Consider the following 115,343-nt stretch of genomic DNA (forward strand, 5'->3'; position numbering starts at 1 on the left):
TCTTTCTGTACTTGCGTGCCTAAGAATCACTAAAGGGGTTCCATACGATCCCAATTGTCCTTTTTTCATTCTCCCCCCGCCCGGGTTCCCGTAAAGACCGCCTCTCCCTTCCCCGCATCCCGATTCCGGGCTGGTTTTCGCTAGCCTGGTTAAAAACAATAAATGTGCTTAGGTAGTTGTATAGAACCGCATTTACATAGATCTTCAAGGGATTTTCAGAAATGCCTTCACGGTTGATGTAAAAACTTACTCACTACTCCACCAAATCTTTTTTACCCTTAGCTAGCCAAGCAACAGCCGGAAAGAAGGGGAAGCCCAGGCGGGCGGCGGAAGTAATCGGCGAAATGGGATCGTATGGAACCCCTTAGATGTACTTAGATCCGCAAGGATAAAAAGAGACAGGTAGAAACTGAATTCCGAATCAGGTTCTAAGCGCCCCTTGAGCAGTGAAGTCATAAGGAGTTCACTGCGAATGGGCGCGGTCCTGTCTCTTTTTGTCCTTGCGGGTCTTAGTACATCTTAGGGGCGAATCCCGAATCCCATTTTGCCGATTACTTCCGCCACCCGCCTGGGCTTCCCCTTCTTTCCGGCGTACCTTCGCCAGTTAAAAAAAGATTTAACTGAAATTACATTACGTCGTTGCGGTAGTCGGTTGCGGTGATTCCGGTGAGGTTTTGGAAGTTTCGCCTGAAGGATCTGGAATTGGAGAAGCCGACCATGAGGGCGATTTCGTCTACGTTAATATTTGTTGTGCGTAAAAGCTCTTTTGCGTGATTGATTCTTACGTTGTTGATATAGGACAGAAGCCCTTCTTTCGTATTGTTTTTAAATATTTTTGACATATAATTAGGGGACAGATTAACGGCTTCCGCAACGGAAGTAACGTTTAAATTGTAATCGGTATAGTAATTTTCAACATAATTTTTTATCTTCTTTACCAGTTGGTTTTCCCGGTCCTGAATATTATCCGATAAGTTCAGGTTCTGTTCGCACAGATAGTGAAGCAATTGGTTGATATGTGACTCATAGGCCTCCAGTGTATTGCAGTTTAAGGAGTTTGCCAGGTAAGATTCAACGGTATCTCTGGTTATTTGGCTGATATAGTCTCCGGAATCCATGAGAATGGTGGCAATCAGGGAGTAAACATTGTAACGCACAATTATTTTTGAACAATTGTAGTTCTGCAGATAGTTTATATAGCTGTGTACTGAGGCAGCTGCTCTATCATAATCATGCTGGAATACGGCCAGATTGATTTCTTTGGAATATTCGCTGAACTTTGTATTGGAGAAAATGTGCTTTTGTTTCGATTGGGACGTGGGGTAAACGCCGGAAACATTTTTGGCGTAATGTTCCTCAAAGGTTGTAATTACATCGGAATAAAAAGCTGAGGTTTGTTCAAAATTTTCAAAAGTCTGGCTGACTGTAATAAATAGGTCAATATGAAACTGGTTTTGGAAAAAATCATATATTTGATTCAGCGAGCTAAGGCCGGATCGGTTCCAATCTTCAAGCTGTTTATCGTTCAGTATAAAAAAGAATACATGGAAAAATTCATCCTGAATATGTTCATGCGGCAGTTGATCATGCAATATCTCATCCGAAACGTTAGTAATGGCGAACTGAAGAAGTTCCCAGTTTTTCATTATATCATCGGATGAAAAACTGTGACTGTCGGCATAGATAGAGGCAATTACAAAATGTTTGCCGGAAAAATCCAGGTTCATCTCGGCGTTAATATCATTTTCCTGAATATGAAAGTTAATGCCTTTTAATTTAGAGTAAAAATAGAGTTCACGGACATTTTTTGATATATCGTTTAATTTATTCTGCATGAACTGATTTAATCGGTGCATTTCACCTTGATAAAGTTCTATCTGCTGAAATTCATTTTGTTCATCCGTTTTAATTGAAGTTGGTATAAAATTCATGATTCTTTTTATGGGCCGGTAATTACGATACTGCGTGTAGATAACGATCGTAATTCCGATTAACAGGGAGATGATAGCGCTTGCAAGCGTAACATTGCGCATCAACAGAGAATCCTGAAGATAAAGCGCCCGGGGAGTACATAATACGTAAAACCAGCCTGTAATGGGAGAAGTGGCATAATAGCAGTAGTAATTTTCTCCGTTCAGGACCAAATCAGAAGTTTCCGGGCTGGATACCGGAAGCGGATGGGAAATGTCTAATTGGGTGCCGAATTGGTTGATTATAGTGCCATCCTGATTACATATAAAAAAAGTTCTGTCAGGAAGGCCGGTAAGGTCATCCTCGATAAAATCCATAGGTGAGGAAACCAAAAGATTGTAATTAGCGGTTTCCTTATATATAAAGGGGCTGGTACAGCCAAAGACGATAGAATCCTTACCCGCATTTTTATAGCTGCAGTAATCTGAGAAAAAATAAGATGATTTTGAATAATCATCTCCGATCAATGAAAGCCAGTCATTATAGGATATCATGTTTTTGTTCGAAGCGTAGTACATGGAATTGTAAATGGAAGATGCCGTATTGGAAACTCCAGTGGTGATGACATAATCCCTGTAAGGATAATAGATCAGTATATTGATATCGTTGTAGACATAATTGTAGCTGTTAAGCTCATCATAGCAGGTTTGAGCCAGGTCAAAAAACTCATCGGAATCCCAGGAATTAGACAGCTTGATAAAATTGTCGTCGAGCAGCAGGAGATAACTTAAATTCCGGATGCTCTGCAGCTTATTGTCAATGGCGTTCTGCATATGGGATAGAATAATATTGCTGCTGTTTTTAACCTGTTCGTTAATTATTTTTCTGCTGATATAGTAATTGACAATGATGGTGATAAATGGAATGAGCAGTATGAGAATACAGGTCATAATCCATTGCAGCAAAACCGTTTTCGTTCGTGTGAGCATTAAATTTTTCATGCTGTCATCACCCCTTTTTTAAGAATATAATTTTGATTCCGGGTTAGTAAACAGATTATAATATATTAAAAAAATAATGTCCAGGACAATAAAAAAGATGGGAGGACAAAATCAGTTATAACAAAAAATAATGTTGTCTTTTGGCCTTTAATGCGTGGTATTGTCTCTTATAATACAGAAAGATATCCGATAAAATGAAATCAGAACAGATAATCGGAAGGTTATGACAAATAGGAGGTATTTATGATAATGAAAAAGCAATTTAGAAAATTAGCTGCAATAAGCGCCGCGATTTCTATGGCAGCTTTAACTATGAGCGGATGCGGAGGAGCTTCCAATGGAGGAGGAACAACTTCTGCTTTAGAGCCCGCCCAAACAAAGCTGGCTTTAGAAGCGGGACAGGAGACAACGCAAAGTGTTGAGGGAGATATAGCCGTGACATATCCTCTTAATGCAGGCGAAAAGCTGACCTTTGGCATGCCGCTTGCGAAAGAATGGTCTGACCGGTACGACAGCTGGACGGATCTTCCTATAGGGAAAGCAATACAGGAAGAGACGGGAATTGAACTGGAAATGGTACATGTGGAAAATAATACGGCAATGAATCTTTTATTTGCCTCAGGCGAGCTGCCGGACATTGTTCTGTTCAATTTTCAGAGCAATTACAGCGGAGGTGAGAGCAAGGCGATCGAAGACGGAATTATCTTCCCTATGGACGCGGAATTTTTGCAAAAAAATGCTCCGGATTACTGGGCGGTGCTCAATTCGGATGAAGATATTATGAAAGGGAGTACCAATCAGAAGAATCAGGTGTTTGGATTTACTTTTATAATGGGCGATGACAGGTGTAAAACCGGCTATGGTTTAACGGTGAGGGATGACTGGTGTGAAGAACTGGGGCTTGATGTGACTGAGATTGATACGGCGCAGGAATTTCATGATATGCTGGCATCATTTAAGAACGAATTAGGTGTGGCAGTTCCATTTACCATTACGGCTGAGAATTTGACGGAACTTTTGGACTATGGCGTGATTACATCACCGTTTGGCTTGGTAACCAGGGATATTTATCAGGTGGACGGCAAGGTGCATGTGGGATATGCGGAACAGGAATATAAGGATGTGCTGCAGTATTTGAACCAGCTGTACAGTGAAGGATTGTTGGACCCCAACTTCTCAACTACGGATAAAGAAACGGTTACGGCGAATATGCTGTCAGGCACATCCGGCGCATCCAGCGGAGCGTTGGGAGGAGGTATCGGAACCTGGCTGCAGACGAATAAAGATGTAGATGATTACAGTTTAGCAGGCATTCATAACCTGGTAAAAAATGACGGTGAGAAATCTTTATATGGATTTTACAAGACGGATGTAATCGGTAAGACCGCGGTGATAACCACAAGCTGTAAAAACAAGGAACTGGCAGCCCAATTTTTGAATTACGGATATACGGACCCAGGGCATATGACATATGTATTTGGCATTGAAGGGGAAAGTTACGATATGGAAAGCGGAGAACCCGTTTATACAGATTACATCATGAATAATCCGGATGGACTGACTGTTAAAAAGGCGATGTCGGAATACACGCTTTCCTGGGACAACGGCCCGTTTGTCCAGGATATCAAGCAGAAGGAGCAGACAGGCGGTATGCCGGAACAGTTAGAAGCCTGGAAGATCTGGGAAGATACTACTGTGGATGAGTATTTCCTTCCTAAAATTATTATTGCACAGGATAATTTATCTGAATACAGCAACTTAAAGAGTGATATCACTACTTATGTAAAGGAAATGACGATTAAATTTATCCGCGGTACGGAACCGATCGAAAATTATGATAAATATCTGGAAAATTTAAAAGCAATGGGCGTTGACCGGTTATTAGAAATTGTTCAAAAAGCAACGGATGAGTATTATACAAGATAATCATGGAATGATCTCAGTGCGCCGCCTGATATTAATGGCGGTGCGCTGAATGAGCAGGAGCTAATATGAAAAAAGACAATATTTATAAAGAACCTTTTGGACTGAGACTGAAAAAGGATTTGAAGAAAAACTATGGAGCCTACCTGCTTTTTCTCCCGGTGGCGTTATATTATCTGATGTTTGCGTATAAGCCAATGTACGGTATTCTGGTAGCTTTCAAGGACTATGTTCCGATGAAGGGAATCTGGGGAAGCCCGTGGACCAGCCATCATGGGTTAGGACATTTCCTGTCATTTTTTCAGTCGTTCTATTTTGGGCGTGTATTAAAAAATACATTGATAATCAGCCTGACCACATTACTGGTAACATTTCCTGCGCCAATCATACTTGCACTTTTGCTGAATGAGGTCAGGAACAGGAAGTTCAAAAAATGCATTCAGACAGTGTCGTATATGCCTCATTTTATATCTTTAGTTGTAATCTGCAGCATGATTCGCCTGTTTGTGGCGGATCATGGACTTATCACCGGATTTTTAAAATCATTGGGACTTGTGGATGGAACTTATTCCTTATTATCTATGGAGAATTATTTTGTTCCGATTTATGTGATTTCCGGTCTGTGGCAGACAATTGGATGGAGCGCCATCATATACATATCAGCGCTGGCAGGAATTGACCAGGGACTTTATGAGGCGGCAAGAATGGATGGAGCCAATAAATTCAAACAAATGCTGCATGTTACAATACCGGGTTTAATGCCCACAATTATTATGCTGTTCATATTGAGGATCGGGCAGGTTATGAGTATTGGACATGAAAAAATAATTCTTTTGTATAATGAGGAAATATATGCTACGGCAGATGTTATTTCATCGTTTGTTTACAGAAAAGGACTGTTGGAGTACAACTGGGGCTTTAGTACGGCGGTCGGATTGTTTAATTCTGTCATTAACTTTGCGCTGGTGATCATAGCAAATAAGATATCCAGAAAGACAATTGATATGGGATTGTGGTAGGAGAAAATTATGGCATATAAAAGTAAAGGATATACGATATTTACCGTTTTTAACTATATCATTTTGATAATAATAGGAATTGCCTGTTTATATCCGCTGTATTATGTGGTCATTGCTTCTGTCAGTGATCCGGTGAAGCTGATCGGACATGACGGCCTTCTCATTCTTCCCCTTAAAAACATGACTTTGGCCGGTTACCGCATGGTATTTCAGAACAAACTGGTGTTGAGCGGTTACCGCAATACGCTTATCATCCTGGTTACCGGGATAATGGTAAATATGGTGCTTACCGTACTGGGCGCTTATGTGCTGTCCCTGCGTAAGCTGCTTTTAAGAAAACCGCTCACGATATTTATCATTATAACCATGTATTTCAGCGGCGGTATGATTCCTGCATATTTAAATATAAAAGATTTGGGCATGATGGATTCTATTCTGGCATTGATCATTCCAAATGCAATCAATACAAGTAATCTGTTGATTATGAGGAGCGCATTTATGTCAATGCCGGAAAGTCTGGCAGAGGCCGCAGAGATTGACGGCGCATCTCACGGACAAATTTTAATCCGCGTCATGATACCGCTTGTAAAGGCCACTTTGGCAGTATTGGTCCTTTACTATGGGGTAGCGCATTGGAATTCCTGGTTTAACGCTTCTATTTATCTTCGTTCAAGCGCTAAATTTCCCCTTCAACTGGTTCTCAGGAACATATTGATTGAGGGCCAGACCAATGATATGCTCAGCGACGTGGGTAGTGCGGATAATCCTCAGGCCGTGCAGCTTCTGAAATACTCGCTGATTGTTGTGAGCACGCTGCCGATAATGTGTATTTATCCATTTTTACAGAAATTTTTTGAAAAGGGCGTGATGTTAGGCGCAGTAAAAGGGTGACGGAAGCAAAAGGATGAAAAGGACAGCTCAGGCTGTTCTTTTTTTGTATCATAGGAAAGTGCTCCTATGATACAAAAAGCCCTCCGGGCAGGATTGCACTGCGGCGGTGAGGTATAATGTCGCTGAAGCGACCCGCCGCAGGCGGAGAATCCCGCAAGCGGGATTCTTTCTTATGAAAATCGTTTGAGATCCTTTTACAATGCAGGATGAACAGCGGAATTAAAAGTTACATTGACAGAAATAATGTAATTATTTATTATTAAAAAATATACAAAAGTTGATAAATCCCGGCAAATATAAGGAGAAAACCAAGAATGAAATACATTTGTTCAAAATGCGGAAAAGAAGAATCTGTAACAACCCTGAAACCCTCCTGCCAATGCGGCGGATTATGGAAACTGGACTTTAAAGCTTCGGCCTTCACCCCAGAGCTTATAGACCGGGATACATGGGGGATTTTCCGGTACCGGGCGTTTATGCCTCTTCTGGATGATTCCTGGAAGAACATCACCCTTGGAGAGGGAATGACTCCCGTCATCCGTTTCTCGGATGATGTTTTGCTGAAAATGGACTATTTTATGCCCACTTTATCCTTTAAGGACCGGGGAGCGGCAGTTCTCGTATCCCACTGTAAATCCATAGGCGTGGATTTTGTGGTGCAGGACAGCAGCGGCAATGCAGGGAACAGCGTTGCGGCTTATTGTGCAAAAGCAGGGATTGGATGTGAGATATTCGTGCCGGAAGGAACGTCGCCCAAGAAGATCGATATGATAAAATCCCACGGGGCTGAGGTCCATGTTGTGCCCGGTTCCAGAGACCACTGTGCGGATGTGTGCCGTTCAAAAGTGAAAGAAGAAGGGAAATATTATGCAAACCATGTATATAATCCATTCTTCTATGAAGGAACTAAGACTTATATTTATGAAATATTTGAACAGCTCCACAGAATTCCGGAACATCTTTTCATTCCGTTAGGCAACGGGACGCTGTTTATCGGGGCAATTAAGGCGCTGGAAGAATTTTTGGAAAACGGAATCATCGGCAGGATGCCTCAGATTGTGGCTGTCCAAAGCGAATATTGTGCTCCTTTTATGAAAGCGGTGGAACTGCACAGCCATAAGCCTGAGAAAGTGGAGGTAAAGCCCACCATGGCGGAAGGAATTGCCATCGGAGTGCCGATGAGAGGAGCGGAAATCCTGGAGTATATCTATAAATATAAGATCCGGGTGATTACCGCTCCGGAAAACCGTATTCTGGAAGCAAGGGCGGCCTTGGCGGCTAAGGGAATCTACTGCGAGCATACAACGGCTGCATCTTATGCAGCATATCAGAAGTATTGTGAAGTATATGGGCCGGCAAGGGATGCCCTTCTCTCCATGTGCGGAGCCGGTTTAAAATCCGATCATTAAATATAAGACAATGACAATTTCTGTCATTCCGGCATCTTATAATAATCTTCAAAAGGATTATACGATGGGGGTAAATATGAAAACAGGAAAAGCCAATTTAAAATACGACAGAATGCTGGATCTGTATATGCGTTTGTCGGACGGAGAGATCATTAATAAAGAAGATGCGGCCAAAGAATACCAGGTGGACTGCCGATCCATACAGAGGGATATCGACGCGCTGAGGAATTTTTTCTCGAATCAGACAGTCAGCCGCGGTGAGATTGCAGAAATTGTGTATGACAGGGAGAAAAAAGGGTACCGCCTGGAATTTGCAAAGAAAATCAGGCTTACCAATGCGGAATTATTTACCGTTGTGAAGCTGCTTTTAGAGAGCCGTTCCCTGGATTCTTCAGAGATGAAGCCGCTGATCGGCAAGCTTTTGGATGCCTGCGTTCCGCCTTCAGAGAAGAAGAAAATGACTGAGCTGGTCAATAATGAACTTTTCCACTACACAGGCCCCCATCATAAGCGGATTTTGGTGGATAAGATATGGGAACTGAGCGAAGCCATGTATGCGCATAGGAAGCTGGATATGAGATACCGGCGTTTAGACGGCGTGGAGACGCAGAAAACAGTCAAGCCGGTGGGGCTTATGGCGTCGGAATATTATTTTTATCTGGCGGGATTTGAAAAGGACTGCGATAAGGATCATGCCGGATATCCCACGATCTACCGGATTGACCGGATCGAAAGCTATCGGGTGTTAAATGAAACATTTTCCATTCCTTATAAGGACCGGATTGAAGAAGGGGAATTTCGGAAAAAGATGCCGTTTATGTTCAGCGGGCCGCTCACAAGGGTGGAATTCATTTATCGGGGAATGGATATTAACACAGTGCTGGACCGGCTTCCGTCTGCGGAATATAAAAAGCGGGAAGACGGTACATATCTTGTAAAAATGGAAGTGTACGGAATCTATGGGATCAGCATGTGGCTGGGAAGCCAGGGCGATAAAGTGGAGGTGCTGGCCGGAATCGGTGACAGGAAAGGAAGCAAAGAATAAATTAATAAATCATAGGTATCAGAGAAAAGCTGTTCGGAATCCAAGACGGAGGATGAACGGCTTTTTTTGTCTGGAAAAAACTCAAAATCTGTAATTATAAATTTCGGAATGACATCAGTTGTCGTTTTTGATTATTATACTAAAATCAGAACGGGTCGGCAGTTAGATTATTTTCTTTGTGGATGGAGGAAGAGGAATGGAGGAAAATATGGGATATGAAGAATTTTTGACGGCAGTAAAAACAGGATTGCAGGAACATTTGGGGAACACATGCAAAGTCACTGTAAAAAAGAATATCAGAGAAGACGGGAGCGTGGGGGATGCGGTATACATAGATAAGGCGGGAGAGGCGTCAAAACCCAATTTGTATCTGAATGTTTATTATCAATTATATCAGCAGGGCATGAGTGTGGATGGGATTCTTCATGAGATTACCGAGGTTTACCAATGGCGCGAAGCCCCCCTTTGCACGCCTATATCAGCGGAAAGCGGGGGATTAAGCTTTGTGGTTTTTAATTACATTCACCAGTTCAATGATCATTTTCATCTCATTATCCGACAGATCTCTGGTGAGCTGAATCCATAGATTCATGAGGGCTGTTGAGGATGGCGTGACGGATTCCCGGAGAAGGTAGTCGATGCTGACTCCCAGACTGTTGGAAATTCTGATCAATGTATCCAAAGTAGGGCAGCGCTCCCCGCGTTCAATCTGACCAATATAGGTGGTTGAAACATTAATGGATTCTGAAAGCTTTTCCTGTGTCAGGTTCAGCTTTTGGCGTTCTTCACGGATTCGCCGTCCTAAATCGATATAGTTCATAAATTAATCCTCCAATAAAGAAATTGTACTTTGTTTATATGCATAGTGTAATTAACTAATAGCTTTAAAATACATAACTATTAGTTGTATTAATGGGAAATGGATGATATAATCCATTTAAGAAATCATCATTTTTTTATGGTAAAGGAGGGGAAGGGGAACTATTTAATTTTAGATAAAATAACAGATCAGGAGGTTTGAGAAGTGAAAAAGAAACTAAGGAAGGCAGCGGCCATATTATTATCGGCCGTTATGCTGTGCGGCAGCATGGGAATTTCTGTTGTGGCAGATGTATCGGAATATCAGCAGAGCAGCATGGAACGGATGGTAAAAGAAGATGGAAAATGGTGCTGCCTCGATGAAAATGGAAACAAAATAAAGAATGCTCTGGTAGAAATGGATGAAAGCCATTATTTCTATTTTGATGGGGACGGCTATATGGTTAAGCCGGAACGGGGCAACAGCGTTGATGCGGCATACGAATTCATGGAGATCAATGGAGAAAACTTTTTTATTGACTTCACAGGCAATGTATTTACCAGATATGGCTGGCTGTATGCCAGAGACAGCAGAATACCGGGAGATGATCAGCCTTATTGGTTTTTTAAAAATGAAAATGGCAAATTAAAGGCCAATACAATTACGAATATTAATGACCGGCTGTATGCATTTGACGAAATGGGACATATGCTGTACGATCAGATTGTTATAATGGACGGAGAAACGTATTACGCTTTGACTGAAGCCAACGGTTCACTGGCAAAGAACAGGTGGCTTTTGATTGATGGCGATTGGTATTATATCGATTCCGACGGTCATATGCCGGCTGAACCAACTCCCAACTCGCCGTATTCGGAGATAGAAGAAGTACGGTTGGACTATGATGGAAAATTAGAATTGGAACTGGGAGAGAGAGCTCAAATCCCCATATCATTTACCGTTGCATCCAACAGTAACGCTGAGGAAGCTGATCTTTTGATGGAAGAGGACGTCATTGAAGATTTAGAGATTGAAGACTTGGATACTGAAGATCCATATATTGAAGACCCGTACATTGAAGACGCAGATCTGGAATATCTCGAATATTTGGAAGAACTGGCTTCTCCAAGCAACGCCTATTATGAAGATGATGAAGAGGAAGAAGAGATAGAGACTGCATCCGGAAGCAATGCAAAAAAGGATACGGTCAAAGCAGAGACGAAGACAACAAAGGCAGCGTCCGGACGCGCAAAATCACAGCGGTCAGCGGAAAATGACGATGCAAATGTGTATTCAGGTACAAAAGCAGGCGAAGCCTTACAACACGCATATAATTATGGAGCTGATATATTCTACTATATGGAGGACGGTTCCATTGGCGCCAGCGGAATTGCTATGGATAAGAAAAATGCCGTTCTCAGCTTTACCAGCAATCGTCCATGTACCGTAGAGGTTTGTTTTGAGATAGATGGCGTCAGGTCCAATACGGTTGAGCTTGCCTATGTCAGAAAAAAAGATACAACGGAAAAGGATACGGAAAAGGCTATTAACAACATTATCAGCCAGCCGAGCAAAGCGGTTGTAGATGAATTAAAAGCGCTGAACAAAGAAAATGTAACAAAGATATTCCAGAACAATGCAAACCTGGTAAAACAGATTTCAGAGGTGGAAAGAGATTATTCCCTGGAATATAATATCGGATTGGGCAATAAAATTGACAATGAACTGCTCAGTGAATTTGACGCTGGAAAGATTAAGACGGTTGGAGCAGCCATGAATGCAGATGCGGATTCCGACGTTACATTCCAGGTGGGAAGATCCACAGAAGCCATAGACACATCTTCTATAGGAAAAACGAAGAAGATTCCGCTGGATTTGTCGCTGGCAATCAATGATGCAGTTGTCAGTGAATTGGATATCCCGGTTGTGATCACAATGCCGATTCCCGAAAGCATAGAACCGGGCAGCCTGGAAGTTTACCATTATCATAACGGACAGCAGAGCAAATTGTATGCGCCGGTGAATGAGGAAAATAAGACAGTCACATTTACAACTGATAAATTCAGCACGTTTTTATTCGCAGGAGATGCTAAATCCTCCGGAGGCAATAGCGGATGGACAGGCGGAGGAAGTTCTTCCGGCGGAGGTTCATCAAGCAGTTCCCGAAGCGTGAAAAAAGACCCGTTGGAGACTGCAGGAACCTGGATTCAGGATGCAAACGGCTGGTGGTTCAAAAAAACGGACGGCAGCTATCCTGTTTCCCAGTGGCTGATGAACGGCGGTCTTTGGTTCCGTTTTGATGAAAAGGGATATATGATGACCGGATGGTATACAGATGCTGACGGCAGGAAATATTATTTGAACCCAGTTTCAGACGGAAGCCGCGGATCGATGAAGCTTGGATGGCAGATGATTGATCAGAAGTGGTACTATTTTAACCTTGTTTCAGATGGAACGAAGGGAGCTATGCTGGTTAACACGGAAACGCCGGATGGATATAAGGTCAATGGGGAAGGCGTATGGGTTCAGTAAATGATAAGAAGATCCATTGATTGTGTTGAATAAAAAACTTAAAAAGGTGACAGACAGTTGAAAAATTGTCTGTCATTTTTTGTGGAGCGTGGAGGCGGAGATTGTATCCTATTTTCATATGATACCTTTACTTATTGCGGATGATCCGTTCCCGGAAATGAATTCTTTATAAACTTTATAGTTTATTTATTGACCGATCGGTCAATAAATGATACAATGCAATTAAAATAGACCGGTTGGTCAATAATTGCAAAGGAGATTGGGAATGAATAGAGATGAAAAAAACCTGATGACCAAACAAAAGATTATAGACGCCGCATTGCAGGAATTCAGTGAGAAACGTTTTGCCGAAGCTTCGATGAACACCATATGCAGTACGGGTAAGATTTCAAAGGGAATTATTTATCATTATTTTAAGGATAAGGATGAGCTTTATCTGGTCTGCGTGAAGGCTTGTTTTGACAATTTGACCGGATATATGGAAGAACATATGGAGCTGGACAGCGACGATATGGAAGAAAATCTGCAAAAATATTTTGATGTCAGGATTAACTTTTTTGCAGAAAATCCTCTGTATCTGAAGATATTCTGCAGCGCTGTTATCACGCCGCCGGCTCATCTGGCCACGGATATTTCCGATATCAGGAAGGCATTTGACGATATGAATATCAGAATCCTCACATCATTGCTGAACCAGATAAAGCTGAGGCCGGGATTCACAGTGGACGAAGTGATTCATACATTCCGGCTTTTCCAGGATTTTGTGAATACGCGTTACCAGATGCAGACAGTTGATTATACGGGAATACAGCAGCATGAAAACCAGTGCAAACGGATCTTAAACCTTTTGCTTTACGGCGTGGCCGACAGGAGGATATGATGAAAGATGAAGAAAATAAAGCTTTGAAAGAATCCCTTTTGTCGGATACGGAGCCGTCAAAGGCGATCGTTAAATTGGCGGTTCCGGCCACCATGGCATTGCTCGCTAAAGCGGTATATAATATTGTAGATACCGCATATATCGGTCTGCTGCACAGTGAAACAGCTTTGGCGGCGGTTGGGGTAACGCTTCCATTGCTGTTGATATTTGTATCCATTGAAAATATCTTCGCAGCAGGAGCTGCGGTACTGGCCGGGCGCCAATTGGGCGCAGATGATAAAAACGGCGCCAATACTACGGTTTCCACCGTAATTGCGGCTTCGGCAGTGATCGGAATGCTGTTATGTATTGGCGGCATTGTGTTTATGGAGCCGCTGCTCAAAGCATTTGGAGCATCTGCGGCGGTGATGCCGCAGGCAAAGGAATATGCTTTTTGGATGTTTATCGCAGCTCTTGCCAACCTTCCGGCACAAAGCCTGAATTGTGCGGCGCGGGCGGAGTCCTCTGTGCGCATTTCATCCGTCGCGGTGATTACCGGAGCGCTGCTCAACGTGATTCTCGATCCTGTATTTATGTTTCACTGGGGGTTAGACATGGGAGTTGCAGGGGCGTCTTTAGCAACCACTATTTCCCAGTTTGTGACCTGTGGTATTCTGATGTGGTTTTATGCTTCCGGACGTTCCATCATTAAGGTTCGGATGAAATTCGTAAGGCCCTCTGCACGGCTGTTTAAGACCGTTATACTGATCGGAATACCTACGGCTGTTATACAGATCTGCCTTGCTGTGGCCACATCGCTGACCAATATGCAGGCATCCCTGCTTCCTGACAGCGATCTCATTATAGCGGCTTACGGAGTGGTACAGCGGCTGGTGCTGATAGGATGTTATGTCATTATGGGATTTATGCAGGGATATCAGCCGGTGGCTTCTTATTCGTTTGGCGCTGGTAATGAAGGGCGGTTCCGGGAATCCGTCCGTTTTGCGCAGAAAACTACGCTGATGCTGTCCGTAGCAGTGGCCATTGTATATGTGGTTTTTTCACGGCCGCTTATTATGATATTTAACCGCAATCCGGAGATCATTCTATATGGGGCAAGGCTGCTGATCTCGCAGGTGATTCTTTATCCGGCTTTTGGCCTTTGCTATATGATGACGATTACTTATCAGACAATTGGTTCTTCACGGTATGGCTTGTTTTTATCCACAATACGGCAGGGATTGTTCTATATTCCGTGTATATTGCTGCTCCCACGGTATTTGGGAGTGACGGGGATTTATTTTTCGCAGCCGATTGCTGATGTGTTTACATTGATGGTCTGTTTATTGTCTTATAAGAATATGAAGCTTACGGCAGTCAGCCATATGAAAATTCATCAAAAGCTTAGTTGATAAAAACTCAAATATAAATTAAGATAGGAGTGTGCGAAATTCTGCACACTCTTTTTTCTTAATACAAAGACTGGTGGAATATAAAAATGTCAATTAATGATATCATAATGTTCATTATGGCGGTTGGAATCCTGCTTGGCGGGGCAGACTGCATATTGAATAACAAATTCGGCTTAGGGGAAAAATTTGAAGAAGGTTTTATGTGTCTTGGCCCTACGGCGTTAAGCATGGTGGGAATCATCTGCCTGTCGCCTAAGCTGGCTCAGTTACTGGAACCGGTGATTGTTCCTGTTTTCCGTTTAATCGGAGCTGATCCGGCCATGTTTGCCAGCATTCTGGCTATAGATATGGGCGGTTATCCTTTGGCGCTGGCATTGGCGGAGGATGCTCAGGTGGGGTATTTTTCAGGGCTGATCGTATCCACGATGCTGGGAGCCACCATAGTGTTCACCATACCGGTGGGGCTTGGCATGATACAGAGTGAGGACCGGGTTTATTTTGCCAAGGGTCTGCTGATCGGGCTGGTTCCTGTTCCGGTAGGAGCTCTTGTAGGCGGCCTGATGATGGGACTTCCGGCGGCCTGCGTGCTGGTTAACCTGATTCCCATTCTGATTATAGGAATCCTGCTGGTCTTAGGGCTTTTATTCGCGCAGGAAAAGATGGTGAAGGGGTTCATTTATTTTGGACGGGGGATTAAGATTCTGACTGTGATCGGGCTTTCTGCCGCGGCGTTTGAATACATGACCGGAATCGTGCTGATTCAGGGAATGCCGCCGATTATGGAATGTATGGAGACCGTAGCGGGAATCTGCATTGTGCTGCTGGGGAGCCTGCCGCTCATGAATTTGATTCTGAGGCTTTTAAGAAAACCGTTTGGAACGGCCGGAAAGGCTTTGGGGCTGGATTCCGCGTCGATTGCGGGAATGCTGTTTTCCTGCATCAGTGTTTTGCCCGTATTCCGGATGATTAAGGATATGTGCCCTAAGGGAAAGGTGGTTACGACCGCATTTTTGGTAAGTTCCATCGCCGTATTTTCGGCGCATCTGGGATTTACGGCAGGGGTTAGGCCGGAATTACTTGTTCCGATGATGGCCGCTAAGCTGCTCAGCGGGGTTTTAGCCGTGGGCCTGGCGTTAATATTTGAGAAAGGAAAGAGATTGGATGGATAGGGAAAAAAGAAAATTGAATATGCTGACAGATCCGCCTGGAAGAACCATGTTTTTCTTCGCGCTTCCCATGATTATGGGCAACCTGTTTCAGCAGTTTTATAATATTATGGATTCCGTTGTGGTCGGTAAATTTGTGGGGGAGAATGCGTTGGCGTCGGTGGGAGCGTCCTATTCCATCACCAATGTGTTTATCGCCATAGCTATCGGCGGGGGAATCGGAAGCGCTGTCATCGTATCCCAGTTTTTTGGAGCGAAACAGATCGGCAATATGAAAACGGCGGTTTCCACAACCCTGCTTAACTTTTTGGCAGTTGGAATCCTGCTTGGCATATTCGGACTTCTGAATAATGAGGCCATTTTGACATGGATGAATACGCCGGCAGACGTATTTGAGGATGCGTCCGCTTATCTGAGCATCTATTTTATCGGGCTGCCCTTTCTTTTTATGTATAATGTGCAGGCGGCCATATTTAATTCGCTGGGAGATTCCAAAACTCCTTTGGGGCTTTTGATCTTTTCCTCGCTGTTAAATATCGTGTTAGACCTGATATTTGTCATTTCATTCCATTGGGGAGTTATGGGAGTTGCGGTGGCGACTTTGATCGCCCAAGGCATTTCCGCATTGATTTCCTTTGTGATTTTGATCCGAAAGATGGCCGGATATGAGGGAGAGGGGAAATTCCGGTTCTATGATCCGGGAATGGTGTTTAACATGGTGAAGGTGGCTCTGCCGTCCACCCTTCAGCAGTCCATTGTCCATATCGGAATGCTGCTTGTTCAGTCGGTGGTCAATGGATTCGGGGCCTCCGTGATGGCCGGATATGCGGCGGCAACCAGAATTGAGTCCATCAGCATTGTTCCCATGCTGGCCATCGGCAACGCCATGTCCACATTTGCAGCTCAGAATATGGGAGCGGGAAGAACGGACCGGGTAAGGCATGGATATAAGGTGGGATGTATGATGGTGGGAGCGTCTGCGGTGATATTGTGCCTGATTTCCCTTTTGGGAGGACGGTATTTCCTGATGGCGTTTTTGGACCCGCAGAGCGGACAGAAGGCGTTTGAAACCGGAATCAGCTATGTGACCTTTATCTGCTTTTTCTATGTATTTATAGGCCTCAAAGCGACAACGGACGGACTGCTGCGAGGAGCCGGGGATGTGCTTGTATTCACCCTGGCTAATCTCGTAAACCTGTCCATCCGTGTGTTTGTAGCGTTTCATTTTGCCCCGGTTTGGGGCGTTGAAGCCGTTTGGTTTGCAATCCCTATGGGATGGGCTTCAAACTTCGTTATATCCTATCTCAGGTATCTGACCGGAAAATGGAGTCAGATCAAGCTGATCTCTAAGTGAGATCAGCCTGTTCCTGGCTTACAGCCGGTTTCTTAATCGGAAAGCTCACCTGGGCTTTGAATAAATCCCCGTCTATATAGAGCTTAAAAATTCCATTCTGCAGTTCGGTCAGGCTTTTTGCGATGGAAAGTCCGAGGCCGCTGCCTTCTGTGGTACGCGCCACATCTCCCCTTACAAAACGTTCGGTCAGCTCGTCCGCATTGATGTTAAGCGGATTGGCTGATACATTCTTGATGGTAAAGACTGCCAGATCCTCTTCCTGCTGGACGTCGATATAGACACGGCTTCCTTCCATGGCATATTTGTATGCGTTGTTATAGAGGTTTTCCAATACCCGCCACAGATGGCGTCCGTCCGCTTCGATTAAAAGCGTCTGGTCAGGCAGATGGGTTACCACTTCCAGATGGCGGAGCGCAAATTTCTCATCAAATTCTCCGTTGGTCTGCCATACCAGTTCCACCAGGTCAATGTTGGCGATCTCTAGCTTAACATTTCCTGAGCTGGCTTTAGAAGCTTCCACCAGGTCCTCGGTAAGCGTCTTCAAACGCTGGGATTTTTGGTCCAGAACCTCCAGATAACCCTGAATCTTAGGGTCCTGAATGTGTTCCCGCTTAATCAGATCCACATAATTGATAATGGATGTGAGGGGAGTTTTGATATCGTGTGAAACATTGGTGATCAGATCCGCTTTTAACCGTTCGCTCTTAACCTTTTCCTGAAGCGCATTTTCCAGACCGGAGCTGATGTTGTTAATGCTTTCCGCAACGGCCAGCTCTTTTCCTGAGAAAAAGTCCAGATCCACTTTATAACCGGTATCCCCTGTGGAAATGCTTTTAAGCGCTTCGTCAATCTTATCTTTTTCCATAGAGGTCTGTAAAAGCTTTAAAAATACCGCCAGATCAATCAGAATAAGGAGAGCAGCAGTACCCCAGAATTTAATAAAATTAGAAGGGATGTTCTGCTTATAGTAAAGATAACTGATCAAAACCACGCAGCTGACATTAACGGCTAAAAATGCCAGATAACACACAATAATTCTCATCTTGAAACTGTGGTTCAGCAGATAGGCGGAAAAGCCGTTGCAGAACCGGTTGACAATGCTGTTTTTCCACAGGGAAGCGGCTTTATACCTGCGGATAACGCTGAAAACGGCGGTCAGGGAGACCACGTACATAACCGCTCCTTGGGAAAGCTGTTCCAAGTAAGCCCAGTGATCCGACTTAAAAAGCAGATGGAGAAGGGGATAGCCGATCATCCGGCCCATATAGAGCGCAGCCCATACAGCAGCCCCATATAAGATGACTCCCGCTTCCGTAGGAATCCGGTCAAAATGATGAAGGGATATTTCCCGGGATTTTCTGGTTTTATGGCCTGATACAGGGATCAGATACAGCACGGTTCCCATACAGCCCAATATGCCCATGACCAGCATGACAAAACCGTCCACATACCGTTTATGCATGATGCGGTAGCGCTGTGCAGCTATTGAATATGCGTCCAGATGCGGATAGGAAGTATCAATTGCCACTATAATGGAGGAATTGAAATTGTCATACGGGTTGTTTTTTTCCAACAAAGTGGCCACATCATTGGGAGGTAAGGCGATATTGGTTACAGGACTGATCGCATCTCCTGAAAGATAAAGGAATTTACCCAGCTTAGCCATTTCCTCAAAGGTCATATCATCCGAATTGGTGTAAATGCTGGTGTTTTTTTTGCTGTCCTGATAAGCCACCCTGAAATACAGGTTGGTGGGTTTTTCAATAAAGTTGAACCGGATTGTATAGTATTCGCCCAGCTTTTCCAATACCTCTCTGGACAGTTCTTCCAGGGTGGCGAACTGGTCTCCCGGCTCCGCATAAACTTCATTGGGCAGATACGCTTTCCAGTTGATCATCAGGGATTCCCTGTCGGGAACGATATCTCCGGCCTGATTTTTAACGACCTTGAAGTTTTCGTCCAGATAGAATCCTCTTGCCTTAGCATAACGGACCAACTCGTCCAACGTATAGGTAACATCCCGCTTATTGTTGTAACGGACGCTTAAAATATCTTTGGTGTAGTCGATTTCCCCGTTGGTTTCAAATAAGTCTTTATAGTTTACATAATTAAAGATATTGGTAATGTCAGAGCGCAGCTGTTCAGAAAACATCGGCGTGTCTTCATAGGTTTCTTCATTGAGCCAGGCCAGCCCTTTCCCGGAGTTGTCGTTGATCTGTAAAAAACAGAAACCGGCCAGAACCAGAACCACGAAGAACAGGTGCAGGAGCACAACAAAACCTTTTTTAAACTGCATCTTAAACTGTTCAGATTTCATAATGGCTCCTATTGCTTTTCAATCTTATATCCGACGCCCCAAACAACTTTCAGATATCTGGGTTCTCTTGGGTTGATCTCAATTTTCTCACGGATATGGCGGATGTGTACAGCTACTGTGTTGTCCGCACCGATGGCTTCCTCGTTCCAGATCTGTTCATATATTTCGTCGATAGAAAATACCTTGCCCGCATTTTTAACAAGCAGCAGCAGGATATTGTATTCAATCGGCGTCAGTTTAATCAGTTCGTCATCCACCAGAACCTCTTTGTTGTCATCATTGATCTGAAGGCCGCCGCATTTGTAAATCTGGCTTTCCGTCTGCTGCTGGTTTAAATTGCCTAACTGGGTATAGCGTCTTAACTGGGATTTAACGCGGGCAACCAGCTCCAACGGGTTGAACGGTTTCGTAATGTAATCATCGGCGCCGATATTCAGCCCCAGAATCTTATCCGTATCCTCGGATTTGGCGGAAAGTATGATGATCGGTATGCTGCTGGTTTCACGCACTTTAAGAGTGGTTCTGATTCCGTCCAGCCCCGGCATCATCACGTCTACGATCATCAGATCCACCTCATGAGTCTCCAGCAGCTCCAGCGCTTCATAACCATCATAAGCTTTAATAATCTGAAATCCCTCTCCGGTTAAATAAATATCTATGGCTTCCACAATTTGTTTGTCATCATCACAGACCAGGATTGTTTGCATGGTTTTAGCCTCCTTTAATTAAATGTTGGACAGCCCTTGCCGCCCCTTTACGAACATTTTATCATGGGAATGAGAAAATGCACATGAATTTTTTCGAAATTTATGTAAGCGTTTACAAAAAATATGAAAAACCTATTGATTTTTGAATCCAATTGGATTACTATAAGGAAGGTATCCTTTGCCAGCCCTTTCCCTGGGGCGAAAAACCAAGAGCCATTCATCTTCCCCGGATGAACGGCTCTTTTTTTTATGAAACTACTTACAATATCAGTATAAAAATATGTTAATTAAATCTGAGAATTGCCGTTCCGTACGCGGGAAGCGGATAGGAGACGGAATACGGCTGCCCGTCACATTCCTTATGAACTGCCCGGAAGGAAGGCGCTTTTTCGCCCCTGCGGTACATTCCGTGCTGATTGTCCAGAACCAAGGTATAAGTGCCTTTTTTCGGAACGCCCACTCTGTAATCGTCTCTGGCAACCGGTGTAAAGTTGCAGATGAACAGAAGATTCTGCTTGCCGGTTTCCGAATACCTGACAAAGCTGAAGATGCTGCGGTCTCCGTCGTTGGCATTGATCCATTGGAAACCGTCCCATTTGTAATCCTGCGTGTAGAGGGCCGGATATTTCTGATAGATGTGGAGCAGGTCGCTGACATAGCTCTGCAGCCCGGCATGCTGTTCCTCACCTGTTAAATACCAGTCCAAACTCACCTTTTCATCCCATTCATGGATCTGTCCGAAATCCTGTCCCATAAACAGCAGTTTCTTGCCCGGATGTCCGAACATAAAGGTGTATCCGGCTTTCAAATTGGCGAATTTATCCTCATAAGAACCGGGCATCTTGTTGAGCATGGAACATTTCAGATGCACCACCTCGTCATGAGAGAGAACCAGAATGAAATTCTCGCTGGTGGAATAGGTCATGCCAAAGGTCATCTTGTTGTGATTGTATTTTCTGAAATACGGGTCTAGCTTCATATATTCCAGGAAATCGTGCATCCAGCCCATATTCCATTTGAACGTAAATCCAAGGCCGCCGTCTTCAGGCGCTTTCGTAACCTTAGGCCAGGTGGTAGATTCTTCTGCAATCACAACGGCACCCTTACCCCGTTCGCCCATCACACTGTTTAAATGTTTGAAAAATTCTATGGCTTCCAGGTTTTCATTGCCCCCGTAAATGTTTGGAATCCAGTTGCCGTCATTCCGTCCGTAATCCAGATAGAGCATGGATGCCACCGCGTCCACTCTCAGCCCGTCCACATGGAATTTCTCCACCCAGAACACCGCGTTGGCGATCAGGAAATTGGCGACTTCGTATTTTCCATAGTCGAATACCTTGGTTCCCCAGTCGGGATGTTCCCCTTTTCTTGGGTCCGCGTATTCATACAGCGGCTGTCCGTCAAAATCGGCAAGCCCATGGGCGTCCTTTGGAAAATGGGCGGGAACCCAGTCCAGAAGAACTCCGATCCCCTTTTTATGAAGGTAATTGACAAAATACATGAAGTCTTCAGGAGTACCATAACGGGAGGTAGGAGCAAAATACCCGGTCACCTGATAGCCCCAGGAACCGTCGTAAGGATGCTCCGCGATTCCCATCAATTCCACATGGGTATAGCCCATCTTAATCACATAATCGGCCAATTCATGAGCTGCTTCCCGATATGTATAATAGCCGTCCCGTTCTTCGCTGTTTTTCTTCTTCCAGGAGCCCAGATGCACTTCATAGATGGACATGGGCGCTTTTAACGGATTCTGCTCCAGGCGCTGCTTCATCCATGTGTCGTCATTCCAGGAAAAACCGGAAAGATCCGTGGTAATGGAAGCGGTTCCCGGACGGTACTCCGCCGTAAACGCATACGGATCTGCTTTGAACAGTATTTTCCCGGTTTGTGTGGTGATGGCGAATTTATATAATTCCCCGCTTCCAATGCCGGGAACAAATGCTTCATAGATACCGGAATCGGCCAGAACCTGCATTGGATTGGCCTCAGGATTCCAGTTGTTAAAATCCCCCACAACGCCCACGGCTTCCGCGTGAGGCGCCCATACGGCAAAATACATTCCTTCTTTGCCTTTATAATTTTTGGGGTGAGCGCCTAATTTTTCATATATCTCGTAGTGAGTGCCGTTGCCGTACAGGTAACGGTCAACCTCCGTAATAAAACCTATCCCAATTTGTTTTTTTCTACCCGCCATAATTTCCTCCATCCTGCCGCTTTTGTCCCTGCGGCAATCAATTAGTTTGATGATCCGATGCTATCTTCAAGACAATGCCCTCATTGCCCTTTAGTAACAAGTTGATGAAGCCCCCCTCGATCGGAAAGACAGCGCCGTCAAAAAGGCTGACAGCCTCATTTCCTGAAAAAGGTATGGGAATGCGAAGGTTTACCTCTTTATCATCATTATTTACCGCAGTTACGGATGCTTCCTCCCCGATAAAACGGGCAAATGCATACTGGCGGTTGGTGAGCAGAAGTTCTTTGTATTCTCCTCTGTGGTATTCCGGGTTATCCCTGTGGATTGCGCCCAGCTTTGCGATCATTTCGGTCAGGCTGTTGTTTAGCCGGTCTGCATCGCCGATGGAAATTGAGGGGCGCAGTTCGTCGTCGCTGTATTTTGTTCTCATTCCCTTTATGCCCCATTCGCTTCCGTAGTAGATGGAAGGAATACCCGGAAGGGTGAAGAGAAGTGTGTAGACAAGAGGAAGATGCTCCGGCAGGTTAAGCTTGCTGGCCAGCCGGTTTTCATCGTGGTTGTCCACGAAGGTGTAGAGATCTTTACCCACCTGTTCCAGCCTGCGGACCGTATGGGCGATCTCAAAATAATTGTGGTCGTTATGACCGGAATAAAAGCCCTTATGTAACTCATAATTCGTTACGGAATGAAGCATTTCAGAGTTCACCCAGCGGCTGTATTCTCCGTGGATCACTTCGCCCATGAGCCAGAATTCCTCTTTCATAGCCGATGTCTGTGTTCTCAGTTCTTTCATGAAGCCGAAATCCAGAACATTTGCACAGTCTAAGCGGATTCCGTCGATATCGAATTCATCGATCCAGAATCTGATCACATCAAACAGATACTGTTTTACATCAGGATTCCACAGGTTCAGACACGGAAGTTCATAATGTCCCTGCCAGGCTTCATAGGTAAATGAGTCGCCAGCGGGGCTTTGACAGGAAAAATTAACTCCTCTGTACCAATCGCGGTAAGGCGATGACTCCCGGTTTGCCTGGATGTCCCGAAATGCGAAAAATTCCCGCCCGGTGTGGTTGAATACCCCGTCCACCACAACCTTTATTCCCTGGCTGTGACACAGGGAAACGAAGGTTTTAAAACTGCTGTTAGTGCCTAAACGTTTGTCCACAAGTTTGTAATCCCTGGTGTCATACCCGTGAGAGGTGGATTCGAACAATGGTCCGATGTAGATGGCATTGCAGCCGAGCGACAGGATATGAGGAATCCAGCGGTTCAGTTCCTCAAACCGGTCCGTGACAGATTCTTCCAGGTTTTGCTTGGGAGCCCCTGTCATACCCAAGGGATACATATGATAAAATACCCCTTTTTCATACCATGTACTCATAAATACTTACCTCCCGGTTTCCGGTGCGCCGTGTAAATGGCACACGTTTTAAGATTGGATCTCCTGGCTTTTAAAACGCCGGAGAAGAAATTGATAACGCAGCTGTGCCGCATTCAATTCGTAGATGTAGCAGTCGATCAGAGTAGGGTCTACAACCTGTTCGAAATGGTTTCTGGCCGCGTCAATGGCCGTCTTCGTCTGCTCGATCTCCGCCCGCAAATTCTGTCTTTCCAAGGTGCAGATGGCTGCCTTTTTCAGTCTCCTCATGGTTACCTCTCATTCCGCCGTTCATACGGCTTTTTCATCTTTTTTATAACCATAGTATGACTGATTTGACAATATTTATTCAGTTGAGGGAAATAACTCCAGCATTAAACGGAAAGTGATTTTTCCTTTAGGCATTCCTGCAGCATGGAGCCCAAGTTCATCAGCTGTTCAGTGCTGCTTTGAATGGTCATGTAATAATAGTTGGAAGTCCCTTCTTTCTGAATCCCCACCAATCCGGCATCCTTTAAAATCTTTAAATGGTGGGAAATAGCAGGCCGGGAAAGATTGGTTTTTTTCGTGATTTCCATCACGTTCATTCCCTTAATTCCGGCTCTGGTATTCTGTATGCCGCTGCCTTCCAGGCGGCCAAAGGCGGCGTGGGTCAGCGCTTCGATGATCGTCAGCCTGACTTCGTCACCCAAGGCGATGAAAAGGGGCATACAGGTGTTAAAATGAGCTTGCAGTTCGTTTAAATCGACCATGGGTTCCTCCTTTGGTTTAAAATTTTAAACTAATTATATTCTACCATTTTGAGGGTATCAGGTCAACAAAAAACAGCGGAAATAAAAATGGTTTTTTCGACAAAAACATATTGACATTTGATTCAAAATCACGCATAATGTAAAAACACTATTCGCATCGCTTTCAGTCGGTGCAGGTCATGGTTTAGCCCGTTTCGGGCATATACTCCATTAACGAAATAAAATATGATTAAGAAAGAAGGGATTATTATTGTCAATCAGACGGTGATTCTATGTTTACTTGCCGGAAGCGCTTTTTTTGATATCAAAAACCACAGGATACCGAATATCTGGATTCTCTTAGGAATGGCAGCAGGGATGTATTTACATAGGGGAGAGCTGGTCTGGTTTCTGCTGAGAGTTCTGGCTGTGACGCTTCTGTTTTTCCCCCTCTATTACTGCCGGATGATGGGAGCCGGGGATATTAAAGTGATGTCCTTAATCTGCGGTTACTGCAATGTGGCAGGAAGCGTTACGGTTATCGCCATCGGATTCCTGATCGGGGCTGTCTGGTCCCTGATGAAGCTTATGTATTACCACAGCCTGAAAGAACGTCTTTTTTATCTTGCCGCATATGTTCAGCGGATAATCTGTACAAAAGAAATCGGGGAATATTATAATCCTGGCCGGGATGGTTACCGCATGACCATACCATTTGCAGTCTGTTTGTTTCTGGGCGGCTTTTTTTACTATGCATTTTTAGCCTGATTAAAGAGCGGTGCGGGCTTGGGCTTTATTAAACTTACAAAGGAGATGAAGACATGAAACGAATTATGGCGGTCTATGATGTGGACCCCTTTTATTCAGACCGTTTTGCCGATTTTGCCAACAGAAAGGAGAAGGTGCCGTTTACGGTTGCCGCTTTCACGTCCATGGAACGATTACAGGATTTCGCAGGAGAGAATCCCATAGAACTTCTGCTGATCAGCGACAGTGTGAACCGGGAACAGGTGGATAAGCTGAATGCGAAACAGGTGGTAACTCTGTCGGACGGAGAGGTGGTGGATGTGAAGGACAGCTATCCCAGCGTCTATAAGTACCAGTCCACGGACAATGTGATCCGCGAGGTGATGGCATGTTACTGTGAAAAACCTGAGATTGAGCCGCTGAAAACAAGCCTTTCCCAGTGCCGGATCATCGCTGTCTATTCGCCTGTGGGACGTTGCCTGAAAACCTCCTTTTCCCTGGTGCTGGGTCAGCTGATGGCCCAGGATGAGAAGGTGTTATATCTCAACCTGGAGCAGTATTCCGGCTTTTCAGCCATCACCGGGGAAAACTTTAGCGGAGATTTATCCGATGTGATGTATATGTACCGGCAGGGGAATTACCACTGGCTGAAACTCAGCTCCTATGTATACAGCTGGGGAAATCTGGATTACATTCCCCCCGCCAGATTCCCGGAAGACTTGGAAGAGACAGGAGCTCAGGGAGCGGCCGATCTGATCCGGGAGATTGCAGAGGAGAGTGCGTATGATGTGATCATCGTGGACGCAGGCTGGTTCGGCAAGAGCGTGACCGACATTTTAGAGATTTGCGGCACTGTTTACATGCCGGTGAAAGAGGACTGCATGTCGGCTGCAAAGCTGGAAGAGTTTGAAGATTATCTGATGCAGTCGGGAAAAGGCGGGCTGCTGGATAAGATACAGAAACTGAAGCTTCCCTATCACAGCAGTTTCGGAAGGCGGGATACTTATCTGGAACAGCTTTTATGGGGAGAACTGGGGGATTATACCAGACAGCTTCTGAAAGGAAAGGGGAACCTATGGCATTAGACTTTCAGGAACTGAGAACGGCTCTGAGGGATGAGCTGAGGCAGGAACTGAATGAACGGCGCGGCCTGGACGACAGCCAGCTGTATGAATTGATTGACAGCCGGATATTAGAGGCGTCAAAGGAACGTTATCTGCCCTTAAAGGAGAAATCCATGTTGAGAAAAAGCCTGTTTAACAGCTTCCGCCGCCTCGACGACGTGCTTCAGGCGGCGGTGGATAATCCATCTGTCAGCGAAATTATGATCAATGGAAAGGATACCATATTTGTTGAAGAAAAAGGGGTTATCAAACGGTGGCCTCATACCTTTGACAGTGAAGAGCAGCTGGAAGATATGATCCAGCAGATCGTGAGCAGGGTAAACCGCGTGGTTAACGTTTCTTCCCCTATTGTGGATGCCAGGCTGGAAGACGGCTCCCGCGTTCATGTAGTTCTGCCTCCCGCCGCTTTAAATGGCCCCACGGTCACCATTAGAAAATTCCCGGAACCCATAACCATGGAGAAACTGATCACATACGGCTCTTTGACCGAAGAAGCGGCCCATCTCTTAAAACTGCTTGTAAAGTCAGGATACAACATGTTTATCAGCGGAGGAACAAACTCAGGAAAAAGCACGTTTTTAAATGCCCTGTCCGCATTTATCCCGGAAGATGAGCGGGTGATCACAATTGAAGATTCGGCGGAACTTCAGATTCAGCATGTTCCTAATCTGGTTCGGTTAGAGACAAGGAATGCCAATGCGGAAGGGGAGGGGGCGATCACCATTGGCGATTTGATCCGCGCGTCCCTGAGGATGAATCCTGACCGGATTATCGTCGGGGAGGTGAGGGGAAAGGAGGCCGCCGAGCTATTAAACAGCATGAATACGGGCCATGACGGAAGCCTCAGCACCGGCCACGGAAATACGCCTAAGGACATGCTTTCCCGCCTGGAAACCATGGTTTTAATGGGCATGGAACTGCCCCTTGCCGCCATAAGAAGCCAGATCGCTTCCGCCATCGAGATTTTAATCCACCTGGGGCGTCTCCGGGATAAAAGCAGAAGGGTTTTGTCAATTGTCGAAGTAGGAGGTGTTGTTAACGGTGAAATTGAACTTAATCCCTTGTATCAGTTTGAAGAATCGCCTTCCCAAAATCAGAATCAGGTGTCCGGCTGCCTTAAAAAGACAGGGGAGCTTAAAAACACGGGAAAACTGGCAGCAGCCGGTTTCCGATTATAACCAGTATCACTTATCCGCGGGGGAATGGTGCGTCAGCCTGTTAACCGGAATTATAATTTATGGAATTGTGGTCTATACGTTCTATCGAAGTCTGTTTTTATTCATTATCTGCCTGCCCATCGCAGGAATTTACCCATTTATCAGGAGAAAAGAGCTGGCCGCCCGGCAGAAACAGGAATTTGCCAGAGAGTTTAAGGAAGGAATCTTAATTCTGGCCGCCTCTTTAAGCGCCGGATATTCGGTGGAAAATGCTTTTTCCGCCAGCTTAGGGGAATTAAAGACCTTGTATGGAGATCAGGGGCTGATAACCAGAGAATTTGAATTTCTGTCAAAGAGAATCGCCACGAAATGTCCTGTGGAACAGGCCCTTCTTGATCTGGCGGACCGGAGCGGGCTGGATGATGTGGAGAATTTTGCCCAGGTCTTTTCCGTAGCTAAACGCAGCGGAGGCCAGCTGGTACCCATCATTAACCATACGGCCGGCATCATCCGTGAGAAGATGCAGGTGCGGGAGGAGATCGAGACTCTGAACGCCTCCCGGAGGTTTGAACAGAAGATCATGAATATGATCCCGTTCTTAATCGTCTTTTATATTAATTCCACTTCACCGGGATTTTTCGACATGATGTATGAGACAAGCCTTGGAAGGATTATGATGAGCGTCTGCCTGATCCTCTATTTGGCGGCTTACTGGCTGTCGGGAAAGCTGCTTCAGATTGAAGTTTAACAAAATAAGCGAGAATTACCCACCTCTAGGCGGAGAGATGAATCGTCAAAAACAAGCTTAACGGCAGTGGTGGGCATAGATACCCCACTGACATGAGGGCAAGATTGTCAAGATTATCCGGCACTGAATAAAAGGCAGCAGACCTGCCGTGTCATTTTGAATGATATATGGGCTCAAAATTCGGACTGAAATAAGGAGGTGCCTGTGAAGGGGAAAAAGCAGATTGTTTGTATTCTCCTGGGAGCAGCGGCTTTTGCTGCCGCAAAAATATCTTCCTGGAGTGAATATGGGGATATTACCAGCCTGAACCGTCCTTCCTACGGCCAGGGAGACGTTTCCTATCAAGTGATTGTCGAAGGGCTGGAGGAAGAAGAGATCCCTTTAATCATCAATGTAAGCGACAGGCTGATCGGGGAGGAAGAATGGGATGAAACCGGCCGTCAGATTATAGACTCCCTCCCGGAACGGATACTGGGAGAGAATCAGTCTCTGCAGGAAGTCAGAACCGATCTGAATCTGATAAGCTGGATTGATGAATATGGAATAAAAGCCAGATGGGATACGGACTGCCCGGAGATATTAGACAGCTTTGGCCATATTACGGCGGAGGAGCTCTCAGACCGGGGAGATCAGGTCATTCTGACCGTAACTCTTTCCCAGGGAACCATAAAAAGTGAATATGAAATCCCAATTACCGTATATCCTGCAAGATTAACAGATAAGGAGGAATCGGCAGCCGGATTGGGGAAAGTGTTGTCCGCTTTGGACGAACAAAGCCGGACCGGAGAAGAACTGAAGCTGCCCAAAGAATATGAAGGGAAAGAACTGCATTATCGAATGCCGGATGATTCCGGCCATTCAGTATTATTGGTTTTGGGCATCTTACTGGCAGTCCTATGTGCTGCCAAGGAAAAGATGGATGCTCGCCAGAGAGAGAAGCGCCGCAGAAGCCAGATGATGCTGGACTATTCGGAGATCGTATCAAAATTGATGATATTCATCGGCGCCGGAATGACGGTATCTATGGCATGGGAACGGGTTGCTCTGGATTATGAAAAGATGAGGGCGGAGGGAAGAAAGGAGATGAGGTTCGCATATGAAGAACTGTGCACCGCCTATTATCAGATTAAAAGCGGAATCTCAGAAGGAAAGGCGTATAGGGATTTTGGAAGGCGCGCAGGGCTTGGCTGTTATCTGAAGCTGTCCGGTCTGTTAGAGCAGAACCGGAAAACAGGCATGAAAAATCTTAAAGTCCTTTTGGACGCGGAGATGGAAGATGCATTTGAACAGCGGAAAAATCTTGCGAAAAAACTGGGGGAAGAAGCCGGAACAAAACTGCTGCTTCCACTGTTCATGATGCTGGGAGTGGTTATGGTGATTATCATGGTTCCGGCGCTGATGTCTATGTATTAACAAACTGAATATTAAAAAATGATTAGAAAGGCAGGATGCAGAATGAAGGAAATCAAACGTTTTTTCAGAGAAGAAGATGGAATTGGAGTGATTGAGGTAGTTTTAATATTAGTCGTCTTGATTGGCCTGGTGATCATATTTAAAAAGCAGATCACAACGCTTCTCAATAATATCTTTAAGGAAATTAACACCCAGTCCAAAGAAGTCTATTAATTTTCAGGTTACAGGAAGGGATTATGTGAAACCATGAGGAGAAAAAGCGGACAAATCACCGTCTTCCTCAGCCTGATCCTTATGTGCACCTGCAGTCTCGTCTGCGTCCTAATGGAATCGGCCAGAACTGCAGGTGCCAGATGGTACATGCAGACTGCGGTAAACTCATCGCTGGAATCCGTGCTGGCTGCATATCACAGGGAATTATGGGAAGATTACCATTTACTGCTTTTAGAAGCCTTTTCCAAAGACCAGGTGGAGCAGGAATTTGAAGATTATTTTAAAACCTATGCAGAAGCAGAAAATTGGTATTCCATGAATGAGGCCAAAGCTGAGGTTCAGAATTGGAAACATATTACAGATGAGGGCGGCAGATACTTTCAGGATGAGATTATGGATTATATGAAATACGGCATCTTCACCCAGATCGAGGTGTCTCCGGAGAGCGCCAAAGACCTGCTCAGCCAGGTGAAAGAGGCGAAAGCGGCGGCCGGAATCAGCGGTTCGTATAACAGCCATACGAAAAAAGCGGTGAAACTGGAACAGGCTCTTTCCGATATAAGCACCAGTCTGAGCAAACAGGGTGAGATCAGAAACGCAGGTTTTGAAGCGCTTAGCAGCTGTGACGGAGGGACGTTTTTAAAGCAGATGGATAAACTCCTCAAAGAAGGAAAACGGATGCCGGGTTTAGTGGAACGGTATGAAAAACAAGCCGATATCCTGGCATCGGAGATCCAAAAGAGCCGTCTGGATCTGGCAGGAAAATCAGCTGATTTATCCGGTACGGTTAAACAGGCTTTGGAAGAAGAACTGAGTTCTTACGAAACCTACATACTGGAAGACGGCGAACGGAGAAAAGAAGTACGCGGCCTGATTTCCCTATCGGAGCGCAATACCAGTCTTGTAGAGTCGGTAAAAGAAGAAGCAGAAGCTGTAATTCAATATATTAACGATTGGGAACCGGAAGAAGACGGAGACGAATTGGATGAAGAGGAGCTTTGGGAACCGGTAAAAAGCCATCTGCAGAGATTTGAAACCAGCGGTCTGTCCTGCAAAGCCGGGATTGCGGATAAGAAAAAGCAGGCATGGTTAGAACAGGTCACAGCCATAGCGGAATCGGGGCTTCTAAGGCTCATTATGCCGGAAGGAAAAGACATATCAGGCGGCCGATGGAATCAAGCCGGATGGCCCTCCTATACTGTCGGCACAAATGGAAGTCCGGATGGAGATGACCTGATAAAAAGGGCGCTTACCGGCCAATACTGCGATATGGTTTATACCGATGTGCTGAGTGAAACGGATAAAGATACCTTTTATGAGATGGAATACCTGATTTCAGGCAAAGAATCTGACAGGGAGAACTTATCCCAAACGGCATCTGAGATGCTCGCGGTAAGAACCGGATTAAATCTGATTCACATATTATCCGATCCTCAGAAAAGGGAAGAAGCCAGGGGACTTGCGGCTCTGATCGCCGGTTCTGTTGGGCTTGCGCCTTTGGCCTCTGTTTTGGCAGTTTTTATCATGGGAGTGTGGGCATTAGGAGAAGGGATTATGGATCTCAGAATCCTTTTACAGGGAGGAAAGATCCCGATTTTGAAATCATCAGAGGATTGGCAGCTGGATTTAGACAGTCTTCTGCGCTTGGGAGAAAAAGCGGATCTGCCGGGAGGTGATTTGCCGCAAAAAGGATTTTCCTACCAGGGATACTTAAAATTGCTGCTTTTGCCCATGGATTCATCACAAAAATACTACCGCATGATGGATATGATTCAAGCCAACCTGGTCAGGAAACAGCCGGATTTTCTAATTCAAAATATGGTTTACCAAGTGTATATAAAAAGCGAAGTTTGTGGAAAACACAGTTTCTTTTCTCTCAGTCCGGTGGATAACTTATCCGGTAAGGAAAATAACTATCAGATGGAAGCGACGGCTCAGAAATCATATTAGGAGGTGAAGGATAATGCTCTTTTTTCCAGAGTGCCATATAAAATTGCAAAAAATAAATAAAAAAAACGTAACTCTCCAAGTACGAATGCCCCTGAAGTTCAGAGGTGCTCTGGAAAAAAGGGTATTATCTTTCACCTCCCGTATGAATGCAGCTGTAAGTGTGGAAGCCGCTTTCGCGCTGAGCTTATTTTTATTTTTTATGATCTCTCTCTTGGCTCCTATGAAAGTGATGAATATACATAGACAGATGCAGGCTGCTTTGGAGGCAGCAGGAGAAGATGCGGCCCGGTATGCCTATGTGACCTACCGCATGGATCAGGGAAAAGAGGTATCCGGGGCGGATCAGTCCTGGATACAGGAGTATATACAGGGATTTGCAACCAAGGCAGCCGTTCTGGCCGGAATTTCCTATGATCTGAGCCGCAGGAGCGCCGGATATCCGGTGGAGCATATTAATATGATGGGTTCTGAGATTATGAACGGCGATGATGATATTGATCTGATCGTTCGATATGAGGTGCGCCTTCCATTTTCTGTATTTGGTTTAAAAAGTATCCGCCAGACATGCCGGTGCCGCAGGCGTGCCTGGATTGGCCGGAAAGGCGGACGGGGAGACGGGGAGACCACAGAAGGTGATTCTGATATTATTGTTTATATTGGAAGAAACGCCACCAGATATCATCAGAGCCGCTACTGCCATTACCTCTATAATGATCTTCAGGCGGTTGCTAAGGAGGATGTGGGCAGTCTGCGCAATGCAGAAGGCGGCATTTATCACCCATGCAGTATCTGTGGAAATCTGAATGGAGGGGATACGGTATATATCATGCCAAGCGGGAATAAATATCATACGGACCCCGGGTGCCATTCGATTATTGCTTACGTACAGGAAGTGAAGCTGTCTGAGGTGGAGCATCTGGGAGGATGTTCTTATTGTTCAGGAGGAAGTGGAGGAAAATAATTTTGAAAATACGATTGATTATGTTTTCGCTTTTTTGGTGTATAGCGGCCTGGCAGGACCTGCGCATGAAAAGCGTATCACTGTGGGTTTTTGTTATTTTTGGTATTGCAGCTTTACTGGAACGCCGGGGAATCAGCCTGGATATGATAATCAGTGCCGGAGTCGGCCTGATCCTGCTGGGAATCGGGTTTATATCCCGGGGAGCGGTAGGAGAGGGAGATGGAATGTTCTTTCTTGTATCGGGTTTATACCTTCCGGTTATGGAAAACTGTCTTTTGCTTTTATACGGGCTTTTTTTCTGCAGCATTTTCAGCCTTATGGTTTTTGCGGCGGGTAGCGCTGCCAATCGGAGTATGCGCGGCAGAACGGTTCCCTTCCTCCCATTTCTGCTTCCGGCAGTTATTTGGCTGGTATGTCTATGAGATTGAGAGGGAGTTATACGGTAGAGGCAGCTGCGGTGATGGGGATTGTGCTCATGGCCTTATGCATACTGCTGCAGACGGCACTTGGCTGGAAAGAGGATACAGTCGGAATTATGAAGCTTCATGAAACCGTGGAGTATATGAGATATCATAAAGATCTATCCTCATTATCCGTTCCGGAGTATCGGATTCAAGTGTCGGAAAACGGGAAAAAGGTGAGCGGACAATATCTGGGAAACAAGAGAACCGTAAGGATAGAACATGATCTGTATGAACCGGAGGAGTTCATCAGAATGATCAGCCTGATTGTGGAATAAGTGCGAGGCGTTATAGAGTGCCTGGCAGAAGATGGAAAGCAGGCATTCGGCTCATCTTCCTAATAGCCAAAACATTTAGGAACGGAGGAAAAGATGAAAATCAGCTATAAACGGGAAATGAACCACAACTATATGATCGTGGAATGCGAAGGAGACAGAAGCGGATATGCGGAAAAAATGATGGCTGGAAACCGTATAGAAGGTTTGCTGAAATTCCGTGTGAAATTAGTGGATAATGAGAAATTTTACTATTATGAAATAACCTCCCGCCAGCCGCTGAGCCGTCTGTTGAGCAGCCATTCTTTAAGGACTCCTGAGATCAGCCGTCTAATATTGGGAATCAGCCAGGTTTTGGAAAAAATAGACGCTTTTTTGTTAAATGAAGAGCAGATACTTTTAGATCCTGAATATATCTATATGGATCCTGAGACCGACGAATTGGGACTTTGCCTGATTCCCGGTTACCATGGAGATTTTCCGTCTTCGTTGACGAAACTGCTTCAGTATTTACTGGGAAAAGTGGATCATCAGGATAAAGAAAGCGTTGTGCTGGCATATGGCCTGTTTCAGGAGAGCCAAAAGGAAAACTATGGTATGAAAGATCTTTTGAAACTGCTGTTTCCGGTGAACTGCCGGAATGATACGGCGCCTCAGCAGGAAGAACGTGTTCCAGAGCAGAAACGGGAGGAGGATAAAAAGGAAGAGATACGCCCATCATCTTTAAATAAGGATGCAGCAGCTCCAAAACAGAAAAAAAGAGTCTGGTATCAACTGCTCTTTCTTCCGTTTGGGATATTCGGACTTTATGCATGGGGCGGTTGGGATGAACTCTATAACAAATGGATATGGGTTGCCGCGATAGAGATTGTTATAGCCGTTTTTACCGCTTTGATGTGGAATAAAAAAACTGAGCCGGAGCAGAAGGAAAAAGTTCTATTTCAAAAAATGTCCCCATCTGAGTCCTGGCATATGGATTTTGAGGAGGAAGCGAGAGAAGAAAGCTGTGATGAAAGCCTGCAAAAAGCAGTATTTTCGACGGGATATAAAGAAGAAAACACTGTTTTGCTGGCGGAAACAGAGAAAAAAGACGGATTTCATAAATTAATAAGCCTACAGCCGGAAAGTTCTGATATACTTATAGAATATTATCCATTTATAATTGGAAAACAAGAAGGGATTGTCGACTATGTATTGCCAAAGGATACGGTCAGCCGTCTGCATGTACGTCTGGATGAACAGGAAGGGCATTATATGCTGACTGATCTGAATTCTACCAACGGAACGGTGGTCAATGGGGTGTTGCTGGATAACAATGCCTGTGTGGAACTGTCCTCCGGAGATGAGGTATATATTGCAGATGCGGCATACCGATTTTTGTAGATTTATAGCTTTAATTGTATTCATAAAAGTACGAAAAAGCGGATTTTTTGATAAAATAACGACTTAACAAACAGAACATAGTATGTTAAAATACTGCTGATGTATACAAAGGAGATTTCACATGGGAAATGGGCGCAAAAGAAACATAGCTTATGTTAATGGCGCAATAATTGCTGTTAATGTAATCTGGTTTTTATATCTCGAATTGACTGGTTCTACGGATGATTTGAATTTCATGGTAGATCATGGCGCAATGTACGCTCCGTATGTGGTGGAATATAAGGAATACTACCGATTGTTTACATCTATATTTATGCATTTTGGTATTGATCATATTTTGAATAATATGGTGATTTTATTTGTTTTGGGTGACAATTTGGAACGGGCGCTGGGCAAAATTAAATATTTGTTATTTTACATAGTTTGTGGGGTAGGTGCTAATATCATATCAATGCAGTTTAATATCAGCCAATACAGACATGTGGTTTCGGCAGGAGCGTCCGGTGCAATCTTTGGTGTAATCGGAGGCCTTTTATATGCAGTGGTCATTAACCGGGGACAATTGGAAGATTTAAGCACACGACAGCTTGTGATGGTTATCGTATGTTCTTTGTATTTTGGATTTACCGGCAGCGGAGTGGATAATGTTGCACATGTATCAGGATTGATTTTGGGTATTTTGATGTCCATGATATTGTACAGAAAACCACGCGCATACCGTGATTATGAAAGATAGATATTAGAAAGGAGGGTATTATGAAAGACGACAATTGTATTTTTTGCAGGATTGCAGAGGGTGATATCCCATCTTCAACGATCTATGAGGATGAGGATTTCAGAGCGATCCTGGATCTCGGTCCGGCATCGAAAGGACATGCATTGATTTTACCTAAAAATCATTATAAGGATGTTTGTGAGCTGGATGCAGATCTTGCGGCCAAGGTACTGCCTCTGGCAGGAAAAATCGGGGCTGCAATGAAAGAAAAATTAGGCTGCGCAGGCTTCAATCTGGTTCAGAATAATGGATCGGAGGCGGGCCAAACCGTATATCATTTCCATATGCATATTATTCCCCGCTACGAGAGTGGTCCGGCTATGGTTACTTGGAATCCGGGCAGTGCTGCATCAGAGGAGTTAGAGGAAACAGCAAAGCTGCTCCGTGATGCGCTGAAATAAAATATAATTACTTTTAGGAGAAAGATATGCAACAAGATGATGATCAGGTGTTGCGTACCATGTATAAAGATTTTGAACCAATCCTACGTACTATTGCCAAGAATCAGGGAGTCTTTGTCGATGATATAGACGACATGATTCAAGAAACTTATTTAGCTTATTATCTGAAGTATCCTTTGGACTGGAATGAAAAGCAGAAAAAGGCTATGCTTGTCAGAATATTGAAGAACAAATGTATCGATTTATTTAGAAGAAGATCCCATTATGATATGGTGAGCATGGATACGGAAGAACCATTTGATGAGACGAAGATAGTTGCCAATAAAACGACAAAAGATGTTTTGGATACGCTGGCGAATGATGAAACATTAATGGAGATCAGAAAAGAGATCCAGGAGATGAAGAAGGACTGGCGGGATGTGGCTATTCTATATTTTGTTGAGGAACGGCCAATAGAAGAAATATGTCTGATCCTGGAAATATCAGAACCGGCTTTGCGGATGAGGATTTCCAGAATCAGAAAATACTTTAGAGACACATTCAAATAAGCTTAGCCCGCATTTGTATAGGACTCGATCAGGGCGATGATAGTGCCAACAGCATCATTTAATGTACTTTGTTCCATATTTGTAGTGAATTCCTGACGTCTATTGTAGGTGGATACTATAGCCTGATAGAGGGAGTCTTCATTCAAAGATTCTTCTTCCAACAAAGTGCTGAATCCCTGTTTTTCAAAGGATTTGGCATTTAGGATTTGATCGCCTCTGCTGGCTGCAGCTGACAAAGGAATTAAGATGTTAGGTTTTCTGAGCGCCAGTATTTCGCAGATAGAATTGGCGCCAGCCCGGGATATCACTAAATCCGCGACTGCGAAGAGATGCTTTAATGGAGCGTCCACATATTCATACTGTACATATCCGGTAGTTCCGATCAGACTCTCGTCCAGATTGCCCTTTCCGCAGATATGTATCACCTGGAATTGTTCTAGTAATTTTTTTAAAATGGATCGAACGACTGTATTTACGGTGACAGAGCCAAGACTTCCTCCTATGACCATAATTACCGGCTTATTGGCTGATAAGTGGGCATACTGAAGTCCCGACAGACGGTCTCCTTGTAAAAGTTCTTTACGAATAGGCGAACCGGTAAGCACAGCTTTTTCTTCGGGAAGATAGTTCAGAGTTTCCGGGAAATTACAGCATACTTTTTTTGCCGATGGAATACAAAGTTTGTTGGCCAGTCCGGGAGTCATGTCTGATTCATGGATAATGACAGGGATTTTATAATGCTTAGCGGCTAATACTACAGGTACTGCAACGAAACCACCTTTAGAAAATACGATATCAGGTTTGTGTTTTTTTAGAAGTTTTAACGCTTCCCCATATCCTTTTACAACACGAAATGGGTCGGAGAAGTTTTTAATATCAAAATAACGGCGTAATTTACCAGAAGATATTCCGTCATAGGGAATGCCGGCTTCTTCGATTAATTTACGCTCAATTCCCTGATAGGAACCGATATAGTGGATTTCATATCCCAGTTCCTTCAATGAGGGAACCAATGCAAGATTCGGGGTAACATGGCCGGCTGTACCACCGCCGGTTAAAATGATTTTTTTCATAGTGTGCTGCCTCCAATATAAATATATTTATTATACTAAACGTTAAGACCAAAAAGTCAACCCCAAAGCGGATGGGAACTAACGGTCAAATTGTAATTATGAGGTGTTCTGTGGATAATAATAGTAAAAATAACATAAATGACAATTCCATAGACGAGAAGTTGAAAACAGCGTTCGGCTATAGCGATGAACAGCTGCTGGCTGAATTCGAGGCCGCAGAAGCACAATGGAAAGCGTCCCCGGAGCTGCAGGAGGAATTAAAGGCTCCTGAAGGCGAACTTGAAAAAATTCTGGCTATGGCCCACGAACGCCGTCAAGAACAAGAGGGGAAGAAAAAGCGTCATTTCAGGTTACGCAATGCTTGGAAGCCTTTACTGGTGGCCGCCTTGTTGGGTGCGTTGGTTATGTCATCTGGGATTGGGGGATCGGCGAAGAGGAGTTATGAGTATAAGAAGAGGGAGAGTGATATATCTAGTAAGGTTGTGTGGAATAATTCAGAAAATTTAGTTAAGTATGGAAAATCTAAAGAGGCGTATCAATATATTGAAGAAAATTTAGGTATTAATGTAATATGTTTTAATGAGTTACCGGAAGGTCTAACATATAAATATCTTACATCGGGACAAAACTATGCCGTCTTGACATATGAAAACGATGATAAAAGGGTGAGTTTAACAGAAGTGAGATATTCTATTGATAATTCTGGTGCTACATATGCAGATACGGATTCTTATACAACTATTTATAATAAGTTTTTAGAGTTAGATATTCCTATCAGAAAAAATATATTGCAAGATGGGCAGATTGAATATACATCTGATTTTGAGCTGGAAAATGCATATTATAGCATAAGTGGAAATGTTTCGGAGGAAAGTTTTATTACAATTGTTAAAAGCTTATATTTTAAATAGGAGAGGCGAAAATGAAAAACTATAGTATCAAGAAATTGTTATGCTTAATAGTAGTATTATCAATGTTTACAGCAATGCCTGCTTTAGCAGCGGAGGAAACTACTCTTTTACCAGAAGGGCAGTCAGTTTCACTTAACATAGAAGGGATTGAACCTAGAGGTCTATTAATAGCAACTAGGGTTGCAAGTATTGCAAATAATGAAGATGGAACATTAGATGTATATGGTCAAATAATTGCACATACGACATTAGATTATGCATCTATTACGCTTTATTTAGAGCGGTATGACTTCGATGTTGATGATTGGGTATTTGTATCTAGTAAGGATGCAGAGTTTACGTTGGAAGAAATGGGCGAAGCATTTATGGGGGTACCGACTGCATCATATACGTTGTCGGGCGGTATTGAACCAGGAAATTATTATCGGATACGAGGTATCTATATAGCTAAGAAAGATGGCAGAAGGGAGTCTGCTAATGCAGAAACCGACGGCGTTCTTTTAACTAAAATAAAGTAAATATTTCCAAAAAGTAAAGGTTGTTCTGAGGGGGATTCTCTTGTAGAACAACCTTTCTTTCAATAATTTGCAATTAAAACAGGTGTTAAAGGATTAACTAAAATGCTATGACTTCAGGTCATCGCCTCCCTTGCCTTTTACCCCCCTACTTATGTTCTTCCTTATACTTCTTCAACGCCTTCGCCAACTGATCCGGACAGGAAGTCGGTCTCGGCCCACAGTGAATCCCCTCCATCCGTGCGATAGCATCGTCAATATTCATTCCTTCAATCAAACGGGCAACGCCCTGAGTATTACCGGCGCATCCGCCTACAAATTCCACATTTACAACTTTATTATCTTTCACCTCAAAATTAATTTCGCGGGAGCAGACGCCTTGGGTTTTAAAATTCATGTGTGAATACCTCCATATATGTTTATAATCAATGATAGAGTGCCTGCTCAACAAAAAGATGAGGAAAGGGCCCTATACCTATTAGATTATGCTATGAAGGAGAATTATTGTCAAGAACTGTGATTTCTGTTATAATTATCGAATTCGTAGAAAAAATTAAGTGGGACAAGGCTTTTAACCGGGTACAGCCTATCCTTGAGGCTAAGGGACATTGTACAGCCGGTTTGGCTTTGCTCTATTTGTGTTAATTGAATGGCTATAATAGATCAGAAGGAGCGTTATATATGATAGGAATTATCGGAGCAATGGAAGAAGAAGTGAGTAAATTGAAAGACATGATGACCGGTGTGCAGGTGCAGGAAGCGGCAGGCATGAGCTTTGTACAGGGAAAATTAGAGGGAAAAGAGATTGTTGTGGTGCGTTCAGGTATTGGCAAGGTGAATGCGGCATTATGCAGTCAGATTTTGGTGAACCTATATGGAGTGTCTGCGATCATCAATACAGGTATTGCGGGATCTTTGAAGGCGGAAATCAATATCGGGGATATCGTTTTGTCCAGCGACGCTTTGCAGCATGATGTGGATGCAACCACATTTGGATATGCTCCGGGGCAAATTCCGAGAGTGGACACATTTTCATTCCCAGCTGATGAGGGGCTGATAAAATTAGCAGAGAAGTGCTGCAGAGAAGTGAATCCTGAGATCGGAACCTGGGTGGGCAGAGTGGTCAGCGGTGATCAGTTTATTTCAGATAAGGAAAAAAAGAACTGGATTCATTCGACATTTGACGGATACTGTACGGAGATGGAGGGGGCTGCGATTGCTCAGGCGGCTTATCTGAACAAGGTTCCCTATCTGGTGATCCGTGCCATTTCAGACAAGGCGGACGACAGCGCCAGCATTGATTATCCGATATTTGAGGCAGCGGCCATTGAGCACAGCGTTCGGTTGGTTGCGGCCATGATTAAGGAGATGAATGAACTTTAAAATGGGTTCAACTATAAGTTAATAATCGATTTATGCGAGAATTTGACGAACGATTCTAGGCTCTCTGATCTTCCCAAACGGAAAACAGGTGGTTATAATGATACCTATCTGGAAAATATCCGGGAAAAGAAAGGGGAGCTTTTATTATGCTACAATTTTTAGAAACAGGAAAAGCACTTTACTTGTTAGCCGCCGTTTGTTTATTAGGAATGTTCAGCCGGCTGGTAACACGTAACCTCTACAAAAGATTGATTAAAGAAACCGACAATATGACTCTTACTAAGAACAAATACCTGAGAGATCTGAAACAGAAGACCGAAAGTACATACCGGCTAAGCGGAGGAATCCGAAATATTCGTGCATACATAGAGAAACAGATTTACAGTTACCGTTTCATGGGAATTTCCTTAAATGGATGGGGGAATATTTCCGCCCAGCTGATGTTCCTCAACTTTATTGCCGGTGGTGTGCTGGCGTTCGCTTCTTATTGGTACCGATGCGATTCTTATTATGTCGTCTTGTATGGCTCAGCCGGAATCCTCCTCGGTATGCTTACCATGATGGTGGATTCCGGCCTTAACCTGGCGGAGCGCAGACAGCAGCTTTTAGCCGGAATGCAGGATTATATGGAAAATACGCTTTTGATCCGTCTGTCCCAGGAATCAAAAACGGAGCCTTTAAGTGAAGAAGACAGTTCAGCGCAGGAAAACACCAGAAACAGCGCCAGAGAAAGGACAGGCAGTACCGTGCTTCCGGAAAGAAAGCGGGGAGCCAGAAACCGTAGGGAACCGGTGCAGGTACAAGTACAGGCTGCAGAACCGGCTGAATCGCAGGCAAAACGGGATGTGGACTATTTGAAACAGAGTTTGGAACAGATTGCGGCCAGCAGGGAAAAAAGAAAGGCGGATGACAGCTGGATTAAAGAACTCAATCAGGACGAGCTGCAGTTGATCGGAGAGATAATCCGGGAATATCTGGCTTGAGACTTGAGGGGAGATGTGCTATAATCTAGCTAATAAACTTGTCAATTTTATAACGTACAAGAAGGAGAAGAACATCATGAGTAAAGAAATAACATTTGATTATTCAAAAGCTACTGGTTTTATCTCAGCAGAAGAATTGGATAATATGAAAGCCACCGTTGAGTGTGCCAAGAAAGTGCTGACAGAAAAAACAGGAGCAGGTAATGATTTTCTTGGTTGGATTGATTTGCCGGTAGATTATGATAAGGACGAATTTGACCGGATCAAAAAGGCTGCGGCAAAGATCCAGAGCGATTCAGATGTATTGCTGGTAGTTGGTATCGGCGGTTCTTACCTTGGTGCAAGAGCGGCAATTGAGTTTTTGACAAACAGTTTTTATAATGTGCTGGACAAGGAGACACGTAAAACTCCGGAGATTTATTTTGTAGGCAACAGTATCAGCAGTAAGTACATAAAGGATTTGCAGGCAGTGCTTGCAGGGAAAGATTTTTCCATTAATATTATATCCAAATCGGGTACTACTACTGAACCTGCCATCGCTTTCCGTGTATTTAAGGAAATGTTAATAGAGAAATATGGCAAAGAAGAAGCCAATAAACGTATTTACGCAACCACTGACAAAGCCAGAGGTGCATTGAAGAATCTGGCAACTCAGGAAGGCTATGAAAGCTTCGTAGTTCCTGATGATGTAGGCGGACGTTTCTCCGTACTCACAGCAGTTGGTTTGCTTCCAATAGCAGTCAGCGGTGCGGATATTGATCAGTTAATGGAAGGCGCGGCTTCTGGAAGAGCAAAAGCGCTTGAGACTCCATATGAGAGCAATCCGGCTATGCTGTACGCAGCAATCCGCAACATTTTATTGAGAAAAGGTAAGAATGTTGAAGTTGTTGCCAATTATGAACCAAGCCTTCATTATGTTTCTGAATGGTGGAAACAGTTATTTGGTGAAAGTGAAGGCAAGGACCAGAAGGGTATTTTCCCGGCTGCAGTAGATTTAACCACAGATTTACATTCTATGGGACAGTTCATTCAGGATGGCGCGCGCATCATGTTTGAAACTGTTATCAATGTAGAGGAATCACAGGCTGAGATCGTTTTGAAGGAAGAAGAAGTTGATACGGACGGTATGAACTATCTTGCCGGAAAGACCGTTGATTTCGTCAATAAGAGTGCCATGAACGGTACCATTCTGGCACATACGGATGGTCAGGTTCCGAACCTGAAAGTCAACGTACCGGAGCAGAACGCTTATTATCTCGGACAGTTATTCTACTTCTTTGAATTTGCATGTGGTCTGAGCGGATATATCCTCGGTGTGAATCCGTTCAACCAGCCAGGTGTGGAGAGCTATAAGAAAAATATGTTCGCATTACTTGGAAAACCTGGTTATGAAGCAGAACGGGAAGTTTTGTTAAAGAGATTATAATTTCCAGTGAATATAAAATTAAGGCGTCCGGAATCGACCGGGCGCCTGATTTTACGTTATGGATGTTATATGGATCTGTTAATGCAGCCGGGGTATGAACACGGCTATAGAATTCTAATATGCAACCTGCGCAGCTACGGTTTCCGCCTGCTCTAATGAGTAGTAACCACAGGCTACCATACGTTTGAATACCTGAAGCTGACGTCTTCTTGCCAGCTGCGGGTTCTTGGTAGGTGCATAAACGGATGGCGCATTGGGGATACCTGCCAGCAGCGTGCATTCATACTCAGACATGTCGGAAGGGTCTTTTCCAAAATATCCCTGGCTTGCGTCTTTCACACAATAATAACCGTCGCCGAAATAAATGGTATTGAGGTAAATTTCAAGGATTTCTTCTTTGTCGTAAGTATTTTCAATATGAAATGCCATGAATACTTCCGCCGCTTTTCTGGTTAACTCTTTTTGCTGGGAAAAATATAAGTTTTTAGCCAGCTGCTGTGTAATGGTGCTGCCGCCCTCGATAAAAGATCCGGCTTTTAAATCATTTACAACCGCCCGGCCAATTGCCAGCATATCGATGCCGGGATGGCTGTAGAAGCGTTTATCCTCTACGGAAATCACTGCATTTATATATGTTTGGGGAAGCTCTTCATAATTGGTATAGCTTTCTTTTGACTGAATGGATTCAACTTTTTGTTCCAGACTCATGGAGCCTAAAGCGTTCCGATAGATCAGATATCCCTGCACCGCTGTCACAATGAAAAAGCAAATGCAGACAAACATACAGAGAAATATAAAGTGTTTTACAATTTTCAGAACCTTCATTCAATCACCTGCTCTTTCTAAAAAATTCTATGATTCACATAGCAATGAGAATTATCTGATTTAATTGTATCATATCACTATTTTTCAGACCTTAACGAAACCTTATATTAAATTAACGTTTTTATTCTAATTATGACGAAATTTTTAACAGTTATTGCCAAATAATTACTCTTCGATTACTTGTATCTCCAAATAGTCAAAATCGATGGATTCTATGAAATTGTCTTTGTTAAAACGTGTTTTGTCATGGCGTTTGAAATCGGCGATATTGGAATCCAGCCAAATCGGTTTCCCCAGATCAAATTCGTAACAAATGTCATCGATGGCCTGAAAAATCATGGAAGTTCTGGACTGGGAGTAATCGTCGTTGCAGATTACGGTATCTTTTATCATATGATTGTTATGGAATATTTTGGCCCACATACGAAACATGATAGGACTCCTTTCTAAAGTGCTTCTTAAAGCAGGTTGGAATGTTAAAGGAATTTAAGTATATCATTGATAAGCATTTTTTAAAAGACTTGAAATATTTTTCCTTTTTGGGGCGTCTGTAAATTCACTTATGAATACCGCTTGATTTCGGCATCGGCCTGTGGTACAGTTAAAGGACTAATCTCAGGGGCTTCTGCTTCTGAATAATTCTGGCGGTTCTGCCAGCGATCCCATTATAATGAATGATACAAAAGGAGAAACTGCATATGGAAAATGACAAAAACAAGGTACTTTCGACGGAAGAATTATTGGAGGAAGGGAAACGGGAGAGACTTCTTCGGGAGCTGGCGGAAAGCGGACGTCCGCTTACTATTCATCTCACCAATGATTTTGCATTTAAGAAGGCATTCCACAATAAAAAGGCGCTGACCGGGCTTTTGAGCGCCCTTTTGGATATTCCGGCGGAGGAGATTAAGAAAGTAGAGTTTCCGGATACATTTTTACATGGAGATTATGCGGATGACAGGGAAGGGATATTGGATGTCAGAGTGCATTTAAATGACAGACGGAGAATCAATATAGAGATTCAGGTACGGCCCTATCCGTTTTGGGAAGAGAGATCCCTGTTTTATCTGAGCAAGATGTATACGGACGGTTTTTCTAAAGGCCAGGGTTATGAAGAATTAGAGGAATGTATTCATATCAGCATTTTAGGATTTGATTTACTGCATGCGGATCATTTTTATTCCACGATCCGGCTGATGGATGAGAAAACCCATGCCGTGTATAGTGACAAGCTGGGGCTGCGTATGTTATACTTAAACCAACTGGAACATGCCTCAAAAGAGGAAGCGGAGCAAGAGGTTTATAAGTGGGCCAAGCTGATATCGGCCAAAGATTGGAAGGTGTTGATAGAGATGGCAGAGAATAATGAGTATATGAAGGCAACTGTGGAAGAGATGGAGAAGATCAATTCAGATGAAAGTTTAAGATACCTGTATCTTAAAAAGGAGATGGCTCTGTCGGATGAGACTACCATAAGGAATTATTATACGGGTAAGGGCCGGGAAGAAGGAGAACGGCTTATGCTGCGATTACTGAGATCCATGTTGAAAGATGGATTAGGCCAGGAAGAATTTGACCGCCTGGAAACAGATAAAGAGTTTATGAATGAGATGATTGAAAAATATATAAAGTAAAAAGTCTAATTTACCATCAAATGATATAAGATATAAAACTAAAAAACAGCCTGAAGCCCGTTTCTGAGCCAGCAGCTATAATCTGCGGCCGGAACGGCTTCAGGCTGTTTCCATCACAATCAAATCAAGCACAAATAAATCAAATACTACCGGATCACAGCGACCCGGTTCGCTGCCTTTAAGAGCTTTTCTTCATCCAGATAGATTCCGAATCCATGACCGCTTCTGTCAGGCGCAATCGGATTTTTACTGCTGTCCGTTGGTATTTTGATAACCGCATCATAATAAAAGTCAGATTCCAATTCTTTTTCCGTTGCTTCTACCCGGTTGCTGGACAGGCCTACGGCCAGCTGCTGCCAGATCGTGCATCCTGGCCCAACTAAGCTGTCATCCCCTATAAACAGGCTGGAACCCAGAACACGGATTCTTTCCGCAAGGGAGATGGCGTCAATGATAGAAGCCGAGCATCCGGGATGGATGTTGTAGATATCGCCCATTCCGCTCACGATGGTTTCTCTGGCTTTCCGGGACGGCCTCATGGGATAATCGGGAATCAGGGACAGCGGATGTACGCTGCTCTGGAGTTTTACCCATTCGTCCAAATCTAAAAATGCGGGATCTTCGCAGGCATCCAAACCGGCTTCATACAGACGGCGCATGCTTGTGATAATCTCATCCAGATCTTTTTCTGTACCTTCCGGGCGGTAGCCGCAGTTTACGTCGCCGATCAGATAGGTTTCCTCACGGGAAAGATATTTTCTAACGGTTTTGATTACTTCACAATCCAGATCGCCCTTTCCGAAAAGTTTTACCTTAATGTACTTGGTTTTTCCACAGGAAATTGCATAATGAACCTTTTCATCCACAAAGTTTAAGTCGTCGCTGAGGATTACGTAGACGCCGTATACCGGATCGGTTCCTGGAAGTTCCAACAGATCGAGGGCATTTTCCTTAACCAGTTTGCCCCACAGATCGACCAGACACATTTCCGTCATCTCGGTCATGCGGTCTTCCCAGGAGTCTCTGTGATCTCTGAGGTAATCGATGGCTTCGCCAACAGGTTTGCCAACCAGTTCTTGCAGCCATCCGCTCCAGGTGTCTAAGGAGATGTCCGGGCGGTTGACGGATATGATATTTTCCCCATACCCGGTTTCTTCTCCGGCTTTAATCGCTATAATGATGTGCTGTCTGCTGGTCCATGTTCCAAAACTGAATTTTTTTGTGGCGTGTATCTGATATAAATACAATTTGGCTTCTGTAATTACTGCATTTACGTTTTTGTATGATTTCATATTCTTATATTCTCCAATGGATTAATAGTGAATGTAACTATTCAGAGGGGGCATCTTCTTGCATGGCCTGCAGCCATACCAGAAGCATCGGAGGTTCCTCCGATGTGAATATTGATAAAAAAATCCGCTTACAAGCAAGCTTGACACTGATTTTTTTATCAATATTCCCGCCCTCTGAACAGTTACTAATGAATTATATATGTTTCAGGAAGCCGTCTTTTTGCTCTTTAAGCCATGTGACCAGAAGATTCTCCAATTCGTTGGCTATGGGGTCTTCCGATGGAGTGAGGATCATGGACGGGTTCATTTGCAGCGGATCATTTTCCAGATCGTAAAGCAGGCGGGTCATATGAGGCGTGGTATCATATCCGGCTTCCACGATGTAGACATACCGTGAAGTGCGGACGCCTCTCCAGCCGAAGTCCAGAGGATTTTCACCGGCTTCTTTAAATGCCTTCAAAAACACATCGCGTCCCGGGCAGGCGGCCAGATAACAGATTTTATCGTGGTGGACCGGATTGCCTGAGATATCTTCGGAACAGTCGGTTCCCTCCACCGTTTCCGGTATCGGCAGTTTCAGAAGTCCCAGCAGAGTCGGCATGAAATCCGGGCTTCCGATCAATGTATGGCAGACAGAAGGATTCAATCCGGCGCCGCCTGCGATCAGGGGAATTCCGATGGATTCTTCAAACCACACATGTTTAGCCATCAGACCGTGAGAACCCATCATGTCGCCGTGGTCTGCGGAGAGAACGATCAGGGTGTCGTCATACAGCCCCTGATCCTTTAAGGTCTTAATCAGGCGGCCGAATTGGTCGTCTAAACCGGAAACTGCGGCATAATATTCCTTGGTGATCTGAATCAGCTCCTGTTTCGTGTAGCCGGCTGGTTCATATGTGTGGTGATGAATGTTGGTTAAGTCCACATTTTCCTTTAACCGGATATCCTCGTCCCGGTATAAATCCAGATAGCGCTGGGGCACCAGGTCGTAAGGGCTGTGAGGCGGATTCCAGGAGATGAAAAGGGCAAATGGTTCTTCATCCGTCTGTTTTTTCAGATAATCAATGGCCACATCCGTTTCGTGTTCCGGAGACCAGGCGTTTACTTTAATCTGCTCCGGTGTGTCCTTCCAGTAGTGAGGAGATAAGTGCTGGTCACAGGCTCCGTAAGAGTACCAGAAATCAAAACCGTGGCGCTTTGGCCCCGGCGGGGTGAATGCATCCCAGTTTTTAGCCCCTGATTCCGGTTCCGGCGATTTATTCTGATCCGGTTCATCCAGATGCCATTTGCCGATGTAACCGGTATGGTAGCCGTTTTCCTTTAATACGTCGCCGATACAGACTTCATCCTCTTTGAGTCCCATGGACAGACCTGTTTTACAGTTGGTAAATACTCCGGTGCTCAGAGGATGTCTGCCGGTCAATAAACTGGCCCGGTGAGGGGAGCAGAGCGGGAATGTGCTGATTGCGTCTGTACAATAGACAGAATCCCGGGCAAATGCGTCCATATTCGGAGTTTTTACCGGATCTTTGCCGGCAAATCCCACCGCATCTCTGCGCCATTGGTCCGCAAAGACGAAGAGAAGATTTTTCTTCTTTTTCTTATCTTTATAAAATGGATCGTTCTGTTTCATAGCCCACTCCTTTAACTCAAGATAAAGTTGGTCTGCGGTTTCACGGAAGCAGCTGTCCAGACACAGGTTATTCCTTTCGTCGGGATCAGAGTTTAAATCATACAATTCTTCCGAGGAATTATCATAGATATATTTATAGTTTCCTTTTACGATCATGCGGCGCATGTCGCCGTACTGGTGATTTCCGCAGTATACGCTGAATACGGCCCGTTCTTCCGGTTCATTTCCCGTAAAAATGCTTTCTTTCAGAGAGCGTCCGTCCAGTTCATTGGTTGTTTCAAGCCCAAACAGGTCCTTGAGAGTGGGCACGAAATCCAGATGGGAGACAGGCGTTGTCAGACGGCAGGCCTTGGCGCCCGGAACGTGGAAGATGGCAGGTACGCGGACTGCCGGTTCGTACATCTCCATTTTCTGATACATGCTGTGCTGGCCCATGTGTTCGCCGTGGTCAGTAGTAAAGACTACGGCAGTATTATCAGACAATCCTGCCTGCTCTAAAGCAGCTCTGATCCGCCCGATCTGGGCGTCGCAGAGGCAGGATAACGCCAGATGGGCGTGCCAGCCCTCCTTCCAGCCATGATCAGGAGGATAATCGCCCAGTTGAGCCGCGGCTCCTTTTCGCCGGCCGGCCGGCTCTCCGCAGGAACGTTCTCCGGTACCGGGCGGAAGCTGTATCCGGGTTTCGTCAAACAGATCCCAGTATTCCTGCGGTACAATCAGGGGTGGATGGGGAGCCCACATATACAGAAACAGGGCAAATGGTTTGTCGTGTTCTTTTTTTAAGTAGCTGACGGCTTTATCCGCAAACCATACGTCCTTAAAGTCCTTCAGATCATAAGGCCAGATTGAGGTATGGGCGTTGGAATAGCGGTGTTTTTGGTATTCTCCGTCGGCCAGTTCGTCAATGACGACGGAGTCTTCCTCTTTCCGCTTGATATCAAGGCCATTTTCCTTTGCAAAAGCGGCGTAGGTGTCGTCGTCTTCCCAGGCGGCAAATGGAATGGAGTCCTTTAAGCCGGGTTTGACGCTGATGTGATTGACGCCGATATGAGCGACTTCATATCCGGCGTTGTAAAGCATTTGGTGAATGGTTTGGTGGTTCCTGGCGTATTTTCCAGGTAAATCGTTGAGCATCATGCCATTTTTTATGGGATTTATGCCGGTAGCGAGAGCGGTCCTGGCCGGGACGCATAAGGGGCAGGCGTCATAGGCCCGCCGGAAAACAGTGCTCTCATTTGCCAGACGGTTTAATTCAGGAGTTACTTCCCTTCCTCCGGATATCATTCCCAAGGTGTCGGCACGCTGCTGGTCTGTCATGATAAATACCAGATTCTGTTTCATAGATTCTCTCATTCTGCCGATTACGGCGCTGTTTTATGTTTTTTACATGAAGGGTGAAGGCATTTTCGAAAATGCCTTCACCCTTTATGTTAAAAGTTTGGGTTTAGTCCAGTGACTGATAACGGTCATATGCGGTCTGATAGATATTGATATAATCCTGGATATGCATCTGATCCAGTTTCTTCAGATATCCGTCCCACTCGGCATCAATTCCGCCGTTTACGATCCAGTTTGCATAACACTGGTCCACATAAGCTTTAATATCTGTTTCGAGAGCTGAGATCTGCTCTACCTCATCCATGGTGAAGTAAACGCTTGGGAATACTTCGTCTGCAGGAACATTATAAGGAGCGTAGAATTCATCCAGTTCTTTTCTTTCCTGAAGGTTTGCATTTAATTCCAGTTTGGAAGCGATATCCATGGTAACTGCGCCTACGCTGTTAACGCCCGGTGAGTAGTCGTGGATCATCTCTGTAAATGTTTTGCCGTCCGGTACAGGCAGATAGTGGTAGGTTCCGTCTTCTCTCTTCTCCAGTGTGCGTCCGAACAAGCCCTGGTCGATCTGAAGGGAGGTTTCAGGATCAAAATGAAGGTCGATCCAACGCATCAGAATCTCAGGATTCTGTGCTTTATTGGTGATGGCAAAGGAACCTTTGGCATTGATGGCGCTGGTATAGGTGTTCCAGATCTGCTTGCCGTCTGCGCCCTTTAACGGTGCCAGAGGGATGAAATCGTCTTTGTTTGCGCCGGCACTTGAGGAAAGGCTCCATGCCATGAAGGCGCCGATGTTTTTCTCAGGGGCCTTGATCTTGGCTGTGAATACGTTGAAGTCATGAGTAAAGCCTTCTTTGTCTACCAGCTGGTCTTTGTACAGGCCGTTGAAATATTCGATTGCCTCTTTGTAAGGTTCTGTAATTGCGGTGTAAACAACTTTTCCGTCTTTTACGATGAAATGATCCAGTTTATCCAGCTGTCCGAAGCTGCCGAACAGGGAGAACAGGCCGTTTTCTTTTCTGTTGTAAAGGAAGGTGAACGGGATTTCATCATCGGTGCGTCCGTCGCCGTTCATATCGTTGTCGCGGAATGCGGTTAAAACTTCTTTAAATTCGTCCAGAGTTTCCGGAGCTTTCAGTCCCAGCTTATCCAGCCAGACTTTATTGATGAAAAGTTTGTCATGGGTGGTTGGAGAGAGTTCGGTCAGGGACGGAAGGCTGTAGATATTGCCGTCAGGAGCGGTCAGCTGTTTGCGGTATTCTTCGTTGCTTTCCAAAAGATGCTTTACGTTCGGCGCATATTGGTCAATCAGGTCATTTAACGGGATCAGCATGCCCTGAGAACCGTATTTAATTACGTCTACATCAGTTAAGATAGCCTGGCCGTAAAATGCGTCCGGAAGTTCGCCTGCGAATAACAGGCCCTTTTTCTCTTTCCATCCGTCTTCAGAGCTCATGTTCCAATCGATATGTACGCCGGTATTTTCCTCTAATTTCTGGAAAAATTCCAATTCGGAGAAGTTCTTGTTGTGTCTTGATTTCGCGGCCATCTCATAGGTGACAGGTTCGTTGACAATCGGAAGTCCAGTTGCATTAAAAAGCCCTTTTTCCGCAGCGGCTGAGCTTTCCCCCGAAGACTCACCCGAAGCCGTGGTGCCGGCAGATGTGGTTGTAGGTGCGGCAGCAGTCGTCTGAGTAGTTTTCTGCGGTACGCAGGCAGACATCATTCCGGCTGTCATGGCAGTCGCCAGAGCCGCGCATAAAATTCGTTTCTTGTTTTGTTTCATGATACGTCCTCCTTATTCATTATATAGCGTGTTTATATATCATCCCTTAACAGCTCCTACCATAACGCCTTTGGCGAAATATTTCTGCAGGAACGGGTAGATAACGAGTACAGGCAGTGCGGATACGATGATTAAACCGTATTTAATTAATTCAGCAGCTTTCTGCTGGGCCATCATGCTGTCGATATCGGCCATCATGTCGGCAGAAGCCTGGTTTTGCACCAGAATGCCGCGGAGTACCAGCTGGAGAGGATAAAGACCTTCGTCACGCAGGTAAACCAAGCCGTTCATAAATTCATTCCAGTGAGCAACTCCGTAATAAAGTACTAAAACTGCCACAATGGATTTTGACAGCGGCATCACGATCTTACAGAAGAATTTGAAATGGCTGCATCCGTCGATGGCTGCTGCCTCATACAGCTCTTCCGGTATATTGTTCTGAATGTTGGTCTTCGCGATAATCACGTTAAATACATTGATTGCCGGGAGAAGAACCATAACCCATGGGGTATCATACAGATGAATGTTCTGCATCAATATGTAAGTCGGCATCAGGCCGCCTTGAAAATACATGGTAAACATCATAAAAAAGGTTAAAAACCTGCGGCCGCAGAAATCTTTTCTGGACAGCGGATAGGCGAACATCATAGTCAGCACGATGTTGATACAGGTTCCCACCAGAGTGTAGAAGATGGTGTTTCCATAGGCGCGCCAGATCTTTGTATCTTCGAAGATCTTCTGATATCCAAGAACGTTAAATCCCTTAGGCCAGAATACGACCTGTCCCGTATTGATGAAATCGGGATCGGAAAAGGATGCGATCACGATAAAATACAGAGGGTAGAGCACCAGTATGGTGATTGCGCCCAGCAGGGTATAGTTAAAGATATCAAATGCAATATCGCTTTTGCTTTTCATTTTCAGCTTTGCTAACATCGTTTCCACCCCCTACCATAAACTGTTTTCGCTGGTTTTCTGCGCGATTTTATTGACGGTTACCAGCAAAATGATGTTGATGATGTTGTTAAACAAACTGATTGCAGCCGAGTAGCTGTACTGCGCGTCGATCAGACCGATCTTGTAAATGTAGGTTGGTATGATTTCGCTGGCCGATATATTTAAGCCGTTCTGCATCAGGTATGCTTTTTGGAAACCGATGTTCATAACTTTTCCCATTTCCATGATCAGCATCATGGTGATGGTGGGCATGATTCCCGGAATATCGATGTTGCGGATGATCTGCCATTTGTTTGCTCCGTCGATTTTGGCAGCTTCATATAAGTCCGTGCTGATTCCGGCTAAAGCCGCTATGTAGATGATTGCACTCCATCCCGCATTCTGCCATACGCCGGATAATACGAATATGGGCCGGAACCAGGATGGCTCTCCCAGGAAGAATTTTGGATCGCCGCCAAATAATGTTATCATATTATTGATTAATCCGGTACGTGGAGACAAGAAGATGTACAGCATACCGGTCAAAACTACGATAGAAATAAAATGCGGACAATAGGTTATGGTCTGGACGAATTTTTTAAACCGCTGATTTTTCATCTGGTTTAAAAGAATTGCCAGCAGAATCGGAAATGGAAAACCGATTATGATCTGTAAAAAACTGAGGGACAACGTATTTTTAATTAAAGGCCAAAACTGATAGGACTCGAAAAATCGTTTAAAATACTTGAACCCGACCCATTCACTCCCCCATATACCCTTGCTTGCATAAAAGTCTTTAAATGCAATCTGTACCCCGTACATAGGGAGATAGTGGAATACAATAAAATAAATAACCGGCAGAGAACACATGAGAAGAAGCTGCCAGTCTTTTCGGACCGCCTTTTGGATTCGGACCGACAATGGTTTTTTTGTTTGCTTATTCGACAATTGCCACACCTCCTGATACGATTATATGTATGCAAAGTGTATAAATACAATATTCATTTTTTTATTGGTACAACAATATTTATATAAAAAAACGGCTGAAATATGGCATAAAAGTTTAAAAATGCCCATAAAACCGTGAAATTTTAATATTTGAGTATACATTTTTTACAAGATGCACATTTTTTGATGGTTGCAAAGACAGGGGTTGATTGCTACAATTAATGTAATTATTCAGGAACCGGAAAGCGGGAAGGGGGAGACATCTATGAGCGGGATAAAATTCGATAAATTATTCTTTAAATTTTTACTTTCCTATTTGCTGGTTCTTTTGATTCCTGTGCTGCTGATCAACGGTTTGTTCGGATACCGTTTTATACAGGCGTATCAAAAAGAAATACAGGCCCAGGTGGATGTGGACCTGATGCATTTTGGGGATACCATCGATTCGGAGATGCAGACCTTGGCAAGGACTGTGGATCAGATGCATCTGCTGATGGATTTTAATGGATTTCATTTTACTGATAATCCGCTGGAGGGAAGGCGTTATGTGAACAACCTTTCCATTTACTGCACCACAAATCCGTTTATTCGTGAAATGGCTTTATATCTCAGGAATGAGGATTATATGTTCATTGACCAGTCCACCTGTAAAGTGGAGCTTTTTTTAGGCCAGCTGTACCGGTTTGAGAATACCGATCCGGACCGGCTGATGGATCAGCTGGTTCACGGCGAAAGAAGGATGGTTCTGCCTGCCCAGATGGTGAAGACACCGGGAAAAGATATTGAATATATTACGGTGCTGGAACCGCTGTATACGGATTACCAGACCATTAAGGGGACATGTATCTTCTTTATTGAAGCGGATACGATCAGAAACAGGATTCATAACCAGCTGGGCAAATACGGGGCGGTCCTCTGCATCAGGGACCGGGACGGCCGGCTTTTATTCGCGTCTGATAAAGAGTTTGAGGATCAGGAGGGAATTCTGGAAAACAGCCAGTATTTTACCTCTGTCCATGTTTCGGATCAGACCGGATGGACTTATGTGGCCTATGTGCCGCAGGATCAGCATTTTTTACAGAAAATCAATGCGATTAACCGGGAGCTGCTTTTTATCACCATCTTTGTGCTGATTTTGGCAGGCGTGCTGATTTCTGTGCTGATGCGCATGAACTACTCGCCGATCCGCAGGCTGGGAGAAAAGGCGTCTTCCTTATTGAATAATCCGAAACAAAAGGGAGAGCTGGAGACCATATCCACCACGCTGGACTTTTTATCCGATCAAAACCAGTACCTGTCCAATAAACTGCAGAACAGTGCGGCCGCCATTAAGAGCAACCGTATCCACAAACTGCTGACCGGGCACTATATGAGCCGGGAGGATTTCAATCTGGATGTCCAGGATCTGAACATGAAATATGAAAACGACTGGTTCTTCGTGGCCGTGGTTCAGATTCATGGGAAGATCGAAGAATACGATGCGTTCGCCCTGCGTTTGCAGGAGCTGCTTTCCGGCTTTATGGAAAGCTTTTATACCTTTACGCCGGAACCGGACAAGATCATATTGATAAACGGACTGAAAAAAGAAGAATCAAAACGGGTGGAAAAAGCTTTGGATCAGATGAGAATTTCTGTGAAGGAGGAATATCATCTGGAACTCACTCTTGGAGTGGGCAAGATTTATTCCGGCACCCTCTCCATTCCGCGTTCGTATCTGGAAGCGAGGAGCGCACTGGACTACCGGTTTGTAAAGGGCAATGGAAATACCATCCTTTATAAAGATCTTCTGGTGGGGGATAACGCCGCCTTTCCATACCCGAAACGCCAGTTTGAGCAGTTAAAAGAAGCCATCTCCCAATCAGACCAGAACATGATTCACGTGAGCGTCAGCTCTTTAATCGATTACATCCAGAAGAAAAATCTGCCGCTGTTTGTGGCAAAGGGGATTTGTTTCGATATTCTCAGTTTGTTTATCGAGATTTCGGCATCTTTCCACTATACGCTGTCGGATACCGTGGATTTATCCGGGCTTATGCAGCTGGATACGGTGGACGATGTTATCCGGCTGATTCAGCAGCTGAATACGGAACTGGCTTCCCAGCCGGTCAGCCAGCCGAAACAGGATTCCGACCGGCTTTTGGAAGAGATTATCGTGTACATCAGGGAAAACTGCCTGCGCTGCGATTTTTCCATTCAGGAGACTGCGGAGCATTTTAATATGCTGCTTCCTAATCTGAGCCAGTTCTTTAAGGAGAAGACGGGGCAGAACATTCTGGATTACAGCACGGATTTCCGCATGGAAAAGGCAAAAAAACTGCTGGCCGATCATAAGCTTACGCTTAAAGATATCAGCCAGCAGGTAGGTTATTACAATGTTTCCAGCTTTATCCGCCGGTTTAAGCAGCTAAACGGCATCACGCCCGGGGACTACCGCAAACTGAGGAGGTAGCATTACCAGCAAAGAACCGTTCCTCCGGTTTTTTGCTGTCCGGGTTCGAAGATCAGGACAGTGCCAAGACCCATATATCCGTCGGCGCTCAGCATCTCGTTGGCGCCGGCGATATCTTTGTGCCCGATGATTATCACATAAGTATGGCCTTTAAAGGTGATTTTCAGGCCATGCGCGTCTTCTTCCGGAAGGGTAAGGCCCCTGGCCGGTGCGGTGACATCCAGCCGCGTCACTTCCGGTTTTACGTAACAGCCTTTTTTTCCGCCGGCCACGACGGTTATCAGGCAGCAGCAGCCTTTCTTTCTGCGCGATAAGATGAGGGACTGGTTTGGCTCCATCTGATTATAGTTTCTGGACAGGCGTGTGGTCTCTATGACCGCATTGGATTCTTCGTTTATATCAAATATAAAATCAGCTTCCACATTCTGCCCCGTATAATGGGCAGAATTTTTTTCTTCTGTCAGTTCGACGGTTCCATCCGGGTTGAAATGATAGTTTTGCTGGTAAGTGTGTTCCGTGGAACCGTAAAATTCATCGGCAATGATGTAAAGATCCGTTCCAATAGCCAATACTTTGCGGTTGATATAGACATCTCCAAGCTCTTCCTGCAGATATCCGCCGTGGCCGCCCTGAACCAGGGTGAAAATTCCTTTTTGGCAGCAGGGCTGGCGGTAAGCCGGAGCCAGGCCGCTGACGCCCCATGCGTCCAGGCAGGTCAGATAATCTTTTCCGTCCACCACTGGAGTATTGTGGCTGAGAGCATTTTTCAGAGCATACCGGGTTGGGCCGCCCACATAATGATATCTGCCGGAATCCATTAAGATATCTTCTCCGCCGATGGCAAGGTCGATATGCAGCTTGTCGGAATGCCCGTGGCCGCCGCCTAAGCTTCCGCAGCGGAAATGGAAGAAATCATCATCTTCATTCCAGCCGGATCTCAGATACAGGTTTCCGCTGTTGGAAAGCTCTTTTAACAGATAATCCGGTTTTTTGGCTTCCATGCTTTCGTAGGCTTTCACCCCTTCTTCCAGATAATCCCAGACGCCGTCAAAGTCCATATGCTCATAGGCACCGAATTTCAGCTCCGGATCATTAAAAAGGTAAGCGCTTTGGGCTAAAAGGTCGCGCAGATCGGTTTCGTCGCTGTCTCCCTGGGCGATCTGGCAGTGGTTGGGCTTTTTCCAGGCCAGATTGGCGCAGGCCATGTTGTGCGCCTTATGTAAAAAGCTGTCCGGTAAGGCGATGCCATAACGTTTTGCCAGACGAACCGCCTCAATGCTGCAGTGAAAAACCTCATTATGGTACATGGGAGACTGTTCCCACTGAACGCCGTCGTCCATGATCTGAACTCTCAGCCCCTCATCCAGACGGGATACTGCCGTTTCTACCCAATTTTTCGGCTCTCCTGTTTCAGAAATAACCGGGCAGTCAGATAAGGCCAGCCCGATTTCCAAAAGTCCCCTGCTTTCGATAACGCCCCAGTTGCTTTTAATCTGAAAATATTTATAAGATCTCATCAGATAACGGGCATGCTCTGCCAGACAGTTTACATACCGCTCCATCAATTCTTCCGTAATGGCAGGGCTGTCCTTAAAGTAGGACATGGCCTTAACCCAGGTTTCAGCGCGGATTCCGGCCTCAATGCTGCGCCATGTGGTCTGCTCTGTTTCTTCATTCAGAGGATTTTCCTCAATCCAGGACGTCAGAAGGTCTGCAAATGTCCGGGCATATATCTCATTGCCGGTTAACGCATATGCCTGACCGAGACAGATGAAAAATTGGTGGCGGTTGAACTGATACACGAATTCCGGGTCGTCTCCGGGCTGGTAATCCCATTTAACAGGGCCGTCGAAATGAACGGGTTCATAAGTCCTCTCCATGTCCCAGCGTAGATCAAACAGAAATGTGTGATTAACGGCATCGTCTGCGATCCGCAGAATATGGCTGACTTCCTCCGCCCAATTGGCCTTGCAGTAATCCGCACACCAGGCCAGCTGCTTTGGAGCAATATAGTTGTTGGGGTTATTAAAATAATCTGTGTACATAAAAATACCTCCATCGTCATTGTAAGTTTAGTATATAACGGCAGAGGTAAATATGAAATGTACTATTTCTTAGATTAATATACAATTTTTGTAACTGTTCAAAGGCCATGCAAGAAGATGCCCTCTCTGAATAGTGACCAATTTTTTAGCGCCCTAAATATTCAGGTAGCAGACGCGTAAAATGGGAGCCGGCTCCGGCTCCCATTCTTCCTGGTATTACGTTATTGAACGCTGTTCTGCATCTCATTAAGCTTAGACAGCAGCTCCTGCGCCTCCCCGGCCTGCTTGACAATCAATTCCACATCCGGTATCTCAATATCGTGGATCAGCACATTACGCAGCTTTCTCAGAGATGCGATCTTGTTAAGCGCATCCTGGCTCAGAATATTCATCCGCTTCAGCGAGTTGATATTAAATGCTCCGCGGCTTCTGGGCGCATTCTTATAGGTGATTCGGTTTAATGTATTTTCCAGGCGCACCCATTGGGTGAAGAAATTATCCACCGCATGACGCGTTTTTTCATCCGCCATGCTTTCGTCGGAGCGCAGTTCCCGGTATATCTGATAACGTTTCTCACTTCCTGTAATAATCTGGTCAATGATCTGCTGGGAGATATTTCTGCGGTCCTTTTCAAATTTTACGGACTTGAGAATCGGTTCGATCTCCTTTACGCTTGTGATCTTCAAATGGCTCAGAAGCTTGAACAGAAGTTCCACATTACCCATGCGCAGCTCATATCTTCCGGGCGGAAGTTATTGCTCAGATAATTATATAAGTAGGAAGCCAGATCGTACTGGCTGACAAATGAGGTGCTCTTGTTGCGGATTCGTTCATTTCCCGCATTCTGAAGGCGTTCCAGGGCGATCTCTCCGGTCAGTACCAGACCGTTCAGCTCGTCGATAATGGCCAGCTCTTCATCGGATAAAGTACCCTGCAGCGGTTTATAGATCAGGTCATGTTCCACCTCGGACCAGGCGTGCATTAAAACGGAAGCCACCTGGACTTCAATGCGCGCGGCCGCGTATTTCTTCTGGGACGGGTCTAAATGTTCCTCCCTCATGTGGGCCCGGTAATGGTTGGCCCAGTAGCCGGAAAAACGTTTGTTATAAGACGGGCGTTTCGACTGTTCAGGGAACTGCTTTGTTTCCAGAACCACGAATAAATCCGCAATCAGAGTATCCGTCTTTTCGCGGTCTCCCGGGAAATATAAGGACACCCTGACGCCGGAAAGATCGGCGATATCGTCGTAGATTTCACGCATATTTTTATAAGGAACTTCCCTTCTGGAATTCCTTCTCAGTACCTTGCTTTTCAGGCGGCCGGGATTCTTGGCTCTGGAAGTCACGATCGCGCGGATACCGGCGGATTGCAGGGCATCCTCCAACTGCTTTGCCGCCAGACGGCCGGCAGTATCGTAGAACTGAAAGCGCCTTTTATAATTTTCTATAAACTGGTTGACTAAATCCATAACAGCCTCCTTCTTGCTCAGGGTTTGGGTATATTATAGCTCACTTTTGTTCCGGTCCGCAACTTAATGTTTTCTTGCGTTTCCCGGTATATTTTTATTTGATCCGTGTGCCTGTTGTGATATACTGGGTTCAGTACTTGGGAGGTGGAATTATGGCTGGAATAGCGATGCTTTTGCCGGATGCGCAGTTGTGCAGGCAGGCGGAAGAGGTTATAAAAAAGAAAAAACATCATGTGGTCTATATTAAGGAAACCACCATAGACACGGTGGTTCTGGAAGCGAGAAATGCCATTGCAAAAGGGGCGAACATCGTCATATCCAGGGGGAGCCAGGCCAGTGCGGTGAAGCAGCACACCAATGTCCCTGTGGTGGAGATTGAACTGACCACTCAGGAACTGGGGCTGTCCATTGTAAAGGCGAAAAAAATCTTAAAAAAGAAGCATCCTGTGATCGGAATTTTCTTTTGGAAGGGAATGTTGGGCGACACTTCCAAGTTTGAAGAGCTTTTTGACGTCAAAATCATACGGAGGGATTTGGACGGGGACACCTCCTGGGTTGAGCTTGTGGATGAAGCCATTGTCAGAGGCATGGATTTCTTAATCAGCGGGGAACAGTGCGTGAATTATGCCAATCAAAAAGGGGTACCCGCCATGCTGTTTCGTACGACGGGAGAAGCGCTGCAGGTAGCGTTAAATAATGCGGAAAAGATGTATTACACCTCCTCAGTGGAGCAGCAGAGCTACGCACAGTTTATCTCCGTTTTGGACAGCGCGTTTAACGGGATCATAAAGACGGACGCGGAAGGAAGCATCCTCTTGATGAACCGGGTGATGGAACAGTTTTTGAAGACTACTTCAGGAGAAGTTTTAGGAAGGCATGTTACGGAAGTGCTGGAGGGGCTGGAACGGGATACATTTAACCGGGTGCTGGAGGGTTCCATGGACAGTTACTCCACATTTATCAATACCAATTATCAGGCTCTGGTGGTGGTTGTGGACCCCATCGCCGTGGAAGGGATGATAACGGGCGCGATCGTGTCCTGCAATATGATGAAGCGGCTGAACTGGGACCGGGAAGAGAACATGAGAGAGCAGTTCCTTCGGGGATTCGTGGCAAAGGGCAGCCTGGACGAGCTGACGGCCAGGATGCCCAGCTTAAAAAAGGTGGCGGACCTGGCAAAGCTCTATGCCCAGTCTTCCAGCCCCATTCTGGTGGAAGGAAAGACTGCGCAGGAGCTGGAGGATTTATGCCAGGGAATTCACAATTACAGCCTGAGGAGAAACGGACCGTTTCTGGTGGTCAATGTGGCGGGAATCCGGGAGGATGACCAGATGAGAATCCTGTTCGGCGAGGGAGAGGATAAAGGGCTTTTGATGCAGGCCAATTACGGCACCATCGTCATCCGGGCCATCGATAAACTGACCCTGAATTCCCAATACCATCTGCTTCAGGCCATACGAAAAAAACGGCGTGTTTCCTCTATCGTGGACAATGACAACGTGCAGGAGCTGGATGTAAGAATCATCGGCTGCACATCAAAAAATCTGGTTGAACTAAAGCGCAGCGGCAGGATGAGGAAAGACCTTTATTACCTGTTCCAGACCTTCCGCCTGACGGTACCCGATTTCACCGAGAGAAAAGAGGACGTTAGGATTCTGGTGGACGAATACGTGAAAAAATACATGGAACTGTATTCCAGATTCCATATCCTCACGGACGAGGCCAGGGATACGATTGTTAACTATTATTGGGAAGGGAATGACCTGCAGCTGGAGGCGTTCTGCGAACGGCTGATCCTGACTACAAGGCGCAGAAAGATAACCGCGGAATATGTGAACTATCTGCTGGACGAGCTGTATAATATCAGGGATAAGGACGAATTTGAGGAGGAGCCCATCGGCGAGCTGATGAACGACGAGCTGGAAAACCTAAAAACCGCCCTTCTTAAATACGGAGGGAACCGGATTTTAACTGCAAAAGCATTAAATATCAGCACTTCGACGCTTTGGAGGCGGATGAAAAAGTATAATCTGGACTAGAAAAAAGTTGCATTTAGAAACGTCCGTGACATGTTTGAAAGGAATCTGAAACGAATAAATTTCAATAAAGAACCTATGCATGATTTATATAAAATGTATAGGTTCTTCTTGTTTGTTGTGTCAATTGTACTAAAAGTACATTTTAAATATAATGAAAACAGTAAAAACAACCAAAACAATTAAGACGGGGGGAGGTTACAAGATGAAGAACAATGATGTATTCAAAGGCCAGAGAGTGAAAAGCAAGCTTTATTATAAACGGGCGGCGATCCCATATCTGTTATTGCTTCCGGTAGTTCTTTTCGTGGCGCTGTTCATGTTATGGCCGATGCTTAACGTATTTATCATGAGTCTTCAGAATTATGTAGTGATTAAACCAAAGGACAGGGCTTTTATCGGCCTGCAGAACTACATTGATATATTTACAAAGGATAAGCTGTTTTTTAAGGGGCTTAAAAATTCAGCGGTATGGGTATTTGTCAGCGTAGTTTTCCAGACAATTTTCGGTTTCTGGCTGGCATATCTGCTGAACAAGAAGTTCAAAGGCAGAGGAATCTACCGGGCGCTGGTGTTATCGCCCTGGGCGGTGGCCGGCGTTATGGTCGGAATTATCTGGAGCCTGATTCTCGGTGAGACATACGGCGTTTTAAATGACGTGCTTCAGAAGCTGGGCATCATCCAAAGAAATATTTCCTGGTTTTCCAGCGGAAACCGGGCGATGGCAGCGGCAATTATGGCAAATGTGTGGAGGGGAATTCCATTTTTCACCATCAGCTACATATCGGCGCTTTCCAGTATTTCGGAAGACATCTATGAATCGGCCAAGATCGATGGAGCCGGAACGGGCGTGATTCTATTTAAAATCACGATTCCGATGATTAAGGATACCATCGTGCTCACAACACTGCTTAGGGCCATCTGGACCTTCAATGCGGTGGACTTGATTTACAGCCTGACTTACGGCGGGCCTAACAACGCAACTATGACGATGCCGCTTTATATCATGCAGATGTTTAAGGGCGAATTGAATTACGGATATGCTTCCGCCCTGGCAGCGATTGCCACATTGATTATGATGGTGGTGGCCTTTATCTATATTACCGGAAGCGGTATGGGAAAGGAGGAGATGTACTGATGGATATCAAGCAGAAAAGAAGGATTGCCAGAGTGTTCTGGCTCCATATTCCGCTGGCATTTTTCATTATCATCACGCTGGCGCCATTTTACTGGATTCTGGTCACTTCGTTAAAGACCAGTACAGAAGTTTTTGCCAGGCCGATTACCTACTGGCCGAAGGTGCTCACATTTGAAAACTATCAATATCTGTTTGCAAAACTGGGATTCAGCAAATATTTCATGAACAGTTTGATCGTATCTGTGTCCACCACATTTATCGTCAGCGTGCTGGCGTTGATCGGCGGATATGCCATGTCCCGTTACCGGTTCAGGGGAAAAGCGTTTGTGTACGTGCTTCTTTTGTTCACGCAGATGTTTCCGGCCGTAGTGCTCATGATCCCTCTGTTTGAGACCATGAACAAGCTGCGTTTAATCAATACACTGCCATCTCTGATCATTACCTGTTCCGTAACCAACCTGCCGTTCTGCCTCTTCATGATGATGGGATATTACAATTCGATTCCCAGGTCTTTGGAGGAAGCTGCCCAGGTGGACGGAAGTTCCCTGATGGGAGCGGTGTTTAAGATTCTGCTTCCAACCATGAGGCCCAGCATCGTGGCAACGGGCGCATATGCGTTTATCAATTCCTGGAACGTGTTCATCTATGCAACGGCTTTTATTACGAAAAAAGACAATTATACCATTCCTCTGGCGCTGAATGTGTTCCAGGGAGAATTTAACACCAACTATTCGGGTCTGGCGGCCGGCTGTGTGGTAGCCCTCATTCCCGTACTGGTAATCTTTGCATTTATTCAGAAGAATTTGGCCGGCGGAGCTACAAGCGGAGCGGTTAAAGGCTAGAAAATATCAAATACCATATTATTTTAAGGAGGACAATTCTATGAAAAAGTTATTAGCACTGGCACTGGCATCAGGAATGTTAGTCAGCAGTATCACCGGATGCGGAGGCAAACAGGAGGCGGCACCCAGTTCAACCACACCGGGGGCGGCAGGTTCCGAAGCGGCAAAGGAAACCACAAAAACGGCTTCAAAAGACAGAGAAGTAATCGAATTCTGGTTCCATGCGGCGGACGAAAAGTCCAATGATCTCTATGAGGAAATATTCGCTGATTTCAATAACTCACAGGATTTATATGAGGCCAGATATACGGGATTTGCCAACAAAGATTTCCCGGATAAATTCGCCATGGCAATCGCGACCAACACCATGCCCGATGTGGTGAGCCTTGGATTTTCCAACGTTATGACTTATGTGGCTCAGGACGCGCTTGTGGATGTGAGCAGCTATTTTGAACAATGGGATGAGGCTTCCAAGATCGCTCCGTCCATGGTTGAAACTTTAAAAGAGCTGGGCGCAGGCAAACTTTACGGAGTTCCATACAACTATAATCAGGACATTTCCTGGTACAATAAAAAGCTTTTTGAGGAAAATGGAATCGAAGTTCCAAAGACCCAGAAAGAGTTCCTGGAGCTCTGCGAGAAATATGCAAATCCGGATGCAGGAACGTATTTCTACAGCCTGAGAGGCGTTAAACCGTATGATAACCTGCTGGGCTGGATCTTTACATATGCCGACGGCGGCGGATACGGCGGTTCTTATTTCGATGAAAACGGAACCTGTATTATCAATAAACCTGAATTCGTGGAAGCCCTTGACGCCTATGCATCCATCTATAAAAACAGCTGGGTATCAGGAGACTGCGTAAATAACGGATTCAATGAGATGGTGGCTGAATTCGGTTCCCAGACGGCGATGTACATCACCCATAACTCCTCTTCCAGATCCTCTCATGTGAGCAACTTAGGAGACGGCAATTTCGATGCGGCGAAATGCCTTGCAAATGATGAAGGAAGATATTACACATCAGCAATCCAGCCTCAGATCTACTCTGTAACCAATACAAAAGGACAGGACGCAGATTATACAGGCGCATTTGAGCTCTGCAAATACTTATCAAGCGCATCAACCGTAGAAAAGATTTCCATGCATTTGGGAAGAATTCCGGTTAACTCAGATAACTATGAAAACCAGTGGTTTAAGGAAGATAAGTTCATGCCTTTATATCAGGAAATCATGACAGACGAGAACTTTATCCAGATTCAGAACCCATACTGGCTGACCTCTTACTTTAACTTTATCAACAATGATATGACCGCTGATTTCCAGGCAGTTCTGTTGGGAGACATGACATCACAGGAAGCCCTCGATAAATGGGCAGCATTCCTGACAGAAGAGCAGGCCGCTTATAAACAAAACCAATAATGGAGGATGTTTCGATGAATGAACAGGTTCTGCTGTTCCAAGATGATTTTTCATCCTTTAAAATAGGCCCATTTCCATACGATCCGGATCATTCCGCAATGGGGGAGTACCATTACTATCCCGTAAAAGGTTATACCGGCCAGTGGTATGATCCGATCGTATGTACCAATTACCGCGGTCCAAGCTGGCTGGTCACCGAGATGAACGGTGTCAAATACATGGAGCAGATGCGGGTCAGGAATCCTCTGACCCGCGGGGTTTGCCCCGTACTGGCGGCCGGAGAGGATGACTGGGAAGATTATGAAGCCGGCGTCAGAGTCAGGGCGCTGGATACGAAAGAAGAAACAGGGCTTCTGTTCCGCTATCATACATCTTTGATGCATTACGCATTTTACCTTTGCGGACAGAAAGCGCAGATTTGGAAAATTGAGAAGAAAAACAGAACGCTGTTGGCCGAGACCGATTATCCGTATAACTGCGATTCCTATTATGATTTGAAAGTGATCTGCAAAGGCAGCCGGTTTACCTGCTCTGTAAACGGCGAAGAAGTGCTGGAAACAGAGGACGGGCGCTACCGATACGGAAAAATAGGGCTGTCCAGCTATATGCCGGCTCAGTTTACCGGCGTATGGGTGAAAACAGACCGGGATAGCTACGAAACGCTATTGAAAAAAAGAGCCGCATATCAGAAACGGCTGGCTGAAAAAAGGCAGAAATACGCCCGGCCGAAGCTTCATAAAGTCATCGATCTGCAAAATTACGGCGCCGCAAGGCAGGTGCGTTTCGGCCATCTGACGGGCGGGAACACCTGGTATTTTGTGATGGCCCAGCACCAGAAACGGGTGTTTAAGGACCGTTATTCGGTAATCAGCTGCCTGACGGCGGTCAACATGGAAAACGGAAACATCTTGTGGCAGATTGGAGAGCCGTCTGAGTTAAAGGACAACCAGAATGTGACGGCCGACCTGCCGTTCCAGGTTTATGATATCGACAATGACGGTGCGGATGAAGTGATCGTTTCCAGGGATTTTAAGCTGATGATCTTAAACGGGCGCACCGGAGAGGTGATCCGGTATGTGGATACACCATACAATGAAGACCCGGCGGATCAGATTCTGGGCATTGAATTTCAAAAGCATGCATTTGACCGGGTGAATGTGGACGCGATCCGTATTGTCAACGTATCGGGCAATGAGCGGCCGTCGGACATCATGATCAAGGACCGCTATGCGAGAATCTGGGTTTACGACAGCATGCTGAACTTAAAATGGAAGTTTAACCACAACAATACCGGCCATTTTCCATATGCTTATGATTTCAATGGAGACGGAAAAGATGAGATTTTCAGCTGCTATAACATGATTAGCAGCGACGGAAAACTGATCTGGCAGCTTCCCATCGACAGGGATCATACGGACGAGATCATTGTAGGGCAGTTTGACCCCGATGAAGAGGAACAGATTGCCATCGTGTCCGGTTGGGAAGGGTTCATGATCGTTGACAAACAGGGCAATATAAAAGTCCGTGATATCAACGGACACGGCCAGAGAATCAGCACAGCAAATTACTGCCCTGAGAGAAAAGGACTTGAGATATGCACCACGACCTATTGGGAATACCAGGGTATCGTCTATCTCTATGACTGCAAAGGCAACGAAATCTGGCATAGAGAGGACGGAAGCAATGGCAATATCATCGCTCCGGTAAACTGGCAGGGCGACGGAACCGAGCTGATTCTGTTAAACGGCAATGTGAAGTTTGGAGGCATGATGGACGGCGACGGGGATGTGGTTGTTTCCTTCCCGGACGACGGCCACCCGGATCTTTGTGCGGAAGTGATCGATCTTACCGGTGACAAAAGGGATGAGATCGTGCTGTGGGATGCGGAGAAGATGTATATTTACACCCAGGACCGGGCGTGTGACCGGGAAGACGGTTTGGAATATGCGCCGGAAAAATATCCGCATTATAACGCATCAAATTACAGGGGAGAATTCTCCTTTGCCCGATGGGTAGAAAAAGAGAAGGACAGGAAGGGGACTTATGGTTTTTGATGTATATTTTTCAGAATATTTAAAGCAGTTCAATGAGATGGAGCTGGACCGCTGGAATTACCATTACGGCTGCGTGCTGACCGGAGCAAAATATCTGTACGAGGTGACCGGGAAAGAGGAATACCTGGAAGCCATATTAAACTTCGGAAGAAAGTATGTGGACGAAAATGGAGTGATCATAGGATTTAAGGCCGAAGAGCAGAATGTGGATCTGATGGCCAGCGGCGGACTTTTATATTTTTTATATGACCAGACCGGAGAAGAAAAATACATAAAAGGGATCCATAACATTATGGAGGTTTTAAGAAACCAGCCCAGAACCAGCACCGGGAATTTCTGGCATAAGAAGATCTATCCATATCAGGTGTGGCTGGACGGTTTATATATGGTACAACCGTTTTATATGGAATATGAAAAACGGTTTAACCACAAAGAAAATTATTCCGACACTTTAAACCAGTTTAAAAATGTGAGAAAATATCTTTACGACGAGGAAAAACACCTGTACTATCACGCTTATGACGAAAAGAAGGTGATGATCTGGGCCGATAAGGAAACCGGACTTTCCCCCAGCTTCTGGCTCAGGTCTATGGGATGGTATCTGATGGCTCTCTGCGACTGCTATGAGATATCTGATGATTTTGAGGCTAAGGTGGTGCTGGGAAGTCTTTTGAGAGAAGCCATTGACGGAATCCTCCCTTATCAGGACAAAAAGTCAGGACTGTTTTACCAGCTGATAGACCGGGCTGATTTAAAAGACAATTATCTGGAAACCTCGGGCTCGGCCATGGTGGCTTATGCCATATTAAAAGGCTGCCGCCTGGGCATATTGGACAAGGAAAAATACTTAAAAACAGGAGAATTTATTCTGGCTTCCATAGAAGCGCTGAAGGCGGATATACAGGATGGGGAAATCCATCTGACCGGAACCTGCGCAAGCGCCGGACTTGGGCCGAAAGACGAGAGGGACGGAAGTCCTGAGTATTATCTGAGCGAAGCCGTGAAAGATGACAATGCCCATGGGGTTGCAACCTGCATGATGGCATACAGCGAATGGCTGAAAATCAGGGATCATTGGAGGGCGAAATGACAAAACGTGAACGGATTTACGGTTTAATAGAAGGAAAAGAGATCGACCGCTGCCCGGCCGGGTTCTGGATTCATTTCCCGCAGGAATGCCAGTATGGGGAAGCGGCGGTAAAGGCCCATATCGATTTTATGAATCATACGGACACGGATATTTTAAAGGTCATGAATGAAAATATCCTGTACGACGGCGAGAGCAAAATCATGTGCCTCAACGATATTAAGAAATTCCGCGGTTTCTCCAGAAAGGATGATATTTTCCGGGATCAGATGGAGATCATCAAGAGAATTTCCGACTGTTCGAAAGCAGAATATCCAATTCTGGCTACCATTCACGGCCTGTTGGCATCCGCATTTCATGAAACTGGATTTTCAGGGAATTTCACCAGCATGGGGTACTGCCTGGCGCTTTTCTGCCGGGAACGCCCGAATGAGATGAAACAGGTGTTTGAAACCATAGCGGAAACGCTGATGGAGTTTGTGGACTGTTCTCTGGAAGCTGGGGCGGAAGGCATTTTCTATGCGGCTCTGGGCGGAGAAAAACGGTATTTTACAGATGAAGAATATGAGGAATTTGTGATCCCATATGAACTGAAGATCTATGACTATATTAAGGAGAAGACAAAATTCGACGTTCTTCATATCTGTAAAAGCGGAATCGGATTCGACCGCTATGTGAAGTTAAAGCCTACGATTGTGAACTGGGGAGTGTATACCAACCAATTCAGCCTGACAGAAGGCTGCAAACTGTTTGAGGACAGCATTATCCTGGGCGGGTTCCCGGATCGTTCCGGCGTTTTAGTGGACGGTACGGAAGAGGAGATCGCAGAGCATACCAGAAAAGTTTTGGAGGAAATGAAGGGAAGGCGGTTTATCGTTGGTTCGGACTGCACCCTCCCAACCGAGATTTCCTATGACAGAATCAAACATGTGGTGGAAGCGGTGGAGAGACTGGAAGCATGCAGATAAGAGAATGGATTGAAAAAAACAGGGACAGCATCATCCGGGATGTCTGTTCCCTGGTGGAAATTAAAAGCGTCAGCAGCCCTGGTGAGGGCGGCTGGCCTTTTGGTACCGGATGCAGGCAGGTGCTTTTAAAAGCCCTTTCCCTGGCGGAAGAAAACGGCCTGGAAACCGAAAATCATGAAAATTACTGCGGAAGCGCGGTTCTTAAAGGAGAAAGCGAAGAGGAACTGGGATTCTTTTCCCATCTGGACGTGGTTCCCGAAGGAAACGACTGGACCAAGACCAAACCCTATGAACCTCTCGTGGCGGATGGCTGGATCTATGGACGGGGAAGCGCCGACAATAAAGGGCCGGCGGTGGCCGCTCTTTACGCAATGAAATATTTTAAAGAAAACGGGATTTCCCTGCGCCATACGCTCCGGCAGTTTTACGGCTGCGATGAAGAGCGGGGAATGGAGGATATGGGGTATTACCTGAAAGCCCATAAACCGCCTGTTTTTTCTCTGGTTCCTGACGCGGCATTTCCTGTCTGCTGCGGGGAAAAAGGAAGATATCAGATTGTGTGTGAAGCGCAGATATCGAATGATATCCTGTCAGTAAAAGGCGGAGAAGGAATCAATTCGGTTCCTGCCCATGCGGAAATCTCATTAAAGGAAAAAAAGGTTACGGCTGACGGAAAAGCCGCTCATGCTGCAAAGCCGGAAACCGGAGATAACGCTATTGTGAAGCTTAGCGGCCTTCTGGTTCAGAATCATCTGCTGGGTGAAGCGGACGAAACCGTATTCCGGTTTTTATGGGAAGGATTATCCGACTACAACGGATCAGGCCTTCATATCAGCTGTGAAGATGAGGATTCAGGGCCGCTGACAATTGCAGCCACGATGATCGAACACACAGAGGATGTCATGCGCCTGTTTTTGGATCTGCGCTATCCGGTTACCGCCGATACGGAAATGATCGAATCAGGATTTAAAAATACAGCGGAGCATTACGGCTGGAACGTCATAAAGATGGATCACAATCCTTCCTTTTACATGGATAAGGAAAATGAAACGGTTAAGCTGCTGACTGAAATCTGCAGCCGGGTATACGGCCGCAAGTTTGAACCCTATTGTATGGGCGGCGGAACCTATGCCAGAAAGCTTCCCAATGCGGTCGGATACGGCCCGGGTCTTTCCTATCAAAAGAAGCCTTGTGAGGACGGTCACGGAAAAGGCCATCAGCCGGATGAATGCGTGTGTATTGAAAACCTGGTAAATGCGGTTGAAATCTATATTCATGCCATTATGGAGCTGGATAAATTGATTCCATAAATATTGCGGTCAAATCGGCCATATGATATAAATATTCAGAACGCTTTCAAATGGAATATCTATATTGAAAATTCCGTTCAAAAGAAAATTGAAAATAAGATACAAAAAGGGTATAATCTTAATTAGATTGTACCTTTTTTGCATTTCGTACATAAAAACAGAATATCGGAGGTTGAAGATCAATGAAATGGGGTATTTTAGCTACTGGAAGAATAACAAATAAATTTGCAGAAACGGTTATCGGCATGAAGGGCGAAGACACTTTAAATGCCGTTGGTTCCAGACGTTTAGAAGCTGCATCCGCATTTGCAGATAAATATGGAATTGAACATGCATATGGTTCTTATGAAGAGCTGTGCAGCTCCCCTTATGTGGATGCCGTATATATTGCAACTCCTAACAGTATGCATTATGAGAATGCCAAGATGTGCCTGAATGCCGGAAAGCATGTGCTGTGTGAAAAGCCGTTTACTACAAACGCTGCGGAAGCGGAAGAACTTTACCGCCTGGCTGAGGAAAAAGGACTTTTCATTATGGAAGCATTTTGGACACGCTTCCTTCCGCTTTTGTTGGAGATGAGACGTTTGATTGCGGATGGGGTGATCGGAGAGGTAAAACATGCCCGCTGTGATTATGGATTTGTCACGGATGAGTCCAGAAAGGGAAGAAAATTCGATTCCGGACTGGGCGGGGGCGCTCTATTGGATATCGGAATCTATAACTTAGGCTTTATTCATATGATTATGGACGCGGCCCCGGTTCATTTCTCTTCAGAAGTTAATATTAATGAATATGGAACCGATGATTTCAGCTCCATTTTATTGGAATATCCGGGAGGACGGACCGCATGTGTGACTACGGCCATCGGACTTGAGATGCCGAGAGAAGCGGCCGTATTCGGAACCAAAGGCTCCATCTCCATACCGGATCACCAGCATGCCAAAGTTATGACCGTCCGTCCGAATAACGGCGAACCCTACGAGATTCAGATGCCGTTTGACGTAAATGGTTTCGAATATCAGATCAGGGAAGTAAACCGCTGCGTAAAAGCAGGCATGAATACAAGCGATGTGCTGAGGAAAACGGATTCTTTAACCGTGCTTGCCCTGATGGATGATATCCGTAAGTCATGGGATATGAAATTTGCTTACGAGGAAAAAGCGTAGTTATCGTTCCGGATTAAGACTGGGTGTTTACAATACTTGAAATTAAGGAGGGTGGAAAGCATGGTGCAGCCCATTACAGACTATGCTGAATTCCTGAGAGATGCAAAAGCGGACGTGCTGCGGATGGCACAGCTCACCGAGCAGGAAGAACAGTTAAGACAGGAAGAATACCAGCTCGAGAGAACTGTGGAAACGGAAAAAAGGTCGGTTTCAGACTCCATAAACATGACAATTAAAAAAAGAACGGAAGCATTGACTCTGAGCTATGACCAGGAGATCGGAAAAGGACAGGAACGGTTAAAAAAAGCCCGGGCCAAAAGGGAAAAAGCGAAAAACCAGGGCGTAAAAGAACGGATCGCAGAAGAAACCTCCGAACTCCGGGAAGAAAACCGGGAACTGAACCTCCGGTTAAAAACCTTATTCCAGCAAAACCACGTTCCTAAGATCTGCAGGGGAAACTGGTACTATGCCCTCTTTCTCCCCCGATGGTTCAGCGAATATTTAAAATTATTGTGCACGATCCTGGTCTGTTTTCTGGCAGTGCCATATGGTTCCTATATGCTGATCGGCCAGAAGAAGACGCTGGTGCTGGTTGTGATTTACTTCATCACGGTTCTGATATTCGGCGGTCTGTATGTGTTCATCAGCAACAAAACGAAGATTCCTCATCTGGCGGCTCTGAGAGACGGTCAGATCATCCGTGACCAGATTCACGGAAACAAGAAGAAAATCAAAGTGATCACCCATACTATACAAAAAGACCGCAATGAAGCCGTATACGACTTACAGATTTTCGACGATGAGATATCCCAGCTGGAACAGGAACTTGCGGTTACTGCAGGCAAGAAAAAGGATGCCCTCAATACATTTGAAACCGTGACAAAGAATATTATCGCGGATGAAATCACAAATAACAGCAAAGAAAAGATCGAGTCCATGGAGGCGGAACTGGATGTTTTAAGGCGGCGCCTGAAAGAAGTGGAGACGGCCAGAAACGAGAAAAGCCTTTATGTTACGGATCACTATGAACCTTATCTTGGAAAAGAGTTTTTAACACCTTCCAAGCTGGATATGCTTTTGGAAAAGATCGTCAGCGGATCGTCATCAAATCTCAGTGAGGCGATAAACAGCTGCAGGGAGGCGAAATAGAAGCAGATTTAATGTGTGAAATTATGCGGGGAGGAGTTTAGAAGGGGTGGAATGCCCTTGACGGACTCCTCCTCTGTGCTGAGTTTTACATAGACCCTGAAGGCATTTTCAGAAATGCCTTCACGTTTTACTTTAAACTTCAAGGCATTTTGCAAAATGCCTTCACCCTTTACTTTAAAATCAGAAAAAAGGAGCCCAATTTCATGCAAATAACAATCGAACAAGCCACAACAGCCGACATCAAAGAGCTGGGCCTTCTCTACGACACTGTCTGTACCCATCTCGAAAACAATATAAACTACCCGGGCTGGAAAAAAGGCATATATCCTATAGAAGAAGACGCAGCCCAAGCCGTCCGTGAAGGAAGTCTGTACACAGCCAAAACAGACGGTAAAATCATCGGTTCCGTAATCCTCCGCCACGAACCGGAAGCAGCTTATGCATCCGCCGACTGGCATACAGACTTAGACTACTCAGATATCCTCGTAATATACACCTTCGCCATCCACCCCGCCTACCAAAACCAAGGCATCGGCAGCAAAATAATGGAATTCATCAAAGACCACAGCCAAAAAACAAACATAAAAGCCATACGCCTGGATGTCCACCAAAAAAACACCCCAGCCATCCAACTCTACAAAAAACACGGCTTCCAATACATAGACACCGTAGATCTTGGCTACAGCGAGTTCGGCTTATCAGAATTTGAACTCTACCAACTCCTCTTATAAATCTACTCTATTAAAGGATTTCTTCCCTTAAATGAGCCAGTACCCAGCTAAGATCGGGAGTTTGGGCGGAGCGAGGGCGGGGGAGGTCTGTGGTTTTGCGGCGACTATGGAAGAGATCGGCAGATCTTAGTTAAAATGAGGGGAAAAAGGCAGGTGGATCTTGAATTCCGAATCAATATCCAAGGCGCCCTGAGGCGAGATGTCATAAAGAGATCTCACCGAATGGCGCCGGTCCTGCCTTTTTCCCCTCATTTTTACTTAGTTCTGCCCTCTCTGGAATCCGGAGCCGCAAAACCACAGGCCTCCCCCGCCCCCGCTCCGCCCAAACTCCCGATCTTAGCGTTCCCTCGCCATTCAACAGAACTCCCCCTTATTTATTATTTGCATAATTATCCAATCCCCTGCCTATAATAGAATTAATAAAATGATTAGGCGGAGTACTTTATGAAACTGTGGGAATGGATTGGAATGAGAACCGGACAGGAAGTTTACTATTACCATGCCGGAGAGGGGTTTGAAACCGATAAACTGGCTACCCGGCTTTATCAAATGATATCCGAAGAATTGAAAAACCAGAATAAATCAGGGGTTTTAATCCTGTGTATTGGGACAGACCGGTCCACAGGAGACAGTTTAGGCCCGCTGATCGGGTATAAATTAAAAGAAAAAAAGGTGAAAAACCTGGAAGTGTTCGGAACCTTAGAACGCCCGGTTCACGCCATGAACCTGGACGATTATCTGGCTGTCCTCAGATGCAGTTATCCCAATCACCTGGTAGTTGCAGTGGACGCTTCCGTGGGAAATAACGAGCATGTGGGATATATCACCCTGGGTAAGGGATCTCTGCGCCCCGGCTTGGGAGTCAGCAAAGAATTGCGGCCTGTGGGGGACATTTTCATCACCGGAATTGTGGGAGGCTGTGCGGGAGCGGACCCGATCATGCTTCAGAGCATCCGTCTGGCCGTGGTTATGAGGCTTGCGGACTGCATCAGCGACAGCATATTTCTTGTCGAAAAATTATGTGAGTCTGCGGCACTGGTTTGACAACATTTGCAAAACATCCATGCTATGATTGTTCAGATATTAGAATAAGTTAGCGGGGTGAGCCAATGGGAGAATTATATAACCCGTACCCAAAGCTGCCGAAAAATATCAGGCAGATCGGTGAGCGGGACCAGATTGTAAAATTATATTTGGAAGACTATGTGAACACGTATTTACAAAAATTGTATCCGGCAGGAGGACAAGACCTGAGGATCGGGCTTTTACTTGGCAGCAGCGAACAGCATGAGGGAACCCCTTATCTGTTCATTGACGGAGCCATGGAAATGGAAGATGTGACACGGGACGGAGAAAAAGTAGAATTTACAGAGGCAGCGTGGAAGAAAGCCTATGAAGATATGGAACAGATGTTTCCTAAGAGAACGGTTCTGGGATGGTTTCTCTGCGCATCGCAGGGCAGCCAGCTCAGTCCGCTTAATTATTGGAAAGAGCATGTAAAGTATTTCCCCGGAAAGAATCAGCTGATGTACTTAAATTCAGGGCTGGAAGGGGAAGAATCCATCTATGTGACCTCGGAGGACGGATTTTACAAGCTTCGCGGCCACAGCATTTATTATGAAAGAAATCAGATGATGCAGGACTATATGGTGCTGCGAAAAGATGTGAGGCGCGTGGAAACAGGCGTCCCGGATAATGTGGTCACTGATTTCAGACAGAGGATTGAAAGCAGGAAGACGGAAGTCAAAGCTCATAAGAACACGGTGAGCGTTTTGGGCGGCCTGTGCAGCGCATTGGCCATAGTGGTGCTGGCGGGCGGCATCATCATGTTTAATAACTATGAAAAAATGCGTCAGATGGAGAGCGTGATGGTTTCGGTTCTTCCGGAAGGCGTAAAAAACTGGCAGGAGTACGATCCCAAATCGGATAAGGAAAAGCTTTCCGTAGAAGAGGTTCCGGGACAAGTCTATCCCACAGAGCCGGTAGAGCACTATACCATGGCTTCAGAACCGGAAACAACGGCTGCCTCCGCAGTGCCGGTGGAAAATGGTTCGGGAGAAACCGCGGCTCAGGAGACAGTTCCGGAAACGAGCGCAGCAACAGCTGGAGGAGCGTCAAATGCAGGCAGTTCATCAGCATCGGGCGGTGCGCAGGCAGCAGATCAGGGAGCGGAAGCGGCTGCGGCGGTGCCGGAAACTTACATAATCGGAGAAGGCGAAACTCTGCACGGAATCTGTCTGAAATTTTACCACAATCTCAGTAAAATGGATGAAATCTGCCGTATTAACGGTTTGGATGACCCGAACAAGATCATATCAGGCCAGAAATTAGTTCTGCCGTAGAAAAATGTAATGCGTTTCTTTTGAAAATGTTGTATACTTAAATCATATTTGGGCATTTTTGGGAGAATAACGGCATGAGTGATATGAGCTCTATGAATAGAGAGACAAAAAAAAGACAACTAAAAAGCAGAGTGATCACGCCCAATGCTGCGCCCCCGCCCCGAATGGAGAAAGAGGACGCCGACAGCGAGGAGATCGTAAAGAAAGCGGCCAGAAAGGTAAGGCGGAAACGTTTCTTTCTGTCATTGGCAGCAGCGCTTGCCATTTCAGGAGCAGGATTTGGATATTACCGTTACCAGGCGGGCCATCAATACATGGAATATCAGGTGTCCTGGGAGCATAACGTGGAGCGGTCGGACAGCAGCATTAATGAGTACATTAATTTCGGCAACAATGTAATCAAGTACAGCAAGGACGGAGCAGCCTACACGGACAACCAGGGAAAGGACATCTGGATTGAAAGCTATGAGATGAAATCCCCGGAAGCTGTGGTCAACGGAGATTATGCGGCCATAGCGGACAGGCAGGGCAACAGCATCTATATCTGCGATAAAAACGGACGCCAGGGGATTGCCACCACATTGCTTCCGATCACGAAAGTGGCGGTATCGGCTCATGGAGTGGTGGCGGCGATTCAGGAGGACAGCAAGTCCGGAAGGATCACATTTTTCAGAAAAGACGGAACTCCCCTTGATATTTCCATAAAGTCCACGCTGGAAAAGGACGGATATCCCATCGATATCTCCCTTTCACCGGACGGAACTCAGTTGATGGTATCCTATATCTATCTGAGCAATGGAGCCGCGAAGGGACAAGTCGTATTCTATAACTTTTCTGAGATCGGAAAGAACGTTCCGGGACGTCTGGTGGCTGGTTATAAGGATATCTATGACAACAGCATGATTGCCAGAGTCCGCTTTATGACAGAGACTTATTCCTGTGCGTTTGCAGACAACAGCCTGACCTTTTTCTCATCCAAGAATGTGATGTCGCCGGAGATGCTGGTGCAGATTCCGGTGGAAGAGGAGATCCGAAGCATCTTCTATTCTGAGAATTATGCAGGCATTGTGGTCAACAATACGACAGGCGAGAATCCGTACCGGGTGGATGTCTATAAAAACACCGGTGAAAAGCAGTTCAGCAAGGATTTTAATATCCAGTATACCCATGCGGATATTGACGGAGATTACGTTCTTTTGTATAATGAAAGTTCCTGTGAGGTTTATAACATGCAGGGGAATTTAAAGTTTAGAGGCGAATTTGATTTCACGGTTTCCAAGGTAACTAAGGGGCGGCTACCCGGCACGTTTATCGTAATGGGGCCACAAACTATAAAAGAGATAAAATTAGGAGGCTAATATCAATGAATCACATCGACACATTGTCAGTAAATGCAATCCGCGTGCTTTCTGCAGATGCAATCCAGAAGGCCAATTCCGGTCATCCGGGACTTCCGCTTGGATGTGCTCCAATCGGTTATGAACTTTGGGCAAATCATATGAATCACAATCCGGCAGACCCTGATTGGGCGAACCGCGACCGTTTTGTTTTGTCAGGGGGACATGGATCTATGCTCCTGTATTCCCTGCTTCATTTATTCGGCTATGGCAATCTGTCAAAAGAAGATCTGATGAATTTCAGACAGATGGGGTCATTGACGCCGGGCCATCCTGAATACCGCCATACGGTTGGCGTGGAAGCTACCACAGGACCTTTAGGAGCCGGAATGGGCATGGCAGTTGGTATGGCCATCGCGGAGACTCATTTGGCGGCCGTATTTAATAAAGATGATTATCCTGTTGTAGATCACTATACCTTCGTGCTGGGCGGAGACGGATGCATGATGGAAGGCATTTCCTCAGAAGCATTTTCACTGGCAGGCACATTGGGACTTGGAAAATTAATCGTGATCTATGATTCTAATAAGATCTCCATCGAAGGCAGCACGGATATCGCCTTTACGGAGAATGTGCAGAAACGTATGGAAGCATTTGGCTTCCAGCTGATTACCGTGGAAGACGGCAATGACCTGGCTTCAATCGGAGCGGCTATTGAAGAGGCGAAGGCGGATACCACAAGACCTTCCTTCATCACGGTAAAAACACAGATCGGCTATGGCTGTCCTGCAAAACAGGGAAAAGCAAGCGCTCACGGAGAACCTCTTGGAGCGGATAATGTGGATGCCATGAAGGCTAATTTAGGCTGGCCGTCTCAGGAACCATTTTTCGTTCCTCAGGAAGTATATGACCACTTTAATGAGATCGCAGCTCAGAAGGCAGAAGCAGAGGCAGCATGGAACGTGATGTTCGCCGCTTACTGCGAGGAATTCCCGGAGATGGAAGCTCTGTGGAATCAGTATCACGCGCCTGTGGATGCGGATAAATTATTTAACAATGAAGAATTCTGGGCACAGAATGAAAAGCCGGATGCAACCAGAAACTTATCCGGAAAGATGATTAATAAATTAAAAACAGAGATTCCAAATCTGATCGGAGGTTCCGCAGATCTGGCTCCGTCCAATAAGACCAATATGTCCGACGCAGGAGATTACTCCAAGGAGAACCGTCTGGGCCGCAACATGCATTTCGGCGTTCGCGAGCTGGCTATGGCGGCGATCGGAAACGGCATGATGCTTCACGGCGGGCTGCACGCTTATGTGGCAACCTTCTTCGTGTTCAGCGATTATGTGAAACCGATGGCGCGTTTATCCGCTCTTATGGGAGTGCCGCTGACATTTGTACTGACTCATGACAGCATTGGCGTAGGCGAAGACGGACCGACTCATGAGCCGATTGAACAGCTGGCTATGCTTCGCGCTATGCCGAATTTCCACGTATTCCGCCCATGCGACGGTGTGGAGACTGCGGCAGCCTGGTACAGCGCTATGACTTCTGAGAAGACGCCGACCGCACTCGTTCTGACAAGACAGAACCTGACACCGATGCCCGGCAGCAGCAAGGATGCATTAAAGGGCGCATATGTAATCGATGATTGCGAAGGAACGCCGGATGTGATTCTGATCGCAACCGGATCAGAAGTGGAACTTGCTGTTAAAGCAAAAGCAGAGCTTTCTTCCGAACATCAGATCCGCGTGGTTTCCATGCCGTGTATGGATTTATTCGAAGAGCAGTCCGACGAATACAAGGAATCCGTGCTTCCTAAGAATGTAAGAAAGCGTGTTGCAATTGAAGCTCTCGGAGATTTCGGATGGGGCAAATATGTAGGACTTGACGGCGCTACGGTTACCATGAAGGGATTCGGAGCCAGCGGCCCTGCAGGAAAATTGTTTGAACATTTTGGATTTACGGTTGAGAATGTAGTGAAGACCGTTCGTTCACTGTAATAGATAAATGGGGGCGTCGCAGACCAAAGGTTTGCGGCATCCCCTTTTGCTGATGAAGGGGACGTTACGCTTCTCAGCCCGCTGTAAGACATGCCCCCGGTCTTCCGGTCTCCGGAATCGAGTTTCCACTGCATTCCGGATTCGGGCATAAGAGGCTGTAAGCGTGCGGGATTTTTCTAAAAGCCTGAAGAAAAGACCGCAACTCGCTTCGCTCAGACAAGCGGCTCTTTTCTTCAGAACGAAAAATTCCGCGCGCTTACAGCCTCTAATGCCCTGCATAGTCATGCAGTGAAAACTCGATTCCGGAGACCGGAAGACCGGGGGCATGTCTTACAGCGGGCTGAGAAGCGTAACTGGGGACTGGCAGGCTGAGGAAAAGAAGATTGATTGAGGAATCAGGAACGAAAAGGACTGTGCTAGGGCAAGTGATGCTGGTTGAGAACTGCTGGTTTAGGATTGATAAATAACAGGGAAAAGGAGTTAGGACAATGGGTATGAAGTGCATCGGAGTAGATGTAGGAGGTACGAGCGTTAAAATCGGGCTTTTTACGACGGACGGGGAAGTGTTGTATAAGTGGGAAGTGAAGACTCGTAAGGAAGAGGCGGGGAAATACATACTGCCGGATGTGGGAGAGTCGATTTTAAAGGTTTTGGATGAGAGAAATATTGGATTGTCGGAGATCGTGGGCGTGGGCCTGGGAGTTCCGGGGCCGGTTATGCCGGATGGTTATGTGGAAGTGTGTGTCAATCTGGGATGGAGAGACCGGAATCCTCAGGAGGAGCTGAGCCGTATCTTAGGGATTGAAAATGTGCGCAGCGGGAATGATGCCAATGTGGCGGCGCTGGGCGAGATGTGGCAGGGCGGCGGAAAAGGTTATAAGGACGTTATGATGGTAACACTTGGAACCGGAGTAGGCGGCGGAGTGATTATTGATGAGAAAATTATAGCAGGAACTCATGGACTTGGCGGCGAATTGGGACATATTCACGTGAGAGATGAGGAAAAGGAGTACTGTAACTGCCATGGACAGGGATGTCTGGAGCAGGTGGCTTCTGCGACGGGAATCGCAAGGGAAGCCAGAAGGATGATGGCAGCGAAGGAAGATCCGTCTTCCATGCGTGAATTTGGCGACAGGATTACTGCCAAGGACGTTTACGACTGCGCAAAGGCGGGAGACGCTTTAGCCAATGAGGTGGTGGAAGTGGTGAGCCGTTATCTGGGGCTGGCGCTGGCCCATGTGGCAATGATCGTGGACCCTCAGGTTTTTGTAATCGGGGGAGGCGTATCGAAAGCAGGCCAGTTTTTGATTGACCGCGTGGATAAATATTATCGGCATTTTACACCGATTTCTGAGAATAAAGGGGTTATCGCGCTGGCAAAACTGGGCAATGACGCCGGTATCTACGGCGCTGCAAGACTGGTTCTCGACTGATAGACGGCGGCTTTGCCGCCGGATAAATGAGCTATAAAATGAGGAGACCCCGATTGCCAGGCAACCGGGGTAATTATGAAAAATCTATGTGCAATTTGACGATTTAATCAATCCACATAATTGATTTTCTATACAAATAGTATAAAAAATAGTTGTGAATAAAATGTGAACAAGTTGTAAATAGATTATGAAAAGTGGAGGTAGTATGGCAGAGTATTGTACACACAAGACAATCGTAATAGGACACAAAAATCCGGATACCGACTCGATCTGCTCAGCGGTATGTTATGCCAATCTGAAACGGGAAATTACAAAGGAAGAATATCAGCCGGGACGCGCCGGACATGTGAATGAAGAGACTCAGTTTGTGTTAAACTATTTTGGTGTGGATGCGCCGGAACTGATTCAGAATGTAAAGACTCAGGTAAGGGATATCGAGATTCGGGAAACCAAGGGAGTGGCCAATAACATTTCCCTGAAAAAGGCTTGGAAAACCATGCAGGAAGCCAATGTGGTAACCATTCCGGCGGTAACGGAGGACGGAATGCTGGAAGGGCTGATTACGGTCGGAGATATCGCCCAGTCTTACATGAATGTGTATGACAGCAGCATTTTATCAAAGGCGAATACCGGGTATTCCAATATTATCGAGACATTGGAAGGCGCTATTGTTGTGGGCGATGAAAATGCATTTTACAACAAGGGAAAGGTTTTGATCGCAGCGGCCAATCCGGACATGATGGAATATTATATTGAAAAAGACGATCTGGTGATTCTGGGAAACCGCTATGAATCCCAGCTCTGCGCCATTGAGATGGAAGCGGCCTGCATTATCGTGTGCGAGGGCGCTGCCGTTTCCATGACCATTAAAAAGCTGGCGGCCGAGCGGGGCTGCACGGTGATCACCACCCCGTATGATACGTATACGGCAGCCCGTCTGATCAATCAGAGTATGCCGATCAGCTACTTTATGAAAACGGAGAATCTGATTACATTTGAAGATACGGATTATATTGATGATATCAAAGAAGTGATGGCAAGCAAGCGCCACCGTGATTTCCCGATTCTGGATAAAGACGGCAAATACAAAGGGATGATTTCCCGCCGTAATTTGCTGGGAGCACAGGGGAAATCCGTGATCTTAGTGGATCACAATGAAAAGAGTCAGGCTGTGGACGGAATTGAAAATGCCCGTCTGCTGGAGATCATCGATCATCACCGCTTGGGCGCGATTGAAACCATTTCACCTGTATTTTTCAGAAACCAGCCGTTAGGATGTACGGCGACCATAATCTATCAGATGTATCTGGAGAATCATGTGGAGATCGAGAGACATATCGCAGGACTGCTTTGCAGCGCTATCATCTCGGATACCCTGTTATTCCGTTCTCCGACATGTACGGAGATCGACCGCATGGCGGCTCTTAAACTGGCGGAAATCGCAGGCGTGAATATCGAGGAATATGCTTCGGAGATGTTTGCGGCTGGAAGCAATTTGAAGGGCAAGTCGGATGAAGAGATCTTTTATCAGGATTTCAAACATTTTACGGCCGGAAAGCTTTCATTTGGCGTGGGACAGATCAGTTCTCTGAATGCGGATGAATTAAAGCAGCTCAGGGTGAGAATGCTGCCTTATCTGAAAAAGGCACATCAGGAGCATGGAGTTGACATGATGTTCTTTATGCTGACCAATATTCTGACCGAGTCCACCGTTCTTTTATGCGAGGGACAGGGCGCTGAAAAATTGATTTCAGAAGCATTTCATGTGGAGCCGGAGGAAGAGCATGCGGAGAGCAATGACTGCGTAGTGGCTTTGCCGGGCGTGGTTTCCCGTAAAAAACAGCTGATACCCGGACTGATGATCGCGGTTCAGGCTTAGAAATAATAGATAGGAAGGCAGGTTGCGGATAATATGACATTTATTTACCCAGCAGTTTTTACACCTCATAAAGAGGGAAAAGGCTATCATGTGGAATTTCCGGATTTGGAATGCTGCGAAGCGGACGGCCCGGATTTGGAGGATGCGGTTGACAACGCAAAAGACGCCGCCTACAATTGGATCTGTGTGGAATTGGAAGAGGACGGCGATCTGCCTGCTCAGACACATGTGGAGGATATTAAATTAGAAGAGGGATGTTTTGTCAAACAGCTGGTGATTACGATAAAGCTTTTGCCGGATAACGATTAGAGAAAAAGCTGAACGGTGGCATTTTGGTGTGCGGAAAGGGAGGCAGATATGGCGAAACAACATTGGAAACCGGGCAATATGCTGTATCCGGTTCCGGCAGTGATGGTGAGCTGCCAGAGAGAAGGCGAAAAGCCGAATATTATAACGACTGCCTGGTGCGGTACGACCGGGTCCACTCCAGCCATGCTTTACGTATCCATAAGGCCGGAGCGCTATTCTTATAATATTATCAAAGAGACCGGGGAGTTTGTTGTAAACCTGGTCACAAAGGATCTTGTATTCGCAACGGATTACTGCGGAGTCAAGTCCGGGAGGGATACGGACAAATATAAAGAGATGAAGCTGACGCCTCTGCCGTCCCAATATATCAAGGCCCCGGGAATTGAAGAAAGCCCTGTAAACATTGAATGCAGGGTAACAAAGATCATTCCGCTGGGCAGCCATGATATGTTTCTGGCAGAAGTGGCGGGCGTAACGGTGGATGAAAAATATATGGATCAGAACGGCAAGTTTCATTTAAACAGCTCCGGGCTGGTGGCTTACTCTCATGGGGAATATTTTGAACTGGGGAAAAAACTGGGGAAATTTGGATATTCGGTCCAAAAGAAGAAAAAAACCAGAAAATAAGTAAATTACATCAGGATGAGAAAAACATGAAGAAAAATATTACATTAATCGGCATGCCGGCCTCAGGCAAGAGCACCGTGGGAGTATTGCTGGCCAAACGGCTGGGCTATTCATTTGTGGACACGGATATTGTCATTCAGGAAAAGGAAGGGCGGCTGTTAAAGGACATTATCGAGCAGGACGGTTTAAGCGGTTTTCTGGAAGTGGAAAACAGGATCAACAGCGAGCTGGATGTGGTTCATTCGGTGATCGCTCCCGGCGGCAGCGTGATCTATGGAAAAGAAGCTATGGAACATTTAAAAGAGATCAGCACCGTGGTTTATCTGAAACTGAGCTATCATGAAGTAAAATCCCGCCTTGGGGATTTAAAAGACCGCGGAGTCGCTTTAAAGGACGGCATGTCGTTAAAGGATCTCTATGACGAGCGGGTACCGTACTATGAAAGATATGCGGATATCACAGTCGATGAGAATGGAAGAACTCCCGGCCAGACGGTAGATGAGCTGAGAGAGATGATGGAACGGGAATTAAAATAATACATAGGGGGAATTAGGCGATGAAATACATTGTTATGCTTGGCGATGGAATGGCAGATTATCCGGTAGAGAAACTGGGCGGCTGTACGCCCCTTCAGAAAGCTCAGAAGCCGAATATCGACAGACTGGCATCAAAGGGTGTGTTAGGCATGGTAAAGACAGTTCCGGACGGTTTAAAGCCCGGAAGCGATGTGGCAAACCTTTCCGCAATGGGATACAATCCGGTGGAATGTTATACCGGACGTTCTCCTCTGGAAGCGGTCAGCATCGGAATTGAAATGTCGGATACGGATGTGGCGTTCCGCTGCAATCTGGTCACTCTTTCCGATGAAGCGGATTATGACCAGAAAACCATGGTGGACTACAGTTCAGACGAGATATCCACAGCTGAGGCGGCAGAGCTGATTTTGGCGGTCAACGAAGCCTTTAAAAGCGCCAGCATCGAGTTTTATCCGGGCATCAGCTACAGACACTGCATGATCTGGCACGAAGGGCCTGTAGGCCTTGATTTAACGCCCCCTCATGATATTTCCGACCGGAAGATTACAGAATATGTTCCGAAAAATGAAGTTGTTTACGATCTGATGAAGCGCAGCCATGAAGTGCTGAAAAATCATCCGGTGAATCAGGCCCGTATAGCGAGAGGCCTTCATCCTGCCAATTCAATCTGGCTCTGGGGCGAAGGCACAAAGCCCGGAGTTTCCAATTTTGAAAAGACATACGGGGTAAAGGGTTCGGTTATCTCGGCTGTGGATCTGATTAAGGGAATTGGAATCTGCGCGGGCATGAAAGTCATCGAAGTAGAAGGCGCAACCGGAAACATCGATACCAATTTTTCCGGCAAGGGAAAAGCGGCTTTGGATACATTGCTGGAAGGACAGGATCTTGTTTACATTCACGTGGAGGCCCCGGACGAATGCGGACACAGAGGCGAGATTGAAAATAAAGTAAAGGCCATTGAGCTGATTGATGAATTGATCGTAGGCCCGCTGTTAAAAGGTCTTGAAGAGGCCGGAGAGGAATATTCCATTCTGGTTATGCCGGATCATCCAACTCCATTGGCCATCAAGACCCATATCTCCGACCCGGTTCCATATCTGCTTTACCGGAGTACCGACCCGGTGGATTCCGGAATCAGCACTTATACGGAGGAAACCTGCGCAAGTACCGGACGCTATGTGGGACACGGATATGAATTGATGAAAGAATTGCTTGAAAAATAAGGAATGATAAGAGCGGATTGACAGAATCCTGTGGATTTTCAGATGTTGTGATGAGAATTCACAGGATTTTTCGCTTTAAGGAGAAAATCTTATGGATATATGGGATCAGATGTATCAGGAAGCTAAAAGAGTACAAAATAACAGAACCATATCGCCGTTTATTGAGGCGGGCGGAGTATCCGCTGCGGTTTTAACAAAAGAAGGAAATATCTATGTGGGTGTCTGTATTGATACTGCGTCGACGCTTGGCATGTGCGCGGAGCGCAATGCGATTGCCAGCATGATTACCCACGGGGAACACCGTATAGACAAGGTGCTGGCCATCATGCCGGACGGCAGAGCGGGAGCGCCCTGCGGAGCGTGCAGAGAGTTTATGATGCAGTTGGATAAAGACAGCGGGAATATTGAAGTGCTGTTGGATTATGATGAAAAGAAAACAGTTACTTTAAGAGAACTGATGCCAAACTGGTGGGGGGACGACAGATTTTGACAGAAGAAAATACGCCAACCTTAATAACAGAACGATTGATACTGAGAAGGTTTACGGATCATGATGCGGAAGCGTTGTTTCGAATATTAAGCGACAGGGAGTTCTGGCATCGGGGCCTTATTACTGAGGCGGGTAAAGCGGTAATAGAACGGCTGAAAAGGTCGGAATTGCCGTACATAACCGCTACTCATGATATTCAGAACCCGCGCAGCGGTGCAGTGATGAAAAAGCTGGGCATGACGTATCAATATACTTATGAGGAGCAGTGGCAGCCTAAAAACATTCCGGTCAGATTCAGAATGTACCAGCAGAATCTCAAAGAACAAGGAGTACCTGTTTATAAAAAATATTGGAATAAATATGCAGTCCATTATATAGAAGAAGTTTGACTTTGGGATATGGGTTCAATAATTTTAAAAGGTATGGCAGATGCAAGAATAATTAGCGGAGGGAAACAGAATCTGTTTTGTTTCCCTCCGATTTTACATCTGTTTAATATCCTGAATCAAATGAAGAAAAGGGAAATATTTACTGTTTGTCAAGATATGCTTTGATTGCGGCTCCCATAAATTCAGATGCCCCGATTCCGTATTTTTTATCAGTTGCTTCAATATATACAGGTGACGTCATATAGGTTTCGGCCATAAAAGACCAATAATTTTCGCCCATATCCATACCCCGGTTACATTCGTTGACATAGGCGATCAATTCACCCACTGTTTCCTGAACTTGGGAGGATGCCGGATCTCTGCTCAGATCGGCGGTTAGCTTTTTGGTGATATCATCTGTTTTATCAACGATGCCGCTTACTTCTGAAGGAGTAACGGGCGTTTGTCCGGTCAGAAAATCCTTCAGGTTCTTTTTCATCGCTTCAGTGTAGTTTTCCAAGCTTCCAAACTGCTTTACAGCCATATCGGCGATTTCGTCCTGACGGGCCTTTAAGTCCGAGACCATCTCATCAAAGCTTTCCATGCTTCCCATCCGATCGATAATTTCATCTCCGTGCGTTCCTTTAAAATCTGTTAAAATGCGAAAATATTCGCTCATATCAAAATCTTTAAAGTCCATACATTTCTCTCCTTTTATAAGTTTATCCAACAGTTCCAACAGGCCGGTTAACCGGTCGCGTTTTAACCGGATCAGTTCCCGTTGTTTTAAAAATGCAGACGTTTTATCAAAATGCGGGTTTTCCATAATTATTTTTATTTCTTTGAGTGAAAAATCGAGTTCTTTAAAAAATAGAATCTGCTGCAGTGTTTCCAATGCGTTTTCGTCATACAGCCGGTATCCTGCATCTGTCACTTTGGTCGGCTTGAATAGACCGATTTCGTCGTAAAATTGCAGCGTCCGGACGCTGACTCCCGTTAAGGAAGAAACCTGTTTTACAGTCATCATATAAAATCACCTTCTTATTTAATAGATCGCTTACCAATGTTCATCCTGCCGGCGGAGGAACTCATATAATTGCTTTGTTTCTAATTAATACTGTACACTATCACCATACGTGAGAGTCAATATCTTTTTGAGATTTTGATATTTTACCCATTCTTCCGGTCAGCAGTTGTCATTTGAATTTCAGATAAAATAGGATAATTTTCTGAAAAAATAGATTGAATATTCTGAATGTATGAAGAAAGTGTGAAATTAGCACTCAACGCTTGACAGTGCTAATAATATATGTTATAGTACAGCTATAACAAAGATAAAGAAAAGGAGCGATGACTTATGATGTTAATGCCTAGTATATTTGGAGACAAATTGTTTGATGATTTTATGGATTTTCCGTTTGGCAGTTACGGAACAATGAAAAACAGCATGATGAAAACAGATATTAAAGACATGGAAGGCAGCTATGAACTGGACATCGATCTTCCTGGATTTAAGAAAGAGGATATTACAGCTGAATTAAAGGATGGATACTTAAACATCAGCGCAACTTCCAATTCCAGCAAAGACGAGAAAGACAGCGACGGCAAGTATATCCGCAGAGAACGGTATTCCGGTTCCTGCAGCAGAAGTTTCTACGTTGGCGAAGCGGTTACCAAGGAAGATATTAAAGCCAGATTTGAAGATGGTATTTTGAAACTGTCAGTGCCTAAGATGGAGAATAAACCGGCGGTAGAAGAGAAAAAGTATATTTCAATCGAAGGCTGACAATAGCCTGACCTTATAGTCAGGCAGCGGGTTTTAACAGGGAATGGAGGAATGACTTATGTTGATGCCTGATTTACTGGAAGATAGATTTTTTAATGATTTCATGGATTTTCCATTTGACGATAGATTTGAGAAAAAGCTTGAGAAAGAATTTTTTGGAAGCGTTGGCAGCCGCAGGTTGAACAGATGGATGAAGACCGATGTACGGGAGACGAAGGACGGCTATGAGCTGGAGATCGATCTGCCCGGATTTAAAAAAGATGAGGTGAATGCACAGCTCCACGATGGTTACCTTACCATCAGCGCAGTCAAGGGCCTGCCGGATGACGGAGACAAGAAAAGGGGCAGATATTTACGAAGAGAACGCTACGCCGGAGCGTGCAGAAGAACCTTTTATGTTGGTGACAACGTGGACGAAGAGAAGATAAAAGCGAAGTTTAAACACGGTATCCTAAAGCTGTCCATTCCTAAGAAGGAAGAGCAGCCGATGGTTGAAGATAAAAATTATATAGAGATCGACGGGTGAGAGGGGGCTTCGGAAAGAAGGGGAATCTAAGACCGGCGAGGACAAAAGGGGCAGGTATAGACTGATATGGAATTCGGTTTGTACCTGTCTCTTTTTGCCTATATGGATCTGTGTAAATGCTGCTTTATGTTGCAATTGTATGTTTTTGGAATATATTAGAATAAAAAGAATAAAGATGAAAATATGTTGCAAATTCTGATTTTAGTTCTGGCTCTATGCATGGATACGTTTGTGGCCAGCATAGCTTACGGTGCAAATAAAGTTAACATAACATGGGAAAAAGTGTTTTTTATGAATGGAATCTGCAGCGGCTGCCTTGGCGCGGCGCTGGGGTTGGGCGGTTTTATTGACAACCTGATTCCGGAAAACTTTACAAAAGCAGTCTGCTGTACCAGCCTTTTGCTGCTGGGTCTGGTAAAGCTTTCAGATTTTTTAATAAAGAAATACATTAATTCCCACTGCGCGGTGCGCAAAGATATCAGTTTTTCTTTTTCCGGCTTGCAGGTGATCGTGAGCATCTATGGAGATCCTATGGCGGCGGATTGGGACCGATCGCAGTCTTTATCCTGGAAGGAGTCCGCATTTTTGGCATTTGCCATGTCGATCGACAGTCTGGTTGCCGGAACCCTGGCCGCCTTTATGAGAGTTCCTCTTGGGCTGACGGTAATCACAGCTTTTGTTATGGGAATAATTGTGATGTATGCGGGCATGTACCTTGGAAAGAAACTGGCCGCTAAATGCAGCTGGGATCTTTCCTGGATCAGCGGATGCCTTTTTATTGTACTTGCGCTTTCTAAGATTTGGTCTTGATCTGGTAAATGGCCGCCTGATAGGGTATAATTTCTCTAAATGCCGGTTTTAACGGCAGAATGAGAGGTTAAAGATATGAAAAATACAAAAACAGCGTATTTTATGGTGCAGGCGGCCATGATAGCGGCTATTTATATTGTTTTGACTCTGATGCTGATTCCTCTGGGATACGGACCCGTACAGTTCAGGGTATCTGAGGCATTGTGCATCCTCCCTTATTTTACTCCGGCAGCTATTCCGGGAGTATTTATTGGCTGCCTGTTATCCAATGCATTGGGCGGAGCGGTGATACTGGATGTGATTTTCGGGAGCCTGGCCTCACTGATCGGGGCGGTGGGATCTTATCTGCTCAAAAGATGGCGGTGGGCGGTATGCATCCCGCCCATTGTTTCCAACACTCTTATTATTCCCTGGGTTCTTCGTTTTGCCTATGGAAATGACCAGATTATTCCCTATATGATGGTTACCGTAGGAATTGGCGAAATTCTGGCAATCGGTGTTTTGGGCAATCTTCTCATGTTGTCTTTGGAACGGTATAGGAACGTGTTATTTAAGTGACCTGGAATTGCCATGGAAACTGCCGGAGCAGGCACCGGTATCGGAAGGCTGGACTGTTACATAAATAGGGCCTTCCAATCAGCTTTAGGTGGATTTTCTCCCCTTTTTTTACTATAATATAAGAAGGTATATTGACTTTACCGGGAAAAAGAAGTAAAAGTAAATGAATAATAAAAGTGAATGCCTGATTCACGGAAAAGGGATGGAAGAGATTATGTATCAGATAGATTTTAATAAACCGGAAACGATTCATTTTATTGGAATCGGAGGGATCAGCATGAGCGGGCTGGCGGAAATACTTCTGGACGAGGGATTTACCGTATCAGGTTCTGACGCTCACCGCACAGAGCTGACTGATAACCTGGAAGCAAAGGGCGCGAAGGTGTTTTATGGCCAGAAAGCGGCCAATATATATGATGGAATTGACGTAGTGGTATATACTGCGGCCATTCATAAGGATAACCCGGAATTTATGGAGGTAGAAGCGCGTGGCATTCCCATGCTCAGCCGTGCACAGCTGCTGGGTGAGATGATGAGGAACTATGAGCAGGCGGTAGCCGTAGCGGGAACCCACGGAAAGACCACGACTACGTCTATGATAACAGAGATTTTGCTGGCAGCAGAAGAGAATCCAACAATATCCGTTGGCGGCATTTTAAATTCCATAGGGGGCAACATACGTGTGGGCGGCCCGGAGCTGTTTGTGACCGAGGCTTGCGAATACACCAACAGTTTCCTGTCATTTTTTCCGACAATTGAAGTAATATTAAATATAGAAGAAGACCATCTTGACTTTTTTAAGGATATTAATGATATTCGCAGCTCTTTCCGGGAATTTGCAGGAAAGCTGCCCGAGTCAGGTCTGATGGTTATCAGCAGCGATATTGAAAATTATCAGGAAATTGTGGATGGACTTCCATGCAGGGTGGTTACTTGCGGAAAAGACAGAACGAGTACTTACAGCGCAGGAGGAATTCAGTATGATGAGCTGGCCCGTCCTTCCTTTGACTTGATTGTGAAAGGTGAGAAGGCGGAGCATATTAAGCTGGGGGTTCCGGGAGAACATAATGTGTACAACGCGCTGGCTGCCGTTGCCGTTGCCGGAGAACTTGGGATATCCATGGATGCGGTGGTGAAGGGGCTTGGAAAATTTACGGGCACAAACCGCAGGTTTGAGAAAAAAGGCGAGATTGGCGGTGTGGTTATCATTGATGATTATGCACACCATCCAAGGGAGATTGCTGCAACTCTGTCGGCTGCCCAGAATTATCCACATAGAAAGTTATGGTGCGTATTCCAGCCGCATACTTATACGAGGACAAAAGCGTTTCTGAATGAGTTTGCACAGGCATTATCGGCAGCGGATGAAGTGATTCTGGCCGATATTTATGCGGCCCGCGAAACCGACAATCTGGGGGTGAGCTCAGGAGATATTGCAGAAAAAATCCAAGAATTAGGCACAACTGCCCACTATATTCCATCATTCGACGAAATCGAAACATTTATTTTAAAAAATTGTGTTAACGGCGATTTGTTGATAACTATGGGCGCCGGAGACATAGTAAAAGTGGGAGAAAAGCTGTTAGGGGTATAGTTATCCACATTATCCACATAGTTTTCAACATTTTATGTTAAGAAGCTATGTGGATTTCTTGATTAACATAATATAATGTCTAACAATTCCGGAAACCCTTGTTTTTATGAGGGCTTCGACAAAAAACGCCAATATTCTTGCGATTATGTAACCTTGGTATCCACATTATCCACATTATCCACAATCAAATTGTGGGCAACTCGGGGCTATTTTCATTTGTCGGAGGATGTGATATGATGTTGAAAGAGATTGAGAGGGTGATGTTATGTCAGTAGGATTTATGGATAATTTTCAGATAAAAGCTACCTTGGTGGCCAATGATTTTATTGACCAGTGTATGATATCGGCGAACGGAGAATATGTAAAAGTATATTTATATCTGCTGCGGCATCAGGATGAGAATGTGGATATCTCTGATATAGCGGATCATCTTAACCATACGGAGTCGGATGTGAAACGGGCGATTACATACTGGACGAAAGCCGGCGTGCTGAAAGCCCAGCCTTTGCAGGCGGAATCGGAAAAGAAAAAAATGCCGGTTCCGGAACAGGCACCGGTGAATTTCCAGGTGAAGGAACATGCGGTAACGGCGGAACCTGAGCATTATGCTGTTTTAGAGCATGGGAAAGAACCGGAGAAACAGGAGATTATAGAAAAACCGTCTTACTCTCCGTATCAGCTGTCAAAATTATCGGATAATGAGGAATTTGCCCAGCTCCTCTATGTAGCCCAGAAATATACGGGAACCATATTCAGCCATAAGGACTGCGAGGTATTTGCATATCTTTATGAAGCTCTTGGAATGTCCTTTGATCTGTTGGTGCATCTGGTGGCGTCCTGCGTACAGGCGGAACACCGGGAAGTCCGCTACATGGAGGCGGTAGCCCTAAACTGGCATAAAAACGGGGTGAAAACCGTGGATCAGGCCAAGCAGGGGACGGAGCTTTACGTAAAAGGCTATGCCAATGTGATGAAAGCATTTGGTTTGAGCGGGAGAAAACCCGGCGCGTCGGAACACGATTTGATCCGTAAATGGTTCTATACATACATGTTTTCCCCCACATTGGTTACAGAGGCCTGTAACCGGACCATGAGAGCGCTTCACCAGCCCAGCTTTGAATATGCAGACAAGATTCTGGCGTCCTGGAAGGAAGCGGGAGTCAGAAGCTTAGAGGATGTGAAAAAGCTGGATCAGGCCAGGGAAGGGGAACGCCAGCAGAAGAACGAAGAGAACAAGAGATGGCAGACATCATCCAAGACGGACAAAAACCAGTTCCACAACTTTAAGCAGAGGGATACCGATTATAATGCCCTGGTGATGGAACGATTAAAGGAACGTCTGAACGAACAGGCGAACCAACAGTGAGGAGGGATCTATGGGACTCAGCAATTCTCAGTACAATGCGATAATGCGCATCTACAACCAAAAACAATTTCAGAATAAACATGAACAGGACAAGCGGATTGAAGAGGTTCATACCAAATATCCGGTTATTCAGGAATTGGAATCGGTGATCACCGGCAAAGCCGTGGAGCGGGCAAAACGCCTGCTGGACGGAGACGATGAAGCCGGGCGGAGGCTGAAGGGAGAACTGGAGGATCTGCGGGAGCAAAAAAGGGTGCTTTTAAAGTCTTTCGGATATCCGGAAAATTATATGGAGATGCAGTACAGCTGTAAAGATTGTGAGGACACGGGCTATCACGACGGAAAGAAATGCCACTGTTTCCGCAAGGAGGAGATTAAGCTTCTCTACGCCCAGTCGAATCTGGAAGAGGTCATGAAGAAGGAAAATTTCGGAACATTTTCCGACCAGTATTTTGATAAGAGCCGGATTGTGCCCGGACTGGGGATCTCAGTCTATGATTATATGATGCAGGTAAAGCAGATCTGCCATAATTACGTTGACCAGTTCGGGGTTAAGAAGGGGAATATTCTGTTTCAGGGCGATACCGGAGTGGGAAAGACATTTTTGACAAACTGCATTGCTAAGGATCTGATCGATCATTATTATTCTGTGATTTATCTGTCCTCGACCGATCTGTTCCATATATTCGCTCAGAATACATTTGAACGCACCACTGAGGAAGAGATGAAGGATATGTACCAGCACATTCTGGATTGTGATCTGCTGATTATCGATGACCTTGGAACGGAGCTTAACAACAGTTTTGTGTCTTCCCAGTTTTTTTACTGCATCAACGAGCGCCTGATGCGGAAAAATGGGACAATCATTTCCACAAACCTGGACATGGAGGGGATCAGGGACCGGTATACGGAGCGCGTTTCCTCCAGAATTATCAGCGAATACATGATAACGCCGCTTTACGGCAGCGATATCAGGACAAAAAAATATTGATATCTTGACTATTTCAGCACATAATGATATAAAAGATACGTTGCTTTATTATGTGTAACAAAATGAATGGAGATGTGCACAGATGCACGCAGATAGGAGCCAAAGATGATTTACGAAGAGAAAACCATTGAGACGATTCCGGTAGGACCCCTGGGACTGATTCCATTGAAAAGCTGCTCACAATTGGGGGAAAAGGTAAACAACTACCTGGTAGAATGGAGACATGAACGTGAAAGTGAACACAAATCGACGATAGCATTTTCCGGTTATCAGAGAGATTCTTATATTATTGATTCCAAAACACCGAGATTCGGTTCCGGTGAAGCCAAAGGCTCCATTGACCAGTCTGTCCGCGGTGATGACCTTTATTTTATGGTGGATGTATGCAATTACAGCCTGACCTATTCTCTGTGCGGTATGACCAATCATATGTCGCCGGACGACCATTTCCAGGATTTAAAACGTCTGATCGCAGCGGCGGCAGGCAAGGCGAGAAGAATTAACGTTATTATGCCGTTTTTATATGAAAGCAGACAGCATAAACGTTCCGGAAGAGAATCCTTAGACTGCGCGTTAGGGCTTCAGGAACTGACTAATATGGGCGTTGAAAACATCATTACGTTCGATGCTCATGATCCCCGCGTTCAGAATGCGATTCCGTTAAAGGGATTCGAGACCGTACAGCCGATCTATCAGTTTATCAAACATCTGTTAAAACATGAAACAGACCTGCAGATTGACAGCGATCATATGATGGTGATCAGCCCGGATGAAGGCGGCATGTCACGCGCTGTATATTTTGCAAACGTGTTGGGACTGGATATGGGCATGTTCTACAAACGCCGCGATTACACACAGATCATCAATGGACGCAATCCTATCGTAGCTCACGAATTCCTGGGCTCCAGCGTGGAAGGCAAGGACGTACTGATCATCGACGATATGATCTCATCAGGTGAAAGCATGCAGGATGTTGCAAAAGAACTGAAAAGAAGAAAGGCCAGAAAGGTCTTCATCTGTTCCACATTCGGCTTATTTACGAATGGACTTTCCAAGTTTGACGAATACTATGAAAACGGCGTAATTGACCGTATTCTTACTACGAACCTGGTATATCAGACTCCGGATCTGCTGTCCAGACCGTATTATATTGATGTGGATATGAGCAAGTATATCGCATTGATTATTGACAATCTGAATCACGATGCATCTTTAAGCGAGCTGCTGAATCCTACCAACCGTATTAACAAGCTGTTGGCGGCTTACAGAAGCAAATAAAAGAGAAATGATTAGATAAAGATAAGATAGAATAGGATGCCGCTGGTGCGGTTGGTTATAAGTGTGAAAATGACTTTATAACCGGTGGTGCCAGCGGCGTTTGTATTCGCGTGTTATTGCAAATGTTTTCAGCTTTAGAAGAGTTTCATAAAATTATCAATAGATCCGGCTTTGGATGCTGATTTCAGATACACTTTTAATGTATTGATATCGGCTTCCGACAGTATCGTCTTGCGTAACTCTTCGGGCACTTCGCCTAAGTCCTCCAACAGAGCGAGAACCGCCTCAGCCATTCCCTCAGTTTTTCCTTCTGACCGTTCATATTCCCTCAACCCATTCAGATATTTTTCCTCATTGTATTCAGTCAACAATGTATTCACGATATCACCCCTGTTCTGAATCAGAATATCGGACAAAATCTCCCTCTCGATGCAAAGATCCACTGCCTGTTCCACCGCCTCTTCAATTGTCATACCGGCCATCAGATTATCCCTGATTGCAGCGATAAAAAACGAATATTCCTGAAGCCGCCCGCACCGTTCCATTAACTGCTGATTGTTTCCACGGTTGATGTTCAGCATGACTGCAGTGCACTCCAAAGCCGGTTTTTTCACCCCTCTGTCCGGGAAACTGCTGCTCAGATACAGCTCCTGTCTGTCCGGTTCTTTCCTGGTTCCGTTATAAAATACAAAATACTGGGGAAAAGGCAGCTGCAGGCGGGGTTCCCGATAGATATCCAGGTCATGATGTTTGATGTAGATGCGGTATAAATCGGACAGATAAAAGAGTCCGCGGATTGGCATATTAGGGTTGCTGGTGCTTTGATGTTCATAAAGATTGAGGACATCTCCGATCAAAAAAGATACGTCATTTTTCATGTTCAGATAAACCGCATCCTCCAGCGTGGTGATTACCAGCTCTTCAGGATTGGTGTAAGCTGAATCGTTGAGCGCATTATAAAGGTCTAAAAGATCCTCTTTCCTTTGAAAAATCAAGCGGAAAACCCTGTCCTTATACTGTTTGTTTACTCTAGTTTTCAATTTTCTTATACCTCCATTATAATCAAAAAAATACGAATATGCAACGAAAAACACACCTTCCGGCACATCACTTCCATTCTCTGTTTAATTGTAACTATTCATAAAATCAAGGAAAATACGGCTGATCCAGCCAGCGCACAAAGGCGCAGAAGAATGCAGTGCCATACGGCAATGCGTTAGAAGATTACAAAATGTAATCGTGAAATTATGATAATTATGAGGGATAATTCGGAAAATGTCAATGATAAATTATATTGGGTCTGCCGCACTGCCGGTCAGATAACCCAGCCGCCGCTAAACGGCGGCCGTTATTTAACAACCGCCTTATCCTGCGCCATTTTTTCCGTTAAAGCCTTTTTAATTATATTTACAATTTCCAGAGAACTTTTCGCCTGGTAATTATCCTCTTTGTAGGCGATTACATATTTTCTGCTGGAATATTTCCCGGAAAAACGGTAGTAAGAGATCTCCGGATCTTTAGGAACCGAAGACGGGAGAAAGCCGATTCCCAAGTCCTGCCTGATAAAGGACTCCACAGTTGACAGATTCATGGTCTCGAAAAAGATCTCGGGTTCCACGCCTGCGTCCTTTAATATCTGGTCTGTCATATTACGGAATTTTAAGCCGTTTTTTAATAAGATATAAGGCCCCTTTACCGAGGAAAGGTCAACATGAGGCAGGCTGGAGTCAGAGGAATAGGTTTCCAGCATGGGCATCGTCCGGGAGGAATGGGCGCCTAACAGGATCTCTTCTTCCAGAAGTACCTGATATTTTAATGAATTTGCTGTGATTGGAAATGGCATCAGCGCAAAATCGAGCTTGTTATTTTCCAACAATACTTCCAGATTTGTGGACACATCTTCGATCAGGTTAATCTTGATTCCCGGATAGTGATCCGAGATATAATGCATGATTTCCGGCATGGTATAGGTGCCGTAAAATTGGGAAACGCCCAGATAAAAGGTCTTGTTTTCAATATTTTCAACATAAGACAGCCTCTGTTTTAAGCGGTCTGTAATCTTCAGCACTTCTCTCGCTTCCTCTAAAAAGATCTCCCCGGCCAGCGTAAGGTCGATACAGTTATAGTTTCTTGTAAAAATGGGCAGCTTCAGCTCCTGTTCCAGGCGCTGAATGGCCTGTGTCAGGGCCGGCTGGCTGATATAGAGTTCCTCGGCAGCCCGTGAAAAGGTTTTACACCTTGCAATCGCATCCACATATTCAAAATCTTTTAATTTCAATGTCTTTCCTCCGGTCATGAAATGGTATAAGTTTTTGTTATAGGTCGATTGTATATGAATATTTCACAAAATACAAGAGCGATGGTAAAGTAATGAATGTAATTACTTATAAAGAATATGGAATTCCAAAACAAATAAATCAAAATATGCATAAAAAGGAGGGCCATTTATGAGCTTTGCATATGTGGGATGCAGGACGACGGAAAAGAGAAATGCAAGGGGCAAAGGGATTCGGGTTTATGAGATTGATGACCGAACCGGCGAATGGAATGCCGTTCAAACATTGAAAACCATGGATAATCCATCTTATTTTACATTTGATAACGATAATAAATTCTTATATACGGTGCACGGAGACTTTCATCATGTGAGCAGCTGCTCCATAGATGAGGAATCGGGCCAATTATCCTATATCAACCGGATCGAATTGGAGGGCGGTAAAAATCCTGTTTTTATCACTTGCGATAAGACCAACCGTTATTTGATCGCCGCAGCTCTGCAGGGCGGCGCGGTATACGTAATTCTCAGGAAGGAAGACGGTTCTTTAGGAGAGGTGGTGTTTGTCCATCATTTTCCGGGAATCGGTGAGGACGGCGTATGCCATGCCCATCAGTGCATCTGGGATCAGAGCAAACAATATCTTTTCGTTCCCCAGCAGGGGCGGCAGATCGGATATCCGGGAGTTACGGTGCTCAGATTCAATCCGGAAAACGGTCATCTGGAAGAAACGGATTATTACAGGGCCAGGGACTATGCGGAGCCGAGACATATCGCGGTTCATCCGAACAACCGTTATGTGTATCTGGTAAATGAAAAGGATAATACGGTTACATACTTCCAATTTGACGATCGGAAAGGCGTTTTAAAGCCGCTTCAGATTATTCCGGTACTTCCGGATACCTATACAAAGAACGGCCAGGCCAGCGCCATTCTGGTTGATCCTACAGGGGAATGGGTGATTGAGTCCACCAGAATTTTTGAGGGGATGACGGTTTACCACATCGATCAGAATACTGGTTATCTGAAAACCACGGATTATGTGGGCTGTCAGGGGCTGACTCCCAGGTTTATCACATTTGACCTGACGGGAAATAAATTTTATGCGGCAAATGAAGACAGTGATACAATTGTAGAATATCATTTTAACAGTTATGAAGGAAAATTGACGCCGACGGGCAGAGTGATCCGCACGGAAAGCCCGGTGTGCTTATTATTCAGAAAATAGACAAATCGAGAGGAGAGGGGAAATATGCCGAATTTAGCAATCGTTTCACTGGCAGCCATATTGGCGGCAATAGCCATAGGATTCATTAAAAAGACAAATGTGGGAATTCTCATGATTGGTTTTGCATTTATCATAAGCAAATTTTACGGGATTTCCAATAAACAGCTGTTGGCGGGGTTTAATGCATCTTTGTTTGTAACAATGATGGGGGTGACCTATCTGTTCAGCATTTTGATTAAGAATAAGACCCTGGAGATTTTAGGGCAGAAGATCGTGGGGCTGGTCAGGATTAAAAAGGCTCTTCCGATAGCCATATATTTCGTTGGATTTGTTTTGACCGCTATGGGACCGGGTTCCATACCGGTGCTGGCGATTATGCCGGTCATCGCGATTCCCATCGCATTTTCGGCCGGATGCAGTCCGATGATGCTTTCCATTATAGGAGAGTGCGGCGCGTTTGGAGGAAGAATGACGAAGATAACGCCGGAGGGCCTGCTGACCATTCGTCTGATGGAAGAACAGGGGATTACTTCCGGAATTATGCCGGTATGGGCCTGCCTGTTTCTGACCTCCATCGTTCTTTCCGTGGTCTGTTATATCTATTATAAAGGGTGGAAGATGGAAGAAACCGGAGAAGGCCGCAGAAATGAAACTGCCGGGAAATTTAATAAGGATCAGATTATCTCTCTGATAGGCCTGGCGGCTCTGATAGTGGGTGCAGTGGCATTTTCCTGGAATGTGGGACTTACCGCATTCACGATCGGCATGATACTATCCGCCATTGGAGTTGCAGACGAAGGAGCCTGCATCAAAGCGATTCCCTGGAGCGTGCTGATCCTGGTATCGGGAGTGGGAATTCTCATGAACGTGGTGCTGGAATCAGGCGGAATCGATTTGCTTTCCGGCAGCCTGACCGCGGTCATGAGCCAGAGGACAGCGGCGGCGATTATGGATGCAACCGCCTGTTTTATGTCCTTTTTCAGCTCCGGTCTGGGCGTGGTATTCCCTACCCTCATGCCCACCTGCGGGCCGGTGGCTGCCAACTTTGGAGGCGCGGTCAATCCGTCTCTGCTGGTTGCCATGGTGGCGGTGGGAGGAACCGTGTCCGGTTTAAGCCCTGTATCCACCACCGGAGCGCTGATTATGTCCGGTATTGCAGCTGATGAAGAATCAGATAAAAAATATGACAGCAGTAAAATGTTTGTGGAATTATTCGGCTGGGCCTTTGCGGCTCTTGGAATCAGTTTTTTGATGGCGATTTTGGGAGTTTATAATCTGCTCGTTTAATTCTTAGACTGTCAGGGCTCCCCTTTTATGGAAAAGACACATGTCCGCCAAAATGCGGACATGTGTCTATTTTTTTAATACAGCCGGGAAAATGTAATTTTTGGCTTTCTTTCCGGTATCCTGTTTCTTTATCTTCTTGAGCAGAATACTGGAGGCGGTAATACCCATCTCATAAGGATTCTCTTCCACAATCGGAAGCGCCAGGCGGTACTTGTCTTTAAAATCATTCAGCCCCCAGCACGCAATAAAGATATCGTCAGGAATGCGCATATTCAGCGTGTTCAGTGCAATTAAGGTATTTTCTGAAACGGTAAGTCCATAGGAAATGATAGCCTTAGGAGGAGTCAAAGAAGCTAAACTGTTCTTTATCGTGTGATAGGTGGTGTCGTTGCTGTAACAGTCCATCTGAGTGGTCAGGATAATATCCTTATGTTCGCCGAGAACTTCTTTCGCCCCGGCCAGGCGCATCTGCGCGTGCTTGCTGTGAGAAGATCCGAAGAGTCCCAGGATATTATTATATCCGAGGGAAATGACATGACGGGTCAGTTCTCCTCCCAGCTGTTTATTATCGATGGCCACAGTATCAACATCGGCATCTACGGTACGGTCTACCAGCACCAATTCGGTGAGAGTGGAGATTCTCTGAAGTTCCTTGGGCGGTGTGGAGATTGCGGACAAAAGAATCCCCTCAAAGCTGAACTGAAGCATCTTTTGGAGATAATACTCCTCCTTTTCGCCATTTTCCCCGGACTCACAGAAGAAGACCAGATAACCCTGCTGATAGAAGAAATCACTGGCGGCCCGGCATAGAAGACTGAAGTAGGAATTGATCGATGGAACGATGACACCGATTAAATTGGAACGTCCGCTTTTTAAACTGCGGGCCACAGGGTTAGGGGTGTAGTTCAAGTCATCGATGGCATTCTTGATACGAAAAGCATTCTCGGCATTGATGCTGTTGGGATTATTCAAATAGCGGGATACGGAACTGGGTGATACATTGGCATGCTTTGCCACATCTTTTACTGTTATCTTCATATTAATTAAATAACCTCCGGTGCTGAAATCGAATTCTTTATATTAACTACTATATCACACTATGCAATATTAGTAAATGATTAATAGTACAACAAAAAAACAAATACTATTGTGCAATATATACATAAAAATGAAAGCTTGATTGATCAGTACTAACAAAAAAAGCATTATTATAACCTCTGTATTGACAAAATTAAGCAATAGTCCTATACTGAATTTAGTGACAACGATTTCAGGAGGAAAAATCATGAAAATAGCGATGGGCAATGATCACGCTGCTTTGGAAATGAAGCGGGATATTAAAGGGTATTTGCAGGAAAAAGGCCATATAATAACGGATTATGGTACAAATTCCCCAGAGGCCTGCGATTATCCGATCTATGCAAAGCTGGTGGCTGAATCGGTTAAAAAAGGTGACAACGATTTCGGCATATTAATCTGCGGAACAGGAATCGGAATTTCCCTGGCTGCCAATAAGGTGAAGGGTATCCGCGCGGCGGTATGCAGCGAGCCCTACTCAGCAAAGCTGGCCAGGCAGCACAACAACGCCAACATCATCGCTTTTGGCGCCAGAGTGGTGGGGAGCGAGATGGCGAAGATGATTGTGGACAGCTTTCTGGAGGCGGAATTTGAGGGCGGTATTCATGAAAAGAGAGTTGGCATGATGATGGAGCTGGAACAGGAAAGATAGTGATAAAAGAGAAGATCAGGAGGAATAGAGATGAACCGAAAAAAAGTGATGATTGACTGTGATACCGGTATTGACGATGCAGTAGCGCTCGTGCTGGCCTGGGGCCTGCGGGACCGGCTGGACATTCTGGGAGTGACTACGGTGGCAGGGAATGTGGGAATCGAGAACACTACAAGAAACACCCTGAATGTATTAAAGCTGATCGGTGCAGGAGAGATCCCGGTGGCAAAGGGAGCGGAAAAACCCATAGAACGGGAGCCGTTAAAGGCCAGCGGAGTCCACGGGGTCAGCGGACTGCGGGGATATACATTTGAGCAGGACAGCAGAGAGGCATTGGTAGAAGAAACAGCCTGGGATTTTATGTACCGTGTGTTAAAAGAGAGTGAGGAAAAGGTGACTCTGATTGCCACCGGGCCGGTTACCAATCTGGCGATTCTATTTATGAAGTACCCCGAGATAAAAAAACAGGTGGATCAAATCCTGTTTATGGGAACCTCCTGGCATGACGGCAACCCGACTCCGCTGGCAACCTTCAATGTGCTGGTGGACCCGGAAGCATTCCGCTATCTCTTAAACAGCGGCGTGGATGTCTGTGCCTGTCCCTTAGAGACGACCAGAAAGGCCTATATCACACCGGAGGAGAATGAATACATCGGAACCTTTGGCAACCGGGCCGGAGAATTGGTGTCGAAGGTACTTTCCAGCTATGGAGTGGAGAATATTCAGTCGGATGAGGTGATTGATAAAAAAGGCGAAGAGGAGATCACGGCCGCCCGCATCGCTAAGTCGGCCCAGAATAAAAAACGTGTACTGCACGATCCGGCGGTAGTAGCCTATGCGGCCTTCCCGGAGTTTTTCACAGTGGAGAAATATTACTGTGATGTGGAGTGCAAAGGAGAGCTGACAACAGGATTTACCTTGATTGATAAGGCGGATTATTATGGGAAGACCATGGAGGAACGGAATTTATATTTGGCGGAAACGGTGGACAGAGAGCGGTTTTTAGAGGCGCTGTACCGTGCCGTCAGAATGTGTGATTAAAAGGGGAGAGTGTTATGATTTCACCGACATTGGCATGTGCCAATTATTTACAGCTGCAGAACGATATTGAGGTGATGGACCGTGCCGGAGCGGATTTCTATCATATGGATATTATGGACGGACATTATGTGCCCAATATCTGCCTGAATTTTGAATTTATCCGGGCGGTGAAGAGTGTCACAAGAACTCCTATGGATGTTCATCTGATGGTGAGCAATCCTATGGACTATGTGAAACGGCTGTCGGACTGCGGTGTGGAATATGTCTGTGCCCACAGCGATGTGCTGAAGGACAATGTGGAGTATTTTATTGATAAGGTACATAAACACAATATGAAAGCCGGCCTTGTTCTTTCTCCGGAAGACAGTGCGGACAGCATCCAGCCTTACTTAAAAGATGTGGAGTACGTGCTGGTAATGTGCGTGAAGCCGGGATTTGCCGGACAGACCTTTATGGAGGAGATGCTTCCCAAGGTAGAAGAGTTAAAGAAAATGCGGGAACGGGAACATTTAAACTTTTTGATTGAGGTGGACGGAGGCGTCGGATGGGAAAATATCCGGAAGCTGAAAGCGGCGGGCGTGGATGTGGCTGTTGCAGGAATGTTTGCCATCTTCGGTCAGGAAGAGAGCCTTTATGATGCCACGGTGCGGTTTCGCAGAGCGAGTAATGAGGCATAGATGCCGGAGATAAAAGGAGAGTGGAAGGAATGCAAAAACCAAATATTGTATTGATTCTGACCGATGACCAGGGCTATTGGAGCCTGGGATCTTATGGGAACAAGGAAGTGATCTCGCCGAATTTAGACCGGCTGGCTGCCGAGGGGATCAAATTTGACAACTGCTATTGCACCAGCCCGGTTTGCTCCCCGGCGAGGGCGTCTATTATGACGGGAAAGATGCCTTCCCAGCACGGAGTCCTGGATTGGCTGGGCGGCGGAGCCATCGATAAAAAGGAATGCCGGGACTTAAAGATAAATCATAAAAAATCGTGGATTTATCTGGCAGATCAGAGCCAAAACAGGGAGGAGATTCCCGAGGACGAGGAAATCACCTTTGAAAAGACAGCCACCTATCAGAGGTATATGAATTTTGAACGCGGAGATATTGATTTCCTGGAAGGACAGAAGACCTTTGCGGAGATTTTAAAGGATAATGGATACAGCTGCGGCCTTTCAGGCAAATGGCATCTGGGTTCCGCCAGATATCCCCATAAAGGCTTTGATTTCTGGGAGCCGATTATCAAAGGAGGCACCAATTACCGGTTGGGAACGTTCTTTAAGGATGGAAAACCGGTGATCAAGGAGGGGTATGTGACGGATCTGATCACAGACGAGGCCCTGCGCTTTATCTCTGAGACGGACAGTGAACAGCCGTTTTTCCTGAGTGTCAATTACAACGCGCCTCACGATCCATGGATGCGGGAGGATCAGCCGGAAGAACTTTTAAAGCTTTATGAAGAATGTGAGTTTTCCTCTTATCCCGATGAACCGGACAATCCCACTCAGGTGGCAAAGCGCACCAGACCGAAAAGTCCGGAGCAGTTAAGAGAGTTCCGCCAGGTATATTATGCATGTATTACCGGCATGGACCGGGGCGTCGGACGGATTGTAGAGCGGCTTGAACAGGATGGGAAGCTTGATAATACCATCATCATCTTCACCGCTGACAACGGCATGAACATGGGACATCACGGCATCTGGGGCAAAGGCAACGGTACCTTCCCGATCAATATGTATGAGACTTCCGTGAAAGTACCCTGCATCGTTTATGGAAAACGCTTTACCGGCAGGACGGGAGACTGCAGGACGTTAATCAGCCATTACGATCTGTTCCCAACGATTCTGGAACTGGCGGGGATTTCCGAAGAAGAAATCAGTGAATACATGAAGGAACTCCCGGGAACCAGCATCCTTCCGGTCATCGACGGAAGCAAGGAGGAGATCCGTGAGGATGTGGTGGTTTACGACGAATATGGTCCCACCCGCATGGTGAGAACAAAGGAGTACAAGCTGATCTACCGGACTCCATTTGGGCCTCATGAACTCTATGATCTTAAAAAGGACCCGGATGAGAGGGTCAATGAGATTAAAAATCCGGAGTACCAAAAAGTAAAAGAGATGCTGTATCAGAAGCTGACAGGCTGGTTTGAACGCTATACGGTGGAGAAATACGACGGAAGAAAATATCCGGTGGACGGGGACGGTCAGATGGAACGGCTGGAAAACTATGGAACAGATAAGACGGTATTTAAGTCTTTTTAAAGGAGGAGAATTGTGAAAACCAATTTTTTACTGCTGACATTAGATGATATGAATTACGATTCAGTGGATTTTGTGGGGACAGAGGAAAAGAAACGGCAGCTGATGCCTAACTTAGACCGTCTGAAAGCAGAAGGTATGACATTTAGGGAGAGCCATGTGTCCATCGGACTTTGCCAGCCGTCGCGTTCGGTTTTAATGTCCGGCAAGTATCCTCACTGCAACGGGGCCAGGGGATTTGAAAACATCAGCCCGGACGTGAGGACGTTAACCCAGATATTGAAGGAAGACGGATATTTTAACGGCATCATCGGAAAGGAAAACCATATCTCACCCCGGGAACAGTTCTGCTGGGATGTGTATGAGCACACCTATGACGATGCTGGAGATTTTGGCAGGAGTCCTGAGTGCTACTACCAAAAAGTGCGCGAATTCCTTTCCCGGTCAAAAGAGCAGGATGCGCCTTTCTTCCTCATGGTGAATTCCCACGATCCCCACAGACCCTTTGCAGGCAGCGAGGATGAGATAGAGATGTTTGGCCGCCATATTGCCTATGAGGAAATGTTTTGTGAGGCGGATGTAAAAGTGCCGGAATTTGTGCCCGATCTGCCGGACATCCGCAAGGAGTTCGCCCAGTACTTAAATTCGGTTTACCGGGCGGATCAGACTGTCGGCCAGGTGATGAGGGCGTTAAAGGAAGCAGGAGTGGAAGAAGACACTATGGTCTGGTTTTTAAGCGATAACGGGATGTCGATGCCGTTTGCAAAGGCAAATTGTTATTTAAACAGCACCAAAAGCCCTTATACCGTAAAATGGAGCGGCCATATCGCTCCCGGCTCGGTCTCAGATGCGCTGGCAGCGAGCATCGACTATATGCCGACGATTCTTGAGGTGGCCGGACTTGCCTGCCCGGAAGACGTGGACGGCAAAAGTCTTCTGCCGGTGCTGACGGAAGGTTTAAAAGAACAGTATGATGACATTTATACCTCTTTTTATAAGACCGCTAAAAATAATGTGACGAAGAGAGAACGCTATTTCCCAATGAGATGCGTGCAGAATAAACAATACGCCTATATCTACAATGGCTGGTACGGCCAGGAGGATAAATACCGGACGGAGACCATGGCAGGCCTGAGCTTTAAAGCCATGGAGGAAGCCGCAAAGACAGATGAGGCGATTGCCAGGCGGGTCGAGTTTTATCTGAACAGGGTAAAGGAAGAACTGTACGATTATCAGAAAGATCCCCAAGCCCTTAATAATCTGGCAGGAGAGCCGGAATACCGTTCGCTGTTAAAAGAGATGCGTGTACGGATGCAGGAATATATGAAACAGAGCCGCGATGAGCTGCTGGATAAATTTGAAAATGATGTGATGACGGAGGAGAGATCATGAAAAAATTAATTGCAATCGTTACAATGGTGAGTATGCTGGCTCTCGCTGCCTGCGGCGGCGGGGAAAAAGCTCCGGCGGTATCGGATGGCGGCGGAGATAAGATCCTCTTCGTTATTGCAGGGGGGAAATTAGGTGACCAGGCGGCCAATGATGCTTCCTGGAGCGGAGTCCAGAAGTACTGTGAGGAGACAGGCGCGGAGTGCTCGGCATTTGAAATGGCGGAGCTTCAGGACTTTGATTCCACAGTGCGCGCCTACTGCGATAAAGGCTTTAACCTGGTAATCTGCAACTCTTCCCAGGTTTCAGAATTTGTCCCGCAGGTGGCGGAATCCTATCCGGATGTGAAATTTGTGATTTCTGAAGGTACAAGCGGGGAGGGGTTAGACAATCTCTTAAACATCCGTTTCCGTATCGCCGAGGCTGGTTTTGTCAGCGGAGCCTTTGCCGCGCTGATGAATCAGGAGATAAATGGAAAGATGGAAACAGCCTTTATCGGAGGCGTTCGTAACCCGGATTTAGACCGTGCCCAGTATGGCTTCGCTGCCGGCGCCAAATATGTTGGCGGAAATTCAACACCAGTCTTTGTAGGAAACTTCACCGATGCTGCGAAGGCGAAGGAACTGTCTACACAGCTTTTCTCCGGAGACGTGCGGATCATGCAGGCATGGGCGGGCGGCGCCAATACCGGTATCTTTGAGGCGGCTAAGAGCATGGGAGAAGGTTACTATACCATGGGCGGAGCCACCGGCCAGTTCCATATGTCGGATTCCATCATCGCTTCTCTGGTGAAAAATACCGATATCGCCATGTATGACGCCTGCAAGATGGCGTTGGGCGGAGAATGGAAGTCGGGTACGATCGGGTTGGGATTGGCAGAAGACTCCGTAGGCATCAAATACGCTCCTGACGGAAGAGACGAACCGATTCCCCAGGAGATCAAGGATAAGGTGGAAGAGATTAGGAAGAAGATAATTGCTGGAGAGATCAAGGTTCCGTCCACGGAAGAAGAATACGCTGAATTTGAAGCAACTCTCAAATAGCCGCCGGCTATAGAAAGGGAACGAGATGGAATATGCAGTTGAAATGAAGGGTATCACTATGCAGTTTCCTGCGGTACGCGCTAACGATCATGTGGATTTTTCTGTGAAAAAGGGGGAAATTCATGCCCTGGTAGGAGAAAACGGCGCAGGAAAGTCCACGCTGATGAACATCCTATATGGTTTGTACCAGCCTACCAGCGGTGAAATCTATATCAATGGAATTAAAAAGGAATTCCACTCCGCTCTCGGAGGCATCGAGGCAGGGATTGGAATGGTGCACCAGCACTTTATGCTGATCCCCAGAATGACGGTGGCGGAGAATGTGGTGCTGGGCGCGGAGCCGAAGAAAAACCGGCTGTTTGACCGTGCCAGAGCCAATAAAGAGGTAACGGCGCTTTCCGAACAATACGGCTTCTATCTTCCGGCTGCGGTGCCGGTAAGAGAAGTGTCTTTGGGAATGCAGCAGCGCGTGGAGATTGCCAAGGCGCTCTACCGGAAAGCGGATATTATTATCCTCGATGAGCCGACGGCGGTGCTCACGCCACAGGAAATCGATGAACTGGGTGAGATGCTGAAACAGCTGAAAAGCCAGGGAAAGACAATTATCATCATCACTCATAAGATGAAAGAAATTATGGATTTCAGTGACCGTATCACGGTGCTGCGGGCAGGAAAAAAAGTGATAACCGTGAATACCTCAGAGACCGATGCCGACAAGGTGACGGAATATATGGTAGGACGTGAGGTCCATTTAGGAGAAAACAGGGAAAATCATACGATTGAAGACACTGTGCTGGAATTTATCGGCGTGTCTTACAAGAATAAAGTAAATAATGTCAGCTTCCGTCTGAAAAAAGGTGAGATTCTGGGGATTGCTGGCATCGATAACAGCGGGCAGAAAGAGATCACCGAGCTGGCGGCCGGAATCCTGCAGCCGGATGCCGGACAGATCCTGGTAGATGGTCAGGATGTGACCCGGCTGAATGCCAGGCAGATGAAGGAGCTGGGGGTAGGCTTTATCCCCCAGGACCGTCACCGTCATGGGCTGGTGCTGGATATGGATATCGAGGATAATCTCCTCATGGGCTACCAGCGCAGGCCGGAATATAAGAAGGGCAGATTTCTGTTTAACCGCAGCATGGCGGAAAAGAACGCAGAAGAGAAGATAAAAGACTATGATATACGCCCGGCGGACAGAAAGATTCTTACCGGAAAACTCTCCGGAGGCAACCAGCAAAAGGTGGTGGTTGCCAGGGAGAGCAGCCGCGCAACCAGGGTCATCATAGCGGACCAGCCATCCCGCGGAGTTGATATCGGAGCCACGGAACTGATCTATGATATCTTTGCACGCGCGTGTAAAAAAGGAGAGGGAGTGATGCTCTCCTCGCTGGAGCTGGATGAGCTTTTAGCGGCTACGGACCGGATCATGGTGGTAACCGAGGGACGAGTGGCCGGAATTGTGGAGAGCGCCCATACGTCCAGACGTGAAATTGGAAGCTTGATGGTAAACTTTAAAGAAAATCAGGAGGTGGAGGCATGAATAAAAAAATATCCGTAAACGGAGAACGTTTGAAATCGCTTCTGTCCCCGTGCCTGATTATTCTCTTTGCCATGGCATTTGTATCAATTCTTTTAGTTGCAATCGGCGCCAATCCTTTTGCAGTGTTCAAAAGCCTGATCCAAGGGGCTTTCGGGACGCCGCGGGGGTTAATCAGCACCATCAGCAAATCAGTGCCCATCTGCCTTTCCGCCTTTGCGGTGGCGATGGCGAAAAAAGTGGGTATCTTTAATATCGGCGTGGAAGGACAGTTGGTTGTGGGAGCGCTGGGCAGCGCGATCGTGGGCATCTATGTAAAAGGTCTGCCGATGATCATTCACCTGCCGCTGGCACTTTTGGGAGGTATCCTGTTTGGAATGCTGTATTCACTGATTCCGACCTGGATGTTTATCAAACGGGGAGTAAACCTGCTGGTGGTATTCATCATGATGAATAATCTGGCGAAGCTGTTCTCGACCTTTGTAATCATATCACTGATCAATGATCCGAGCAGCATGACGACGGCGTCCCTGCCAATCCAGGAATCCGCCCATCTGCCGAACTTGATAACCAGCCCCGGGAAGTTAAATATCAGCATCTTCATCCTTCTGGCTGTGGTGCTCATTATCTATATTGTATTTTATAAGACCGTGTGCGGTTATGAGATGAGCGTATGCGGGCTGAACCGGGAGGCGGCGAACTACAGCGGCATCAATACCGGGAAATACCTGACCTGGGCGCTTTTAATCGGAGGCGCATTAGCAGGACTGGCGGGGGCCATCGAGGTACAGGGAACCTATTACCGCCTTTATGACGGATTCTCCCCGGGCTATGGATTTGACGGCATTCCAATTGCTCTTTTATCCAACGGCAATCCTCTGTTCATGTTTGTGGGAAGCATTCTTTTCGCGGCGCTGCGCGTGGGTTCCAATACCATGCAGATCGACCAGGGCGTGCCGAGTGAGATTGTATCGGTAATTCAGGGAACTCTGGTTACACTGATTGCCTGTGAATATTTTATCAAGTACTTATCCGGAAAAATGATTATGAAGAAGAAGGAGGCATGAGGCTATGAGTATGGTTTTGATTACAACAATGGTAATTTCGGTACTCCGGCTCACCGTACCGATTGTGCTGATGGCGCTGGGCAACATGTTCTCCGAGCGCGCGGGCATCATGAACCTGGGTGCGGAAGGTATGATGATTTCCAGCGCTTTTGGTGCGGTGGCAGGCGCCTACTTTTTTGGGAATCCTTGGCTGGGAGTGCTGACGGCAATTCTCTGCAGCATGCTGGTAGCCGGGATCCATTCATTAATCAGCGTGGAATTTGGCGGAATCCAGAACATCAGCGGTCTGGGACTCAATATGCTGGCCGTAGGCATGACTTCATTTTTTTGCCGGGCAATATTTAATACCGGCATCAGCCCGACGGTACCCAGCCTTCAGACCAGTGAATTTTTGAAAAATGTTCCGCTGATCGGCAAGGTGCTGGTCCAGTTTTCTCCGTTAGCTTATCTTACGCTGGTGATTATCGCAGTCTGCTGGTTTGTTATGTCGAAGACCGTGTTCGGCGCTCATATCGTGGCCGTGGGAGATGATCCGAGAACCGCAGAGACGGCGGGCATCAACGTCTGGAGACTGCGCCATTTCTGCGTGACTGTATTATGCGGTGCGCTGGCAGGCCTGGCAGGAGCTTATCTCTCCATCGGCCAGCTCAGCTTTTTCATGGAGGATATGACCAACGGCAAAGGTATGCTGGCGGTTATCGCGGTTAAGATGGGGCGCTGGAGCCCGAAATACATCGTGGCAGTAGCGCTGCTGTTTGGATTTTTCGACGCTCTGCAGGCGCAGCTTCAGATTAATAATGTTTTAAACATCGCTCCGGAACTGATCCAGACACTGCCGTACGTGGCGGGTATCGTAACCATGTTCTTCAGCAGCAGCTCCAAGGAAACTCCAAAGGCATTGAGACAGCCTTATGTGAAGAATAAATATAAGATTTAGTCTGAAAGGACGGAAGGACAGCTATGAATGAGGAGAAAGAATTAAAGAAAAAAGCGGCGGCCATCCGTCTGCTGGCGCTAAAAGGGATTCATGCGGCAGGCAGCGGGCACACAGGAGGTTCGTTATCTATCGCGGAGATACTCTCGGTATTGTATTTCGACCAGATGAATATAGACCCGGAACATCCGGATGATCCGGACCGGGACCGCCTTGTTTTATCAAAAGGGCATGCGGCTCCGGCCGCCTATGCGGCACTGGCGCTTCGGGGCTATTTCCCAAAGGAGGATATGATGACGTTAAGGCAGGTGGGAAGCCATCTGCAGGGGCATCCTTCTATCCGAAAAACGAAGGGCGTGGATATGTCATCCGGCTCGTTAGGACAGGGACTGTCCGCAGCCAATGGTATGGCCTTGGCAGGACAGTATCATGGAAAAGATTACACGGTATACTGCATCTGTGGGGACGGGGAACTGCAGGAAGGCCAGATATGGGAAGCGGCGATGACGTCGGCTCATTATAAACTGGACAACCTGATTCTGTTTGTGGATCATAACCGCCTTCAGATAGACGGTGAGGTATCGTCCGTTATGAATGTGGAACCGCTGGATGAAAAGTTCCGTTCCTTCGGCTGGGAGGTTCTGGACGTGGATGGACACGATGTGCAGGCGCTTCGTGCATCCATTTTGCAGGCAAAAACGGTAAAAGGGCGGCCAACGGTGATTATCTGCAATACGGTCAAGGGCAAAGGCGTTTCCTTCATGGAAAATCAGGCCGGCTGGCATGGAGCGGCACCCAATGACGCACAGTATGAACAGGCGGTTCAGGAATTGACGGAGGTTTGACAGATGGAATATTTATCGACAAGAGAAGCTTATGGGGAAGCGCTTGCTCTGCTGGGTGAGGAACGGGAATTCGTGGTATTGGATGCGGACCTTTCCAAGGCCACCCAAACCGCGCGTTTTGCCAAAAAGTATCCGGAGCGGTTCTTCAATATGGGGATCAGCGAAGGAGATATGATGACCACGGCAGCGGGATTTGCTGCCACAGGGGAGTGCGTGTTTGCAAGCACATTTGCCATGTTTGCTGCGGGAAGATCCTATGAGCAGATCCGCAATTCCATCGCCTATCCGAGGCTGAATGTGAAGATCGGAGCCACCCATGGAGGCGTGCTGATCGGAGAGGATGGCGCTTCCCATCAGTGCATTGAGGATATCTCCCTGATGCGCACGATTCCGGGGATGACCGTGCTGGTGCCTTGTGACCAGTACACCGTGTTCCGGGCTGTAAAGGCGGCTATGGAGATGGACGGACCGGTGTATCTGCGGTTTGGCCGGGCATCGTCACCAAACGTTTATACACAGGAGAATGCCAAACTGGAGATTGGGCGCGGCAATGTGATTAAGGACGGCAAAGATGTAACAATTATCGCGATCGGCGATCTGGTTTATGAAGCGGTGGAGGCGGCAAAAGAGTTAGAAAGCAGAGGGATATCGGCTGCGGTCATCGACATGGCAAGCGTGAAGCCCATTGACAGGGAATTAGTTTGTACTTATGCTGAAAAGACCGGCAGAATCATAACGGCCGAGGACCACAATATCATCGGCGGCTTAGGAAGTGCAGTGGCAGAAATTTTGGCGGAAACAAACCTGGCGAAGCTTTTTAGAGTTGGAGTAAAGGATACTTTTGGATGCTCAGGAAAACGTGTTGATTTGCAGAAGCAATTTGGGCTGAATGCAGCTGGAATATTAGAGGCTGCAGACAGAATTTTGGAATAAAGAATACAAAGAAGCTGCGGTATAATCTATACCACGGCTTCTTTGTATTTATAGAGGATAATAGTTCTAATATTAATTTTGATCTCTGCTTTACTGACCATTATTTGCGCTGTTTCTCTTCTTGAGTATTGAGAAGAGGGGCAGTCCCAAGAGTGCGACAACGATAGCGAAAATGGACTGGGACGGATTGCCGAACAAGGTGCTTAACAGGATATAGGAACTTCCTAAAGCGCCCAGTACAGGAGTGATAGGATACAGGGGGATGCGGTATCCCTTTTCGTCCGAAAGTCCCCGCTTGCGCAGAAGGAACACGCCTACAATACCGGCGGTGAAGAAAATCCAAAGCACGAAGGTAGCAAGGTTGGATAGCGTATGGAAAGTGCCTGACATAATATAGAATACAGCAATCAGTGACTGGGCAATTAATGCGTTGGTAGGTGTGCCAAATTTAGGGTTTACCTTGCCAATCAGACGGCTGCAGGGCAGTTGTCCTCTTGCGGCCATGGACTGCGGCACACGGGCGCCGGTCATCATATGTCCGTTCAGAGAGCCGAAAATGGAAATCAGGATGCCGCCTGTGAGGAATGCCGCGCCGCCAGGTCCAAACAGAACTTCTGCCGCATCTGCCGCCGGTGTTTCAGAGGTCAGGATTGCGTCTGCAGGCAGGGTGCGCAGGATAACCAGATTAAACAGCACGTAAACCACGATAACAGACATAACGCCCAGGAAAATGGAACGGGGCAGATTCTTCTTAGGATCCTTCATCTCTCCGGCCATATTGGTAACGCCCAGCCAGCCGTCATAAGCCCACAAGGTTCCTAAAAGTGCTGCGCCTGGCGCCAGAGATTCGCCGATAAGCTCTCCGCTCATACCGGCTGCGCCTGGTATGTGTCCTTTGAAAAGGCCCATACAGATGATGGCGACGAAAGGCACCAGCTTACCAAAGGTGGATGCCACCTGTATGGCTCCGCCATACTTGGTTGAAAGGATGTTAAGCACCAGGAGCATGAACAGCATTCCAAGGGCTAACATCCGCTGAGTTCCCGCTGTCATGGGAACAAAATAAGTTGCATAGATAGCGATTGCAATGGATTGGGCGGCAAGCTCGGCGGGATAGGAGATGATGGACTGTACCCAGCCTAGGGTAAATCCCCATTTTTCCCCGTAAAGCTCTTCCAGATAATTATAAAGGCCGCCGGCGCGGGGCATATTGGAACCGATTTCCGCAACGGAAAGAGCTGCGCATAATGATATGATACCACCTACAACCCACAGGAGGATAGCCATTTTAGGACTTCCTGCATCCCGCAGGACAGCAGTCGGTTTCAGGAAGATACCGGAACCGATAATCATGCCGATAACGATGGATAAGCCCTGCAGTACACCGACGGTTCGTTTCATGTCATTTTGTGTGTTATTCTGCATTTGATTCTCCTTTTCTTTTCAGTTAGGCTAATATTGCATGGTCTTCTATTAATATCCTTTTACCGGGTCAACTACATTTTCAAGGGCTTCTCCCTTATAAAGTCTTCTGAGATTGTCAAAGAATATGTCAAAGGTCCTGTGGATGTAATTGTCCTCGTCATCACAACCCATATGAGGGGTCATGACCAGGTTGGGAGTGGTCCACAAAGGTGAATCCTGCGGCAGAGGTTCCTGTTCGAACACATCCAGAATGGCTCCGGAAATCTGATTGGATTTCAGTGCGTGGATGAGGGCCTCTGTTTCAAGGACACTGCCCCGGCACAGGTTCACAAAACCGGCTTCCGGCTTCATGGCGGCGAATTGGCGGGCGCCGAACATATGTAGGTTCTCCGGGGAGGCGGGCAGGGTGAGGAAAACATAGTCCGCTTCGCCCAGAACACTGCACATTTCAGAAGGAGGCACGATTTTTTCGAAGCCTTCTTTTTCGCGTACATTGGGGTCCACTCCAATGACGCGGATACCCAGTTTTTTGGCGGCCTTGGCAATGGCGGAGCCCTGTTTTCCGGCCCCTACGACCACAGCCGTATTGCCTTCGATGATGGTAAGGAAATGTCCGTCCCAGCGGGATTCCCTTTGGGCTGTGTACAGCCGGGGCATATGGTTGCCCAGCATCAGCATGCACATCATGGCATATTCGGCTGACTTGGGAGCGTGAGCCCCGCGGTTATTGGTCAGCTGGGAGCCTTTTGGAAGCCAGTCAAGAGGGGTAAGATGTTCCACGCCTGCGCCTATAATATGGATGTATCGGACATCCGGGGCATGTTCTGCAAAGCGGTCTAAAGGAAACATATATCCCAGTATAATATCTTTATCCGCAACGTCATGATAAAAAAGCTGATGGTCCGCTTCGTTCCAGCTTGGTGTGTTCTCATAGCTGGTGGTGGTGCGGGTAAAGGAAAATTCGGCAATATCAGCAATGTCGGGATGGCGTTTCAGCGCGGCGTCAAGCCGTTCCTGGTCCATTCTGAAAACCTTCATGCTGTCCTCTGCCGTAAGGATCATGACCTTGAATTTATTCTGTACCATTGATTCCCTCCCTGTTCTTTTAGAACGCTTTATTGGCGTTTACAACGTTGATGAATGGCTTGCCTTCCATCTCATTGCGCAAGTTATGGATGACCAGATCCAGGGTCAGCGGCATATAGTAAACTAAATCATCCGAGGATACGTGAGGTGTCATGATAAGGTTGGGCGTATCCCATAGCGGAGAATTCTCAGGCAGCGGTTCCTGCTGGAATACATCCAGAATGGCGCCGGACAGTTCTCCTGCATACAGCTTCCTGCTGAGGGCTTCCTCGTCTAAGAGCGGACCACGGGAAACATTGATAACTCCTGCGTGAGGAGGCAGCCAACCCAGGACTTCCCCGCTTACAATGCCGCGGGTCTCATCGGTCAGAGGGGCAGCAATGGCCAGGAAATCAGCCTTGCCCAGAACTTCCTCCATGCGGCTGTTGTCCACCACCATTTCGCAATATGGGTGT

The 115,343-nt window shown here is 45.9% G+C and carries 102 protein-coding genes (1 of these 102 running past the window's edge); 75 read left to right on the forward strand and 27 right to left on the reverse strand.

Annotated elements, in window-relative coordinates:
* Positions 1-626 precede the first annotated feature (626 nt).
* Positions 627-2,912 (reverse strand): AraC family transcriptional regulator, encoded by a 2,286-nt coding sequence (locus C0033_RS16490; RefSeq protein ID WP_103228994.1) that lies wholly within the window; start codon positions 2,910-2,912, stop codon positions 627-629.
* A gap of 249 nt (positions 2,913-3,161) precedes the next feature.
* Between C0033_RS16490 and C0033_RS16495 the strand changes: the two genes are divergently transcribed.
* From C0033_RS16495 to C0033_RS16515, 5 genes are all read left to right on the forward strand, one after another.
* The gene (locus C0033_RS16495; protein ID WP_180994777.1) at positions 3,162-4,838 is read left to right on the forward strand and encodes an extracellular solute-binding protein; all 1,677 of its coding nucleotides are present in this window, start codon (positions 3,162-3,164) and stop codon (positions 4,836-4,838) included.
* A gap of 65 nt (positions 4,839-4,903) precedes the next feature.
* On the forward strand, positions 4,904-5,854 hold the full coding sequence (locus tag C0033_RS16500) for an ABC transporter permease subunit (RefSeq protein ID WP_103228996.1): 951 nt from the start codon (positions 4,904-4,906) through the stop codon (positions 5,852-5,854).
* A 9-nt stretch (positions 5,855-5,863) separates the two neighbouring features.
* Positions 5,864-6,745 carry a carbohydrate ABC transporter permease gene (locus tag C0033_RS16505; protein WP_103228997.1) on the forward strand — a complete coding sequence of 294 codons (882 nt, stop codon included), beginning with the start codon at positions 5,864-5,866 and terminating at the stop codon, positions 6,743-6,745.
* Positions 6,746-7,059: 314 nt separating this feature from the next.
* Entirely contained in the window at positions 7,060-8,154 is a 1,095-nt protein-coding gene (locus C0033_RS16510; protein ID WP_103228998.1) for a threonine synthase, read from the forward strand.
* Positions 8,155-8,230: 76 nt separating this feature from the next.
* Positions 8,231-9,199 carry a WYL domain-containing protein gene (locus tag C0033_RS16515; protein WP_103229111.1) on the forward strand — a complete coding sequence of 323 codons (969 nt, stop codon included), beginning with the start codon at positions 8,231-8,233 and terminating at the stop codon, positions 9,197-9,199.
* A 496-nt stretch (positions 9,200-9,695) separates the two neighbouring features.
* On the opposite strand, the gene C0033_RS16525 is transcribed toward C0033_RS16515, so the two are convergent.
* Entirely contained in the window at positions 9,696-10,019 is a 324-nt protein-coding gene (locus tag C0033_RS16525) for a helix-turn-helix transcriptional regulator (protein WP_103229000.1), read from the reverse strand.
* Between the two features lie 204 nt (positions 10,020-10,223).
* Here C0033_RS16525 and C0033_RS16530 point away from each other — a divergent pair, with 204 nt between their 5' ends.
* From C0033_RS16530 to C0033_RS16550, 5 genes are all read left to right on the forward strand, one after another.
* Positions 10,224-12,530 (forward strand): hypothetical protein, encoded by a 2,307-nt coding sequence (locus C0033_RS16530; protein ID WP_103229001.1) that lies wholly within the window; start codon positions 10,224-10,226, stop codon positions 12,528-12,530.
* 265 nt (positions 12,531-12,795) lie between these two features.
* Positions 12,796-13,410 carry a TetR/AcrR family transcriptional regulator gene (locus C0033_RS16535; RefSeq protein WP_103229002.1) on the forward strand — a complete coding sequence of 205 codons (615 nt, stop codon included), beginning with the start codon at positions 12,796-12,798 and terminating at the stop codon, positions 13,408-13,410.
* The gene (locus C0033_RS16540; protein WP_103229003.1) at positions 13,410-14,801 is read left to right on the forward strand and encodes an MATE family efflux transporter; all 1,392 of its coding nucleotides are present in this window, start codon (positions 13,410-13,412) and stop codon (positions 14,799-14,801) included. The genes C0033_RS16535 and C0033_RS16540 overlap by 1 nt, the downstream gene beginning before the upstream one ends.
* 86 nt (positions 14,802-14,887) lie before the next feature.
* Entirely contained in the window at positions 14,888-15,970 is a 1,083-nt protein-coding gene (locus tag C0033_RS16545; RefSeq protein ID WP_103229004.1) for an ethanolamine utilization protein EutH, read from the forward strand.
* The gene (locus C0033_RS16550) at positions 15,963-17,321 is read left to right on the forward strand and encodes an MATE family efflux transporter (protein ID WP_103229005.1); all 1,359 of its coding nucleotides are present in this window, start codon (positions 15,963-15,965) and stop codon (positions 17,319-17,321) included. The genes C0033_RS16545 and C0033_RS16550 overlap by 8 nt, the downstream gene beginning before the upstream one ends.
* Here the strand turns inward: C0033_RS16550 and C0033_RS16555 are convergent.
* From C0033_RS16555 to C0033_RS16580, 6 genes are all read right to left on the reverse strand, one after another.
* Entirely contained in the window at positions 17,314-19,638 is a 2,325-nt protein-coding gene (locus C0033_RS16555) for a HAMP domain-containing sensor histidine kinase (RefSeq protein WP_242984525.1), read from the reverse strand. The two genes, C0033_RS16550 and C0033_RS16555, sit on opposite strands and share 8 nt — an antisense overlap.
* 8 nt (positions 19,639-19,646) lie before the next feature.
* Positions 19,647-20,345, reverse strand: a complete 699-nt coding sequence (locus C0033_RS16560) for a response regulator transcription factor (RefSeq protein WP_103229006.1) — start codon at positions 20,343-20,345, stop codon at positions 19,647-19,649.
* Positions 20,346-20,628: 283 nt separating this feature from the next.
* On the reverse strand, positions 20,629-22,542 hold the full coding sequence (gene glgB / locus C0033_RS16565; protein ID WP_103229007.1) for a 1,4-alpha-glucan branching protein GlgB: 1,914 nt from the start codon (positions 22,540-22,542) through the stop codon (positions 20,629-20,631).
* Positions 22,543-22,579: 37 nt separating this feature from the next.
* Complete coding sequence (locus C0033_RS16570) at positions 22,580-23,926, reverse strand: alpha-amylase family glycosyl hydrolase (protein ID WP_103229008.1); 1,347 nt, start codon at positions 23,924-23,926, stop codon at positions 22,580-22,582.
* Positions 23,927-23,974: 48 nt separating this feature from the next.
* Positions 23,975-24,193, reverse strand: a complete 219-nt coding sequence (locus tag C0033_RS16575; RefSeq protein WP_103229009.1) for a YaaL family protein — start codon at positions 24,191-24,193, stop codon at positions 23,975-23,977.
* Between the two features lie 104 nt (positions 24,194-24,297).
* Complete coding sequence (locus tag C0033_RS16580; RefSeq protein ID WP_242984526.1) at positions 24,298-24,675, reverse strand: metalloregulator ArsR/SmtB family transcription factor; 378 nt, start codon at positions 24,673-24,675, stop codon at positions 24,298-24,300.
* A gap of 225 nt (positions 24,676-24,900) precedes the next feature.
* Between C0033_RS16580 and C0033_RS16585 the strand changes: the two genes are divergently transcribed.
* The 14 genes from C0033_RS16585 to C0033_RS16650 all read left to right on the forward strand — a co-directional run bounded on the left by C0033_RS16585 (position 24,901) and on the right by C0033_RS16650 (position 36,810).
* The gene (locus tag C0033_RS16585; RefSeq protein ID WP_103229010.1) at positions 24,901-25,422 is read left to right on the forward strand and encodes an A24 family peptidase; all 522 of its coding nucleotides are present in this window, start codon (positions 24,901-24,903) and stop codon (positions 25,420-25,422) included.
* A gap of 53 nt (positions 25,423-25,475) precedes the next feature.
* Positions 25,476-26,486, forward strand: a complete 1,011-nt coding sequence (locus C0033_RS16590) for a hypothetical protein (protein ID WP_103229011.1) — start codon at positions 25,476-25,478, stop codon at positions 26,484-26,486.
* Positions 26,477-27,703, forward strand: coding sequence for a CpaF family protein (locus C0033_RS16595; RefSeq protein WP_242984527.1), 1,227 nt, complete (start codon positions 26,477-26,479; stop codon positions 27,701-27,703). The genes C0033_RS16590 and C0033_RS16595 overlap by 10 nt, the downstream gene beginning before the upstream one ends.
* Positions 27,597-28,430, forward strand: a complete 834-nt coding sequence (locus tag C0033_RS16600; protein WP_242984528.1) for a type II secretion system protein F — start codon at positions 27,597-27,599, stop codon at positions 28,428-28,430. The genes C0033_RS16595 and C0033_RS16600 overlap by 107 nt, the downstream gene beginning before the upstream one ends.
* Positions 28,431-28,634: 204 nt before the next feature.
* Positions 28,635-29,843, forward strand: a complete 1,209-nt coding sequence (locus C0033_RS16605; protein WP_103229013.1) for a hypothetical protein — start codon at positions 28,635-28,637, stop codon at positions 29,841-29,843.
* 42 nt (positions 29,844-29,885) lie between these two features.
* Entirely contained in the window at positions 29,886-30,056 is a 171-nt protein-coding gene (locus tag C0033_RS16610; RefSeq protein ID WP_103229014.1) for a Flp1 family type IVb pilin, read from the forward strand.
* Between the two features lie 33 nt (positions 30,057-30,089).
* Complete coding sequence (locus C0033_RS16615) at positions 30,090-32,006, forward strand: DUF5702 domain-containing protein (protein WP_103229015.1); 1,917 nt, start codon at positions 30,090-30,092, stop codon at positions 32,004-32,006.
* A 142-nt stretch (positions 32,007-32,148) separates the two neighbouring features.
* On the forward strand, positions 32,149-32,967 hold the full coding sequence (locus C0033_RS16620; protein ID WP_180994778.1) for a hypothetical protein: 819 nt from the start codon (positions 32,149-32,151) through the stop codon (positions 32,965-32,967).
* Between the two features lie 20 nt (positions 32,968-32,987).
* The gene (locus tag C0033_RS16625) at positions 32,988-33,389 is read left to right on the forward strand and encodes a pilus assembly protein CpaA (protein ID WP_103229017.1); all 402 of its coding nucleotides are present in this window, start codon (positions 32,988-32,990) and stop codon (positions 33,387-33,389) included.
* Complete coding sequence (locus C0033_RS16630) at positions 33,386-33,706, forward strand: hypothetical protein (protein WP_103229018.1); 321 nt, start codon at positions 33,386-33,388, stop codon at positions 33,704-33,706. The genes C0033_RS16625 and C0033_RS16630 overlap by 4 nt, the downstream gene beginning before the upstream one ends.
* A gap of 93 nt (positions 33,707-33,799) precedes the next feature.
* The gene (locus C0033_RS16635; protein ID WP_103229019.1) at positions 33,800-35,086 is read left to right on the forward strand and encodes a DUF6382 domain-containing protein; all 1,287 of its coding nucleotides are present in this window, start codon (positions 33,800-33,802) and stop codon (positions 35,084-35,086) included.
* A gap of 121 nt (positions 35,087-35,207) precedes the next feature.
* On the forward strand, positions 35,208-35,822 hold the full coding sequence (locus C0033_RS16640; RefSeq protein WP_103229020.1) for a rhomboid family intramembrane serine protease: 615 nt from the start codon (positions 35,208-35,210) through the stop codon (positions 35,820-35,822).
* Between the two features lie 20 nt (positions 35,823-35,842).
* Complete coding sequence (locus C0033_RS16645; protein ID WP_103229021.1) at positions 35,843-36,262, forward strand: HIT family protein; 420 nt, start codon at positions 35,843-35,845, stop codon at positions 36,260-36,262.
* Between the two features lie 26 nt (positions 36,263-36,288).
* Positions 36,289-36,810, forward strand: coding sequence for an RNA polymerase sigma factor (locus C0033_RS16650; RefSeq protein WP_103229022.1), 522 nt, complete (start codon positions 36,289-36,291; stop codon positions 36,808-36,810).
* Between the two features lie 2 nt (positions 36,811-36,812).
* On the opposite strand, the gene C0033_RS16655 is transcribed toward C0033_RS16650, so the two are convergent.
* Entirely contained in the window at positions 36,813-37,883 is a 1,071-nt protein-coding gene (locus C0033_RS16655; protein ID WP_103229023.1) for an undecaprenyldiphospho-muramoylpentapeptide beta-N-acetylglucosaminyltransferase, read from the reverse strand.
* A gap of 110 nt (positions 37,884-37,993) precedes the next feature.
* On the opposite strand from C0033_RS16655, the gene C0033_RS16660 reads away from it, so the two are divergent.
* Both C0033_RS16660 and C0033_RS16665 read left to right on the forward strand, forming a co-directional pair.
* Entirely contained in the window at positions 37,994-38,794 is an 801-nt protein-coding gene (locus tag C0033_RS16660) for a DUF4367 domain-containing protein (RefSeq protein ID WP_103229024.1), read from the forward strand.
* A gap of 11 nt (positions 38,795-38,805) precedes the next feature.
* Positions 38,806-39,312 carry a hypothetical protein gene (locus C0033_RS16665; RefSeq protein ID WP_103229025.1) on the forward strand — a complete coding sequence of 169 codons (507 nt, stop codon included), beginning with the start codon at positions 38,806-38,808 and terminating at the stop codon, positions 39,310-39,312.
* 145 nt (positions 39,313-39,457) lie between these two features.
* Here the strand turns inward: C0033_RS16665 and C0033_RS16670 are convergent, their stop codons facing one another.
* Complete coding sequence (locus tag C0033_RS16670) at positions 39,458-39,706, reverse strand: TIGR03905 family TSCPD domain-containing protein (protein WP_103229026.1); 249 nt, start codon at positions 39,704-39,706, stop codon at positions 39,458-39,460.
* Between the two features lie 284 nt (positions 39,707-39,990).
* On the opposite strand from C0033_RS16670, the gene C0033_RS16675 reads away from it, so the two are divergent.
* From C0033_RS16675 to C0033_RS16685, 3 genes are all read left to right on the forward strand, one after another.
* Positions 39,991-40,692, forward strand: a complete 702-nt coding sequence (locus C0033_RS16675; protein WP_103229027.1) for a 5'-methylthioadenosine/adenosylhomocysteine nucleosidase — start codon at positions 39,991-39,993, stop codon at positions 40,690-40,692.
* Positions 40,693-40,838: 146 nt separating this feature from the next.
* The gene (locus C0033_RS16680; protein ID WP_103229028.1) at positions 40,839-41,675 is read left to right on the forward strand and encodes a hypothetical protein; all 837 of its coding nucleotides are present in this window, start codon (positions 40,839-40,841) and stop codon (positions 41,673-41,675) included.
* Positions 41,676-41,751: 76 nt separating this feature from the next.
* Positions 41,752-43,101: a glucose-6-phosphate isomerase gene (locus C0033_RS16685; RefSeq protein ID WP_103229029.1), complete on the forward strand. Its 1,350-nt coding sequence runs from the start codon at positions 41,752-41,754 to the stop codon at positions 43,099-43,101.
* A 114-nt stretch (positions 43,102-43,215) separates the two neighbouring features.
* Here the strand turns inward: C0033_RS16685 and C0033_RS16690 are convergent, their stop codons facing one another.
* Both C0033_RS16690 and C0033_RS16695 read right to left on the reverse strand, forming a co-directional pair.
* On the reverse strand, positions 43,216-43,926 hold the full coding sequence (locus C0033_RS16690; RefSeq protein ID WP_103229030.1) for a biosynthetic peptidoglycan transglycosylase: 711 nt from the start codon (positions 43,924-43,926) through the stop codon (positions 43,216-43,218).
* A gap of 165 nt (positions 43,927-44,091) precedes the next feature.
* On the reverse strand, positions 44,092-44,358 hold the full coding sequence (locus C0033_RS16695) for a hypothetical protein (RefSeq protein ID WP_103229031.1): 267 nt from the start codon (positions 44,356-44,358) through the stop codon (positions 44,092-44,094).
* Between the two features lie 266 nt (positions 44,359-44,624).
* Between C0033_RS16695 and C0033_RS16700 the strand changes: the two genes are divergently transcribed.
* Positions 44,625-45,557 (forward strand): Rpn family recombination-promoting nuclease/putative transposase, encoded by a 933-nt coding sequence (locus tag C0033_RS16700; protein ID WP_103229032.1) that lies wholly within the window; start codon positions 44,625-44,627, stop codon positions 45,555-45,557.
* A gap of 146 nt (positions 45,558-45,703) precedes the next feature.
* Here the strand turns inward: C0033_RS16700 and C0033_RS16705 are convergent, their stop codons facing one another.
* The 5 genes from C0033_RS16705 to C0033_RS16725 form a co-directional block, all read right to left on the reverse strand.
* Positions 45,704-46,849, reverse strand: coding sequence for an enolase C-terminal domain-like protein (locus tag C0033_RS16705; protein ID WP_103229033.1), 1,146 nt, complete (start codon positions 46,847-46,849; stop codon positions 45,704-45,706).
* A gap of 193 nt (positions 46,850-47,042) precedes the next feature.
* The gene (locus C0033_RS27805; RefSeq protein WP_180994779.1) at positions 47,043-49,823 is read right to left on the reverse strand and encodes a sulfatase-like hydrolase/transferase; all 2,781 of its coding nucleotides are present in this window, start codon (positions 49,821-49,823) and stop codon (positions 47,043-47,045) included.
* Positions 49,824-49,926: 103 nt separating this feature from the next.
* On the reverse strand, positions 49,927-51,603 hold the full coding sequence (locus tag C0033_RS16715; protein WP_103229035.1) for an extracellular solute-binding protein: 1,677 nt from the start codon (positions 51,601-51,603) through the stop codon (positions 49,927-49,929).
* A gap of 39 nt (positions 51,604-51,642) precedes the next feature.
* Positions 51,643-52,539 carry a carbohydrate ABC transporter permease gene (locus C0033_RS16720; RefSeq protein ID WP_103229036.1) on the reverse strand — a complete coding sequence of 299 codons (897 nt, stop codon included), beginning with the start codon at positions 52,537-52,539 and terminating at the stop codon, positions 51,643-51,645.
* A 12-nt stretch (positions 52,540-52,551) separates the two neighbouring features.
* Positions 52,552-53,496 (reverse strand): ABC transporter permease subunit, encoded by a 945-nt coding sequence (locus C0033_RS16725; protein WP_347501158.1) that lies wholly within the window; start codon positions 53,494-53,496, stop codon positions 52,552-52,554.
* Positions 53,497-53,752: 256 nt separating this feature from the next.
* On the opposite strand from C0033_RS16725, the gene C0033_RS16730 reads away from it, so the two are divergent.
* Entirely contained in the window at positions 53,753-55,936 is a 2,184-nt protein-coding gene (locus C0033_RS16730) for a helix-turn-helix domain-containing protein (protein ID WP_103229037.1), read from the forward strand.
* A gap of 2 nt (positions 55,937-55,938) precedes the next feature.
* Here C0033_RS16730 and C0033_RS16735 read toward each other — a convergent pair whose 3' ends face one another.
* The 3 genes from C0033_RS16735 to C0033_RS27815 form a co-directional block, all read right to left on the reverse strand.
* Positions 55,939-57,981, reverse strand: coding sequence for a heparinase II/III family protein (locus C0033_RS16735; protein WP_103229038.1), 2,043 nt, complete (start codon positions 57,979-57,981; stop codon positions 55,939-55,941).
* A 221-nt stretch (positions 57,982-58,202) separates the two neighbouring features.
* On the reverse strand, positions 58,203-58,706 hold the full coding sequence (locus C0033_RS27810; protein ID WP_347501159.1) for a hypothetical protein: 504 nt from the start codon (positions 58,704-58,706) through the stop codon (positions 58,203-58,205).
* Positions 58,673-59,449: a RelA/SpoT domain-containing protein gene (locus tag C0033_RS27815; protein ID WP_347501160.1), complete on the reverse strand. Its 777-nt coding sequence runs from the start codon at positions 59,447-59,449 to the stop codon at positions 58,673-58,675. The genes C0033_RS27810 and C0033_RS27815 overlap by 34 nt, the downstream gene beginning before the upstream one ends.
* 152 nt (positions 59,450-59,601) lie before the next feature.
* Between C0033_RS27815 and C0033_RS16745 the strand changes: the two genes are divergently transcribed.
* The 23 genes from C0033_RS16745 to C0033_RS16855 all read left to right on the forward strand — a co-directional run bounded on the left by C0033_RS16745 (position 59,602) and on the right by C0033_RS16855 (position 85,924).
* The gene (locus C0033_RS16745) at positions 59,602-61,488 is read left to right on the forward strand and encodes a PrpR N-terminal domain-containing protein (protein WP_103229039.1); all 1,887 of its coding nucleotides are present in this window, start codon (positions 59,602-59,604) and stop codon (positions 61,486-61,488) included.
* A 202-nt stretch (positions 61,489-61,690) separates the two neighbouring features.
* Entirely contained in the window at positions 61,691-62,623 is a 933-nt protein-coding gene (locus tag C0033_RS16750) for a sugar ABC transporter permease (protein ID WP_103229040.1), read from the forward strand.
* Positions 62,623-63,465, forward strand: coding sequence for a carbohydrate ABC transporter permease (locus C0033_RS16755; RefSeq protein ID WP_103229041.1), 843 nt, complete (start codon positions 62,623-62,625; stop codon positions 63,463-63,465). The genes C0033_RS16750 and C0033_RS16755 overlap by 1 nt, the downstream gene beginning before the upstream one ends.
* A gap of 40 nt (positions 63,466-63,505) precedes the next feature.
* Positions 63,506-64,888 carry an extracellular solute-binding protein gene (locus tag C0033_RS16760; protein WP_103229042.1) on the forward strand — a complete coding sequence of 461 codons (1,383 nt, stop codon included), beginning with the start codon at positions 63,506-63,508 and terminating at the stop codon, positions 64,886-64,888.
* Between the two features lie 14 nt (positions 64,889-64,902).
* A complete protein-coding gene (locus C0033_RS16765; RefSeq protein ID WP_242984530.1) occupies positions 64,903-66,942 on the forward strand; it encodes a hypothetical protein in 2,040 nt (679 codons plus the stop codon).
* Positions 66,932-68,032, forward strand: a complete 1,101-nt coding sequence (locus tag C0033_RS16770; RefSeq protein WP_103229044.1) for a glycoside hydrolase family 88 protein — start codon at positions 66,932-66,934, stop codon at positions 68,030-68,032. Before C0033_RS16765 ends, C0033_RS16770 begins: the two co-directional genes overlap by 11 nt.
* The gene (locus tag C0033_RS16775; RefSeq protein ID WP_103229045.1) at positions 68,029-68,997 is read left to right on the forward strand and encodes a uroporphyrinogen decarboxylase family protein; all 969 of its coding nucleotides are present in this window, start codon (positions 68,029-68,031) and stop codon (positions 68,995-68,997) included. Before C0033_RS16770 ends, C0033_RS16775 begins: the two co-directional genes overlap by 4 nt.
* Positions 68,988-70,307 carry a Sapep family Mn(2+)-dependent dipeptidase gene (locus C0033_RS16780; protein ID WP_103229046.1) on the forward strand — a complete coding sequence of 440 codons (1,320 nt, stop codon included), beginning with the start codon at positions 68,988-68,990 and terminating at the stop codon, positions 70,305-70,307. The genes C0033_RS16775 and C0033_RS16780 overlap by 10 nt, the downstream gene beginning before the upstream one ends.
* 182 nt (positions 70,308-70,489) lie before the next feature.
* Positions 70,490-71,473, forward strand: a complete 984-nt coding sequence (locus C0033_RS16785) for a Gfo/Idh/MocA family oxidoreductase (RefSeq protein ID WP_103229047.1) — start codon at positions 70,490-70,492, stop codon at positions 71,471-71,473.
* 60 nt (positions 71,474-71,533) lie between these two features.
* Positions 71,534-72,622 carry a hypothetical protein gene (locus C0033_RS16790; RefSeq protein WP_103229048.1) on the forward strand — a complete coding sequence of 363 codons (1,089 nt, stop codon included), beginning with the start codon at positions 71,534-71,536 and terminating at the stop codon, positions 72,620-72,622.
* A gap of 203 nt (positions 72,623-72,825) precedes the next feature.
* Positions 72,826-73,353 (forward strand): GNAT family N-acetyltransferase, encoded by a 528-nt coding sequence (locus C0033_RS16795; RefSeq protein ID WP_103229049.1) that lies wholly within the window; start codon positions 72,826-72,828, stop codon positions 73,351-73,353.
* 444 nt (positions 73,354-73,797) lie between these two features.
* On the forward strand, positions 73,798-74,397 hold the full coding sequence (gene yyaC, locus C0033_RS16800) for a spore protease YyaC (protein WP_103229050.1): 600 nt from the start codon (positions 73,798-73,800) through the stop codon (positions 74,395-74,397).
* A 65-nt stretch (positions 74,398-74,462) separates the two neighbouring features.
* Entirely contained in the window at positions 74,463-75,695 is a 1,233-nt protein-coding gene (locus C0033_RS16805) for a LysM domain-containing protein (protein WP_103229051.1), read from the forward strand.
* Positions 75,696-75,787: 92 nt separating this feature from the next.
* Entirely contained in the window at positions 75,788-77,053 is a 1,266-nt protein-coding gene (locus tag C0033_RS16810; protein WP_347501162.1) for a DUF5711 family protein, read from the forward strand.
* 5 nt (positions 77,054-77,058) lie between these two features.
* On the forward strand, positions 77,059-79,038 hold the full coding sequence (gene tkt, locus C0033_RS16815) for a transketolase (protein ID WP_103229053.1): 1,980 nt from the start codon (positions 77,059-77,061) through the stop codon (positions 79,036-79,038).
* 488 nt (positions 79,039-79,526) lie between these two features.
* Positions 79,527-80,471 (forward strand): ROK family glucokinase, encoded by a 945-nt coding sequence (locus C0033_RS16820; RefSeq protein WP_103229054.1) that lies wholly within the window; start codon positions 79,527-79,529, stop codon positions 80,469-80,471.
* A 205-nt stretch (positions 80,472-80,676) separates the two neighbouring features.
* Positions 80,677-82,350 carry a putative manganese-dependent inorganic diphosphatase gene (locus C0033_RS16825; RefSeq protein WP_103229055.1) on the forward strand — a complete coding sequence of 558 codons (1,674 nt, stop codon included), beginning with the start codon at positions 80,677-80,679 and terminating at the stop codon, positions 82,348-82,350.
* Between the two features lie 33 nt (positions 82,351-82,383).
* Positions 82,384-82,659, forward strand: coding sequence for a type II toxin-antitoxin system HicB family antitoxin (locus tag C0033_RS16830; protein ID WP_103229056.1), 276 nt, complete (start codon positions 82,384-82,386; stop codon positions 82,657-82,659).
* Positions 82,660-82,707: 48 nt separating this feature from the next.
* The gene (locus C0033_RS16835; RefSeq protein WP_103229057.1) at positions 82,708-83,286 is read left to right on the forward strand and encodes a flavin reductase family protein; all 579 of its coding nucleotides are present in this window, start codon (positions 82,708-82,710) and stop codon (positions 83,284-83,286) included.
* A gap of 26 nt (positions 83,287-83,312) precedes the next feature.
* Positions 83,313-83,822, forward strand: a complete 510-nt coding sequence (locus C0033_RS16840) for a shikimate kinase (RefSeq protein WP_103229058.1) — start codon at positions 83,313-83,315, stop codon at positions 83,820-83,822.
* A gap of 20 nt (positions 83,823-83,842) precedes the next feature.
* On the forward strand, positions 83,843-85,045 hold the full coding sequence (locus C0033_RS16845) for a cofactor-independent phosphoglycerate mutase (protein WP_103229059.1): 1,203 nt from the start codon (positions 83,843-83,845) through the stop codon (positions 85,043-85,045).
* Between the two features lie 91 nt (positions 85,046-85,136).
* Positions 85,137-85,535: a cytidine deaminase gene (locus C0033_RS16850; protein ID WP_103229060.1), complete on the forward strand. Its 399-nt coding sequence runs from the start codon at positions 85,137-85,139 to the stop codon at positions 85,533-85,535.
* Complete coding sequence (locus C0033_RS16855; protein ID WP_103229061.1) at positions 85,532-85,924, forward strand: GNAT family N-acetyltransferase; 393 nt, start codon at positions 85,532-85,534, stop codon at positions 85,922-85,924. The genes C0033_RS16850 and C0033_RS16855 overlap by 4 nt, the downstream gene beginning before the upstream one ends.
* 139 nt (positions 85,925-86,063) lie before the next feature.
* Here C0033_RS16855 and C0033_RS16860 read toward each other — a convergent pair whose 3' ends face one another.
* A complete protein-coding gene (locus tag C0033_RS16860; protein ID WP_103229062.1) occupies positions 86,064-86,930 on the reverse strand; it encodes a MerR family transcriptional regulator in 867 nt (288 codons plus the stop codon).
* A 333-nt stretch (positions 86,931-87,263) separates the two neighbouring features.
* Between C0033_RS16860 and C0033_RS16865 the strand changes: the two genes are divergently transcribed.
* From C0033_RS16865 to C0033_RS16900, 8 genes are all read left to right on the forward strand, one after another.
* The gene (locus tag C0033_RS16865; RefSeq protein ID WP_103229116.1) at positions 87,264-87,689 is read left to right on the forward strand and encodes an Hsp20/alpha crystallin family protein; all 426 of its coding nucleotides are present in this window, start codon (positions 87,264-87,266) and stop codon (positions 87,687-87,689) included.
* A gap of 58 nt (positions 87,690-87,747) precedes the next feature.
* Positions 87,748-88,215, forward strand: coding sequence for an Hsp20/alpha crystallin family protein (locus tag C0033_RS16870; RefSeq protein ID WP_103229063.1), 468 nt, complete (start codon positions 87,748-87,750; stop codon positions 88,213-88,215).
* A 183-nt stretch (positions 88,216-88,398) separates the two neighbouring features.
* The gene (locus C0033_RS16875) at positions 88,399-89,025 is read left to right on the forward strand and encodes a manganese efflux pump (RefSeq protein WP_103229064.1); all 627 of its coding nucleotides are present in this window, start codon (positions 88,399-88,401) and stop codon (positions 89,023-89,025) included.
* Between the two features lie 75 nt (positions 89,026-89,100).
* A complete protein-coding gene (locus tag C0033_RS16880; RefSeq protein ID WP_103229065.1) occupies positions 89,101-89,583 on the forward strand; it encodes a QueT transporter family protein in 483 nt (160 codons plus the stop codon).
* Positions 89,584-89,797: 214 nt separating this feature from the next.
* The gene (gene murC / locus C0033_RS16885) at positions 89,798-91,177 is read left to right on the forward strand and encodes a UDP-N-acetylmuramate--L-alanine ligase (RefSeq protein ID WP_103229117.1); all 1,380 of its coding nucleotides are present in this window, start codon (positions 89,798-89,800) and stop codon (positions 91,175-91,177) included.
* 265 nt (positions 91,178-91,442) lie between these two features.
* A complete protein-coding gene (locus tag C0033_RS16890) occupies positions 91,443-92,543 on the forward strand; it encodes a DnaD domain protein (RefSeq protein ID WP_103229066.1) in 1,101 nt (366 codons plus the stop codon).
* Between the two features lie 10 nt (positions 92,544-92,553).
* Complete coding sequence (locus C0033_RS16895; RefSeq protein ID WP_103229067.1) at positions 92,554-93,534, forward strand: ATP-binding protein; 981 nt, start codon at positions 92,554-92,556, stop codon at positions 93,532-93,534.
* A 105-nt stretch (positions 93,535-93,639) separates the two neighbouring features.
* Positions 93,640-94,812: a ribose-phosphate pyrophosphokinase gene (locus tag C0033_RS16900; RefSeq protein WP_103229068.1), complete on the forward strand. Its 1,173-nt coding sequence runs from the start codon at positions 93,640-93,642 to the stop codon at positions 94,810-94,812.
* A 134-nt stretch (positions 94,813-94,946) separates the two neighbouring features.
* On the opposite strand, the gene C0033_RS16905 is transcribed toward C0033_RS16900, so the two are convergent.
* Both C0033_RS16905 and C0033_RS16910 read right to left on the reverse strand, forming a co-directional pair.
* A complete protein-coding gene (locus C0033_RS16905; protein WP_180994780.1) occupies positions 94,947-95,852 on the reverse strand; it encodes a hypothetical protein in 906 nt (301 codons plus the stop codon).
* A 308-nt stretch (positions 95,853-96,160) separates the two neighbouring features.
* Complete coding sequence (locus tag C0033_RS16910; RefSeq protein ID WP_180994781.1) at positions 96,161-97,090, reverse strand: LysR family transcriptional regulator; 930 nt, start codon at positions 97,088-97,090, stop codon at positions 96,161-96,163.
* 169 nt (positions 97,091-97,259) lie between these two features.
* On the opposite strand from C0033_RS16910, the gene C0033_RS16915 reads away from it, so the two are divergent.
* Together C0033_RS16915 and C0033_RS16920 are read left to right on the forward strand one after the other, a co-directional pair.
* The gene (locus tag C0033_RS16915; protein ID WP_103229070.1) at positions 97,260-98,315 is read left to right on the forward strand and encodes a beta-propeller fold lactonase family protein; all 1,056 of its coding nucleotides are present in this window, start codon (positions 97,260-97,262) and stop codon (positions 98,313-98,315) included.
* Positions 98,316-98,339: 24 nt separating this feature from the next.
* A complete protein-coding gene (locus C0033_RS16920; protein WP_103229071.1) occupies positions 98,340-99,602 on the forward strand; it encodes an SLC13 family permease in 1,263 nt (420 codons plus the stop codon).
* Positions 99,603-99,668: 66 nt separating this feature from the next.
* Here the strand turns inward: C0033_RS16920 and C0033_RS16925 are convergent, their stop codons facing one another.
* Entirely contained in the window at positions 99,669-100,640 is a 972-nt protein-coding gene (locus tag C0033_RS16925; RefSeq protein ID WP_103229072.1) for a LacI family DNA-binding transcriptional regulator, read from the reverse strand.
* Positions 100,641-100,887: 247 nt separating this feature from the next.
* Here C0033_RS16925 and rpiB point away from each other — a divergent pair, with 247 nt between their 5' ends.
* From rpiB to C0033_RS16980, 11 genes are read left to right on the forward strand one after another with little or no spacing between them, the layout of a single operon-like run.
* A complete protein-coding gene (rpiB, locus tag C0033_RS16930; protein ID WP_103229073.1) occupies positions 100,888-101,331 on the forward strand; it encodes a ribose 5-phosphate isomerase B in 444 nt (147 codons plus the stop codon).
* A gap of 30 nt (positions 101,332-101,361) precedes the next feature.
* Positions 101,362-102,372: a nucleoside hydrolase gene (locus C0033_RS16935; protein ID WP_103229074.1), complete on the forward strand. Its 1,011-nt coding sequence runs from the start codon at positions 101,362-101,364 to the stop codon at positions 102,370-102,372.
* Between the two features lie 14 nt (positions 102,373-102,386).
* Positions 102,387-103,049 (forward strand): ribulose-phosphate 3-epimerase, encoded by a 663-nt coding sequence (locus C0033_RS16940; protein WP_103229075.1) that lies wholly within the window; start codon positions 102,387-102,389, stop codon positions 103,047-103,049.
* Positions 103,050-103,078: 29 nt separating this feature from the next.
* Positions 103,079-104,632: a sulfatase-like hydrolase/transferase gene (locus C0033_RS16945; protein WP_103229076.1), complete on the forward strand. Its 1,554-nt coding sequence runs from the start codon at positions 103,079-103,081 to the stop codon at positions 104,630-104,632.
* A 12-nt stretch (positions 104,633-104,644) separates the two neighbouring features.
* Positions 104,645-106,021 carry a sulfatase gene (locus C0033_RS16950; RefSeq protein WP_103229077.1) on the forward strand — a complete coding sequence of 459 codons (1,377 nt, stop codon included), beginning with the start codon at positions 104,645-104,647 and terminating at the stop codon, positions 106,019-106,021.
* Entirely contained in the window at positions 106,018-107,061 is a 1,044-nt protein-coding gene (locus tag C0033_RS16955) for a BMP family ABC transporter substrate-binding protein (protein ID WP_103229078.1), read from the forward strand. The genes C0033_RS16950 and C0033_RS16955 overlap by 4 nt, the downstream gene beginning before the upstream one ends.
* Before the next feature lie 43 nt (positions 107,062-107,104).
* On the forward strand, positions 107,105-108,601 hold the full coding sequence (locus tag C0033_RS16960; RefSeq protein ID WP_242984531.1) for an ABC transporter ATP-binding protein: 1,497 nt from the start codon (positions 107,105-107,107) through the stop codon (positions 108,599-108,601).
* Positions 108,598-109,665, forward strand: a complete 1,068-nt coding sequence (locus C0033_RS16965) for an ABC transporter permease (protein WP_103229080.1) — start codon at positions 108,598-108,600, stop codon at positions 109,663-109,665. The genes C0033_RS16960 and C0033_RS16965 overlap by 4 nt, the downstream gene beginning before the upstream one ends.
* Positions 109,666-109,669: 4 nt before the next feature.
* Positions 109,670-110,602 carry an ABC transporter permease gene (locus C0033_RS16970; protein WP_103229081.1) on the forward strand — a complete coding sequence of 311 codons (933 nt, stop codon included), beginning with the start codon at positions 109,670-109,672 and terminating at the stop codon, positions 110,600-110,602.
* A 23-nt stretch (positions 110,603-110,625) separates the two neighbouring features.
* Positions 110,626-111,444: a transketolase gene (locus tag C0033_RS16975; RefSeq protein WP_103229082.1), complete on the forward strand. Its 819-nt coding sequence runs from the start codon at positions 110,626-110,628 to the stop codon at positions 111,442-111,444.
* A 3-nt stretch (positions 111,445-111,447) separates the two neighbouring features.
* Positions 111,448-112,377, forward strand: a complete 930-nt coding sequence (locus C0033_RS16980; protein WP_103229083.1) for a transketolase family protein — start codon at positions 111,448-111,450, stop codon at positions 112,375-112,377.
* A 90-nt stretch (positions 112,378-112,467) separates the two neighbouring features.
* On the opposite strand, the gene C0033_RS16985 is transcribed toward C0033_RS16980, so the two are convergent.
* The 3 genes in view from C0033_RS16985 to C0033_RS16995 are tightly spaced (at most 48 nt apart) and all read right to left on the reverse strand, a layout consistent with a single transcriptional unit that may run on beyond the window.
* Positions 112,468-113,802, reverse strand: coding sequence for an amino acid permease (locus C0033_RS16985; RefSeq protein WP_103229084.1), 1,335 nt, complete (start codon positions 113,800-113,802; stop codon positions 112,468-112,470).
* 48 nt (positions 113,803-113,850) lie between these two features.
* Positions 113,851-114,888, reverse strand: a complete 1,038-nt coding sequence (locus C0033_RS16990; RefSeq protein ID WP_103229085.1) for a D-2-hydroxyacid dehydrogenase — start codon at positions 114,886-114,888, stop codon at positions 113,851-113,853.
* Between the two features lie 19 nt (positions 114,889-114,907).
* Positions 114,908-115,343, reverse strand: the 3' portion of a protein-coding gene (locus C0033_RS16995) for a D-2-hydroxyacid dehydrogenase (protein ID WP_103229086.1). It continues 596 nt past the right edge of the window; the window shows 436 of its 1,032 coding nt (coding positions 597-1,032); the start codon falls outside the window, past its right edge — the gene reads right to left on this strand; the stop codon is at positions 114,908-114,910.

Source organism: Clostridium sp. chh4-2 (genome assembly GCF_002899675.1).
Lineage (GTDB): Bacteria > Bacillota > Clostridia > Lachnospirales > Lachnospiraceae > CHH4-2.

Coding starts and splice junctions, on each gene's coding strand:
- C0033_RS16490 (WP_103228994.1), bottom strand. CDS start 2,912: ATGAAAAATTTAATGCTCACACGAACGAAAACGGTTTTGCTGCAATGG.
- C0033_RS16495 (WP_180994777.1), top strand. CDS start 3,162: ATGAAAAAGCAATTTAGAAAATTAGCTGCAATAAGCGCCGCGATTTCT.
- C0033_RS16500 (WP_103228996.1), top strand. CDS start 4,904: ATGAAAAAAGACAATATTTATAAAGAACCTTTTGGACTGAGACTGAAA.
- C0033_RS16505 (WP_103228997.1), top strand. CDS start 5,864: ATGGCATATAAAAGTAAAGGATATACGATATTTACCGTTTTTAACTAT.
- C0033_RS16510 (WP_103228998.1), top strand. CDS start 7,060: ATGAAATACATTTGTTCAAAATGCGGAAAAGAAGAATCTGTAACAACC.
- C0033_RS16515 (WP_103229111.1), top strand. CDS start 8,231: ATGAAAACAGGAAAAGCCAATTTAAAATACGACAGAATGCTGGATCTG.
- C0033_RS16525 (WP_103229000.1), bottom strand. CDS start 10,019: ATGAACTATATCGATTTAGGACGGCGAATCCGTGAAGAACGCCAAAAG.
- C0033_RS16535 (WP_103229002.1), top strand. CDS start 12,796: ATGAATAGAGATGAAAAAAACCTGATGACCAAACAAAAGATTATAGAC.
- C0033_RS16540 (WP_103229003.1), top strand. CDS start 13,410: ATGAAAGATGAAGAAAATAAAGCTTTGAAAGAATCCCTTTTGTCGGAT.
- C0033_RS16545 (WP_103229004.1), top strand. CDS start 14,888: ATGTCAATTAATGATATCATAATGTTCATTATGGCGGTTGGAATCCTG.
- C0033_RS16550 (WP_103229005.1), top strand. CDS start 15,963: ATGGATAGGGAAAAAAGAAAATTGAATATGCTGACAGATCCGCCTGGA.
- C0033_RS16555 (WP_242984525.1), bottom strand. CDS start 19,638: ATGAAATCTGAACAGTTTAAGATGCAGTTTAAAAAAGGTTTTGTTGTG.
- C0033_RS16560 (WP_103229006.1), bottom strand. CDS start 20,345: ATGCAAACAATCCTGGTCTGTGATGATGACAAACAAATTGTGGAAGCC.
- glgB (WP_103229007.1), bottom strand. CDS start 22,542: ATGGCGGGTAGAAAAAAACAAATTGGGATAGGTTTTATTACGGAGGTT.
- C0033_RS16570 (WP_103229008.1), bottom strand. CDS start 23,926: ATGAGTACATGGTATGAAAAAGGGGTATTTTATCATATGTATCCCTTG.
- C0033_RS16575 (WP_103229009.1), bottom strand. CDS start 24,193: ATGAGGAGACTGAAAAAGGCAGCCATCTGCACCTTGGAAAGACAGAAT.
- C0033_RS16580 (WP_242984526.1), bottom strand. CDS start 24,675: ATGGTCGATTTAAACGAACTGCAAGCTCATTTTAACACCTGTATGCCC.
- C0033_RS16585 (WP_103229010.1), top strand. CDS start 24,901: ATGATTAAGAAAGAAGGGATTATTATTGTCAATCAGACGGTGATTCTA.
- C0033_RS16590 (WP_103229011.1), top strand. CDS start 25,476: ATGAAACGAATTATGGCGGTCTATGATGTGGACCCCTTTTATTCAGAC.
- C0033_RS16595 (WP_242984527.1), top strand. CDS start 26,477: ATGGCATTAGACTTTCAGGAACTGAGAACGGCTCTGAGGGATGAGCTG.
- C0033_RS16610 (WP_103229014.1), top strand. CDS start 29,886: ATGAAGGAAATCAAACGTTTTTTCAGAGAAGAAGATGGAATTGGAGTG.
- C0033_RS16615 (WP_103229015.1), top strand. CDS start 30,090: ATGAGGAGAAAAAGCGGACAAATCACCGTCTTCCTCAGCCTGATCCTT.
- C0033_RS16620 (WP_180994778.1), top strand. CDS start 32,149: ATGAATGCAGCTGTAAGTGTGGAAGCCGCTTTCGCGCTGAGCTTATTT.
- C0033_RS16625 (WP_103229017.1), top strand. CDS start 32,988: ATGTTTTCGCTTTTTTGGTGTATAGCGGCCTGGCAGGACCTGCGCATG.
- C0033_RS16630 (WP_103229018.1), top strand. CDS start 33,386: ATGAGATTGAGAGGGAGTTATACGGTAGAGGCAGCTGCGGTGATGGGG.
- C0033_RS16635 (WP_103229019.1), top strand. CDS start 33,800: ATGAAAATCAGCTATAAACGGGAAATGAACCACAACTATATGATCGTG.
- C0033_RS16640 (WP_103229020.1), top strand. CDS start 35,208: ATGGGAAATGGGCGCAAAAGAAACATAGCTTATGTTAATGGCGCAATA.
- C0033_RS16645 (WP_103229021.1), top strand. CDS start 35,843: ATGAAAGACGACAATTGTATTTTTTGCAGGATTGCAGAGGGTGATATC.
- C0033_RS16650 (WP_103229022.1), top strand. CDS start 36,289: ATGCAACAAGATGATGATCAGGTGTTGCGTACCATGTATAAAGATTTT.
- C0033_RS16655 (WP_103229023.1), bottom strand. CDS start 37,883: ATGAAAAAAATCATTTTAACCGGCGGTGGTACAGCCGGCCATGTTACC.
- C0033_RS16665 (WP_103229025.1), top strand. CDS start 38,806: ATGAAAAACTATAGTATCAAGAAATTGTTATGCTTAATAGTAGTATTA.
- C0033_RS16670 (WP_103229026.1), bottom strand. CDS start 39,706: ATGAATTTTAAAACCCAAGGCGTCTGCTCCCGCGAAATTAATTTTGAG.
- C0033_RS16675 (WP_103229027.1), top strand. CDS start 39,991: ATGATAGGAATTATCGGAGCAATGGAAGAAGAAGTGAGTAAATTGAAA.
- C0033_RS16680 (WP_103229028.1), top strand. CDS start 40,839: ATGCTACAATTTTTAGAAACAGGAAAAGCACTTTACTTGTTAGCCGCC.
- C0033_RS16685 (WP_103229029.1), top strand. CDS start 41,752: ATGAGTAAAGAAATAACATTTGATTATTCAAAAGCTACTGGTTTTATC.
- C0033_RS16690 (WP_103229030.1), bottom strand. CDS start 43,926: ATGAAGGTTCTGAAAATTGTAAAACACTTTATATTTCTCTGTATGTTT.
- C0033_RS16695 (WP_103229031.1), bottom strand. CDS start 44,358: ATGTTTCGTATGTGGGCCAAAATATTCCATAACAATCATATGATAAAA.
- C0033_RS16700 (WP_103229032.1), top strand. CDS start 44,625: ATGGAAAATGACAAAAACAAGGTACTTTCGACGGAAGAATTATTGGAG.
- C0033_RS16705 (WP_103229033.1), bottom strand. CDS start 46,849: ATGAAATCATACAAAAACGTAAATGCAGTAATTACAGAAGCCAAATTG.
- C0033_RS27805 (WP_180994779.1), bottom strand. CDS start 49,823: ATGAAACAGAATCTGGTATTTATCATGACAGACCAGCAGCGTGCCGAC.
- C0033_RS16715 (WP_103229035.1), bottom strand. CDS start 51,603: ATGAAACAAAACAAGAAACGAATTTTATGCGCGGCTCTGGCGACTGCC.
- C0033_RS16720 (WP_103229036.1), bottom strand. CDS start 52,539: ATGTTAGCAAAGCTGAAAATGAAAAGCAAAAGCGATATTGCATTTGAT.
- C0033_RS16730 (WP_103229037.1), top strand. CDS start 53,753: ATGAGCGGGATAAAATTCGATAAATTATTCTTTAAATTTTTACTTTCC.
- C0033_RS16735 (WP_103229038.1), bottom strand. CDS start 57,981: ATGTACACAGATTATTTTAATAACCCCAACAACTATATTGCTCCAAAG.
- C0033_RS27810 (WP_347501159.1), bottom strand. CDS start 58,706: ATGGGTAATGTGGAACTTCTGTTCAAGCTTCTGAGCCATTTGAAGATC.
- C0033_RS27815 (WP_347501160.1), bottom strand. CDS start 59,449: ATGGATTTAGTCAACCAGTTTATAGAAAATTATAAAAGGCGCTTTCAG.
- C0033_RS16745 (WP_103229039.1), top strand. CDS start 59,602: ATGGCTGGAATAGCGATGCTTTTGCCGGATGCGCAGTTGTGCAGGCAG.
- C0033_RS16750 (WP_103229040.1), top strand. CDS start 61,691: ATGAAGAACAATGATGTATTCAAAGGCCAGAGAGTGAAAAGCAAGCTT.
- C0033_RS16755 (WP_103229041.1), top strand. CDS start 62,623: ATGGATATCAAGCAGAAAAGAAGGATTGCCAGAGTGTTCTGGCTCCAT.
- C0033_RS16760 (WP_103229042.1), top strand. CDS start 63,506: ATGAAAAAGTTATTAGCACTGGCACTGGCATCAGGAATGTTAGTCAGC.
- C0033_RS16765 (WP_242984530.1), top strand. CDS start 64,903: ATGAATGAACAGGTTCTGCTGTTCCAAGATGATTTTTCATCCTTTAAA.
- C0033_RS16770 (WP_103229044.1), top strand. CDS start 66,932: ATGGTTTTTGATGTATATTTTTCAGAATATTTAAAGCAGTTCAATGAG.
- C0033_RS16775 (WP_103229045.1), top strand. CDS start 68,029: ATGACAAAACGTGAACGGATTTACGGTTTAATAGAAGGAAAAGAGATC.
- C0033_RS16780 (WP_103229046.1), top strand. CDS start 68,988: ATGCAGATAAGAGAATGGATTGAAAAAAACAGGGACAGCATCATCCGG.
- C0033_RS16785 (WP_103229047.1), top strand. CDS start 70,490: ATGAAATGGGGTATTTTAGCTACTGGAAGAATAACAAATAAATTTGCA.
- C0033_RS16790 (WP_103229048.1), top strand. CDS start 71,534: ATGGTGCAGCCCATTACAGACTATGCTGAATTCCTGAGAGATGCAAAA.
- C0033_RS16795 (WP_103229049.1), top strand. CDS start 72,826: ATGCAAATAACAATCGAACAAGCCACAACAGCCGACATCAAAGAGCTG.
- yyaC (WP_103229050.1), top strand. CDS start 73,798: ATGAAACTGTGGGAATGGATTGGAATGAGAACCGGACAGGAAGTTTAC.
- C0033_RS16805 (WP_103229051.1), top strand. CDS start 74,463: ATGGGAGAATTATATAACCCGTACCCAAAGCTGCCGAAAAATATCAGG.
- C0033_RS16810 (WP_347501162.1), top strand. CDS start 75,788: ATGAATAGAGAGACAAAAAAAAGACAACTAAAAAGCAGAGTGATCACG.
- tkt (WP_103229053.1), top strand. CDS start 77,059: ATGAATCACATCGACACATTGTCAGTAAATGCAATCCGCGTGCTTTCT.
- C0033_RS16820 (WP_103229054.1), top strand. CDS start 79,527: ATGGGTATGAAGTGCATCGGAGTAGATGTAGGAGGTACGAGCGTTAAA.
- C0033_RS16825 (WP_103229055.1), top strand. CDS start 80,677: ATGGCAGAGTATTGTACACACAAGACAATCGTAATAGGACACAAAAAT.
- C0033_RS16830 (WP_103229056.1), top strand. CDS start 82,384: ATGACATTTATTTACCCAGCAGTTTTTACACCTCATAAAGAGGGAAAA.
- C0033_RS16835 (WP_103229057.1), top strand. CDS start 82,708: ATGGCGAAACAACATTGGAAACCGGGCAATATGCTGTATCCGGTTCCG.
- C0033_RS16840 (WP_103229058.1), top strand. CDS start 83,313: ATGAAGAAAAATATTACATTAATCGGCATGCCGGCCTCAGGCAAGAGC.
- C0033_RS16845 (WP_103229059.1), top strand. CDS start 83,843: ATGAAATACATTGTTATGCTTGGCGATGGAATGGCAGATTATCCGGTA.
- C0033_RS16850 (WP_103229060.1), top strand. CDS start 85,137: ATGGATATATGGGATCAGATGTATCAGGAAGCTAAAAGAGTACAAAAT.
- C0033_RS16860 (WP_103229062.1), bottom strand. CDS start 86,930: ATGATGACTGTAAAACAGGTTTCTTCCTTAACGGGAGTCAGCGTCCGG.
- C0033_RS16865 (WP_103229116.1), top strand. CDS start 87,264: ATGTTAATGCCTAGTATATTTGGAGACAAATTGTTTGATGATTTTATG.
- C0033_RS16870 (WP_103229063.1), top strand. CDS start 87,748: ATGTTGATGCCTGATTTACTGGAAGATAGATTTTTTAATGATTTCATG.
- C0033_RS16875 (WP_103229064.1), top strand. CDS start 88,399: ATGTTGCAAATTCTGATTTTAGTTCTGGCTCTATGCATGGATACGTTT.
- C0033_RS16880 (WP_103229065.1), top strand. CDS start 89,101: ATGAAAAATACAAAAACAGCGTATTTTATGGTGCAGGCGGCCATGATA.
- murC (WP_103229117.1), top strand. CDS start 89,798: ATGTATCAGATAGATTTTAATAAACCGGAAACGATTCATTTTATTGGA.
- C0033_RS16890 (WP_103229066.1), top strand. CDS start 91,443: ATGTCAGTAGGATTTATGGATAATTTTCAGATAAAAGCTACCTTGGTG.
- C0033_RS16895 (WP_103229067.1), top strand. CDS start 92,554: ATGGGACTCAGCAATTCTCAGTACAATGCGATAATGCGCATCTACAAC.
- C0033_RS16900 (WP_103229068.1), top strand. CDS start 93,640: ATGATTTACGAAGAGAAAACCATTGAGACGATTCCGGTAGGACCCCTG.
- C0033_RS16915 (WP_103229070.1), top strand. CDS start 97,260: ATGAGCTTTGCATATGTGGGATGCAGGACGACGGAAAAGAGAAATGCA.
- C0033_RS16920 (WP_103229071.1), top strand. CDS start 98,340: ATGCCGAATTTAGCAATCGTTTCACTGGCAGCCATATTGGCGGCAATA.
- C0033_RS16925 (WP_103229072.1), bottom strand. CDS start 100,640: ATGAAGATAACAGTAAAAGATGTGGCAAAGCATGCCAATGTATCACCC.
- rpiB (WP_103229073.1), top strand. CDS start 100,888: ATGAAAATAGCGATGGGCAATGATCACGCTGCTTTGGAAATGAAGCGG.
- C0033_RS16935 (WP_103229074.1), top strand. CDS start 101,362: ATGAACCGAAAAAAAGTGATGATTGACTGTGATACCGGTATTGACGAT.
- C0033_RS16940 (WP_103229075.1), top strand. CDS start 102,387: ATGATTTCACCGACATTGGCATGTGCCAATTATTTACAGCTGCAGAAC.
- C0033_RS16945 (WP_103229076.1), top strand. CDS start 103,079: ATGCAAAAACCAAATATTGTATTGATTCTGACCGATGACCAGGGCTAT.
- C0033_RS16955 (WP_103229078.1), top strand. CDS start 106,018: ATGAAAAAATTAATTGCAATCGTTACAATGGTGAGTATGCTGGCTCTC.
- C0033_RS16960 (WP_242984531.1), top strand. CDS start 107,105: ATGAAGGGTATCACTATGCAGTTTCCTGCGGTACGCGCTAACGATCAT.
- C0033_RS16965 (WP_103229080.1), top strand. CDS start 108,598: ATGAATAAAAAAATATCCGTAAACGGAGAACGTTTGAAATCGCTTCTG.
- C0033_RS16970 (WP_103229081.1), top strand. CDS start 109,670: ATGAGTATGGTTTTGATTACAACAATGGTAATTTCGGTACTCCGGCTC.
- C0033_RS16975 (WP_103229082.1), top strand. CDS start 110,626: ATGAATGAGGAGAAAGAATTAAAGAAAAAAGCGGCGGCCATCCGTCTG.
- C0033_RS16980 (WP_103229083.1), top strand. CDS start 111,448: ATGGAATATTTATCGACAAGAGAAGCTTATGGGGAAGCGCTTGCTCTG.
- C0033_RS16985 (WP_103229084.1), bottom strand. CDS start 113,802: ATGCAGAATAACACACAAAATGACATGAAACGAACCGTCGGTGTACTG.
- C0033_RS16990 (WP_103229085.1), bottom strand. CDS start 114,888: ATGGTACAGAATAAATTCAAGGTCATGATCCTTACGGCAGAGGACAGC.